Source organism: Cytobacillus spartinae, from assembly GCF_042865285.1.
Lineage (GTDB): Bacteria > Bacillota > Bacilli > Bacillales > Cytobacillaceae > Robertmurraya_A > Robertmurraya_A spartinae.
In genome coordinates this window covers 115,344-200,704 of record NZ_JBIACK010000011.1, presented here as the reverse complement: position 1 = coordinate 200,704, position 85,361 = coordinate 115,344, and the positions used below count along the sequence as shown (strand labels likewise).

88 protein-coding genes, 1 riboswitch and 3 other annotated features are annotated in these 85,361 nt (G+C 35.7%); of the genes, 22 read left to right on the top strand and 66 right to left on the bottom strand.

What is annotated here, in order from left to right; translation table 11 throughout:
- Positions 1-172 precede the first annotated feature (172 nt).
- The 5 genes from ACFYKX_RS19935 to ACFYKX_RS19915 all read right to left on the bottom strand — a co-directional run bounded on the left by ACFYKX_RS19935 (position 173) and on the right by ACFYKX_RS19915 (position 4,550).
- Positions 173-1,570 (bottom strand): aldehyde dehydrogenase, encoded by a 1,398-nt coding sequence (locus ACFYKX_RS19935; RefSeq protein ID WP_389362921.1) that lies wholly within the window; start codon positions 1,568-1,570, stop codon positions 173-175.
- Between the two features lie 36 nt (positions 1,571-1,606).
- Positions 1,607-1,867 (bottom strand): hypothetical protein, encoded by a 261-nt coding sequence (locus ACFYKX_RS19930; protein WP_389362919.1) that lies wholly within the window; start codon positions 1,865-1,867, stop codon positions 1,607-1,609.
- A 109-nt stretch (positions 1,868-1,976) separates the two neighbouring features.
- Positions 1,977-2,288, bottom strand: a complete 312-nt coding sequence (locus ACFYKX_RS19925; protein WP_389362918.1) for an iron-sulfur cluster biosynthesis family protein — start codon at positions 2,286-2,288, stop codon at positions 1,977-1,979.
- A gap of 25 nt (positions 2,289-2,313) precedes the next feature.
- The gene (locus tag ACFYKX_RS19920; protein WP_389362916.1) at positions 2,314-3,429 is read right to left on the bottom strand and encodes an acyltransferase family protein; all 1,116 of its coding nucleotides are present in this window, start codon (positions 3,427-3,429) and stop codon (positions 2,314-2,316) included.
- Between the two features lie 242 nt (positions 3,430-3,671).
- Complete coding sequence (locus tag ACFYKX_RS19915; RefSeq protein ID WP_389362914.1) at positions 3,672-4,550, bottom strand: LysR family transcriptional regulator; 879 nt, start codon at positions 4,548-4,550, stop codon at positions 3,672-3,674.
- 147 nt (positions 4,551-4,697) lie between these two features.
- Between ACFYKX_RS19915 and ACFYKX_RS19910 the strand changes: the two genes are divergently transcribed.
- The gene (locus ACFYKX_RS19910; protein ID WP_389362912.1) at positions 4,698-5,789 is read left to right on the top strand and encodes a citrate synthase/methylcitrate synthase; all 1,092 of its coding nucleotides are present in this window, start codon (positions 4,698-4,700) and stop codon (positions 5,787-5,789) included.
- Between the two features lie 187 nt (positions 5,790-5,976).
- Here the strand turns inward: ACFYKX_RS19910 and ACFYKX_RS19905 are convergent, their stop codons facing one another.
- From ACFYKX_RS19905 to ACFYKX_RS19820, 18 genes are all read right to left on the bottom strand, one after another.
- A complete protein-coding gene (locus tag ACFYKX_RS19905) occupies positions 5,977-6,819 on the bottom strand; it encodes a hypothetical protein (RefSeq protein WP_389362910.1) in 843 nt (280 codons plus the stop codon).
- Between the two features lie 136 nt (positions 6,820-6,955).
- Positions 6,956-8,146: an MFS transporter gene (locus tag ACFYKX_RS19900; protein ID WP_389362909.1), complete on the bottom strand. Its 1,191-nt coding sequence runs from the start codon at positions 8,144-8,146 to the stop codon at positions 6,956-6,958.
- A 228-nt stretch (positions 8,147-8,374) separates the two neighbouring features.
- Positions 8,375-9,217, bottom strand: coding sequence for an EcsC family protein (locus ACFYKX_RS19895; RefSeq protein WP_389362907.1), 843 nt, complete (start codon positions 9,215-9,217; stop codon positions 8,375-8,377).
- A gap of 125 nt (positions 9,218-9,342) precedes the next feature.
- Entirely contained in the window at positions 9,343-9,972 is a 630-nt protein-coding gene (locus ACFYKX_RS19890) for an HD domain-containing protein (RefSeq protein ID WP_389362905.1), read from the bottom strand.
- 90 nt (positions 9,973-10,062) lie between these two features.
- Positions 10,063-11,070, bottom strand: a complete 1,008-nt coding sequence (locus ACFYKX_RS19885; RefSeq protein ID WP_389362903.1) for a sodium-dependent bicarbonate transport family permease — start codon at positions 11,068-11,070, stop codon at positions 10,063-10,065.
- Positions 11,071-11,343: 273 nt separating this feature from the next.
- Positions 11,344-11,706, bottom strand: a complete 363-nt coding sequence (locus ACFYKX_RS19880; protein ID WP_389362902.1) for a DUF2294 domain-containing protein — start codon at positions 11,704-11,706, stop codon at positions 11,344-11,346.
- 276 nt (positions 11,707-11,982) lie between these two features.
- A complete protein-coding gene (locus tag ACFYKX_RS19875; RefSeq protein WP_389362900.1) occupies positions 11,983-12,273 on the bottom strand; it encodes a DUF3817 domain-containing protein in 291 nt (96 codons plus the stop codon).
- A 148-nt stretch (positions 12,274-12,421) separates the two neighbouring features.
- Positions 12,422-12,547, bottom strand: coding sequence for an FbpB family small basic protein (locus ACFYKX_RS19870; protein ID WP_389362898.1), 126 nt, complete (start codon positions 12,545-12,547; stop codon positions 12,422-12,424).
- Positions 12,519-12,710: a Spo0E family sporulation regulatory protein-aspartic acid phosphatase gene (locus tag ACFYKX_RS19865; RefSeq protein ID WP_389362896.1), complete on the bottom strand. Its 192-nt coding sequence runs from the start codon at positions 12,708-12,710 to the stop codon at positions 12,519-12,521. The genes ACFYKX_RS19870 and ACFYKX_RS19865 overlap by 29 nt, the downstream gene beginning before the upstream one ends.
- Positions 12,711-12,994: 284 nt before the next feature.
- Positions 12,995-14,140 carry a GerAB/ArcD/ProY family transporter gene (locus tag ACFYKX_RS19860; protein ID WP_389362894.1) on the bottom strand — a complete coding sequence of 382 codons (1,146 nt, stop codon included), beginning with the start codon at positions 14,138-14,140 and terminating at the stop codon, positions 12,995-12,997.
- A gap of 4 nt (positions 14,141-14,144) precedes the next feature.
- Positions 14,145-14,390, bottom strand: a complete 246-nt coding sequence (locus ACFYKX_RS19855) for a hypothetical protein (RefSeq protein WP_389362892.1) — start codon at positions 14,388-14,390, stop codon at positions 14,145-14,147.
- Positions 14,391-14,392: 2 nt separating this feature from the next.
- Positions 14,393-15,598, bottom strand: coding sequence for a Ger(x)C family spore germination protein (locus tag ACFYKX_RS19850; protein WP_389362890.1), 1,206 nt, complete (start codon positions 15,596-15,598; stop codon positions 14,393-14,395).
- Positions 15,576-17,228 (bottom strand): spore germination protein, encoded by a 1,653-nt coding sequence (locus ACFYKX_RS19845; protein WP_389362888.1) that lies wholly within the window; start codon positions 17,226-17,228, stop codon positions 15,576-15,578. The genes ACFYKX_RS19850 and ACFYKX_RS19845 overlap by 23 nt, the downstream gene beginning before the upstream one ends.
- A 304-nt stretch (positions 17,229-17,532) precedes the next feature.
- Positions 17,533-17,889 (bottom strand): hypothetical protein, encoded by a 357-nt coding sequence (locus tag ACFYKX_RS19840; protein WP_389362886.1) that lies wholly within the window; start codon positions 17,887-17,889, stop codon positions 17,533-17,535.
- 300 nt (positions 17,890-18,189) lie between these two features.
- The gene (locus ACFYKX_RS19835) at positions 18,190-18,885 is read right to left on the bottom strand and encodes a tryptophan 2,3-dioxygenase family protein (RefSeq protein WP_389362885.1); all 696 of its coding nucleotides are present in this window, start codon (positions 18,883-18,885) and stop codon (positions 18,190-18,192) included.
- Positions 18,886-18,900: 15 nt separating this feature from the next.
- Positions 18,901-19,524 (bottom strand): arylformamidase, encoded by a 624-nt coding sequence (gene kynB, locus ACFYKX_RS19830; RefSeq protein WP_389362883.1) that lies wholly within the window; start codon positions 19,522-19,524, stop codon positions 18,901-18,903.
- A gap of 17 nt (positions 19,525-19,541) precedes the next feature.
- Positions 19,542-20,816, bottom strand: a complete 1,275-nt coding sequence (kynU, locus tag ACFYKX_RS19825) for a kynureninase (RefSeq protein ID WP_389362881.1) — start codon at positions 20,814-20,816, stop codon at positions 19,542-19,544.
- Positions 20,817-20,943: 127 nt separating this feature from the next.
- Positions 20,944-21,399, bottom strand: coding sequence for a CoxG family protein (locus ACFYKX_RS19820; RefSeq protein ID WP_389362879.1), 456 nt, complete (start codon positions 21,397-21,399; stop codon positions 20,944-20,946).
- 170 nt (positions 21,400-21,569) lie between these two features.
- On the opposite strand from ACFYKX_RS19820, the gene ACFYKX_RS19815 reads away from it, so the two are divergent.
- Positions 21,570-21,800, top strand: coding sequence for a hypothetical protein (locus ACFYKX_RS19815; protein ID WP_389362877.1), 231 nt, complete (start codon positions 21,570-21,572; stop codon positions 21,798-21,800).
- A 41-nt stretch (positions 21,801-21,841) separates the two neighbouring features.
- On the opposite strand, the gene ACFYKX_RS19810 is transcribed toward ACFYKX_RS19815, so the two are convergent.
- Complete coding sequence (locus ACFYKX_RS19810) at positions 21,842-22,285, bottom strand: NUDIX hydrolase (protein ID WP_389362875.1); 444 nt, start codon at positions 22,283-22,285, stop codon at positions 21,842-21,844.
- A 130-nt stretch (positions 22,286-22,415) separates the two neighbouring features.
- On the opposite strand from ACFYKX_RS19810, the gene ACFYKX_RS19805 reads away from it, so the two are divergent.
- Complete coding sequence (locus tag ACFYKX_RS19805) at positions 22,416-22,940, top strand: CBO0543 family protein (protein WP_389362873.1); 525 nt, start codon at positions 22,416-22,418, stop codon at positions 22,938-22,940.
- An 85-nt stretch (positions 22,941-23,025) separates the two neighbouring features.
- Positions 23,026-23,496: a hypothetical protein gene (locus tag ACFYKX_RS19800; protein WP_389362871.1), complete on the top strand. Its 471-nt coding sequence runs from the start codon at positions 23,026-23,028 to the stop codon at positions 23,494-23,496.
- A gap of 44 nt (positions 23,497-23,540) precedes the next feature.
- Here ACFYKX_RS19800 and ACFYKX_RS19795 read toward each other — a convergent pair whose 3' ends face one another.
- Together ACFYKX_RS19795 and ACFYKX_RS19790 are read right to left on the bottom strand one after the other, a co-directional pair.
- Positions 23,541-23,993, bottom strand: coding sequence for an SRPBCC family protein (locus tag ACFYKX_RS19795; protein WP_389362869.1), 453 nt, complete (start codon positions 23,991-23,993; stop codon positions 23,541-23,543).
- A 6-nt stretch (positions 23,994-23,999) separates the two neighbouring features.
- On the bottom strand, positions 24,000-24,335 hold the full coding sequence (locus tag ACFYKX_RS19790) for a MerR family transcriptional regulator (RefSeq protein ID WP_389362867.1): 336 nt from the start codon (positions 24,333-24,335) through the stop codon (positions 24,000-24,002).
- 234 nt (positions 24,336-24,569) lie between these two features.
- On the opposite strand from ACFYKX_RS19790, the gene ACFYKX_RS19785 reads away from it, so the two are divergent.
- From ACFYKX_RS19785 to thrS, 5 genes are all read left to right on the top strand, one after another.
- Entirely contained in the window at positions 24,570-25,529 is a 960-nt protein-coding gene (locus ACFYKX_RS19785; RefSeq protein WP_389362865.1) for a methyl-accepting chemotaxis protein, read from the top strand.
- 569 nt (positions 25,530-26,098) lie between these two features.
- Positions 26,099-27,091 (top strand): glutathione S-transferase family protein, encoded by a 993-nt coding sequence (locus tag ACFYKX_RS19780; protein WP_389362863.1) that lies wholly within the window; start codon positions 26,099-26,101, stop codon positions 27,089-27,091.
- A gap of 13 nt (positions 27,092-27,104) precedes the next feature.
- Positions 27,105-27,605 (top strand): GNAT family N-acetyltransferase, encoded by a 501-nt coding sequence (locus ACFYKX_RS19775; protein WP_389362861.1) that lies wholly within the window; start codon positions 27,105-27,107, stop codon positions 27,603-27,605.
- 220 nt (positions 27,606-27,825) lie between these two features.
- Positions 27,826-29,082, top strand: a complete 1,257-nt coding sequence (locus ACFYKX_RS19770) for a TolB family protein (RefSeq protein WP_389362859.1) — start codon at positions 27,826-27,828, stop codon at positions 29,080-29,082.
- A gap of 88 nt (positions 29,083-29,170) precedes the next feature.
- Positions 29,171-29,392: a binding site (T-box leader), on the top strand.
- 72 nt (positions 29,393-29,464) lie between these two features.
- Positions 29,465-29,687, top strand: a binding site (T-box leader).
- Positions 29,688-29,725: 38 nt separating this feature from the next.
- Positions 29,726-29,941, top strand: a binding site (T-box leader).
- Positions 29,942-29,995: 54 nt separating this feature from the next.
- Positions 29,996-31,204, top strand: a complete 1,209-nt coding sequence (gene thrS / locus ACFYKX_RS19765; RefSeq protein ID WP_389362857.1) for a threonine--tRNA ligase — start codon at positions 29,996-29,998, stop codon at positions 31,202-31,204.
- 51 nt (positions 31,205-31,255) lie between these two features.
- Here thrS and ACFYKX_RS19760 read toward each other — a convergent pair whose 3' ends face one another.
- Together ACFYKX_RS19760 and sda are read right to left on the bottom strand one after the other, a co-directional pair.
- Positions 31,256-33,043, bottom strand: coding sequence for a PAS domain S-box protein (locus tag ACFYKX_RS19760; RefSeq protein ID WP_389362855.1), 1,788 nt, complete (start codon positions 33,041-33,043; stop codon positions 31,256-31,258).
- Positions 33,044-33,214: 171 nt separating this feature from the next.
- The gene (gene sda / locus ACFYKX_RS19755; protein WP_389362853.1) at positions 33,215-33,358 is read right to left on the bottom strand and encodes a sporulation histidine kinase inhibitor Sda; all 144 of its coding nucleotides are present in this window, start codon (positions 33,356-33,358) and stop codon (positions 33,215-33,217) included.
- A 454-nt stretch (positions 33,359-33,812) separates the two neighbouring features.
- Here sda and ACFYKX_RS19750 point away from each other — a divergent pair, with 454 nt between their 5' ends.
- Positions 33,813-34,268: a MarR family winged helix-turn-helix transcriptional regulator gene (locus ACFYKX_RS19750; RefSeq protein WP_389362851.1), complete on the top strand. Its 456-nt coding sequence runs from the start codon at positions 33,813-33,815 to the stop codon at positions 34,266-34,268.
- Positions 34,269-34,333: 65 nt separating this feature from the next.
- The gene (locus tag ACFYKX_RS19745; protein WP_389362849.1) at positions 34,334-35,227 is read left to right on the top strand and encodes an alpha/beta fold hydrolase; all 894 of its coding nucleotides are present in this window, start codon (positions 34,334-34,336) and stop codon (positions 35,225-35,227) included.
- 54 nt (positions 35,228-35,281) lie between these two features.
- Here ACFYKX_RS19745 and ACFYKX_RS19740 read toward each other — a convergent pair whose 3' ends face one another.
- The 5 genes from ACFYKX_RS19740 to ACFYKX_RS19720 form a co-directional block, all read right to left on the bottom strand.
- Positions 35,282-35,704 carry a hypothetical protein gene (locus tag ACFYKX_RS19740; protein WP_389362847.1) on the bottom strand — a complete coding sequence of 141 codons (423 nt, stop codon included), beginning with the start codon at positions 35,702-35,704 and terminating at the stop codon, positions 35,282-35,284.
- Between the two features lie 126 nt (positions 35,705-35,830).
- On the bottom strand, positions 35,831-36,790 hold the full coding sequence (locus ACFYKX_RS19735) for a calcium/sodium antiporter (RefSeq protein WP_389362846.1): 960 nt from the start codon (positions 36,788-36,790) through the stop codon (positions 35,831-35,833).
- Positions 36,791-36,970: 180 nt separating this feature from the next.
- On the bottom strand, positions 36,971-37,747 hold the full coding sequence (locus tag ACFYKX_RS19730; protein WP_389362844.1) for a class I SAM-dependent methyltransferase: 777 nt from the start codon (positions 37,745-37,747) through the stop codon (positions 36,971-36,973).
- Between the two features lie 228 nt (positions 37,748-37,975).
- Positions 37,976-38,749, bottom strand: a complete 774-nt coding sequence (locus tag ACFYKX_RS19725; RefSeq protein WP_389362842.1) for a TerC family protein — start codon at positions 38,747-38,749, stop codon at positions 37,976-37,978.
- A gap of 64 nt (positions 38,750-38,813) precedes the next feature.
- Complete coding sequence (locus ACFYKX_RS19720; protein ID WP_389362840.1) at positions 38,814-38,960, bottom strand: FbpB family small basic protein; 147 nt, start codon at positions 38,958-38,960, stop codon at positions 38,814-38,816.
- A 399-nt stretch (positions 38,961-39,359) separates the two neighbouring features.
- Between ACFYKX_RS19720 and ACFYKX_RS19715 the strand changes: the two genes are divergently transcribed.
- A complete protein-coding gene (locus ACFYKX_RS19715; protein WP_389362839.1) occupies positions 39,360-39,839 on the top strand; it encodes a hypothetical protein in 480 nt (159 codons plus the stop codon).
- Between the two features lie 110 nt (positions 39,840-39,949).
- Positions 39,950-40,177 (top strand): hypothetical protein, encoded by a 228-nt coding sequence (locus ACFYKX_RS19710; RefSeq protein ID WP_389362837.1) that lies wholly within the window; start codon positions 39,950-39,952, stop codon positions 40,175-40,177.
- Between the two features lie 25 nt (positions 40,178-40,202).
- Here the strand turns inward: ACFYKX_RS19710 and ACFYKX_RS19705 are convergent, their stop codons facing one another.
- Entirely contained in the window at positions 40,203-40,898 is a 696-nt protein-coding gene (locus tag ACFYKX_RS19705; RefSeq protein WP_389362835.1) for an aspartate/glutamate racemase family protein, read from the bottom strand.
- 236 nt (positions 40,899-41,134) lie between these two features.
- On the opposite strand from ACFYKX_RS19705, the gene ACFYKX_RS19700 reads away from it, so the two are divergent.
- On the top strand, positions 41,135-41,290 hold the full coding sequence (locus ACFYKX_RS19700) for a hypothetical protein (protein ID WP_389362833.1): 156 nt from the start codon (positions 41,135-41,137) through the stop codon (positions 41,288-41,290).
- Between the two features lie 224 nt (positions 41,291-41,514).
- Here ACFYKX_RS19700 and ACFYKX_RS19695 read toward each other — a convergent pair whose 3' ends face one another.
- From ACFYKX_RS19695 to ACFYKX_RS19665, 7 genes are all read right to left on the bottom strand, one after another.
- Positions 41,515-42,471, bottom strand: a complete 957-nt coding sequence (locus ACFYKX_RS19695) for an alpha/beta hydrolase (protein ID WP_389362832.1) — start codon at positions 42,469-42,471, stop codon at positions 41,515-41,517.
- 180 nt (positions 42,472-42,651) lie between these two features.
- Complete coding sequence (locus tag ACFYKX_RS19690) at positions 42,652-43,086, bottom strand: SRPBCC family protein (protein WP_389362830.1); 435 nt, start codon at positions 43,084-43,086, stop codon at positions 42,652-42,654.
- Between the two features lie 195 nt (positions 43,087-43,281).
- On the bottom strand, positions 43,282-43,749 hold the full coding sequence (locus ACFYKX_RS19685) for a DinB family protein (protein ID WP_389362828.1): 468 nt from the start codon (positions 43,747-43,749) through the stop codon (positions 43,282-43,284).
- A gap of 24 nt (positions 43,750-43,773) precedes the next feature.
- The gene (locus ACFYKX_RS19680; RefSeq protein WP_389362826.1) at positions 43,774-46,488 is read right to left on the bottom strand and encodes an ABC transporter permease subunit; all 2,715 of its coding nucleotides are present in this window, start codon (positions 46,486-46,488) and stop codon (positions 43,774-43,776) included.
- The gene (locus ACFYKX_RS19675; RefSeq protein ID WP_389362825.1) at positions 46,489-47,586 is read right to left on the bottom strand and encodes an ABC transporter permease subunit; all 1,098 of its coding nucleotides are present in this window, start codon (positions 47,584-47,586) and stop codon (positions 46,489-46,491) included.
- Positions 47,587-47,699: 113 nt separating this feature from the next.
- Positions 47,700-48,617, bottom strand: coding sequence for a phosphotransferase enzyme family protein (locus ACFYKX_RS19670; protein ID WP_389362823.1), 918 nt, complete (start codon positions 48,615-48,617; stop codon positions 47,700-47,702).
- A 92-nt stretch (positions 48,618-48,709) separates the two neighbouring features.
- Entirely contained in the window at positions 48,710-51,733 is a 3,024-nt protein-coding gene (locus ACFYKX_RS19665) for an efflux RND transporter permease subunit (protein WP_389362821.1), read from the bottom strand.
- Between the two features lie 294 nt (positions 51,734-52,027).
- On the opposite strand from ACFYKX_RS19665, the gene ACFYKX_RS19660 reads away from it, so the two are divergent.
- The gene (locus tag ACFYKX_RS19660; protein ID WP_389362819.1) at positions 52,028-52,225 is read left to right on the top strand and encodes a hypothetical protein; all 198 of its coding nucleotides are present in this window, start codon (positions 52,028-52,030) and stop codon (positions 52,223-52,225) included.
- 225 nt (positions 52,226-52,450) lie between these two features.
- On the opposite strand, the gene ACFYKX_RS19655 is transcribed toward ACFYKX_RS19660, so the two are convergent.
- A complete protein-coding gene (locus ACFYKX_RS19655; RefSeq protein WP_389362818.1) occupies positions 52,451-53,368 on the bottom strand; it encodes a LysR family transcriptional regulator in 918 nt (305 codons plus the stop codon).
- Positions 53,369-53,493: 125 nt separating this feature from the next.
- Here ACFYKX_RS19655 and ACFYKX_RS19650 point away from each other — a divergent pair, with 125 nt between their 5' ends.
- From ACFYKX_RS19650 to ACFYKX_RS19635, 4 genes are all read left to right on the top strand, one after another.
- A complete protein-coding gene (locus ACFYKX_RS19650) occupies positions 53,494-54,045 on the top strand; it encodes a flavodoxin family protein (RefSeq protein ID WP_389362816.1) in 552 nt (183 codons plus the stop codon).
- Positions 54,046-54,195: 150 nt separating this feature from the next.
- On the top strand, positions 54,196-54,888 hold the full coding sequence (locus ACFYKX_RS19645) for a DUF1287 domain-containing protein (protein WP_389362814.1): 693 nt from the start codon (positions 54,196-54,198) through the stop codon (positions 54,886-54,888).
- Positions 54,889-54,983: 95 nt separating this feature from the next.
- Entirely contained in the window at positions 54,984-55,163 is a 180-nt protein-coding gene (locus ACFYKX_RS19640; protein ID WP_389362812.1) for a hypothetical protein, read from the top strand.
- Positions 55,164-55,284: 121 nt separating this feature from the next.
- Positions 55,285-55,743, top strand: coding sequence for a DinB family protein (locus ACFYKX_RS19635; RefSeq protein WP_389362810.1), 459 nt, complete (start codon positions 55,285-55,287; stop codon positions 55,741-55,743).
- A 40-nt stretch (positions 55,744-55,783) separates the two neighbouring features.
- Here the strand turns inward: ACFYKX_RS19635 and htpG are convergent, their stop codons facing one another.
- From htpG to ACFYKX_RS19610, 5 genes are all read right to left on the bottom strand, one after another.
- The gene (htpG, locus tag ACFYKX_RS19630) at positions 55,784-57,664 is read right to left on the bottom strand and encodes a molecular chaperone HtpG (RefSeq protein ID WP_389362939.1); all 1,881 of its coding nucleotides are present in this window, start codon (positions 57,662-57,664) and stop codon (positions 55,784-55,786) included.
- A 193-nt stretch (positions 57,665-57,857) separates the two neighbouring features.
- Positions 57,858-58,811, bottom strand: a complete 954-nt coding sequence (locus ACFYKX_RS19625; RefSeq protein ID WP_389362809.1) for an alpha/beta hydrolase — start codon at positions 58,809-58,811, stop codon at positions 57,858-57,860.
- Between the two features lie 85 nt (positions 58,812-58,896).
- Positions 58,897-59,661 carry an NRDE family protein gene (locus ACFYKX_RS19620; protein WP_389362807.1) on the bottom strand — a complete coding sequence of 255 codons (765 nt, stop codon included), beginning with the start codon at positions 59,659-59,661 and terminating at the stop codon, positions 58,897-58,899.
- A 204-nt stretch (positions 59,662-59,865) separates the two neighbouring features.
- On the bottom strand, positions 59,866-63,000 hold the full coding sequence (locus tag ACFYKX_RS19615) for an MMPL family transporter (protein WP_389362805.1): 3,135 nt from the start codon (positions 62,998-63,000) through the stop codon (positions 59,866-59,868).
- A gap of 2 nt (positions 63,001-63,002) precedes the next feature.
- Positions 63,003-63,461, bottom strand: coding sequence for a MarR family winged helix-turn-helix transcriptional regulator (locus ACFYKX_RS19610; protein WP_389362803.1), 459 nt, complete (start codon positions 63,459-63,461; stop codon positions 63,003-63,005).
- 1,020 nt (positions 63,462-64,481) lie between these two features.
- Here ACFYKX_RS19610 and ACFYKX_RS19605 point away from each other — a divergent pair.
- A complete protein-coding gene (locus ACFYKX_RS19605; RefSeq protein ID WP_389362802.1) occupies positions 64,482-64,886 on the top strand; it encodes a GNAT family N-acetyltransferase in 405 nt (134 codons plus the stop codon).
- 63 nt (positions 64,887-64,949) lie between these two features.
- Here ACFYKX_RS19605 and ACFYKX_RS19600 read toward each other — a convergent pair whose 3' ends face one another.
- The 16 genes from ACFYKX_RS19600 to ACFYKX_RS19525 form a co-directional block, all read right to left on the bottom strand.
- Positions 64,950-65,360 (bottom strand): hypothetical protein, encoded by a 411-nt coding sequence (locus tag ACFYKX_RS19600; protein ID WP_389362800.1) that lies wholly within the window; start codon positions 65,358-65,360, stop codon positions 64,950-64,952.
- Between the two features lie 148 nt (positions 65,361-65,508).
- Positions 65,509-65,703 carry an IDEAL domain-containing protein gene (locus ACFYKX_RS19595; protein WP_389362798.1) on the bottom strand — a complete coding sequence of 65 codons (195 nt, stop codon included), beginning with the start codon at positions 65,701-65,703 and terminating at the stop codon, positions 65,509-65,511.
- 158 nt (positions 65,704-65,861) lie between these two features.
- Positions 65,862-66,671, bottom strand: a complete 810-nt coding sequence (zupT, locus tag ACFYKX_RS19590) for a zinc transporter ZupT (protein WP_389362797.1) — start codon at positions 66,669-66,671, stop codon at positions 65,862-65,864.
- Between the two features lie 323 nt (positions 66,672-66,994).
- Positions 66,995-68,521, bottom strand: a complete 1,527-nt coding sequence (locus tag ACFYKX_RS19585) for a carboxypeptidase M32 (RefSeq protein WP_389362795.1) — start codon at positions 68,519-68,521, stop codon at positions 66,995-66,997.
- A 127-nt stretch (positions 68,522-68,648) separates the two neighbouring features.
- Complete coding sequence (locus ACFYKX_RS19580; RefSeq protein ID WP_389362793.1) at positions 68,649-70,601, bottom strand: GTP-binding protein; 1,953 nt, start codon at positions 70,599-70,601, stop codon at positions 68,649-68,651.
- A gap of 75 nt (positions 70,602-70,676) precedes the next feature.
- Positions 70,677-71,324: a DUF2085 domain-containing protein gene (locus ACFYKX_RS19575; RefSeq protein WP_389362791.1), complete on the bottom strand. Its 648-nt coding sequence runs from the start codon at positions 71,322-71,324 to the stop codon at positions 70,677-70,679.
- A gap of 65 nt (positions 71,325-71,389) precedes the next feature.
- Positions 71,390-71,608 carry a hypothetical protein gene (locus ACFYKX_RS19570; protein WP_389362789.1) on the bottom strand — a complete coding sequence of 73 codons (219 nt, stop codon included), beginning with the start codon at positions 71,606-71,608 and terminating at the stop codon, positions 71,390-71,392.
- Between the two features lie 126 nt (positions 71,609-71,734).
- The gene (locus tag ACFYKX_RS19565) at positions 71,735-73,180 is read right to left on the bottom strand and encodes a DEAD/DEAH box helicase (protein WP_389362787.1); all 1,446 of its coding nucleotides are present in this window, start codon (positions 73,178-73,180) and stop codon (positions 71,735-71,737) included.
- 107 nt (positions 73,181-73,287) lie between these two features.
- Positions 73,288-74,835, bottom strand: coding sequence for a polyamine aminopropyltransferase (locus tag ACFYKX_RS19560; protein WP_389362785.1), 1,548 nt, complete (start codon positions 74,833-74,835; stop codon positions 73,288-73,290).
- A 128-nt stretch (positions 74,836-74,963) separates the two neighbouring features.
- Complete coding sequence (locus ACFYKX_RS19555) at positions 74,964-75,359, bottom strand: DUF350 domain-containing protein (protein ID WP_389362783.1); 396 nt, start codon at positions 75,357-75,359, stop codon at positions 74,964-74,966.
- Between the two features lie 18 nt (positions 75,360-75,377).
- On the bottom strand, positions 75,378-75,974 hold the full coding sequence (locus ACFYKX_RS19550; RefSeq protein WP_389362781.1) for a DUF4247 domain-containing protein: 597 nt from the start codon (positions 75,972-75,974) through the stop codon (positions 75,378-75,380).
- Positions 75,975-76,056: 82 nt separating this feature from the next.
- Entirely contained in the window at positions 76,057-76,728 is a 672-nt protein-coding gene (locus ACFYKX_RS19545) for a PspA/IM30 family protein (protein ID WP_389362779.1), read from the bottom strand.
- 50 nt (positions 76,729-76,778) lie between these two features.
- A complete protein-coding gene (locus ACFYKX_RS19540; RefSeq protein ID WP_389362937.1) occupies positions 76,779-77,288 on the bottom strand; it encodes a DUF4178 domain-containing protein in 510 nt (169 codons plus the stop codon).
- Positions 77,289-77,400: 112 nt separating this feature from the next.
- Positions 77,401-78,771: an MATE family efflux transporter gene (locus ACFYKX_RS19535; RefSeq protein WP_389362777.1), complete on the bottom strand. Its 1,371-nt coding sequence runs from the start codon at positions 78,769-78,771 to the stop codon at positions 77,401-77,403.
- A gap of 249 nt (positions 78,772-79,020) precedes the next feature.
- On the bottom strand, positions 79,021-79,164 hold the full coding sequence (locus tag ACFYKX_RS19530; RefSeq protein ID WP_389362776.1) for a tautomerase family protein: 144 nt from the start codon (positions 79,162-79,164) through the stop codon (positions 79,021-79,023).
- A 60-nt stretch (positions 79,165-79,224) separates the two neighbouring features.
- A complete protein-coding gene (locus ACFYKX_RS19525; RefSeq protein WP_389362775.1) occupies positions 79,225-80,217 on the bottom strand; it encodes a nuclease-related domain-containing protein in 993 nt (330 codons plus the stop codon).
- A gap of 384 nt (positions 80,218-80,601) precedes the next feature.
- Positions 80,602-80,703: riboswitch (purine riboswitch) on the top strand.
- A gap of 138 nt (positions 80,704-80,841) precedes the next feature.
- On the opposite strand from ACFYKX_RS19525, the gene ACFYKX_RS19520 reads away from it, so the two are divergent.
- Both ACFYKX_RS19520 and ACFYKX_RS19515 read left to right on the top strand, forming a co-directional pair.
- Positions 80,842-81,429, top strand: a complete 588-nt coding sequence (locus tag ACFYKX_RS19520; protein ID WP_389362773.1) for a xanthine phosphoribosyltransferase — start codon at positions 80,842-80,844, stop codon at positions 81,427-81,429.
- Between the two features lie 28 nt (positions 81,430-81,457).
- The gene (locus tag ACFYKX_RS19515) at positions 81,458-82,981 is read left to right on the top strand and encodes an NCS2 family permease (RefSeq protein ID WP_389362771.1); all 1,524 of its coding nucleotides are present in this window, start codon (positions 81,458-81,460) and stop codon (positions 82,979-82,981) included.
- 71 nt (positions 82,982-83,052) lie between these two features.
- On the opposite strand, the gene ACFYKX_RS19510 is transcribed toward ACFYKX_RS19515, so the two are convergent.
- The 3 genes from ACFYKX_RS19510 to ACFYKX_RS19500 form a co-directional block, all read right to left on the bottom strand.
- Positions 83,053-84,336 (bottom strand): histidine--tRNA ligase, encoded by a 1,284-nt coding sequence (locus ACFYKX_RS19510; protein ID WP_389362769.1) that lies wholly within the window; start codon positions 84,334-84,336, stop codon positions 83,053-83,055.
- 217 nt (positions 84,337-84,553) lie between these two features.
- Positions 84,554-84,799, bottom strand: coding sequence for a DUF3951 domain-containing protein (locus ACFYKX_RS19505; protein WP_389362767.1), 246 nt, complete (start codon positions 84,797-84,799; stop codon positions 84,554-84,556).
- A 54-nt stretch (positions 84,800-84,853) separates the two neighbouring features.
- Positions 84,854-85,210: a YfjL-like protein gene (locus ACFYKX_RS19500; RefSeq protein ID WP_389362765.1), complete on the bottom strand. Its 357-nt coding sequence runs from the start codon at positions 85,208-85,210 to the stop codon at positions 84,854-84,856.
- Positions 85,211-85,361 lie beyond the last annotated feature (151 nt).

The following is an 85,361-nucleotide window of genomic DNA, read 5'->3' as shown; positions in this document are numbered from 1 at the left end:
TTGCCTCGAGCTTCCTTCAGATTCCACGTCACCGTGGACACCCTTGCTTTCAGCTATGTACTTACCGCTACTTGGTCATACTCGGGACTTTCACCCGTTAGAGTTCGCCCATGCTGGGCGAACATAAAGAGCGCTGGAATTATTCCAGCGCTCCTTAAATTTCAGAATGAATTTATTTTAAGAACCTTTTAATTAAATTTAATTTCTTTTGATTGTATGGTGGATACAGCATCGTTAATTTTACTTTGTTGCTCTTTCTAAGGACGCTTTTTTCATGTGAGAAAGTTAAAAAGCTATATTTACCATGATATGCGCCTATTCCTGAGTGTCCAACTCCTCCAAATGGCAATTCTGGATTTGCAAGATGGGTAATCGTGTCATTGATGCTAACACCACCGGAAGATACCTCACTAAGCACTTTTTCCTCTACCTTTTTATTTGTTGTAAAAAGATAGAGAGCTAGCGGCTTTGATCGTTTTTTTATGGAAACTATTGCTTCGTCTAGATCTTTATAAGTTAGGATTGGAAGCAAGGGTCCGAATATTTCTTCAGACATAGTAGCACAATCCCAACTAGCATCAATTAGAGTCGGTTCCATAAACCTTGTTTCAGCATTCTTAGACCCTCCATAAAGAATCCCGTGTTTATCTTCCTCTAGCATCGTTTCTAATCTCTTAAAATGTCTATCGCTAACAATCCGACCGAAGTCTTTACTAGTTTGAATATCCATTCCATAAAACTTTTGTAAAGAGTTTTTTATTTCTTGTATGAGCTCTTCTTTGATGGATTCATGAACCATTAAATAATCCGGAGCCACACATGTTTGTCCTGAATTCAGTGTCTTGCCCCACACAATACGATCTGCTGCAATTTGAATTTTTGCTGTTTCATCAACAATTACAGGGCTTTTCCCCCCTAATTCCAACGTTACAGGGACAAGGTTCTTCGCAGCTGCCTCCATCACAATTTTCCCAACAGGAATACTACCAGTAAAGAAGATATAATCGAATGGAGAATTAATTAATGAGGTATTTGTTTCAATCCCACCCTCAACAGAGCGAATATAAGCGGGGTCAAAAATGGACTGGATCATTTCAGTAATTACTTCTGACACATTCGGAACAACTTCCGAAGGCTTCAGAACCACACAATTCCCAGCAGCAATCGCACCTATCATAGGCTCTATTAAGAGCTGAAACGGATAATTGAACGGTCCAATGATTAATACAGTCCCATATGGTTCATACATGATAAAACTTTTGGAGGGATAAAGCACAAATGGTGTACGAACCTTTTTAGGCTTCACCCATTTTTTTAAGGATTTGATCGTATGTTTAATGCTGTTTAATACAAAACCTACTTCAGAAGCATAAGTTTCAAATGGATGCTTCCCTAAATCCCTATGTAGTGCATCAATTAATTTAGATTCATAATTGATAATAGCAGCTCTTAATTTCTGTAATTGCTCTATTCGAAATTCCAAACTTTTAGTTTTTTTCGAATGGAAAAATACACTGTGTTCTAGTAGCATTTTCTGGACATCACTCGGTTGTAACTCACTCGTCGTCATTATGTACCTCCTATGCCATATGGTATAAATATTTGATCAAAAACGCCTTAAAGCTTCTACTTTTACTTCAAGTTTTCTCTTCTTATCAAAAGTAACTTCTATAACAAAACCAATAATACATAGTCCGATAAGTACTAATAGATATTTATATTTAAAAGTTACAAGCTGTATATCAAAAATATGAAGTACGATATAAAGAATGAATATTATCCTTGCCATTTCTGTAACAATGCGCCCAATCTGACTCATGATTGGTAACTGGTTAAATTTACGTTTATTTGAAACAGAAATCCTCATATTTTTACCCTCTCCAATTGGTTTACTTTAGTATTATTTCCCTATCCACCTTTAAATTTCCTACTTTTGTGTATTCGAATTAAAAAGATTGCCTAAGGAGACAATCTTTTTAATTACGCTTAATTTGCAAATTATATCGGTAAACCTCTTCATCAGAATATATCTTGTATCCTAAGCTAGGATTATAGTCTAGAGTAATTCTCTCGTGTAAATGCTTTTGACTCTCCTTTGAGATAATGACTGGAACGTCTTCTACTACAAATAAATCATCTTCTTGTCGTTTCTTTTCGATTCGAAGCTCGTGCTCTGCATAAATGGAACAACTTCCTACAAAGATGGCTTCAATTCTAACCCCTTCATCTTCTTTTAGTTCAATATTCTTTAATTGAGCGACCGCTGCCGGTTTAATAATCACTTTCATTTTTTGATCCACCTTTTTTCCATTATTATAATATACGCTTAGCATAAGGTATTTTTATAATAACATTCGCAACGACAAAACAAAGAATAGAACCAATAATGCTTACAATAAAAAACTTCATAGTAGGGTAGATTGTTACCCTTGTAATTAAAAGGCTAAGACTGACTATAATAACAGGATGGATGATATATACCGTATACGCAGAGTTGGCAAGTGTATTTTTAAAGGCGCTAGGTTCGTTCCAATTTTTCTCAAAATATTTTAACAGCCACAAGATAATTCCTATTGCAACGAACGGTTCCCACATAGCGTAAACGAAAGCCTGTAAATTCATACCACCTTCGAATTGTAAAGTACCATCTAAAGCCCCACCAGCTATAAGAGCAATAGGAAGAATCGGTATAGTGATTAACGAAATAATGCTCCACTTCTTTACCAATTTATAATTTAACTGCTCTAGCCAATGGTTCCGAAAAGCTACCATTCCAGCAATAAATAATAATATATAAGATGGAAAATATCCGAATTGCAACCCTAGCCAGCCTTTCCCTACCGGATAAAACACTCTCACTAAGAAAGCTATAGCCCCTAAAAGAATAGCAACTAGAATCAACTTAATAAAGGATGGAATTTTCGAACCTTCAGCTGCACCATCTGATTTCTTAACGAATCTGTATAAAACATATAAAAGGTTAAAATAAAGTAACGCTTCAACAAACCACAATGGACCAATATGGATGGTGTTTAAAGTAACGACACTCGATTGATAATACTCCCACAAAGACATAGTTTCTTTGAAATGTGCTGCATACGTAATGATGGGTCCTAGAAAAAAAATATAGATTAATAGCGGTATTCCCAACCTTAAGAAACGTTCTTTTAAGAAACTCTTCCACCCTTTTCGATCATAAGATCCAGGAGTAAAATAACCCGATAGAAAAAAGAAAAAACCCATAAAAAATGACTGATTTATAGCAGTAAAAATAGTCAATAAAATCATTGAGATCGTTAGTTCTGAATCATCAACATCCTTATATATCCATGAGCCCCCCGCCCCATAAGCAATAGCAGTGTGATGAAAGATTACAAGAATGGTTAATATAACTCTTAAATAATCTAAATAATACAATCTCTTCCCCATGGAAGTTCCTCCCCTAGTCAAACAACTATATATACAATGGAACATTATACCATTTGTTAGATAAGATACACTATAAAATATTTAAAGGACCCATGTCGTGAGTCCTTTTCATTTAGTAATCGTGTTAAACTACGTAAGGGAGTTTGTCACTGCAATTTAAAATATCGAATTAATATTGGATGATTGTCTACAAACTTGTATGAAATTATTTATGAACCACATACCAAATACCACTATTTTCACTATAGTCTATAATGAGACAAAAATTCTAGGAACTCTATTTGCTTCCTATGATGATATTTAAGAACGGCATACGTATTAGCTTCTGGCAAGGAGAATGATTGTGGCTCTACTTCCAACAATCGCCCTTCTAGTAATTCTCTTCTAACCGTTGAAGATGGAAGATACGAAACCCCTAGTCCCTCAACAATAAACCGTTTCGTTATATGAATCTGCGAAACTTTCATCATACGTGTACTAGGATAAAACAAGCTAACTGTCTTACATAGTCCATCCCAATAGGCAGGATGATTGTGTGTCAAAAGATAGTTCGAGGACAAGAGTTCCTCTTCCTCTAATGGATAGGCTGATTCAAAGTCTCTACCATCATGTGGAACAACCAATATCACTTTATCTCTGTACAACAAAGTGCTTTCAAGTTCAGAATGAAAGCTTTCAAGGCAAGAGAGACCAATATCGACTGTCTCATTAAGAACAGCTTTTTCAATATCAACTGATTCAATAATCTGGACAGATATTTCTACTTCTGGATGACTTTTTAAATACTGCTTAAGAACATATGGTAGCACCGTGTCCGCAATCAAAGGAGAAATCGCGATAGACAGCTTGCTAGTATACCCTTGGCTAAACGTTTGTAAATCCCTCATTCCATCCTTATAAACATCCACCAAATTCTTTGCATGTAATAAATATCTTCTTCCTGCTTCTGTAAGCTTAATTCTCCTCCCTTCTCTTTCAAACAGGAGTATTCCAAGCTCTTTTTCCAATTGTTTAATATGAACCGTTACACTTGGTTGCGATATAAAAAGATGTTCAGCCGTTTTCCTGAAATTGCCCAATTCCGCAGCAGTAATAAAAGTTTGAATCCAAGTTAACTCCATAAGCACCCCTCTTAATTTAACTTATTAATCAAAGAGTTTAATAATATTTAATTTTATTAATAACCATCTCATTATACAATACTGGTAACAAAAGGAAAAAATTTCAATTCTAGATTGAATAGGTCTTAAGGAAAGGGAGAGGTTCTTATGAAAAACGAAGGATTAAAAGGAATTATTGCAGCTCAAACTCGCATTAGTCATATTGATGGGAATGAGGGGAATCTTATTTATAGGGGTTATCAGATTGGGGATTTAACTGATAAATACTCATTTGAAGAAGTAGCCTTTTTGCTTTGGTACGGTTGTCTTCCAACATTCGATAAACTCTCCATCTTAAAAAGTGAACTAAAAGAAAATCGTTATTTATCCGTTACGATGAAATCTGTTTTAGATCTTCTTCCAAAAGATATGGATTTAATGAGTGTTATTAGAACAGTCATATCTGCTGAGGGAAAAAGCGATTACCAGTGGCCACCCACTATTGACCAAGCAATTAGATTAACTGCCGTTATCCCCTCTATTATTACATATCGACAAAGAACATTAGCCGGACATGCCCCAGTAGAACCAAACAGTAAATTTGACCATGTTGAAAACTACTTATACATGCTAAACGGTGTCCTTCCCTCTAAAGCTCAAGTAAACGCATTAGAAACATATATGATATTAACGCTTGAGCATGGAATGAATGCTTCAACGTTCTCAGCACGAGTAACTGCATCTTCGGAATCCGATATGGTATCAGCGATTACTTCTGCCATTGGGACAATGAAAGGTCCCCTTCATGGTGGAGCACCTTCTGGAGTAATGGAATTGCTTAATGAAATTGGAACAATTGAAAATACAGAAAACATTATTAGAGAAAAGTTAAATAATGGCGAAAAGCTAATGGGCTTTGGACATAGAGTTTATAAAACACATGATCCAAGAGCAAAAGCATTAAGAAAGAAATTACTAGAATTAGACGGTCAAGACAGCTGGTTAGACCTCGCCATTCATGTTGAAAATGTTGCAATAAATATTTTAAACGAGTTAAAGCCTGGACGCTCTTTATATACAAATGTAGAATTTTATGCAGCCGCGATCATGAGGTCCTTAAATCTACCTTCGGAACTTTTCACTGCTACCTTCACAGCAAGTAGAATTGTTGGTTGGACCTCACACGTATTAGAACAAGCAGAAAATAATACGATCTACAGACCTCAATCTGAGTATATTGGTGATTTTAAAGGAAGTTAAAGAAGAAAGCGCTCAGAACTTTGAGTAATTTAGGAGTTTCTCAATCTATACAGAAAAGCGCAGTCCTCCATAAAAGACTGCGCTTTCTTCTTTATAACTTTTCCAAATACTAGTTGACATTAGTCATTTAAATGCATTAATAAAGAGTTATTTCAATTAAGGTAAATCCAACCATCCCATCCAATACCTATCTTGTTGTCGTATCGAACCACTTAATATAAATAAACCTAAATAATATAAGTGTTATAAGTAGGATTAATATAAAACCTGCTATACTCCAATTTGAAGTAATAATTAATAAACCATTCTTTATTAGAAGTTGATCAATTATCCATTCGACTCCGAGCATTAATAAGATCCAATACCATTTAAATCCAAACATTACAACGAGTGTTACTGGTATCATCCAGATTAATAGGTATAATGCATTCCCAGCTATACTATCTCGAATGGAGTTTGAAAACCAATCAACATTGTAGTAATGAGTCTCAAAGAAAACAACCATAAAAAATCGCATAGAGTTAGCATAAACAATCAATGTCATATACATTGTCATAAACTTAACAAGCTTATATGGATTCTCCAAAAGCTTGTACCAAAGTTTAGCTAACATAAAACCTATTATTAAAAGGGAACCTGTATACCAGGTTTTCCACCAATTATGTTCATATATATTCAATGCTAAAAATACCTCTTCAACGCCCATCAATAACATGGAAATACCTATTATCCATCCTAATCCTAAGTTAAGACCCGCTATCGCCATTGCAGCAATAGGAACTGTAATTGCCTGTGAAAAAATAGATCCAAAAACAGAGTCAAACCAATGGGTCTCAACAAGATTTGGTTTATATGTATAACCATTTAGCAGAACTAATACGATAAAATCAACTACATATGATAAACCTGAAATAAAAAAAAGAGTTTGAAGTAATCTTTTCCAATTCCTGTTTTCCTTTAAAGTGATAACAAAAACAGTCACACTTATACTGAGTAAAATAATATACCACAAATAGTTAGGAAAAGTCACAAGTATCTCCCTCTTTTTAATTTTATTCACTTATTCTGCCCAAATTATGTTAAATGGAATCCTACACCTTCCTAAGGAATTATGTTCTTTTGTTAACATGCACCCTACAACTATACATGTCTTTCATAAAAATTATCTATTGATTAAGCTCGTATTTTTGAAACTTAATCATTGACCAGACTCCAAAAATCGGCCCAATTGCTAAAATAATAAACACCCACTCCCATCCGACGATATTCTGGAAAATAGGAATTATATTGATAGAGACAATAGTGATTAAAAAGCCTATACACATCTGGAAGGTAAGGGCAGTACCTACGTATTCCACATCTGCAAACTCAGAAACTGCTGCAGAGAATTGAGCAGAGTCTGAAATAACAAAAATTCCCCATATTATTGCTAAGAAGACTGATAACCACATAGAATGGCCAAATGTAAAGCCAATTAATATCGAACATGCTGCACTAACACACATTGATAAAATTGTTAATCTCGATCTTCCAAACCTATCTGCTATAAGTCCACCGATTACACACCCAATTCCACCAGCTACCCCAATAGAACTAAATGATATAAGAGCAATTACCCAATTAGAGATTTGTGGTAGCTGACTTTTAAAACTTGCTGTCAAAAAAATAGGAAGCCAAGTCCACATTGCATAAAGCTCCCACATGTGACCAAAATAACCATAATTTACGAGCATTAATGGTTTATTATTCGTTACTTTTTTCAATAATTTTATAGAAAATGGTTGTTTTTTTATAGGGACTGGGGCGTCAGCTAAAACCCAATTTACTATTACGGCAGAAGTTAACGCTAAAAGAGAACTTGATATAATTACTAATTTCCATTCAACTGATGAAAAAAACATAACCACTAAATATGGCAGAGCTGATCCCAATGTAAGAGTAGCAATTAAGATTCCTATCGCAAGTCCCCTCTTTTTAGGAAACCACTGTGATAAAATTTTCACTGCAGTCGGGTACACTCCCGCAAGGGCAAATCCAGTTAATATCCTCAAAGACATACCCAGTAGTGCGCTATTTACCAACACCAAACCGAAATTCAAAAGTGCACCGCTAAGTGCTGATATAGCAAATATTTTTCGAGGATTAAAACGATCAGCAATACCAAAATAAGAGCTCAAAAATGCACCTATTACGAATCCAATTGGAACCGATGCCGACAACCATGCTTTATAGTGTGATTGAAGTTGCCAACTTTCCAATAATTCTTGGCCTATAACAGACGCACTAAACCATAGGCTAAGCGCCATGAGTTCAGCAAGTCCTATCCACCATAACGCTTTCCATGAATCCTTTGTCATATGCTCACCCTATTATAATTCTCCAAATAAAGTAAAACGCTTACACTTCTATGTTTTATGAATATATATTCGAAAAACTCTCGCAATATCCTTTATTTACCACTTACTTTAATGCGGTTCTTTTAAACATATATAGTATAGAGTCCGTGTAAAAGATAAGCACATATTAATACGAAAACAGCCCTTAATAAAAAAAATCACCATAAAATTATGGTGACTTCTCTCGATTTAATGTCCTTCTCTAATTTGTTCTTTATCTAACAAAGCTAGTCTCTCTTCTATTCTTCTCTTTTTGTATAACATTCTCCCTGTTTCAGCAATATCGTTAACCATTCCTCGATTAATGATAGACCCGAAAACCATGCCCGCAATCGGTATCATTTGAAAAAGCTTTTTCCATCCAAAATTATCACGATAGCTAATCATAACCTCTCTCCAACCTTGTATTTGAGAGATTGTTTGATCGCTACTTTTTTTATCAGAAGTTGAAAATGAAGATAACTCTTCTAGTATGGCTTGCTTTCCTACTATATCTGAAGAGGTAAATTGTAGACATTTTACGATAAAAATCCTTTCATTTTTATCATTCGGATCATATCCGTAGCTAATTGCAATTTCCTGCAGAGTTTTCAACGAAATTCCGAGTATGAATGGAATATCAATGGTCAATGTAAAAAGACCACCAATACCTGTTGTAGCTCCTTGGGTCATCGCAATTCTTTTTCGAGAAACTGTTAAATCGCCACTTACTTCATCCATAACTCTCAATGGCAGGTTAGTAATATACTCTTGGTCTACATTCTCTTCTCCGGTTTTTTTAGAGAAGCGATTGTATATTTCCTTCTCTGAAATTAGATACTGACCACCGCCTTGTAAATAACTCCCTAGTTGGTCTAGAGCCTGACCAATCTTATTATGAACGACTTGAGGCGTGAATCGGTCCAATATCTTAAAAGGAAGTCGTCCAAGTTTTTCCCAAAACCATAGCCCTTTTTGATCCTCTTCCCATTTCCGGATAACTTCTAATTCTTGCTGTAACATATCCTTTGTTTCATTTGATACCTCTTGCATTCTAATCAGCGCTCCTAAGATCTTTTATACATGTTAATACGTTACTCAATCAGATATGGTTTCATACTTTTAATACTGAATTAAAAAAAGCATTGGTTAAGTTATAATTCCAATGCCTTCTCCATTTATTTACTTGTTAAAATAGTATTCTTGAGATCTACAACGTCAATACCTGCATGAGTAAGCTTATGTTCAGCATCTTCTTCAATTAAGTCCTTAAATTGTTTTAAAGTCGGATCAAACTCAACATATCTATCCATCATGAAACTCATTTTGTATTCAATATCAATCCAAGAAGATAAATCCGCTTCATTATGTTGGATTTGCGCTTCGAGCTTATCTAAAGCATTAGCAACTTTCGATTCATACGTCTCCTTGTGTTCAAATTCAAACCATAAATCGTACATTTCTTGCCCCAATTCATTTCCAAGAGTATCTCTAATTCTTTCAATTGCATGAATCTCGTTTTGTGCCTTTAGTTCTTTAAGCTGTTTGTTGTCTAGAGTATCAAATGCTGGAACATCACCTGCTTCTGCTTCAACAAGATCATGTATAATAATCATCTTAAGTAATCGGGAGGTATTTATTTCTTCTTTTAGCATTGGTTCTATTAACATAGCCATTAATGAAACTCTCCACGTATGTTCTGCTACACTCTCTTGTCTACCATTAGATAACCAGCTATGTCTTAGTTCATACTTTAATTTTTCTCCTAATTTAATAATCTCTAATATTTTTAATAAATCTTGTTTCATTGTTTTCCCCCTATAATAATATAGAACTATATTACCCTTATATGGAAAACCTTTCTACATTATAATTTATTTTGTCATAATCGCACTTCCCTATTGAATAAATTTTGCGATTTCAAAATACAAAGGGATTCCGACAATTAGATTGAATGGGAATGTAACTCCTAATGATAACCCTAAATAAATGGATGGACTTGCTTCTGGTACTGACGTTTTAAGTGCTGCTGGTGCTGCAATATAAGAAGCACTTCCTGCTAAGACACCCATTAGTGTCGCTCCTCCTAATGACATTCCTTCGTAAGTTCCAACGAACACCCCTATAGTTCCAAAGAGAATTGGTGATAACAAACCAAAAAGTAATAATTTGACGCCATGCTTTTTAACTTCAGGCAAGCGCTGTCCAGCAACTAAACCCATATTTAATAAAAAGAGAATTAACACACTGTTATATAAATCCATAAATAATGGTTTAACCATTGGTACCGCTCTATCTCCCAACACCCAACCGATTAGGAGACTGCCCACAAGCAACAAAATACTTTTTCCAAAAATACTTTCTCTTATTACTTCCTTATCAATTAATCTTAAGGACGTTGGAATAATCCCTATAACTTGTGAAGGAACCTGAGCACTTTCTTTATTTTTCTCTGCTAACTTAAGCAAAAATAAAGAGACTAATATAGCCGGACTTTCCATAAGAACGACTAACGCATTCACAAATCCTTCATAACTAATGTTATTTTTACCTAGAAACGAAATGGCTGCTCCATATGTCACAATACTGACGGATCCATAAGTAGCTGCTAAACCAATTGAATTTTTGAAATCCATTTTAATAAATTTCAAGATAAATAATGTTATAAAAGGAATAACTCCTCCTAAGAAAAAGGTTGCTAAAATTGGGCCTCTTACAGATTCCATAGAGTAATGGGATAGTTCAATTCCCCCTTTTATCCCAATCGCAATTAAAAGATAGATACTTAACGCTTCACTAAGCCCATTTGGAAATTTTAAGTCGGATTTAAATATTGCCGCTAGGATCCCCAGTATGAAAAACAGCACCACGGGTGAGATTAAATTATTCATGATTACTTCTGACATTTTAATTCTCCTTTCAATAAAAAAACCGACAAACTCAGGAAAAATTAATTCCTGAATATTGTCGGTTTATCTTCAACTAGCGATTTAGCGCTTTTTGAAGATCTGCCATTATGTTAATGATTGCTTTCTATCCTTTTAATGAGGATAAACACTTCCACTTTTAATTAGGAAAGTATGCATTTTAGGAAAGAGCTGTACACATGATTTCAAGCAAAATCTCATCTTAAAGGTAAAAATCCGGCTTTTGAGATTTTAATATACTATAGCCTTATTTCAAAAGTTTTTTTCAAGGTCATTACCTAGCCTAAAGACCATTACCCTTTCTCCGGTACGCGTACTAATATCTGTGTGGAAACTTGTAACTTCTTCACCTGTTTTGTCTAGTATAATTTTCTTTAGATCTTCTATCCCCGATTCCACTAACTCCGCCCTAGTTCTCTTTATTGTTGCCATTCCTTCTTTCGTTTCACAAACTAAATATTCTGCAGGTGTTAAAATTCCACGCAAAGTCACGATGACCATGTCCCGAAGAATATCTGTTTTTACAAAAATAGACCCACGACCTAGAAAATCTTTTTCCCACTGAGTTAGGGACCTACTAATCTCTGCTTCAACGGAACCTTTTGTTTGATTCATTCCTGTCCCCCCTAAAAAAAAAAATCGGTATATTCCCTAATCTAGTCTCCTAATTAAGAAATATACCGATTTATATTATTTTCACTTCACATCTTTAAGGCTCTTTTTCATACGATCAATGTAATTGATAACATGCTAAAGATTCTTTACAGATTAAAAGTTAAATAAAAATCTCTCGGTTATTAAGTTATTAAATACTTTACCTTTAAATTCAGGAAAATTCAAGATGATGACAGGAGAAAATTCTCAAGAAATTCCCTCTATATTCGACAATTACTAGCTCTCTTTTCGAAGTCGGGAATCAAGTACAAAGGTTCCAAAAGGTAGTAGTGAAGCTATAAATGCCGCAAAAACTTTAAAAATTGACCATCGATGTTTAACCCAAACAAAAAATAAAAGCAATACGAAAAGTACGAACAGTACACCATGTGCCATCCCAAAAATCGTTACAAAAATTGGAATATCCGCTAGATATTTAAGTGGCATAGCAATAAATAATAAAAGCAAATACGATATTCCCTCAATAATTCCCACCTGACGAAGTAACCCAATCGATGTTTTTGACATTTAATTAAACCCACTTTCCATTAACAAAACTAGCTTCTATTATACCTTAATATGTAGAACAGGTAATAGATTAAATTTGACTCCCCCATTAGCAATTTAATGGAAGAGTCTTTCTTATAATTATTTTATGCACAAAACATTCCGTGGTCTATTTCACCTTTAAATGCTTATCATCAATACGTTTCTCAATCTTTTCAATCTGTAGCTTATCTTTCAGGATTTCTTCTTTATTCTTTTTAATTAAATCAATCATGGATACTTTCATTTTCTTCATGACGGTACTTCTCCCTTCTTTGCTGGTACTTTAAAATTAATCTATCTAACTTCTGGCTTTTCTTGACTGTTTCTGTGCAATTTAGTCCATTTGTTCTCACTAAGAGTGCTAATTCATCAGTTTCCTTTGCAATAGCATCAAGTAAATCCTTTTCTAGATCCATGAACTTACCTCCACAAATGTTCATTAAAAAAACCTTTACCCATGAGGTAAAGGTTTTTTATACAATAAAGACCTCTACCGTTTTGGTAAAGGTCTTGCTAACAACGAATGTTGCCAACAAAGCCGAGAGTGGAACCACTCCGAAATGACGACCTTGCTGTTAAAGCTACTCCCCTTTAGGAGAACTATTAATTTATACTGTTATGATAAACGATTTGCTAATAATCTGTCAATTATTATGTTTTACATGTTGTTAACAATGAAAAAATGATCTCATACCTCAAACTAACTACCGATATTTTTAGAGGGGGCTCCATCTAGTTTCTCTTTATTGTTTAATTTATTCTTCTTAATGATAGCGATGATTAATACAAAAGCTGGAATAATAAATCCTACAAATATCATATAGGGTGTACTGGCATATTTTGAGAACTCCTTTATATATACGCTACTAGGATACGATAGAATCGTAAGTGCAATGAGAAAAATAGCGAATGGAAAAGTTAAAGGACGGTAATCTTTCATCTTAAGAATTTGGCTCATACCAATGATAAAAGAATGGCCTACTAGTGAAAGTTTAAAGAAGATGCTGATAAACCAAATAATGGCTACTACCACTTCAATTCTCTCTAAAAATTCTCCGATACTAATCTTCTTCCCTAGGACATATATAGGAAACTCATTTCTTGATGAAAAGTCGGATCCTAGTACTAAAATACTTAATAATGTAAGAACAAAAAGAATTACAGAACCAAGCAATACTCCAAAAATAAAGGATGGAACAACTTTTTTTTGATCGCTTATGTAGGGTGTAATCATTAAAAGGAGGACCATTTCAACAAACGGAAAACCAATCATGTAATATGCTCCATATAGGATAGGCATAGGTCCTTGTTCGAAGACCGGAAGGATATTATTTTTATCTACTTCAGGTAAGGTAAAAACAGCAATTACGCCAAATAGAATGATAACCCAAGGGAAAAATATTTCAGCTGATCGCGCTATCGGCTCTATTCCAAGACTAGTTGCATATACGATTGAAACATATATAAACATATAGTAGATTACTTCAATAGGAGTACCAACAAGTATTTGCGTCACTAAGAAGTCTCCTATGTCCCATAACAAGATACTTGCTAACATGATATGGAAAGTAAACGTAAGAAGGGCAATCCCGATGCCACCCCACTTACCAAATGCAAATTCAGCTAGTTCAATGTAACTCATTTCAGGCTTGACTTTACTAAAACTCCCATAAAACCAAGCAAGTAAAACACCACACAATATGCCGATAATGCAAGAAATCCACGCATCCTGCTTTGCTACCCCTGCTAAAATAGTTGGGATAAATAGAACAGCACTTCCCACAACGAACAACGCTATAAGAATCATAAATTGTCTAGGACTAATATGTACTGTTTTTTGACTCATAAGATTAACCTTCCTTCATGAATATACCTTCAATGGATTTTCCAATAGGTTCAAATAAGAAACGTATTCCTTCTAAAGGACTTGCTACCTTTACTTCAGACAAGTTTAGTACAAAAAAAGAGCACGAGAACAGTAAAAATAGAATATAGATGACCATTTCCTTTTTCATATTCTGTTTCTTTAAATTCTTGAATTCCTTTAAGGAGAATATTCCGACTATGATCAAAAAAGCTAATATCTTTATTAGCATTATTATGAACCGCCTTCAACTTCATTTAGGAATGAATCATTAATAGTTCCAAGTCTTCGAATTTGACTCTCCACCTTAAACTCTACTTCTAATTGTAAAAACCCATCCTCGTTCCAGTTCTCTTTTAGTTTCCCCCAAAGCTTAGGGTCTTTACGGTGAATTACTTCCCCAAAGCCAAAGATATCCGACTCTAGTTTTTTTGCCTTCTGAACAGCCTTTGTCATTTTATCCTCTTTATTCTTACTTAGTTCTTCTTCTAGCCTTGTCAATGTATCTTCACTCATCAAATCTACCTTCGCCTGAACCTCTCCGACTTGAGCTTCAGTTGTAACATTGACCAAAATTTTAGGTTTTCCACCTTCCATTACAGCATCTAGATTTGTCTCCGTATTTCTTATTTCGAAAGTAATATTGCCTTCATCCCAGTCCACAACCGCAACAGTACTCTCTACATTATCAGTGATATAATTGTGGCCCTTACTTTCATCTTCATCCAGCCAACCTACAAGTTTATCTTTTTTAAAGACAGCAAAATGATCAATAAGTATGTAAGCGTTGGGTTCGATTTGTTCAACCGTACTTAATCGATTTCCTTTCTCTTTGTCTCCTTGAATCAGGATTCCTGTTAACACTGGATTATCTCCCTCAGATATGATTTCACCAATTAATTTGACTAGCTTAACCCCTAAAGTTGGGGCCCAAAACGAATGTGATACATCTATAGAATTAAAAATTTTCTCAGCAGGGTTTTGTTCAATGGCTGTTAAAATTTTCAAGACATTTGAGGCTCGTTCATCTCTTGATACAACCGTATAAAAATCTGTCCTAAATTCGTGGTCTCTTGACATCAGGTCCAAAAGTTTACTGATTCCCGCCTTTGCCTGTTCTTCACTTATAACCACTAATCTGAGGTGGGAAAAATACAATCGTTTTGCTGATACTTTAGATAGTCTTCGAATAGCTTGGAAAATGCTTTTTCCAGTAGCTTCATAAGTAGTAACGGGTGCTCTACTAGTCGTAGATTTCCCAGCTAGCTCTCCTGGGTTAACTACTTGAATGGTTAATAAGTATTCATCACCTTTTTTATCAATGGCCATTCCAGTAACAATCGCAAGCTCCGTTAATTCATTTCTACTCCAACACCCTGTCAGACTCAAAATACAAATGACAAGAATGACTGTTAATTTAGTTTTTTGATTGGCTCCCATCCTCATTGTTATCACCACTAGTTGAATGTCTTGAAGAATCTTTAGGTTCTGGTGCTGGCGTTTGGTTACGAACGTTGTTCTTTTGATTAAGTAATCTTGGACGTGTCTTCATTTTCCATATAGGCGACCTATACACAGTGTCTTTCATATCTCCTAATATGGTTGGAGCAAATGGCTTCATATATGGAATACCAAATGACCGCAGACTTGTTAAGTGAAGAATCAGTCCAAGCAAACCAAGTATGATGCCAAACAACCCAAAGGTTGCAGCTAAAATCATAAACCCAAATCGTAACATCCTGGTTGAGATACTCATATTAAATTTCGGAATAACAAAACTGCTAACTGCAGTTAAAGAAACGACAATTACCATGGTTGCAGAGATAAGTCCTGCTTCTACCGCTGCTTGTCCAATAACAAGAGCACCAACGATTGAAATTGCTGACCCGATAGCTCTAGGCATCCTAAGGCCGGCTTCACGTAAAATCTCAAATGTTAATTCCATAATTAGCGCCTCTACTAATGCTGGAAAAGGTACACCTTCTCTCTGGGCAGATAAGCTAACTAGTAACGGAGTAGGTAACATCTCTTGATGAAAGGTTGTCACGGCAATGTAAGCTGACGGTACCAATAATGCAAGTAGAAAAGAAATAAAACGTAAAATTCGTATTAAACTTGAGATATCCGATCTTTGATAATAATCCTCACTAGATTGCATGAAATGAATAAAAAGCGCTGGAACAAGAAGAACAAAGGGCGTTCCATCAACAATTATGGCAATTCTACCTTCCATTAATCCAGCTGCTACTACATCTGGCCGCTCAGTATTATACACGGTAGGAAAGGGAGTATAGGTTTCGTCTTGAATAAGTTCTTCAATATATCCACCTTCAAGAATTACATCTAAATCAATTCTCTGAAGACGTTCTCGTACTTCTTGTACAATTTTGTCATTTGCAATATCTTTCATATATGCAATCGTCACGTCTGTCTTTGACCTTTTTCCAATTTCAAAATATTCAAAGAATAAGTTCTTATCCCTAATTCTTCTTCTGATTAAGGCAGTATTGGTTCTTACTGTCTCTGTAAAACCTTCTTTTGGACCTCTAACTACTTGTTCAGTCGAAGGCTCCTCAATACTTCTACTTTCCCAACCTCTTGTCCCTACAGTGAAACCTTTACTTTCTCCATCGATTATAACGACCGAATCACCAGAGAGTACGGCCTTATATACTTCCTCATAGTCATATATAACACTTAATTCTCCTGCAGTTAGGGAATATTTCTGAAGCAACTCAGACAATATAGAAGGTGGCCGAACATGTTCATTGAGATCGACTTCACGAATAGATAACATTAATGGATTTAAAATGAACTCATGTATAAACGCTTTATCAACTAGACCATCAATAAAAATAACCGCTATTTTTGTAAGATTTTCCTTTCCAATGGTCACTTCTCGAATCATGACATCAGGGCTGTGGCCAATATCTTGCCTAATCTTTTTTATGGAAGTCTTTAAATCAGTATGAATCTGATTTTTAGGATTTTGATTATCCGGTACTTTTTCGTTTTCTTTTTGTGCATTTTTCTGTTTGGTTTCATTTAACCAATCTGAAAGTTTTTTCATAAACGACCTACTCTATAATATGGATTATCTTGGTACAGGAGTAGTATGTATATTTTCCTATCACATCATACATACAATAAGGAATTTAAAAGACAAAGAACAACGAGAAATAACGAAAAGGGCCACAATTTGATAATTGCAGCCCTTTTCGTTATTTCTACTCATTTTTAAGCATCTAACTATTCCCTTCAATCACTTTTACTATCATTGATTGATTAATTAATCTCTCAGCTTCCCGTCTAATTCAAAAATTAAAGTTCTCCTTTCCCCATCTTCACCTGAAACCCAGGTGCAGCAGAACTTACTATAATATAAAAATAGCAATAAGAATGATCATGAAGCCGGCAATAGTAAGAATATCTTGATAAGCTCTGTTTTTACCACTTTTATCTCTTTCTTCTTTTTCATACTGTTTATGAATTTTTTGGTAGAGATGTTCGTCTGCTGGAATCTGAGGTGACTGTGTTCCGGCAATCCCTCGCCCACCAAAGTAAAGGATTTTATACAAGGGTAAAGCCCCTATTAAACATATAAATCCGGCCAATAATCCCCATACACCTATGAAAGAAGGTTCTAACTTGGACGCAAATAGATAGGATAAGACTATAAAGAATAAATAGTTGAGGATTACAATCATTAGACTAATCTTTATCTTTTTCATTTTCATCCTCCCATCATAAATTGAGTATACTTATCTGAAGTCTCCTTTGACTAATGATGTAAAAATGTTACAACAGGAATACAAATACAAAAGCATTAATGTGAGTTTTTTATTGTTTCAAGCTGATATTTAATCACTACATTATTCTTTAATACCTGTTTTTACAACAATGAGCTGGTTTTCGTCACTAAAGTCCTTTGATCATACGTGTTTTTACATTATAAAGGAAATAGTTCGTAATAACCGATACCCCAAAAAATGAACATATCTGTAAACAAGATATGTTCTCCATTTATTTACTTATTCATCTAGAGGTTTAGGATTATAGCTAGAACCTGTAAAATCAGTGAATTCCGAAATACCTTTCCATAACTTAGGATAAAATTCGTATTTGATTCCTTTTTCCAATGCTTGAGCAGGAACCCCTTTTAAACTATTTGTATCTAGTCCTATCATTCTCTTAACAAGTTGAATGTGGTGGTATCGCAAAGTTTGGAAAGTTTCATCAAATGTAAGTAGCTCCTGCATCAATTGGAATATGAGTACATGATTTTCCCCTTGCTTTAAAAGTTCCAATACCGTTAAATGATTCTCCTGCAAGATCCTTTCAAAAGGTTCCCATAGAGTAGGACCTGTCTTCAGGATTTGATTAAAACCTGGAGAGTCTTGACCACTTCCCTGTCCAAGAGAGGTTCGAATGGTGTGGTAGTCTTTTTGTGAGATCACTTTAACCATATTAAAAACTTCCGAAAGATGTTTAATTTGTGTATCTACTCGACTAAGATGATCGATTGCATAAGGAAGATTTCTTGCTTCCATAAATGCCTTTGCTAACTCTAAATATTGAATAGTTAGTTTAAAATGCAATTCAGATATTTGATGAACCGTCTGAAATGTCAATTCATCTGGACAGCATAGATCGACTTCTTTTTTCTGTAAGCTTAGTAGTTCTTCCGTTCGAATATACTTTTCATAGTCCGATAGCTTTCTAGTCACAGTGAATCCCCCTTATCAACTTAATTCTCTTAAGACAGCCCGAACAGGACTTCCATCAGCGCCTTCTATCGCCAAAGGAAGAGCAATTAATTCGTAATCTCCGGGATGAACGTGATCCAGTTGAAGTGATTCCAAAATATGAATTCCTGCTTTACTAAGACTGTGATGAGCAGGCAACTCTTTACTGTCTAAAGGATCTACAGATGGAATATCTACCCCAATAAGCCTTACTCCTTTTTCTTTTAAAAAAGAAGCAAGGTCCTCTCGTAAAAATGGAATTTCACTTGGAAATTCATTCGAATTACGCCAACTAGATGTTTTGAATAAAACCCGTTCAACCCCATTTAACTCCACGTTCACTAAATCCTCTACACCAATACTCTCTCGACCAGAAACATCAATCACCTTCGCAATCCCCACGTAGAGGCTCAGATCAATCTCTGTAATTTTTTGACCGTCGTTATCAAAATGAAAAGGTGCATCCACATGAGTTCCGGTATGTATGCTCATCGTCACCCTTCCTACATTCACAGACCCACTCTTCTCCATAGGCCAACTAACTTCATAGGAAAAAGGGGTATCTCCTGGCCAGCCTGGGGTATTATTTGATAAGGGCCTTGATACATCAATAAGACTCATCTCTCCAATTCTCCTCTCTAAGCAATAACATCCCTTTTATTTTCAAATTTCTCATATCGTTTCTCTTGCATAATTTTTTTTATAATTTGTACGGAATTCCAAATATCTACGAAAGATGTATAAAGTGCTACCGGGGCAAGTCGGATGACGTTAGGCGCACGAAAATCCGGAATAACCCCATGTTCCTTCAATGCCTTACAAATTCGTGCTGCCTCATGGTGTTCTAACGATACATGCCCTCCACGACGCTCCTCATCCAACGGGTTTCCGATTGTAAAATTAAACCCTGATAGTTCTTCCTCGACTAGATGCATAAGATACTTGGTACCTAAAAGAGATTTTTCTCGAATACGCTTAATCCCGATTTCGCTAAACATTTCCAGAGACCCAATTAAAGGAGCAGAACTTAATATATGTGGTGTTCCAATTTGATAAGCACCAGCATGGTCAGCAGGAACAAATTCATGCTCCATATCAAACTGCTTTTCTTTGTTAGATCCAAACCAGCCAGTTAAGCCAGGTACATGATTAAAATGTCTCTGATTCACATATAAAGAACCTACTCCGCCGGGGCCGCTATTTAAATATTTATATGTACACCAATAGGCAAAATCCACTCCCCAATCGGAAAAATAATGTGGAATGGCACCAACGGAATGACACCCATCAAACCCGATAAGAATTCCTCTCTTATGGGCTTCTTTTGTAAGCCTTTCAATATCCAATAGTTGCCCACTTCGATATAAAACGGTTGGCAATACAATAAGGGCGATTTCTTCAGTCATTGCTTCAATAATGTCCACTTCATCTATAGACCGACCATCTTTACTTTTCACTTGAACAAGATGTTCTTTAGGATCAAGACCCTTAAGTTTAATTTGAGATTGTAGTGCATAAATGTCTGAAGGGAAATTCAGTTCATCTGCTAAAATTTTCGTTCTGTTTCCGCTTGGTTTGTAGAATGTAGCAACTAACTGATGTAAGTTCGTTGTTGTTGTAGCGGTTACTATTACTTCATGTTTCTTTGCTCCTACTAACTCAGCACTTAGCTCCCCTAATCTTTCACTTAAATAGAACCATGGGTTCTCACCGCTAGTCCATCCATCAATAGCGAGGTCTTTCCAAGAATGAATGATTTCGTTCAATGATCTTTCAGCCCGTCTTGATAATAAACCTAACGAATTCCCATCTAAATAAATGGTTTCAGGGTTTAAATAAAACTCTTCTCTATATGCTTTTAGTTCATCTTTTTGATCTAGGCTCTCTGCAAATTCTCTTGTTGTTTCAAACATGCTTCGTCCCCCTTAATATCCTTTCATCAAGCTTAAGCCAGTCCTAAACAAAGTGTCAATTTTTTCTGAAAAATGTTTAGAACTCCATTGTAAAAGACAGCGCCCCTAGGTGCGCTGCCTCACTCAACTACCTCTTGATTGTCTGTAATTCTCCAATTCTTTTTGCAACTGCCTGTGTTAAGTCCCTAGTCATTTCTGGGACGTTGTTTTTCAAAATGGAATTAACCATTTTTCCCATTTTACCCTCAGCTTGAATATCAAGACTTCCTGTCATAAGGGTTTGGTCTTCATCTATTGATCTCGCTTCAAAGTACCCACTACCCGTGAACTTTTCATTAATTCCTGTAAGGTTGAATGTTACCTTGTTAGGCTCTACCCAGCTTGTTATATCTACTTTTAAATGAACTTTCTTTTTCATAATTCCAATATCGCTTTTGAATTTCCAGGTAGATTCCTTCTCGTTAAGAATTTCGTGCTCTATGTAACCAGGTACTAACGGCGCCCAGTTATCCATTGTACTTACAAAGTGCCAAACACCCTCGATTGGTGCATTGACCATGACGTTGCATAAATCTTTTGGCATTTCATTTCTCTCCTTTTGTCCATCTTGATGAATAGTCCGATTAAAAATTCTTACCCATCTTTACACTATTCAATAAGACATAAAGAAATGACTGAAATATAAACATAAAATCTACAGGAAGTTTTATTTCACAAATGTTGTGGATACTACCTTTATAGGAGGTGATTGATTTGAAGGAGGAAGACTTTAATCAAGATACTACAGCTGCCAATATAAAAATAGTAGAGAAATTAGAAGACGGTCATGTGCACGGTTCAACAGATGGCTTATCGGAGGCAACGGCTGCAAACTTCAAAATTCAAGAAGCGTTTTATGGGGATGACGATAGGGCAAATGAGATAGCTCCAACTTATATGAACAATAATACCCCAGCCATTAAAATAAATGAGGATGGGGATTGATTTGAGAAGAAAGCTATCTAATGATAGGATAGCTTTTTCTCTTAAACATCTATTTTACCATTAAGAAATAACTCTTTTAGACCATTAGGGTAGAGTACGTAATAATCAGAGAGAATCTCTTTCTTCAACATCCATTTTGCACGACTTATGTATGGACCTTCAGTTATAGTAAAGGTTTCCCTCTCATATAAATCTTCATTTTTAAAGTCTACTACGTAAATTTGTGTTAATTCATGACCTATGTTTTCATCGATCTTATAGATATTTTCGAGACAAGTTACATAGCGTTTTACTATGATTTCTACCCCTAGTTCCTCCATAAATTCTCTTTTTAATGCTTCTTGTGATTTCTCCCCTAGCTCAATGGTTCCACCTATTGGTCTGTAAAAAACACCTGTCCCTTTCGAATGCTTCCCTTCTTGTTCTTCTAAAAGAATATAGTCATCCTTAAAGATTAACCCTAATGTATTTGCTCTTGGGCCCATTTGACACTCTCCTCATTGGTTGACAAATTAACATATTAAATAATGCTTCATAACACAATATTAATTTTTCACTAATACACAGGCATTACTTCGTACAAAATAAGGAAAAACTCTAGAGGATTGAAATCCGATGCACATTATTCTTACGATTGTCAGCATTATTGCTGTTTGGATCAGAGGTGATCACCGTGAGTGGAAAAAGTACTATACCACGATGCAGTACATTGCAATTGGTAATCTCACTTATAATTTTCTTTGTGCTTCCCATTGGTTATGGCGTTTATCTCCAGATATAAAATGGTTCAACCATACGATTTTAGAAATGGCATATACGTTTATTGTATTTCCTTTTACTGCTCTCATGTTCCTGTCCCATTATCCAGAAAACGAAGGACGATGGAGAGTTATTAGACACTATCTATTTTGGATTGGATTATATGTAGCGATAGAGTTCGTATTGATGGTACAAGGCAGTATTCTCTACAAATATGGGTGGTCCTTAGGTTGGAGCGCATTATTTGACTGTCTAATGTTTCCTTTTTTACGTCTTCATTTTAAAAAACCTTTGTTTACTCTTATTGTAAGTGTTCCAATCGCTATATTTTGGTTATGGTTATTTGAAATTCCTGTATACCTACCAATCGAACAAAGATAATGAAAAAAGCATTTTTCAAGAAAAACGAACAACTTGAAAGTGAGTGAAACTCTTGATTCATCCTGGACTGTTTATAGGGTTTTCCATGTTTTTTAGCATATTCTTGTTAGTCGGGAATGCGGCAAATATGTTCACCTTTTATCTAATCGGACTAACTGGAGTAGGTTGCTTTATTCTCCTAACAGGAATAGTTATTCAAAAGCGTTCAGACGCAATAAATAAAACATTTCAAACCGATAAAAATTATCCCACCATAATGGTAAAAGGGGCAATCATTATAGCGGGTATTGCTATGCTAATGAGTTCAATTGATTACTGGAGAGACCTCCCTTACTATATCAATAAGGAATTTTCCATTGTAAAAGGGAAACCAACTCTTGTTGATGAGTATGAAAAATCGAAAGGTGGCACCGATATTTACATCACAATTGACGGAAAGGAAATGAAATTATACCCTGAGCCAAAATATGATAATCCAAATGAGTTATATGAAAAGGTAATTACCGTCTATTATCTTCCTCATTCTGATTGGATTGAGAAGTATGAAATGCAATAAGAAGTATTAAAAAGACAGTCTCCTGAGGACTGCCACAATTCGTACTATTCCTTTAGAGATTCTTTCTCAACCAGTTCAAGGAAGTCTTGAACCACTTTTTTATTATTCTTTTCCCCTCCAAGTTTCAACATTGCCCTTCCAACAAAATTAAGCCCCTTGTTATGTCCTTCATAAATAAACCTGGTTTTTGATTCAGCCATTTTTTCTAACGTGTAAGAGAAGTTAATTTCAAATGCTTTAGCTAATACAAAACCGAGTTTTTTATGCTTCTTGTTTTCAGTATTTTCATAATCTAAAACTTCAACGATGTACGTTTCAACTCGTTTTCCTTCTTTATATTTTTGCTGATATTTAGAGCCTATTTCCCCATCATGCTTTTCAACTAGCTTATGCTCAACTACTTTAGGCATAATTCTAGTTATATTCTCCTCATCAAATAAACTCCATACTTTTTTGATATTCGCCTGAATAATGACCTCGTCTTTCCATTGAATCATTGTTTTTTACTCCCTTCCTGTTTTGAGAAATTCATCAATTTCGTTTATGTTTTGTTTTAAGCAATCTATCTGTTTTTCAATTTCTTGTTTTTTTAAAACCAGTAAATCCTCTAAATGAGCAAACGATTCATCATTCATGACCGATTGCATTTCTTGAATTGTTAACCCGAAATTTCTTAATTTTACTAACAGCATTGCCAACAAAAAAGATCCGTCATCATAGTATCGATATTGGTTACTAGGATTGATATAAACAGGCTCTAATAATTTGATTTGTGCGTAATATCTTAATGTCTCTTTACTCAACCCAGTAATTGAAGAAAACTCGCTAATTTTATACATGCTCCCCCTCCAATACCTTCATCATAAACCATGGGGTGCACCACATGGTCAATCAAATTCCACAAAAAGATTACTCGTTAAATGATTTACGGGCATAGCAGTTCAACGAAAATCTAGCATAATCTCAATAAAATGTTACATATCCATGAATAATTCCGAAATAACTACCTTTTCTTTCCTATTAAATATATAGTTAAATATGACTAAAATAAAGTTAAAGGCGGATGGAGAAAAATGATTGGAGTAAAAAAGTCCCTAGTTTTAGAAAACGAACAACTTAAAGAACAGGTTGACATATTAAAAAAGGAAATCCAACAAAAAGATCAACAGGTTATTCATTTCCTAGAGAATTTATATAGTGATTTAGTGTCCACTGTACATCAACATGAAAAGGTAAACTCGCAGCATCATGTCTTAGGTGAATTACTAAGTAAAATCAGGGACCATTTTAGTGAAGTTAATTCAATCAGTCAGCAATCAAACGATGTATCTACGATAATGATGCAAAAAGGGATGAAATTAATTGAATCCACGCACGAAATGGTTGAACATTCCAAGGAGGGTAAGGACTCTGTAAATAAGGTTGAACAACTAATTAAAAAAATGGGTCAGCAATCTGAGGAAACATCTAAAAACATGACTCAATTAGGAAAAAGCTCGAAAGAAATTCAAGATATCGTAAAAGTGATAAATGATATCGCCGATCAAACCAATTTACTAGCGTTAAACGCCTCAATTGAAGCAGCTCGTGCGGGAGAGCACGGTAAAGGATTTGCTGTAGTTGCACAAGAAGTTCGCAAGCTTGCTGAAAATACAGCTACTAGTACAAAAGATATAGCCGAGCTAACAAGAACCATACAGCAAGAAATTGATGCTGCTTTAAGAGATACAGAACAGAATATTTCTTTCGTTAAAGATAGTATTGAACTAAGTTCACTAACAACCAATAAAATAGATGTGATTGCTTCCGTCATTGAGACCGTCCAAACGGAAGTAAAGGATGTATTAGAAACGATTGAGAAACAAAAATCGTATAGTCAAATTGTCATGGATGAAATAAGCACTACAAGAGATATTTTTGACCGTGCCAACCAAACGATTCTTCTCCACATTGAAGATGCACAACTTGTAGATGATCAGCTTGAAAAAGGGATTGAAATGCTAAAGCATAAACAATCTTTCTTATCTGAATAAGTACTTGAAAGTAGTGGAACTGTTTATCCACTACTTTTTTTGGGGTTGGTTTTAACTTTGAGGTGCAAATTGTCGCAACAACACTCTCTTAGCTCCATATTTTCATAGTCCAAGCAATATTTTTGCACTAACTCAGGATCTTAGAGTCTTTTTTTCTTGTTCCAAGCAAATTTTTGACACTAACATCTACTCTTAGTGCCGTTTTTCTGTATTCCAAGCATTTTTTTTGCACTAACACACACTCTTAGTGACCTTTTTTCGCATTCCAAACAAATTTTCGGCACTAATATCTAATCTTAGTGCAATCTTTTCTTATCCCAAGCAAATTTCATGAACTAAGGCGTGCTATCTTAGCCACCTCATTCCGTATATCGAGCAACTTTTAACACTAACCCCACTCAATCTAACAGAATTTGAATATAAAACTTTATTCTCAAACAAAGTGGCATTTAAATTTTCAAAAATATCAGCAAATTCCTTGACGCATTTAAATACAAATAATACGATTCGATAAACAGCATATTTTCCTATATGCGTTTTCAAAACAACTCAAGGAAAGGATGTTATCATTGTCGTCATCTACTAACAAAGCTACTGAAATCACTTCTGATGGCTCTTTTAATAGGCAAAAAAACAGATTTGTTACTCCATTTGGAGACAATCCTGGAGACCTTCCTGTAGAAGCAGGTAGATACAGGCTTATCTGGTGTGCTGCCTGTCCATGGGCACATCGCTCTGTAATTGTTCGTAACATTCTAGGTTTAGAGAACGTTATTAGCTTAGGAACAGTTAGCCCCATGCGTCCTAGACTTGAACATGTAGACTGGGAATTTTCCCTTGATCATAATGGAGTCGACCCAGTCCTGGGCATTAGGTATCTAAGTGAGATTTACAAAAAGACAGATTCAACATACGCTGGGCGTCCAACTGTTCCGGTTATGGTAGATACAAAGAAAAATGAGGCCGTTAACAATGACTACTTCAAACTAACAAACTATTTTGAAACGGTTTGGTCCCCATTCCATAAAGAGGAGGCTCCAGATTTATACCCTATCCATCTACGAGAAAAGATAGATTCACTAAATGACACTATATTTCATGACATAAATAATGGTGTTTACAAGTGCGGGTTTGCAGTATCTCAAGAATCATACGAACAAGCCTACGATTCGTTATTTGCTAGACTCGATGAGCTTGAGGACCTTTTATCTAATAGCCGCTTCCTACTCGGTAATTTTATTACGGATTCTGATGTACGCCTTTATACAACTCTTGTTAGATTCGATGCTGCCTACTACACGGCATTTAATACGAATCGAACTCTAATTCGTGAGTTCCCTAATCTTTGGGGTTATGTTCGGGATTTATATCAAACACCTGGATTTGGCGATACGACTGATTTCGATGCGATTAAACAGCATTATCATCTATCTATTACTATTTTTACAAATAAGGATGAAGTCAAGATTCTACCTAAAGGTCCTGATTCTACTGGCTGGAAAACAGAACATAACCGTCAAAAATTAAGTAATCAAGTTGAGAAGTTCCTATACTCAAAGTAAAGAAGGGTTTAAGATGATTATTCGCAATGCGACTATAGATGAAGTATCCTTTATTCGTGAGCAAAGAATTAAAGCATACAGTGAACACTCGAAAGCCATTTCTGATGAGCATTGGCAGGCTCTAAAAAAAGCCATTTCCTCTGAAGCAGATATTCAGTCTGGCGTTGACTTAATAGTTGCTGAATTAGATGGGAAAATAGTTGGGAGTGTTGCACTGTTTCCACCGAAATCAGATGCATATGAAGGATATGTGGATGAGCTCGATTATTCAGAAATCCGCTTACTTGCAGTAGACCCCGAAGCTCGAGGCAAAGGAATTGCTTTTGCTTTAATCACAGAATGTATAAAACGGACAAAAGAAAAAGGCCTTGATGCCATTGGTCTACATACGGCCGAATTTATGAAAAGTGCATTACAGCTATATGAACGTATTGGATTTGAACGACTTCCCCAATATGACTTTGAGCCGGCTAATGATGGAATTATTGTAAAAGCTTTTAGATTAACAATATAGACGCATATTTTCATAAGATGACACCTAAAAACATCTGACGGTTTGGTCAGGTGTTTTTATTTTGGATAATAGGTCGACCACTTTGAATAGTCCAAACATAAGGATTTTAATAAATCAATTAATAGACCACTCCTCTTATTCAGAAAAATACTTAAATTCCTCTAAAATCCACATAATAAAAAGATTACTTTATTAGATACTCTTAGGAGGGGTAAACAATATGTGGAGGTTCCTAATATCCGTTATCATCTGTACACTTTTCTTCCCACCTACGATGATTTTAGCAGATAATATCGTTCCTAAAGCTGCCTTTGTCAGAGATGGAAACCTTTGGATTTTTATAAATAATGCTGAGAAACAAATTACATTTGAAGGGAAAGTGTTTGATACACCTCAATGGTCACCTGATGGTCAATCGGTTATCTATCAAAGGTTAGTACCTTCCGAATATGTTGATGGTGAGGATCAGTCAGAAGTTTGGATTTATCATATTCAAACAGAAGAGAAGAAAAAACTGTTCCACGATGGATACTCACCAAGATGGGCACCAGGAAAAAATATACTATCATTTAATTCAAAAGGTATCTTGAATATTTCTGACATGGAGAAATTTTATAACATAGCTACTGGTGTAAGTGGTTACACTTGGTTACCAGACGGCAGTGGTTTTTTATTATCTTCATCTGGTGTCCTTCGTCCTGATGGTTGGACAAGTTCCATTTTATATACAAAAAAGGTGAAAGATAATTATTCTGATATAATTCTATTCGGTGGTGTGGATCACTTTTTTACCCTTCCACGAGAAATCGGTGTTGATGATAACAACAAAATAATTGCCGTCTATTCGAGCGACTTTACCTTTTCACCCTCAAACAATTGGATTTCTTTTGTTGTTTCCCCTACTGCTTCATGGTCTATGGATAGCAACATGCTATGTGTGATCTCTAGTGACGGAAAAGATTTTGAGGTTTTAGATGAAATGATTCTTGATGTGGGGAAACCTAAGTGGGCACCATCTAATGATACGATTGCATTTATTGCCGGTGGTGGGAGAATTGTGTTTGGCTTTAAGAACAAGGATTTAAAGGTGAGGGAAATGCCAGTATCGGGAACTTACACCCCTGAGGACTATGCCGACCTTGACTTCGATTGGATTAGTAATGATGAATTAGTGACGTCAAGAATAAAGGAGAAAGAGTGGTCTAATGACTTTAGTGAACATCCCCTTCCTTCTCTTTATTTTATAAATTTGCCTAAAAATAAACAAATTCAAGTTTCACATCCACCTAAAGGGTTCGGTGACTTTGCACCCCAATATGTCTCAACCATGAAACAGCTTGTATGGCTTAGAGGTACGTCTATCACGGATCATAACAGAACTCTTTGGAAAGCTAATCCGGACGGTACTGGTGCAGAGGAATGGATAAAGAATGTTGAATTAATTACTTTTTTCAAAGGGTATGGGAAGGAGGATTAAATCACTAATAAATACTTTATTTATTTAAAATACCTATTGACATTTGGTTATTCCCACCATATAATTCATAAAAATACCATTTAAATTACAAAAAGCTAAGAAAAGGACATGAATCATTTTGAACTTTCTTTTCTAGAGATTAGGGTCACTGGCTGAAAGCCCTAAAGGAAAGAGGATGATTTACCACCTTGGAGCTATTATGGGGAAATGTAAGTATCCATAATCGGGAAATCCGTTATCTGTTATAGAGCGTAATGTATTGACTACATTACGAAATTAGGGTGGAACCACGACCACACTCGTCCCTTGCGTATGGATGAGTGTGGTTTTTTGATGTTTCTGAAAATAAATTTAAAAGTAATCCAAGTTACAATAGAATATTTTTAAGGCTTTGATAAGGACATGAATGATTTCTACCTTTACTTTGCAGAGATCAGGGGCGCTGGCTGAAACCCCTGAAGTAAAGAATATCATTTACCACCTTGGAGCTATTATGGGGAAAAGAGAGTATCCATAATCGGGAGATCCGTTATTATTTTTGAGCGTAATGTACAATGACATCATTACGAAATTAGGGTGGAACCACGACCGCACTCGTCCCTTTACTAGGGAGGAGTGCGGTTTTTTGTATATAAAATAATAATAAATTGCTTTGATAAGGACATGATTCATCCTAACTTTTCTTTCCAGAGATCAGGGTCACCGGCTGAAAGCCCTGAAGAAAAAGGTTGATTTACCACCTTGGAGCTATTGCGGGGAACAAAAGTATCCGTAATCGGGAAACCGTTATCGATTTGAGCGTAATGTGCTAGTCACGTTGCGGAATTAGGGTGGAACCACGACCACATTCGTCCCTATCTTGGGATGAGTGTGGTCTTTTTTATATTCAATTTAAATTTTTGGAGGAAATAATATGTCAACTCATAATGAAGTTGAAATGAAGAATCACCGAAAGTTAAGTCAGCAATTAGAGTTATTTATGTCAATGGAAGAGGCTCCTGGGATGCCTTTCTTCTTACCGATGGGGATGGTTTTGCGAAATGAACTTGAAGGTTTTTGGAAAAGAAAGCATCAACAATCAGGATACCAAGAAATCAAGACACCTATTATGATGAAACAAGAACTGTGGGAGCAATCAGGTCATTGGGATCATTACCATGAAAACATGTATTTTTCCAATGTTGATAATCAAAATTATGCGTTAAAACCGATGAATTGCCCTGGTGCAGTGCTAATTTACAAAAGTAAACGAAGAAGTTATCGTGAACTTCCGATTCGTTTGGGCGAATTAGGGTTAGTTCACCGCCATGAACTGTCAGGTTCTTTGAATGGACTTTTACGAGTGCGCTCTTTCACTCAGGATGATGCACATTTATTTGTTAGGAAAGATCAGATTGAGATTGAAATTGATAAAGTATTAGATTTAATCCATGAATTCTACTCAGAGTTTGGTTTTAGTTATAAAGTTGAGCTCTCTACTCGTCCTGAGGATTTTATGGGGTCCGTACAGATGTGGGATCAAGCAGAAAATGCTCTTGAATCCGTATTAAAGAAAAAGTCTATAAGTTATCAAGTAAATGAAGGAGATGGTGCTTTTTACGGACCAAAGATTGACTTTCATATTCTGGATTCCCTGGGGAGAAGCTGGCAGTGCGGTACTGTCCAACTAGATTTTCAAATGCCTGAAAAATTCGATTGTCATTACATTGGTGAAGATAATAAACCCCACCGCCCGATTATAATTCATAGAGCGATTTACGGGTCGATTGAACGGTTTATGGCTATTCTTATTGAACACTATGGTGGTGAATTTCCATTCTGGCTTTCCCCTATTCAAGCAAAAATCCTGCCGATCTCCGATGCCCATTTGGATTTTGCTTATAAAATCAAATCGGAACTGGAGGTATTAGGGTACCGAATTGAAGTAGATGATAGAGTTGAAAAAGTCGGATTAAAAATCAGGGAAACAGAACTCCAAAAGGTTCCTTTCATGATTATCATTGGTGATAAAGAAATGGAAAAAGGATCCTTATCAGTTAGGAAACGGAAAGAAGGAAATTTAGGTGATATGACGATTGAGGAACTGCTCTATTTATTTAAATACGAACTTGTTAAACGATGAAACTAAAAAATCCAAAAAGGTTTAAAGACCTTTTTGGATTTTCACCTCATCTTATTGAACTTGTATAAGAGGTAACATTACTTCAACAGAAGTTCCCTTATTAACTTCACTAATAATCTTAACAGTGCCGTTGTGATTTTCAATAATATTCTTACTAATCATAAAACCTAAGCCGGTTCCATTTTCTTTTGTTGTATAGAAGGGCTGTCCAATCTTTGATAAAATTTCTTCAGGAATACCAGATCCTGTATCAGTAAAACGAATAAAAATCTTATCATCCAATAAAACTTCAATTTTTAGTGAACCACCATTAGACATAGCTTCCATTGCATTTTTAATAAAGTTAATAAATACCTGTTTAATTTGATTTTCATCACATAAAATTACTGGCACTTCTAGATCAAATTTCTTAATAATCTCAATGCTATTCATATTGGCTTCAGCCTCAAGCAACGAAGTAACGTGCTCCAAAGTTTTTCGAATATCACATTGTATCATTTTCGATTTTTGTGGCTTTGCTAGGCTTAAAAGCTCAGTTAAGATAAGTTCAATTCGGTTGATCTCATTATGTACGATATCATAATATAAATCTTTTTCATTGGAATACTGCAATAATTTTAGGAATCCTTTAATAGATGTAAGTGGATTTCTAATTTCATGTGCGATAGCAGCCGCTAGCTGGCCCGCAATAGAGAGTTTCTCAGACTGAATCATTAGTTCTTCAGCCTTCTTCCTTTCAGTAATATCACGCTTAATTACGGCAAACCCGTTAATCAGATGTTGATGATCCTCTATAGGAAAACTCGTGATAAGTACGTTAATGTATGTGCCATCTTTTCTTAATCGTACTGTTTCATGCTCTAAAAACCCATTCCCTTTTAAAACTTTAATCTTATAGTTTTGAACCTCATCAATTCGGTCTTCGGGAATAAGTGGAAGATTATCTATGTTCGTACCTATTAATTCTTTTACAGTCCATCCAAATGACTTTTCGGTTGCATGATTCGCTTCTATTAGAATTCCATTTTGATCAAAAATTAAAACAGGATCCAAATTATTATCAATGAACGACTGCAATAGTGAACGAACTGTTTTTTCTTCTGTTATATCCCTAACCACTCCTGCGAGAGCAACAGTATTATTCTCTTCATCACATATAGGAGACATGCTTATACTGGTTGTAATAAGTCTTCCATCTTTCCTTTGCTTAATGGTCTCAAAATTACGTACTACTCTTCCTTCAAGTGTTTCGTTTATTAAATAGCGTGCATCGTCAAGTGTAAAATCAGGTGTTACCGGTAATTTTTCCCCTTTGATTTCATCTTCTTTCCAGCCAAATATCTCCTCGAAAGCCCTGTTTACCTGAATGATACAACCATTCAAATCAAATATACCAATTCCTTCTGATGATAAATCATAAAACGACTTTAATCGCTTTAGTTCCACCTCAGAAACCTTCTGTTCTGTAATGTCAACAACCTGTCCTATTGTCAACATCTTCCCCATAAATGGTGCTTGAGAAACTTTAAGTAATCCCCAAACTGTATGTCCCTGTTTATGGATGTAACGCTTCTCCATTTGAAAGGTAGTTATTTCTCCATTAAGAAGCCTTGTGTTTTGCATTAAATCCAGCATTAAATCTTTTGGATGGGTAACGGTATGAAAGCTCATTTTCTTAAGTTCTTCTTCCGTATAACCTAAATAATCACATAAAGATGAATTAACATGAAGGAATTTACCCTCCTCATCCATGACTGCCATACTAATAGGTGCGTATTCAAAAGCTCTATTAAATATATCTGCATTGATTGAATCTATTTCAAGAAAATTTTGTGTCATGTCAGATCCCCTATTAAAATATCGGATTGTATAAAGCCCCTATTTATTATGATAATATTTTCCAGTGTAATTAGATATACAAAGTGTGCATTTAACAAATTAACAGGATCTGAAATTAACTATCTCTCACCTAGTATGCAAAGATACTCTTTAATAATGGTGTGAAAGTAATTAATTTTTTTGAATCTTTTTTTGGTCAAGTTTTATATTCCTTTTATCTAGTTCTACTTTTAACATATGAATAAAATCATGATCTAACGCTAATTGCAGCGATGAGTAATAAGCCTCTATTAACTCTTTGTCTGAAATTTTCAAAACTAACTTTACCCCTTTATTTATAAATCTATTACGCTACTCAATAACTAACTTTCCAGTAGGGAAATAGCTTCCGTTAAACAAAGTTGATAAAACTCTTCTTTCCCATCTAACACTTTGTTCTAATAGCCTAGCCTCTATTATTCTCTTGAAATTATTTACAGTAAACTCGTCTACACATTAACAATCTCAGTATAGTGATAATTACATTTGTCTATTATACCCAACATCTTTAGGGGGGTAAAGGCTTTAGGACTGTTTAATGTACAGACCATTTTAGATTGGAGCTAAAAATCTAAAAAGGCATTGCCATTTCTTAATACCGAAAGGTTTTCTATTCTTATTCTTAACTTGAACTCGGTTTGGTATAAACAAAAGTAATGTAATATCACTAAATATTTAACTTTACTTAAATATTAAGCGTGCATTATAATTAAGTTAAGAGGTGGATTTTATGAATCAAGATATTCAAAAAATATGCTTAAAAATTGTCGATTATTCTAATGCGCTGAGTTCCTTTTTTTTAGAGGATTTTAAGAAGCTACACGATAACGAATTTTCTAATCTATCTACTAAGCAAAAAATTATCCTAGAGCTTTTAAGAGTGCAAAACCGTACCGTTAACGAGATATCACAATATTTTTCTATCACCGCAAGCGCAGCTAGCCAACTAATATCCAAGCTAGAAAAAGGGAAATACGTTAAAAGAGAAATTAATTCAGAAAACAGGAGAGAGATTATCGTTCAACTAGGAGAAAAAGGCATTGAATACAATAAAATGGTGGATCATAATCAGCTTTACATTATAGACAAATATTATGCTAAGCTGCCTAAGGAAGATCTTGAAAAACTCCTGGATCTTCACGAAAAATTATATAAAATTGCATCTGAGACACATCAGAAAGATTAATTTTTTTGTATAACACTTAAGTTAATTAAACTATTAACCAAACTTAATATAAGGGAGAGTTATCGATGAGTGACTTTACGATACAATTAAAAGACGGTCGTAAAATAGGTTACATTGAATATGGAGATAAAACTGGGATTCCCGTACTGTTCTTTCATGGTACTCCTGGATCTCGCCTGTTATATTTAGACGACGATGATGTTGCTAAATCATTGGGAGTTCGACTTATAAGTATAGAACGCCCTGGGTTTGGACTATCAACCCCAAAGCCTAACCGAACTCTCTTAGACTGGGCTGATGATGTTTCTGAAGTAGCTGATCAATTCAATTTGCATAAGTTTTCTATAATCGGTGTGTCAGGTGGCGGTGCATTTGCAGCAGCTTGCGCTTTTAAACTTTCTGAAAGACTACATTCTGCTACTTTAATAGCAAGTGCCACCCCTTTCCCGAACGGAAAACCACCAAAAAGTATGATGACGGCAAATAAATTAGCCTTTATTTTAGATAAGAAAGCTCCTTGGCTAATGAGAGCCAGTTATCGTTTGCACAAAAAGATCATGACTGAAAAGCCAGAAAAATATATAAGAGATACTAAAAAAGGGAATAAACACTTGAACGAGTGGGATCGAAAATTCTTACAAACAGATGAAGACGTCAAAGCTATGATGCTTCATTTAGGCGAGGCATTTAGAATGTCAGTAGACGAATGTGTAAATGAACCCGTTCTTCTTTCAAAACCGTGGGGATTTTCAGCAAGCGAAATTAAGACACCTGTTTATGTCTGGCATGGTGAAAACGATAAGATGTCACCATTTGATGAAATGAAAAAGCTTGCTGCTTCTATACCCGACTGCGAAACAAACTATATACCAGGAGCAGGACATTTCGTCTCTGAAGATGAACAAATTTGGAGAGAAATTCTCGGGAAAATTAAGAAAAGCCACCCAGTACACGAATGATTATGTTGTGTTGCGAATTAGAGGGTAACTCAAAATGATTACCCTCTAGAGGCCTTAAAAAAACGCCATAGCATCTGAGCTACTGAAACTAGTTTCCACATACTCTCTAATCTTCTTCCAAACCCCTTCCTCTTTACGAAATGTCTCAACAAAAAGTAATTTATTTTCGAATATTTCACCATCAATCTCAAACTTCACCCAAAATACAGCTATTGCTTCTTTATTTTTATTTATCTCTGTAAGAATATCCTCAAAGTACCATTTAGGATTTCTCCCTTTATAACTTTCATATGCCTGTTTCCACCCAACTTCCGAACCATTATAATCCCAATCACTAACAATTTCTTTGTGGGATGCCCACCTAACCTGTAAAGCATTTGAGGAGTGACACACAATTTGCGCTTCATCTAAACTATTCCATGCCTCTCGATAGCTGATTAAAAACTCTTTAAAATCAGCTAATAATTCCTTTGCCATCCAACCATCTCCTTTTCATGACCAGCAGAATAAACTTCTAAACAACTTGATGAAATTCCTTTCCAGACAAAAACCCGAATATTAGACATTCGGGTTTTAACTAAAGAATAAATTTAGTGACTTTATTTAATTTCTAATAATGATATAGACCATATACAAGATATAAGCACTGGCTAGGAAAATACCTTCATACTTCCCAATTTTGAAATGGGTTCTTGAGAAGATAAGAAGGACTCCAGTAAGTAAAATCATAAGCAGTACATCAATAAATATCTTGCTGTCTACTGCGAGCGGGGAAATTACGGAAGCTGCCCCCAGCACAAAAAGAATATTAAAAATATTGCTCCCTACAATGTTCCCTAGTGCAATTTCGCTTTCCTTTTTTAATGCTGCTGTAACAGAAGTAATTAACTCTGGTAGAGATGTTCCTACTGCTACGATGGTTAATCCGACTAATGTTTCACTCATTCCAAACGATATAGCAATTTTGCTAGCATTATCTACAACCAAATCTCCACCAAAGATAATTGCTGCTAAACCTAAGATGGTAAATAGAACGCTTTTTCCCGAAAAAGTCTTTTCTTTCTGAGCTTTCGGAGATTCTTTCATTTGATCACGACTATTTCTTGCTACTTCAAAAATGTAGTATAGGAAAATGGCGAAAAACAACAGAAAAATCAGCCCGTCACTTCTAGTTATAAAGTTGTTTTGAAATGACTGTAGACTAATATCGCTAATTAACACTATTAGAGCAATACTAGCTAAAAGTGTAAATGGGATTTCCTTTCGAATGGTTTCACTTTCAACTGTTAATGGGTTTAGTAGAGCTGTTACTCCTACTACAAACGTTATATTAAATATATTACTACCGACAACATTTCCAATGGCAACCCCAGCATTTTGTTCTAAAGCTGCAACAATACTTACTGTGGCTTCCGGTGAACTTGTTCCAAACGCAACAATGGTAAGACCTATTAATAATGGTGAGACATTTAGAGATTGAGCAATTTTTGATGCTCCTTCCACAAAATAATCAGCACCCTTAATTAATAATGCAAATCCAACTAGTAAAAGAATATAAGTCAATTTTCTTCCCCCTTAGGAAATGGGTTCCTTTGTTTTTGAGAAATGAATAAACAGTAGGAATGAAAAATATCCAATACAAAATAGTCTTTCCCATGCTTATAAAAATACACATTTTTCATGGTTTAAACATAGGGCTTTTTCCAAACCGGCACCTAATTTACTATGATTATTTTCTAACGTTTATTTTACTTTCCTACAAACATAAACCATTTCATAACTACCATTAGATATAGGTTTTTCGTTCCAATCTTGAAAAATATCGATAATTTCAAAACTATGTTGGGAGATCAGTCGTTCCAACTCTTTAGGAAAGGTATATCTTAAGTAGATATTTGTTTCCTTCTGGCCTATCATCTCATCAAGATTATTCTTTATTTTTCTAATGGTTTTATAGTGTTGAATTTGTTTAAGAGAATCATAATTACTTATGGTATAGACATCAACTGTATTATCGCTCGACTTGTCCGTATAAGTGCGCCAATACTCCTCTGTGTTCGGCTGTAACAGTTCTTCTGTACTTGGAAATCGAGTATTAAAGATAAAAACCCCTTCAAGTTCTAAATGCTGATTAACCGACGTGAAGAGTTGATCTTGTTCTTGATTTGATAAAAAGTGTTGAAATGAATTTCCTACCATATAGATTAGGTTGCTTTTTAATTTTAAATCAAGGTTACAACAATCTTGTTGAAACCATTCTATATCTAAATTTAGTTCAGCAGCTTTCGCTTTTGCCCTATCTATCATGCCTGTATGTAGGTCCACACCTATTACTTTATACCCTTCCTTTGCCAGAGGAAGAGTAACTCTACCTGTTCCACATGCTAAATCAATGATAATTTGATTTGGTTTAGAAGCCCATTTCGATAAGAAAGGGACCTCAATGACAAAATCATTTTCCGTATCATATAAAATTGGATCGTTGTATTCCTCAGAATTTCCTTTTACATCTTGCATCATTTCACCTCATATTATTATTACAATATTTTTCAACTGAATAGTTGTACTTCACCAACCGTTTATATCTGCTTTAAAGATAAACTTCAATGTCCCCCTTTGCATTCGTGCTACCTATAATGTTCTTCCTTTATTTGTATAATCCTTCTATTGCTTTTGTAGGAAACAAAAAAGAGCTTTAATAAAAGGAGTTAATTCCCTTAGTAAAAGCTCTTTATATAAGATAGTTATTTAACGGTCCTTTACACTTTCTTTTTTCTCTTTAGAAAGGAACCAACCTCCAACTGCAATTAAAAGAAGAACAACATAGAAGAAGATTTTCCATTCAGGTGTTTTTGCAAAGCCAACTGGTATAATCGCTACTTCTGGGTGTGACATGGTAAATACAGCTAGTTTAACCCCAACCCACCCTACAATTAAGAAAGCAGCAATCTCTAGACCAGGTCTTGTGTTTAGCAACCTTACAAAGAAGTTAGCTGCGAAACGCATGATGATAAGGCCAATAAGTCCACCAGCAAAGATGACGAGGAACTTTCCACCATCTAGACCGCCAATAGCAGGTAAATTCGTATTTGGTAGTGTAACTGCTAACGCAACAGCAGCGAGAATTGAATCTACCGCAAAAGCGATGTCTGCCAACTCAACCTTTAAGACTGTCATCCAGAATCCTGACTTTTTCTTTTCACCTTTATTCTCATTCTTATCCTTAAATTTACTGAACACTAATTTTCGAACAATATGGTTAATTGCGATAAATAGCAGGTATAGAGCACCCAATGCTTGTACTTGCCACACATCTACTAAGAAAGAGATAGCAAATAACGATCCAAATCGGAATACGAACGCACCTGCAAGCCCGTAAAACAATGCCCTTTTTCTCTGCTCTTCTGGGAGGTGTTTAACCATAATGGCTAAGACCAGTGCATTGTCAGCAGCTAATATTCCCTCAATTGCAATTAATAAGAGCAACACCCAAGCGTATTCTAATAAAATCGAGAATTCCATAATAAAGACCTCCTAACATTTTATTTAACCAAGCATTTAATTCATGACTTTGCTCCAGTAAATTTTAATTTTCCTTAGAACTTGTATTTTTGGTATTAACGTACTTCTCTTCAACCTTTATTTCAATGAGTTCGAGCTTTTCTCTATTTTTCAAAAGTTCTTCTTTGTTTTTGTTTATTAAATCATTTAAAGATGGTTTTACTCTCTTCATTCTGCTTCCTCCTCTATATTTATTTGTAAAAATTTTCCTTTAATTATGCATAAAAAAACCTTTACCAATGGTAAAGGTTTAAATTCATAAATAAAAAACATATAACCCTTACCAGTAAGTAAAGGTCTTGCTAACAACTCATGGTTGCCAACACAGCCGAGAGTACAAGACTCTGAAATGACGACTACGTTGTAAAAGCTACTCCCCTTTAGGAGAATATTTAATTAAGCTTATTATAGATTGCGGGTGACTAAAGTGTCAATGAAATTTTTAATTAGAAAATAGATCATGTAGTTATCCACTCCCAGTATTACCAATTTTCTATAGTATTTAGAAATTCATATAATTTATCTAATTCATGGGAATTTTATGCGTATTCAGTATGAGAGGAGGAGTTTAGTGCTTAAAAGTAGTCATACGAAGATAATCCTTTTAGCATTGCTTATTTCCCCATGGATCACGGTTCCGCTTTTGGGAAAAGATACGATTAGAAGGTTTTTACCGGCAACTATTTTTATACTATTGGTCGTTCGCCTCGAAAGTATGATTGCAAAGCGAAGAAAATGGTGGTGGTTTTACGAAAAGTTACATCCGAAATTAGGGGGAGAATTCCCACTTCTTTGGGGACCATTCCTAATTGGGGCAATGTGGATTCTAAAGTATACCTTTGGAAGATTCTATACGTATCTTGTAACGAATTTAATCGTTGATGGAATTTTCACTTTTCCTTTAATGAGTCTCTTTAAGAACCTCGGTATAGGAGGTTTAGTCAGGTTAGAAAAATACCAATTATCATTATTGTTTTTTATTAAATCCCTGCTCTTATATGGGTCCCAATTGATCATCGATAAAATCAGAAAAAGTAACCTCGGAGTCTAGAAGTCATTTAATCCACTTCTTAATTCCGAGGTTTTTTTACAAATTATAGAAGGGATTTACGCACTTAATATGGAAGTATTAAATAAGTCTTTATGTAGGAGGAATGCCTGTTGGATCGTGTTAGTTGCCTAGCATATATCTTGTTTAAGAATAAAGATGATGAGGTTAAGCGCCTATCTTTAGACCTTTTAGTTGGAGATGTAACGGTAAGAGAAATCCGTAAGATGAACCATATGAAAAAGCATCTAGCGGAAGCTGAACACACCCTTGATAACAGTAGAGACTTTAATATTTATGAAGTTGCCAAGTTTGTAGAAGAGTTTATGCTGACTGTTTAAGCAAAAACCCTTCTTTTTTTGACATTTACTGTTTTAATGCATATTGAACAGCATATCGAGCATGAATCACAGTGGTATCATAAAGAGCTAGTTCAACATCTTCAGGTTTAATAAGAAGACCTATTTCCGTACACCCAAGAATAACTCCTTCTGCACCCCTATCCTTTAGGTTACTTATAATCTTTTTGTACTCTTCCCTAGAAGTAGATTCAATTTTTCTTAAAACAAGCTCGTTGTATATAATATCATGGATAACTTCTCTTTCCATTTCATTCGGAATGATCACCTGAATTCCATGATCCTTTTCTAATCTGCCTTTGTAAAAATCTTTTTCCATCGTGAATTTTGTTCCAAGTAGGGCAATCTTGTTTTTGTGGTCTTTTTTTATCTCTAATGCAGTTGCATCAGCAATATGTAACAGTGGGATTTTAATATTTTCTTGAATGGTATCTGCTGAAATGTGCATCGTATTTGTACAAATCACTAGTAATTCAGCGCCGGCATTCTCTAGCTTGTGTGCAACATTCACCATCAACTCTGTGGCTTTTTCCCACTCCCCCTTGTATTGTAATTCTTTTATTTGCTCAAAATTGAAGGAATACATAAGACATTCTGCTGAGTGAACACCACCTAAGGATTCTTTTACCTTTTCATTAATAATCTCATAGTATAGTTTGGACGATTCCCAACTCATTCCACCAATTAGGCCGATTGTTTTCATAATCAATCACCTTTCCTTAATAATTAGGGTTCTTATGGTTTGTTATATGTTATAGGCTATTTAGATCCTTAAAGGATAACAATAAGAATTGATATTTCAAGCTATTATAGCAGATGAATCTGGTCCTCGGATGTTAGTTATTATAATCTCCTAGAACTTATGAAGGAAATTTTTCCGGAAGAATAAAAAACATTATTTTCCTAATAATAGATAGGTGAAATATGGAGGTGACGATAATGAAGTCAAAAAATGAGCAGGAAAATAATAAATTAAGAAACTTAGAAGATGCCTTACAAAAAAATACTGATCATAAGGGTGTGTCTGGGCAAATAGATGGGTTTCGTTATGATTATGATGATTCAGCAGATATTAGGAATGAAGATAGTGATTAAAGAGCAAAGCTAAAAATGTATTTATTTTTAAGAATTCTATTTTCTATGAAATAGGAATTTAACTGTAACACGGCACAAAATGAAAGATCCTCTTCCAAATTGTTTTTTGGGGACCAGATATTGGGCACAATAATAGGATGCTTAATCATTAGGGATCTTAGCATCCTATTTCATATTTATGTACCTGGAATAGATATTCCCGGGATTATTCTTATTAAATCTTATTAATCAAGAACTTTTGTAATGAAATCTAGTACCCGTTGTTCATACTCTTCCTTAGCAACAGTATACCCCTTTGTGTGCCCTGCACCAGGTACGATCCATAACTCCTTATCACTTTTTGCTACCTCTTCTATACGATAAGCCATCTCTGTTGGGACGAGGTCATCTTGATCACCGTGTATGATCAACAACGGACGGGTGTTCTTTTTAACCTGCTCAATAGCAGAAGCTTCTTCAAACGTATATCCCGCTCTTAAATTAGTAATGAAACTAGTTACCTCCATCAGAGGGAAAGATGGTAAACCATACATATGCTTTAGTTGATGAACCAATTCTTCTCGAACAGAAGTATACCCGCTGTCATTAATAATTCCCTTTACTTCATCCGGTAAGTCTTCCCCACTTGTCATTAAAACAGTGGCTCCACCCATAGAAAACCCATGTAAAAGTATGTTTGTAGCACCCTTTTCATTAATTAGCAAATCTATCCATTTTTGATAATCCTTACGATCATGCCAACCGTAACCAACATAATCTCCTTCACTTTCCCCATGTCCACGTGCATCTGGTTTTAACACATCGAACCCTTGCTCATGATAAAATCTAGTTATACCAGGCATTTGGTCACTATGGCCTCTGTAACCATGGGCTAAGATAACTGCTTTTCCACTAGAGGGTTCACTCTTTAAGAACTTTGCTTTCAACTTTAATCCGTCTTCAGAGACGTGTTCCAGTATTTCAAAGTCTTGAGCTTCCTGCCACGCTATCGCTTCCTGTTCTGCTAGTTTCTCTTCATCAACGGTTGCACTAACTGGCTCAGCCTCTTCCCCACCATGCAGCTCTACGGAACCGTGACTTCGATCGACGCTTACACTGTAGAAATAGTTACCAGCAAAACCTAATGCGATCAATAATACCCCTAAAACACTTCCACAAATAATACTAATTCTTTTTTTCATTTTTTCCCCTCATCCACTTTTTCTGTATTAATAGTTTACTAGAAAATGATTCTAAAAGAAATTTATCTAATCGATTGATGTGAAAAAGTACGGTAATCCACAAGTCTTCCCAGCAGCAAAAAAAAACAGATATTACGTTAAGAGTAATTATCTGTTTTATCAAGTTATGTTTTGTACTTCTCAGCTTTCAAGAATTGACTTCAGTTTTTTTAAATCCTTCATCGTTGCTGACTTCATCATGGTTGACATAAAGGGAGTAAAAATCTTGGAAAAACCAGTTGGGGACCCTTCATTTCTTAGTGTCATTCGTGTTGAAGAGTCACTCACTGATTCCCAAGTATACGTTGTTTTCATCGGAAAGGGACCCTGAGCAGTCTTCATCACTAGTATTTGTCCCGGTACAAAATCCACTATTTCATAAATATATTCAAGTTTTCTTCCAAGAAAATGCGCAGTAAAAGCAACTTGGGATCCAACTTTTAATGGTTTTTCTGTTTTCCATTCTGCTGATTTAATATTCACATACCAACTAGGTGTATTATCAGGATCAGCTGCATAACTCGAGACTTTATCGCTAGGAGAGTTAATAGTTATTTCTGTAATGACATTGACCATTTCTAAACCTCATTTTTTTGTTTTTTTTGTGCAAACTTAATTTTGTTTTTCCACGAATTCTCTTAAACATTCCAAGAGAAGCTTGTTCCACCCATGTCCGTGAGTCTCTTCCCTTATTGGTTCTAACCCCTAGTTTGTCTCCCTAAAACAAATATTACACAAGGAACCTGATAGCGTCTATTAGGATCTAAAATATTATTTATTCATTAAACCTCTTCCAATCAAATTTGCAGAAACTGGTCTTAACCCAAGTTCTCTTGACCAAACAGAGAGTTGACCTATGTGATGGATTTCATGGGCGATAATATGTCTAAGTATCTCGCCCTTCATGTACTCTTCTTCATTCCATGAAACTTTAACGTTTTCATACTCCATTTCATTTGACCATGATTCTAAATATTGCTTAATTTCTATTTGTAATGAATCTGAGAGAGACTTTACACTTTCAACAGTCTTATACTCAGAGAAATCCACCTCATAATCAGACTCTCCTTTTAAACCACGAATCCAACTATATTCAACATCGATAATGTGAAGGAGGGTGTGCAGAATATTACCTACTCCACCCTTTCGCTCCACCAACAGTTCTTCCTCTGAGAGTTGTTCGCACCATTTAAGCCAATTGTTCCTTACTTGCCAGTTGTATTGAAATAATACTTGCATAATAATATTCCTCCAAAAACTCCATTAATTTTGGTACAAAACCTCTAAAGCTTTCTCGATATACTCGTCTCTTCCAGCTTTTATTGCTTCAATGGTTTGAACAACTGGATAGTTAGGGGGAATCCCCATTTTATGGGAAGGAACTCCCTCTCTATTTTTTACCAGCATTCCAGTCCAATTGAATGTGACTCCTCCTGGTAAAACACTCGTATTGACTAAACCTGTTGCACCAGCTGTTTGCTCTCCAACCACTTCACCTAACTTGTTTTCTATTACATAATGCAAGAAGGCCTCTCCTTCTGCAATCGTATCTTCCGATATTAAGAATGCGAACTTTCCTTTAAAATTAGGTTCTTTCGGATTTAATAACCACTCTCTCTCTACTTGATCATTAAACCAAATGACATTTTCATAGTTTGGATAGATGACCTGAGGAATTAAGAATTGAGCACCTTTTGCTGGTTCTACAATCAAGTGAGAGAATAATTCTCTCATAGCTAGATCAGGAACTCCTCTAATATCAAATATGATTCCTTTAGCATTTGCTAATGTTGGAATATGTGGTTGGATATCCTCTGTTTTTGTTCCTATTAGATTCACATAGAAGATCCCTTCTTCAAGCTCTTTAACAGAACCATCTCTTCCATAAGGATCTACAGCAAAATTTTGGTCCAAACTGACAGTAGCAGCCTCTGTTTTACCTTCGTGCTCCCATTTCACTACTACCTTAGTGCCTCTTCGTCTAGTTGTAAGTTCCTCTAGCGCTTTATTTATACGCCAGTGAGTTGTACCTGAAAGGACAGGTGCGATTTCCTTTATCAAATCCATAGCAGGTGTACGTTCTATTTCTAAAATAGTGTCACCTGATTTAATTGGGGAATCTGGTACTGCAGCAGTAACAACCATCTTACCTTCAATCACTTCAACCCTAAATGGAAAACGAACGTACTTTCCACCACTTTGATCAGGGAGTATTTCACCTTGTCCATCCTCAATTGAGGCGATCATTTTTCTCAAACCTAGGAGGAATTCCTTTTCGTTCTTTGCATCAAGAGCATTTTTTATCGCAGGCTTTAACTGTTCATCCCACAGAATTCGATCGTCAAAATAAGGGTAAAAATGCTGAATTTGATTCCACACCAAAATGGTATTACTAACATAGGCCGTATTGTCTTCAAGTGTAACTTTATCTAGATAATCTTCACCAATGTCTTGAGTGAGTTCAAAATATTTTTGACGTGATTGCTCACTGCTACCTAAGGTTGGTCCATCATTTTCAGTATAAAGAGTCAACGGAAACTTAATCATAATCTCCTCACTTATCTGCGCCTCAAAAACCTCGTCTTTCTTTGGCATGTGAGGGAACAAAGCTTGAGACATATCTTTCATATCTAAACTAGCAAATATTCTTTGGCTATTGTATAGAGGTGGTTCAGATGGTTCTTCTTCTTCAGATACATTAAACCTTTCTACATAAGCGATTTCACGACCCAATCCTTGATGTTGAAAAGCTGCTACTTTGACATTCGGGTTATTTGCTAAATCTAGAATTTCTATCTCCTCTTTTTGTCCAACTTTATAAATCTTCATGGTTGGAGCCATTGGCATGAATAATTCTTCGAGCTTTTTTCTTAATTCCTTCTCATTTTGAGCATCCCTTACATAGTTGGAACCATAAATGGCAAACTGGTCCCAATTTAAATAATCAGCCTCTTGACTCGGATGAAAATATCTAATGTATCCATATACTTTTGCAAAGGCAGCGATGTTTTCGATGACTTGTTCCTGATTTTCAACCGCAGAAACTTGGACAGCCTCATCTTTAAAAATGATATTTTGTTGCTGCAAGAATAGGAGCGTCGATGCGAGAACGATTACAGCCCCCCCCCCCGAAGCGACTACAAGTTTCTTAGAAAAAATCCCCTTAGACTTAGCACGCTCTAGAAGCAAGGTTATTTTCTCATCAACTTTCTCACTAGAAACAACCTTTCTCTTACTATTAAAATACCTTCTTAGAGCCTCTCCTAAAAAGTTAAACGCAAGAATCGTTAAGGCAATACAAGCTGCTACAAAAAATGGAATCCAAACACTTGAGCGAATATCATTTAATGCGTTTGATAATAGCACCGGCCAATTGAGTGAGGTATTTTGAAACTTCCAATTCCCTAAGTGATCCTGAATGTACTCCTGCGATAGAAAAACAGAGACAAACCCTAACTGTGAAAATAAAAACAGTGATCTTCCTAGGTCATTTGTAACTTGAATAATTGTTTGCTTTTTCAGTAAAGGAAAATAGTAATTTTTGAATAGACCTAATTTAGTAGCACCAGCTGAAATTCCTGCTACTACAAATTCTAGTTGGCCTACCCTCTCAAACTCTTCTCGATAAATTTGTGCTATACGTCCAAGTTCCACAATCGCTAAGAACAAAACCATCCAGTAAATTCGATTATCATGATGTTGTAGAAAAGGGACAGCCATCACTAACATAATTAAGAATAAAATCGGGAAAAACGAAAATAACATTTGTAATATGCGTAAGAACAACGTAAATATAAAGTTTCCTCTCGCAGCAAAATAACCTAAAGGAATCCCAAGTATAAATCGAACTAAAGTAATCAATACAACTATAATCAAAGTTTCTTTCGCACCCAGTATAATTAAGCTAAAAAGATCTCTCCCTGCACGGTCTGTTCCGAGCCAATAATCTCCAGACGGTGGTAATGGTGGTACCACCATTTATCCATTATCATCCTTTGTAAACAAAAAAGTTTCTAGGTCTGCATCAACAAAAGACCAGTTTGGTCCAAAATACGCTATGTAAAACAGGCTGACTATAATAAGTGAGCTAAAGATTAATAGTGGGTATTGTCTAATGAATATGAAAATATTCACTATACGGGTAACGAACCATACAAAATATTTTTTATAGTGGCGAACCTTGATTGGTTTAAGCGCCTTATTTTCTGCGGATAAGGGTACTAGTATGGTAGATCCAAAATCGCTTATGAACATAACGATAAACATGATAAGTAAATAAGGGTATATAAAACCAATAATCATCATGGCTTCATCATTTTGAATTGATTTTAATAAATGATACCCCATCCCTTGATAGTAGGAGAGTAACTCAATGATAGGAAGACTAGTTAAGATATAGAGCATTATTGTTTTGGTGTTGGTAATAATTCTCCCCCAAGTATTCCATAACAAATGAGTAAATAGAATATAAGTTTCAGACTTTCCTTTTGCTCGTACGGTAGAAACATAGTCTTTGATATATTCATCCTCTAAACTAGATGCCGTAACTCGGTAGATGTAGAAAATAGGGTATAAACTTAAACTAGTTATAGGAAGAATTGTGTTATACCAGTCCTCATGTCCAAAGAGGTCCAGGTGAGGAAATCCGAATCGAACAGCTAGTAATAAACCATATTGAATTAAGATAAAAGCAAAAAAGTCGGGTAGAGAGCTAATAAAAAGATGAACACTTTGAATTGCTTTTCCAATGAAGTTCCGTTGAAATCTAAAGCTAACGATTCCTAGTAAAATACCAACTACTAGAGTCAAAAAAAATGAGGGCAGAATAATTTTCAAGCTACGTAAGAAAAACATATTCACTTCTGTAATGACATATGTTTCCCTAACTGTTTTCCCTAGTCCTTCCAAGCTTACAAGATCAATTAAGATTGTTTTAAAGCTGTACCAAATGTAAGAAAGATTTAACGTGGAAGTAGTAATCGCAGGATTCTTCGGAATTACAGCAAGACAAATTAACACAAGTGCTACACTAGCAAGTAGTAAAATATTTCTTATCTGCTTTAGGAAAATTTTCAAAGGAACACCCCATTTTATACAACAATGAAATAACTTAATTTTCTGTATATTCATTAGACGAAACTAAGTTTACTATTTGTTCATATTTTTGAGGTAAAGCCCTTTTCATAATTCTAAAATGGTGTAGTTCCCGATAACTCCTGATTAATAAAGTTTAAATACCGTTTAATAAATTTGCTCGGATCTTTCCCAATTGCCTCAATATCTGTTCTTAATGGAATCTTTCCTGCCATATAGAAGATTCGTAGACAAGTCCCATATCGTACTTCATTTTCCGTAATTGGTGTGCTATATCCATCTTTAAAGCTTGGCCACATTTCATCTATCCGATTTGAGGAAATCATATGAATTCGCGGCACACCAATATCAATAGCCCTGTGTCCAAAACCCGCTTCATCAAAATCCAAAATATACCACCCACTCTTTGATACTAGTATATTTCCAAAATGCAAGTCAGCATGAATAAACTGTTTTTTTGTATTTTCCATTTCTTTGGCAAAACCTAGTAGTTTATCCGCGACCTTAACATACTCGTCCTTTTCAGCATGACTTAAGAAAGAGGCATTAAGCAATTGTTTTAATGGTATATGAAGCATTGATTGCTCAGTATAATATGGACGGTTGCATCCCAACCAATTAAATGGGGCACCATCAAGAATTTTCTCAGACGCTTGATGTAGGTCTAGCATTGTCCGTCCTAGTTTATGGTAGTTTTCTTCTGAATCTTCATCCACATCTGTTCCATCTATATGGTTAAACATAACATAGTAAATTTGGTTGGATTCCATCACCGATTCGCTATCCTTATTTGGAATAATTGAAGGTACCAACAGCTTATTCTCTAAAGCTATTAACCAATCAATTTCAGCTTGTATTTGCATTAAGTTATATCGATTTTGGCGGTACTTTCGTAAAACTTTTTTCTGCTCTCCATCAACAATTAGATACGTTTGATTTTCTCCATCATTTAAAAGGGAGAATGAAGAGTTATGACTTAACTGATACATTTTACAAATCAATTGTTTGTTCATATAATATGATCTCCAATCTTTTCCTGTGTAAATAAATTATAGAACATAATAAAAAGCTTGTAGAGGTTTTTTCCCCCACAAGCTTTATTCAATTATGCCGCTTCGGCTACTTGCTGCGCTTTCTTATTTTTCCTTTTCGGATGAAAAAGGCTATATAACACTGGCACAATAATCAATGTTAACAATGTAGATGTCGTTAATCCACCAATTACTACAACTGCTAATGAAGTCGAAACTAATCCTGCATGTGCAGAAACAGCCATTGGAACAAGTGCTCCGATTGTTGCAATAGCAGTCATTAAGATTGGTCGAATTCGAACTACACCTGCTTCAATTAAAGCTTCATGTTTTTCCATACCCTCATTTTCATTTTTCTTTACTTTGTCGATTAGAACAATCGCATTTGTAACAACAATACCATTTAGCATTAGCAACCCTATCATTGATGGCATTCCAATTGGTTCACCCACAACAAATAATCCTATAAGAGCTCCAATAACCGAGAATGGAATAGCGAAAAGGATAACAAACGGTGCCTTCCCTTCACCAAAAGCAATGACCATAACCATGTAGACTAGTAGAATACTTACAGCTATTGCAATTGCCATGTTTTTAAACCCTTCATCCATAGCAGCAGAAGCACCTTCTGTTTTCCATGTTACACCTTCAGGTAGTTCAAGCTTCTCTAGAGCTTCATAAGCTCTCTTACTAACTTCTCCCGTATTCGAATCAACAATCGATCCACGAACAAATACGTATTCTTTTCCGTTTAAGTGATTAATAGCCGTTTTACTTTTTACTTTTTTAAGTGTACCTACATCCTCTAAAGCCACCTGTGTACCAAAAGCATTCGTAATCTTCTGCTCTCCAAGCACTTCCATTGAATTCAGTTCATCTAGCTTTAATGTTAACTGAAGATCAGTTGTTTCTCTGTCTAAAACTACTTTTGTTACCGTCTCTCCTGTAATCATCGTACGTAAACTTTGCGCAACCATAGCAGGCATTAAGCCATTTTCAATTAACTTTTCTTCATCTAGTTCAATTTTAATCTCTGGCTTTTCACCTTCTAAGGTTGTTACTACCTCATCTAGCCCTTTAATTTTCTTAAGCTCTGTAACCATTTGTTCGCTACCAGCTTTAATATCCTCCATATTTGGACCGTTTACAACAATTTGAAGATAGGATGTTCCTCCACCCGTCATATCGCCAGTACTAGTTACTGTAATTTCTTTAGCACCTAGAACCTTTTTAAATTCTGTTCTAATATCGGCTACAGCTGCATGAACGTCTTCAACATCTTCCTTCATTACGAATGAGATTGATGCATTTCCTTCTCCTACAGATGTTGATACTTTATCTATATCTTTACGATTTAATAGAATCGTTTCTACTTCGCTTGCAATTTTGTTTGTTTTCTCAACATTTGTTCCTTCTTCCATTGAGATGGATGTTCTATATTCTAATAATGTTTCTTGTGGTAAAAAGGTTGTTCCTAATTGTGGAGCAATAGCAGCTACACTTCCTACTAAAATAACAACTGCCATTCCAAGCGTTACTAAACGGTGTGATAGGGACCATTTTAGCGTCTTACGATATAGCTTTTGAAGACCATTTTCCTTATGCTCTTTAGGATCCAATTTTAATAAAAAGATTCTAGATAGTAACGGTACAATCGTGATTGCGACTAAAAGCGAGAATAATAACGATATAACAATTGTCCAAGCTAGTGGAGCAAAGAATCTTCCGACTATTCCTGGAACAAACGCCATTGGTAAAAATACTGCAACGGTTGTTATTGTGGATGATGTAATGGCTGATGCTACCTCTCTTGTAGAATCCTCGACAAGCTTACTATCCCTTACTTCAGAAGCTCTAACTCGGCGGAATACATTCTCGATAACAACAATTGAATCATCGACTACGCGTCCAACAGCTACTGCGATACCTGCTAATGTCATAATATTTAGGGTATAACCTAAAGCATTTAGTACCATGATGGATGCAAATATAGAAAGTGGAATTGATATAATAGCTATTAAGGTTGAGCGAATATTTCTTAAGAATAGAAGCGTAACAACTACAGCCATTAACGCTCCTAGCATCGCTTCTCTTAACATAGCAGAGACGGAATCATTAATAGACTTCGATTGATCAGATAAAATTTCTATCTCTGCGTTAGCAGGTAAATCAAATTTTTCTAAGTGTTCTTTTACTTCTTCTACAATTGCAACCGAGTTTGCACCAGGCTCTGCAATAATTTCGAATGTCACTGCATCTTTTGCATTAATTCTTGTATAGTTTTTGCTACTTTGAACTCCATACTCAACGTCTGCGATCTCTTTCAATTTTATAGAGCTTTTCCCATCATTCACTAAAGGGGATACAAGAATATTTATATCTTCTATTGCGCTAATAGAAGAGAGCTCTTTACTTACCCTCACTGGTAAAATTTCATCATTAATTGCTAACTCACCAGTTGGAATGGAAAGGTTATTCCCTAAAATAAACTGTTTTACTTGATCCAATGTTAGATCATAATTCTTTAGTTTCTCTGGATCTACTTTCACATAAGCCTTTTGTTCATCAATACCTGAAGTTTGAACCTCGCTTACACCTTCGATTCCTTCGATCGTTGGTACTACAGTATCTTTAACGTATTGTTGTACTTCTTTAGAATTGTCTTCTGTTGAGAACCCGGCAGAAAATATTGGCATACTATTTGGTGACTGTCTTTGAAATTCTGGCTGGCCAGCACCATCAGGTAGTTGGATTTTTGATAAAGCCTCTCTAGCTCGATCTTCACCTTCATCCATATTAATACTCATATCATATTCAATCGTTAACCAGACACCCCAGGCTGTAGCATCACTATAAACGTTCTTTACATCTTTAATGTTCATGGCCTCTTTTGTAGCCGGTTCGCCTATATCTTTTAGAGCCTGTTCAGGTGAAGCTCCTGGATAGGAAATCCATACTCCTAAGTATGGAATATCCACCCCAGGATATTTTTCAATATTCATTTCACGAGCTGCGAAAATCCCACCGCCTAATAATAGAATAATCATCAAAAAAAGTGCTACTGTGTTTTTCATACTAAACTGAATAATTGACTTCATTGCCTATTCCTCCATGTTCGTAAATCTTAAGTATTTTCTTCACATGGATTATCATAAATGTTTCCAGTTTTGCCAGTAAGACCCTTGAGATTTAACTTTTACTAAGACCTGAGGCTTAGTGATTTATAGGAAAATAAGAAAGGGGGTTCTATGATTTACTTGGAGAAAGGTGGTTTTTGAGGTGGAAATGGTTTTGGGCAAAAGATACAATGTTGTATAATATTAGTAATTAATCAATCGGAACTATTAGTAGAGGGGGCGTTTACCATAATAACTGGACTAGTCTCAACCGTTATGATTTTTTCAATCCCTATTATCGCAATCGTAACAGGACATCTTCAAAAACAAACGAAACTAAAACATCAAATGCTTAAAGATGAATTAGAACTAGAAAAAATAAAACATGAAAACTATTTAATAGAGACTGAGAAAATGAAATTAGAGCTTGAGCAAATGAAACTTGAAGATCAGAAAAATTTGAAAGTATTATGATTCAATGTGACTACAAAGGATTAGAACTCCTTTAAAATCTAGTTTCTTACCTTCAACCTCTTTTTTTAGACTTGGTCATACTCATAAGCTAGAAAAACAGTTAAAAAGAAAAAAAGTGGCTAGCCTTAGAAATAGGTTAGCCACTTTTTTTCTTTTGTTTGTGGTAATTAATATTTGCTGTAAAACTCAGTTGCTTTTTCAATATCTGAAACTGGAATAATGACTCTATACAATTTCATTGTACAATCTCCCTTTATTGTAAATAGATCCAAACGTCTTTCTAGTTAGCTCAATAAAAGCTTCTAATGGTGGGGTCATCCACTTATCTTTATGCCAAGCGATATGTGTATAAAGATGAGGACCACTCTCCTTTCGGACCAACTCTTTTAGTCTTCCCTCTTTTATCTCCCTGTCTACAACCATACCTGGTAACATCGCTATTCCTAAGCCTGTAATTACACATTGTTTAATCGTTTCCGCGCTCCCGAACTCTATTTTATCTGATGGATGTACTCCAACTGAGATAAACTCATCCTCAAATATATAGCGATAAGAGCAACCTGCTTCCGTAAGCAATAACGTTTCATTCTTCATCTCTTCTGGTGAGAAAACATCACTAGGATAATCCCCTGAAGCGACCACCTTCAATTCTTCTTTTATAAGTCGTTCTTTTCTTAAAGCTCCATCGGGTTTGCTAAAATCTGTAATGAAAGCAATATCTAGAGCCCCCTCCATGAGCTGCTTTCGTGCAATCTCATCAGAATGTGCAGGTTTAAACACAATTTTCATATTGGGATAAAGAGCCTTAAACTGTTTAAGGATTGGAAGTAATCGATAAGTACACTGGCTTTCTTGAGCCCCTATTGTTAAAGTACCTGATGATACTCTTTCTCCGTTCGCAACTATTATCGCTTCTTCACTTAGTTTAATCATCTTTTCAGCATACCGTTTAAACTGTTGTCCCGCTTCAGTTAATATTAACCGTTTTCCTAGACGTTCAAATAGAGGCTTCCCTATTTCCTCTTCAAGAGTTTTTATTTGTGCCGTTACACTTGATTGTGCAAAGTTCAATATTTTAGCAGTCTGGGTAAAGTTCAAACTTTCTGCCGCATATTTAAAAGTAATTAATTGTTTGATTTCCATCTTACCATCCACCTAATCGTTATTTCCGATTGTCTATATCGAAATTATCATCTTTATCGATTTATATCCGCATTATAAGATAGAAATAATAAAGCAGCAACAGGTATTAAAAGGAGAGAACAACAATGTCCATAGCAGTCATTAACGGTGGAACTCGTCTAAATGGAAATACAGATATTTTAACTAATTGTGTTATAGAAGGAATTCATACAGATTCCGTTTACCTAAGAGATTACAACATCAACCCAATAATAGATAAGCGTCATTCAGAAGAAGGCTTCCAAGATAGAAATGATGATTACAACTCTATTATAGAGCGAATCTTAATACATGAAATCCTAATCTTTTCTACACCTATTTACTGGTATAGCATGTCAGGAGAAATGAAAAACTTTATTGATCGTTGGTCACAAAGCTTGCGTGATTTTCCCGATTTCAAGGCAAGAATGGCATCTAAAAAAGCCTATGTTATCGCTGTTGGTGGTGACGATCCGTATATTAAAGGGCTCCCCATGATTCAACAATTTAAACATATTTTTGATTTTATAGGAATTGACTTTGAGGGCTTCATCATCGGGAAAGGAAATAAGCCCGGGGACATCCTTCAAGATCCATATGCTCTTTTCACAGCCTCTCATCTGAATAAGAAGTTAAAGGATATACCTCAAAGAGATTAAGTGCAGTCAATAAATAAAACATTACCGACATTCAAACTAGAATGTCCTTTTTGAATTATACAAAACCCTTTTATAAATCATGTAACATACGGGCAATTGTTAACGTCTATACAATTAATAACAAAGTTTTCCATTAATTGAGGTGTAATAATGTTCAAAAAAACAATCCTTATCGTTGCCATTATAATGGTTGGATTAGTTAGCACATCACTGTTCTTTCGCAACGGAATGGTACTTGATTATCTTGGTATACATATTGAGAATCCGTTTATTAAAAGTGTGGATGTACCTGACACCTATTCAGAAACGGATGCAAATCAAAATGGAATACCTGATCCACTCGACATTGTCCATGCTGCTAGAATAGAAGTGAAGCAACGTACAAAATACGAAAGCAACTATTATGCAGGTGGATATCCACCCGATGAAGAAGGCGTATGTACAGATGTAATATGGCGTGGTTTATTTGGAGCAGATATTAATTTAAAAGATTTAATGGATAAAGATATAAAGCAGAATATAGATTTATATTATAGAGTTAACGGAAAACCAGACCCTAATATTGATTTCAGAAGAGTTCCAAACCAAAGTGTTTTTCTTGAGAGACATGCTAAATCTCTAACAACTGAGTTAATCCCTGGAGATATTGAGAACTTGAAGGAATGGCAACCTGGAGATATTGTTGTCTTCCTAGATGGTTACCATCATGTTGGGATTGTGTCCGATAAACGAGCAAAGGATGGAACTCCATATTTTATTCACAATAACCCTCCTTTTGCTGCAGAAGTAAAATTAAAGTCTTTTAAAACTCCAATTGCGGGTCATTATCGTTGGAAATTTTGATAGAATATTTTTAATAGAATGGAATAGGATGAAAGTAAAAATCGTAGCATACATATTACAATTAGCTATTTACTATGAGGGGAGGAAAATCTTTAGTGAATTCCCAGGAAGAGTTGAAAAGCTCAGGTTCTACTAACCACAATAATAACAAGGTTAACGTTAACAATACCTTCAACCTTACCATTAATCTAGGAGATTCCTTAAATATAATTGCTTTGGTAGCAGGTATACTTTTACTAAAGAGAATCTTAAAGAAAGAAAGAAATGATAAGTAAAATAGAAGCAGCTTCATTCTTAAGTAATCTTCTATAAGCAGGTAGTTTTCCAATTAATTAAGATTTTGGTAAATTAAAGCAGTAAGGTTCCAATTTTACAAATGAAAAAGGGGGAAGGAAAATGAGCGAGTTATTACTCAAGCAATTTGAGGTGGCTAGAGGAAACTTTATTAAATCTATAGAAAAAATACCAAATGAGGCACTGGATGTACAGCTAGAAGGTCTTAACAATACCATTCATTGGCATATCGGTCATGTTCTAACGGTAGCTGAGATGATGTTGTTTGGATTTCCTAAGAGATCAACATATTTACCAGAAAATTATGTTCAACTCTTTGGTAATGGAACAAAGCCAGCTGATTGGCCAGAGGAAGTTCCTTCAGTAGAAACACTAATTGGTCAGATTAAGGAGCAATCTTCACGCATTCAAGAAATTCCAGTTGATAGCTTTACAGAAAAGCTCCCAAAACCTTTCCTTGGTAGCGAGACCTTTGGAGAATTAGCATTCTTTGCAATTAGCCATGAACTCCATCACCTTGGACAAATTCATACATCTAAACTACTAATTTTAAATAAATGAAAAATGAAGAACCGCTAAGCCTATGCGGTTCTTCATCATATTAAACCATTACTTTACAAATATCATTTGTAAACTCAACTGGGTCTTGGATTGGTAATCCTTCAATCAGTAGTGCTTGATTGTAAAGTAGGTTTGTGTATAGATTTAGTTTTTCCTTGTCATTTTCAAAAGCAGCTGTTAGAGATTTAAACACTTCATGATTCGTATTGATTTCTAACACCTTGTTTGCCTTAATATTTTGGTTATCAGGCATTTGACTCAGAATTTTTTCCATCTCAATCGTTACTTCCCCGTCTGTGGACAAGCAGACTGGATGAGTTTTTAAGCGTTTAGAAACGCGAACATCCTGAACCTTTCCAGAAAGGACATTTTTCATGTAGTCAAATAGTTCTTTATTTTCCTGCTCGTCTTCATTCTGGTCCTTTTGATTTTCATCTTCTTCTATTCCTAAATCGCCGCTTGAAACAGATTTAAACTCTTTTTCTTTATAAGACATAAGCATGCGAATCGCAAACTCATCAATGTCCTCTGTGAAATAAAGAATTTCATACCCTTTATCTGCCACTAACTCAGTCTGAGGTAATTTTTCAATACGGTCGTAAGACTCTCCCGAAGCATAATAAATATACTTTTGATCCTCAGGCATTCTGGAAACATATTCATCAAGCGTAACCATTTTCTTTTCCTTTGAAGAATAGAACATTAATAAATCCTGTAACAATTCTTTGTTTGCACCAAAGTCACTATAAACCCCATATTTTAATTGTCTACCAAAGGAATTATAGAATGCTTCGTACTTCTCTCTATCATTCTTTAACAGGCTTTGTAATTCACTTTTAATCTTTTTGCTGATGTTTTTCGCAATGAACTTTAACTGGCGATCATGTTGCAGCATTTCCCTCGAAATATTAAGTGATAAGTCCTCTGAATCTACCATCCCTTTAACAAAGCTAAAGTAATCAGGGAGAAGGTCAGAACATTTATTCATAATAAGTACACCATTTGAATATAACTCTAAGCCTTTTTCATATTCCTTTGAGTAGTAGTCAAATGGGATGTTCTCAGGGATAAATAATATTGCATTGTAACGGATTGTTCCATCTACATTAATATGGAGATGTTTAATGGGCTTATCAAACCCGTAATGCTTTTCAGCGTAAAAGTTTTCGTAATCCTCATCTGTTAATTCACTTTTATTTTTTCTCCAGATAGGGACCATGCTGTTAATGGTTTGCTCCTCAGTGAAATCTACGAGTTCCTCACTATCTTCAGCCTTTGGCTTTTTGCTCGTTACATCCATTTTAATAGGGTAGCGAATAAAATCAGAGTACTTCTTAATAATTTGCTTCAATCGGTACTCTTCTAGATACTCATCGTATGTTTCATCTTCCGTATTCTCTTTTATTTGTAGAATAATTTCAGTGCCTACAGTATCTTTCTCATAAGGCTCGATTGTGTATCCGTCTGCACCGTGGGATTCCCACTTATAGGCTTCGTCACTTCCTACCGCTTTACTGATAACAGTGACTACATCTGCTACCATAAACGCTGCATAGAAACCTACTCCAAATTGGCCAATAATGTCAAAGCCATCTTTTAGTTCAGTCTCTTTTTTAAATGCTAATGATCCACTCTTCGCAATCGTACCAAGGTTGCTTTCTAACTCTTCCTTCGTCATTCCAATCCCGGTATCGATTATCTTTAATTGTCTACTATTCTTGTCTGCCTCAATTTTTATGTAGTAACTATCTTTATCAAACGTAAGATTCTCATCTGTTAATGCTTTGTAATAAATCTTGTCAATAGCATCACTTGCATTTGAAATTAACTCTCTTAAAAATACCTCTTTTTGAGAATAAATTGAGTTAATCATCATTTCTAATAATCTTTTAGATTCTGCTTGAAATTGCTTTGTTTCCATTTGCTTTGCTTCCATAAAAAAATCTCCTTCCATTAGCAATTTGCAATCTTACTATAGCATACTCTAACATTTAGCACTCACCTAACACGAGTGCTAAACTTTCTATTTTTTTAATACCATAAAATAAAATGCTGTGTCAACACCCTTCATCCATAAAAAAAGAGCAGAGTTGGTTACTCCGCTCACATATAGATTAAGATTTTATTGGATTAACGGTTTCATTTTTAAGAAAAGCCCCAATGTACTCATATACATCTTTAATATCATCTTTCGCATCGATCAGATTAAATAAATTAAAGAATCCATGAATTTGACCCTCTTCTCTCTTAACCACGACAGGAACTCCCGCTTCACGTAATTTTTCTGCGTATAGCTCACCCTCATCTCGAAGAGGATCGTATTCTGCTGTAATGACTAATGCTGGTGGAAGACCACTTAAATCTGGGGCCTGGATAGGAGCAGCGTAGTAGCCCTTACCTGGAATTGGAGTCTGCACGTAAAGCTTACTAAAAAGTGCCATAGACTCAGTTGTTAAAAAGTAACCACTTCCATTTTCTTTATAAGATTCATATTTATCTGGCTCATAATGGTCGACAACAGGGTAAAGTAATACCTGTTTTGAAATGGTTAAACCACCATACTCTTTAGCCAACAATGAAACGACTGTTGCTAAGTTTCCTCCAGCACTGTCACCAGCGACTGATAATTTCGTGTTATCAACATTTAATTCTTCTGAATGTTCATAGACCCATTTAGCTGCTGCATAACAATCAAATGGCGCTGCTGGGAATGGGTTTTCTGGTGCTAAACGATAGTCTACAGCAACAAGAACCTGCCCTGATGCTTTTACGATACTTCTGCATACAGCGTCATGGGTATTAAGGTCACCGTATACAAATCCTCCACCGTGGAAATAAACAATAACTGGAAAAGGTCCTTCTCCTTCAGGAGTATAAACACGAATCGGTATATCATTATCTTGTCCGGGAATTTTCCGATCTGTTACTTGATGTACAGGTTCTATTGCACTAGGTGGTACAACACTAGCTCTGTTTCGAATATCCTCTAAGGTTGGGGTATAGCCTTCAGGGTAGACAGGCATTAAGTTTTCAAGAAAAAACTTCATTTTTGGATTTAATGTTCCCATTCTTCATTCCTCCCCTTATAAGCACTTCTTTTTTCAAAATAATCAGACAAGTATTTATATTCTCTTAAGGGGTCTATTATTCCTCCTAAATACTGGGATTAATTGTGAATTTATTTGTTTTTACAGTATTGTCTGTATAGACATTCTCTACAAATTCAACCTCTTCTTCACTCATCAAAATCACAGTGGAGCTCCTTGTACCATATCCTTCGCTTTTAATAAACAAAGGCGAGAGCAATCGATCCCATTCTAAAGGGACACCTGTGCTAGGTAGAAGCTCATCCGGTGCTGGATCTGCTTGTTGTAATAAATCCATTAGGTTTTCTACCATTTCCTCTTTTGAATCTTCCTTCATAATGGCAGCTAAGCGCGCCTTTCCCTTACTTACTTTTGGCCATTCAGTATTTAGTAAGTGATTGCTTACTCCATGTATACCTGGTTGAAGTTTTTGAAAATCTTTCCCCCTATTTGAATAATAGTAAAGATTGTTTATATCACCTGCTAGTAGGTTGTAGCCTGGATAAGCTTCATTGGTTTTCTTTAAAATTTCCAGATAGTCTTTTAGATTTCCCCCGTACGTTAATGCCTGTGAAACAAGTTCTCCCCGAGATCGTTTTCCTACTGTAATATCCTTTGGATCCCGATAATTGGTTAACGCTGAAAACCTACCAGAGGAAGTAACCCCCATCCACGTTCCCATCTTTTCTAAATCCCGACCTGCCAGAATTTTAGGATGATCTTCCCAAAAATGAGCTGGTGCAGTAGCCCTTTTATAAAATTCATCTCTATTAGCTGCAACGATTAACTTGTATTTGGGATGCACCTTGTAAGCAAACAAGATTAAGCACATGTGAATCACACCTTTATCGTTTTCAAGATTCTATACAAACTATTGTATACGATTGTTCTTCACATTTGAAAAATCAATAAGTAGATAGCGAAATTTTTTAAACTTTAGAAGCCGTTTGAAGATGACAAGCAAATACTTCCGTAAGAACATAACAATAAAAAAGGACAGCGAACTCTTACATTCACTGTCCTCCAATTTGTATCCTTATTCGTTTGTTACTCTTTTAAACGGCCACCAATTTGCCTGGCCAAAGTTTTTAACCATTACTGGGATAAATAACGGAAGAACGACAAACGCGTAAAGAACTAAACCGACTAATACGATGGAGGCAATTTGCAACAATGATTGCATTCCTGATGGCATCATCGCAGCAAATGTTCCACCTAAAATAATCGCAGCTGAGATAATGACGGTCCCCATTTTTACCATTGCAAGATGCATCGCTTGTGCAACAGGTAGATCCTTGTATTCATTAAAACGATCCATTAGGAAAATACTGTAGTCTACCCCTAACGCCATAAGGATAACAAATGCAAAGAACGGTACTGCCCAGCTAATCCCTGAAAGTCCGAAAATATTAACAAAGATTAATTCATTAATCGACATGGACGTAAAGTATGTCAAGATTAAAGAAGCAATAATATAAATCGGCATGATAATGCTACGGAAAAGAAACACTAAGATAATCCCAATCCCAATTAGCATAAGAATGACGGTACGAGTATAATCGTTACCTGACATTGTATCCAAATCAACGTTTGTACTTGTAATACCACCAACCGCAACAATTGCATTTTCTAACTTTGTACCCTTTGTTGCCCTTTCAACAGCCTCTTTAATATTATCCACCTGAGCCATAGACTCATTCGAGTATGGACTCGTTTCAAAAACTACATCCATGGTCATTACTTTACGATCTTCTGACATATAAACATCAAGAACTTGAGCAAAATCCTCACTTTCAAGGACATCAGCTGGAAGATAGAATCCTCCCATATTAGTTGTATTTGAAAGTCCTGACAAGTATTCTTGTGCTGAGCCTAGACCGTCAGACACTTGATTTAACCCGTCTGCACTTTGAGTTAAACCATCAGTTAGCTGAGAAATTTGACCTCCTAGGTCTCCGAACCCATTCAATAATTGCTCTTGTCCATCACTAATTCCTCCCAAGCCACTTGTTAACTTCGGTACATTATTAACAATTTGCCCTTGGCCATTAGCTAACTGTTCTAGCCCAGCTTGTTGTTGTTTAATTCCCTCTATCGCTTTTTGTAGTCCATTGGCAATCTGTTTTTGCTGACCTAATGCTTCCTCAAACCCAGCATTTGCTCCAGCTAGACCGCCTTGGATTCCAGCTAACCCTGCATTTAAATCTCCTACACTACCCGATAATTCAGTAAGTTTTTGTTGTAAACTAAGGGAATTTTTCTTTAATTCCTGGTAGATTTGGTCAGTTGCTAAGGATTGATAGTTGCTATCTAAGTGGTTAAACAAGGCACCGTTAACTTGTGAGATTCCACCTGATAATTCTGTTAGTCCTGTACCAACTTGCTGATAACCACTATTTAGCTTTGTTAAATTTTCATCTAATGATTTGTATCCTGCTAATATTTTTTCTTCATATACAGATTGAAGAGTTTCAAGTCCTGTTTTAGCCTGTTCTAACCCGTTTATCAATTGCGTTGAACCTTGCGACCCTTGACGAATCCCTGTTTCTATTTTTGCTAAATTGGTTTGAATGGCGATTAAACCAGTTTGTACTTGATCCGTACCGGTAATAAGCTCGTTTATTCCTTCTGTTGCCTTCTTCAATTCTGGTTCTGATTTTGCTAATTCACTTCCAGCTTCTTGAAGTCCTTCACTGATTTTAGAAAGTCCGTCTTTTCCTTCGCCTAGCCCTTCTTCAAGACTTTCAGCTTGTTTCGCAACAAAGAAGTCCTCAATCTGCTCTCCAGTAGGTCTTGTCACAGATCGAACAGCATCTACTAAATCAACCTTTTCTACTTCCTGACTTATTTTTTCTGCTAAGCCAACATACTCTGCGGAGTCCATTCTCTCATCATTTTTTAAAATAATGGTGGTTGGCATTGATTCACCTGCACTAAAGCTTCCTGCAATTGCATTAAAAGCTTTTATGGAAGAAACATCACCACTAATTTCCTCTAATGAGTTATACGAAATCTCTTTATCATACGTCAGTAGGAATGGTACACAAATTACCGCTACAATTAATAAAGATAGTAATGGGCGGGATAATGAGAATCTACCTGCCAGTTCCCAAAGCTTACTATCACCGTGTTCCGCTTTGCTTTTAGATGGCCAGAATATCTTTTTCCCTAACACAGCCATGAAAAAAGGTACGATGGTAAATAAAGCGATTAATAAGAAAGCAACACCTACAGCAACGGCTGCTGCTGACTGATAAAGAATGAATTGTGAAAATCCGATAGCTGCAAATCCAATCATAACCGCTAAACCACTGAAGAATACTGTACGACCAGCATTGCGGTATGTTTCAATAATTGCTTTATTGATATCTTCATGTTGAGCCAATTCCTCTTTAAAACGACTTAGTAGTAAAATACAGTAATCTGTACCTATCCCAAATAGAACAGCTACCAAGAATATTTGCGTATAGTTTGAAATTGGAAAGTCAAACTTATCTACTAAGAAAGAAACGATGGACTGAGAAATAAGATAACTGAATCCAACTGTTACTAATGGGATAATTGGTGCAACAACAGATTTAAACACAAGAAGTAATACGATTAAAATAAATACAACCGTGATACCTTCTGTTTTTTTCAGACCTTCTTGCGCACTATTATTTAGATCTTCATTGATCATCCATTGACTCGTATAATAGTGGTCAACTTTCACTTCCTCAATGGTTTCGTATAAAGCTTCACTGACCTCTTTAGCTTCACGATTATTCCAGTTAAGGGTGACAGAGGCTAAAATTGCCTTACCATCCTCTGATACTAGTTGATTTTCTAAAGTTTCCTCATTAAAATGAGTTAGGATTTCTGTAATACCTAGTTCCGTTTTGTTCTCTTCAAGCAACTCAATTGCTTTTCTAGCTTCTTGTATATTTTCTTCGGTTAATTTCTCTTCATTATGGAAAACTAAGGCTACGGAAGTGTCATCTCCACCGCCTTCTTGCTCCTTTACTTCTTCTAAAATGTTTCCAGCAAGCGTAGAAGAGTATTCATCTGGAACCGTAATTTCCCCTTTTTCACGTACAAGCTCTCCCATATTAGGCGCTACGAGAAACAATCCAACTGTAACGGCTATCCACGCAATAAAGATAAACCATGTTTTTCTAACGATAAAATTCACGCTTATTCCTCCACCTTATGATCTTTAGTTTCTATTAGAACTTGGTTTAACTTTTCAAATGTTTCAATAAACTGATTTATCTCATTAATATCAAACTGATTAATAAGCGATTCCACTAATTTGTGGATTCTTTTTTCCGTTTCTTTGAACAACTCATTCCCTTTTTCGGTAAGAGTTAAGTAGACAACACGTCGATCATCTTTGTCCCGCTTACGCTGAATTAACCCTTTCTCCCACATTCGCGTAATAATCGCCGTAATGGCACTTTTCTTTACGTCAAATTGTTCCGCAAGCTCTGAAGATGTACATGACCCAACCTGATTTATGTACCTGAGAACATAATGTTGGTCACTAGTAAGGTCACTTCCAATCTGTTCTTTAATAAGGGATTCAGCTTTCTTCGTTACAGAAAAAGAAACAGCAATATAACGATTGACTAGATCTGTTACTAAATCGGACATTCAATTTCACCTCGCACTTAACTATTTCACTATTTAATTGTTCAACTGTTTAACTATCAACGTCATTAACTATAATTGTCCGAATTTTAATTGTCAATATTTTAGTTTGATAGATAGGGAGAACTACTTTTCAGAGTACCTTTAGAGACTAGGTTGGACTCTCATTTCGGCTCCAGTCACAATTTGATAAGGATTAAACAATAAAAGCACTACATGATTGTAGTGCTTTTATTGTTTTCGTATAGGTAATGAGTGCAAACGCTTAACGACCGGTTTTTCATTTTGCTTGTATTTGTTAGAGGAAAGTTTATTTTAACGCTCGTCTTCTGACTCTAGAGTGCCCGTTTCCCTTTGTTTTGTCAGAACTTTAACCTTCTTCTGACTCTAGAGCACCAGTTTTCCTTTGGTTTGTCTGAACTTCACCCTTCTTCTGACTCTAGAGCACGATTTACCCTTTGGTTTGTCAGAACTTCACCCTTCTTCTGACTTTAGAGCGCCAGTTTTCCTTTGGTTTGTCAGAACTTCACCCTTCTTCTGACTCTAGAGCACGATTTTCCCCTGTGGTTTGTCAGAACTTTAACCTTCTTCTGACTCTAGAGCGCCCGTTTCCCTTTGGTTTGTCAGAACTTTACCCTTCTTCTGACTCTAACACTCCTATTTCCTTTTGTTTTGTCAGAACTTTAACCTTCTTCTGACTCTAGAGCTCCAATTTCCCTTTGTTCTGTCAGAACTTTAATCTTCTTCTGACTCTAAAACTCCTATTTGCATGTGTTGTGTCAAAACATAAAAAAGAACACGAACTACTACTGCTAAGCCTGCTCTAGTTGTTTAATAACAGAACGAACAAGGAAAGCCGGAATATCTCTGGTTTTCTTTTTTGTATATAATGTTAAAGAGGGTTTTTAAATGGTATAGCGAATTATTAATGAGAGTTGTTTTATACTTGGGGGTTTGTGTTTATGCTACTTTATAATTGATTCCATCTCTTCCACCTTTATTACTAATTGAGGAGATGAAATAATGATCTATAAAACATCACTTGAACATATTACACCTGAAATGTTAAATGTTTTTTTTGTAGGTTGGCCTAATCCACCGCAGCCGGAAACACACCTTAAGTTATTAAAGAATAGCTATAAAATCGTCGTAGCATTGGACGAAGAGACAAAGTCAGTTATCGGATTTATTTCCGCGATAAGCGATGGAGTCCTATCAGCCTATATCCCCCTATTGGAAGTATTACCTGAATACCAAGGACGTGGAATTGGTCAGGAATTAGTTAGAAGAATGCTATTGGAGTTAAAGGACATTTATATGGTGGATTTACTTTGTGACGAGAATCTACAAGCCTATTACGAAAAGGCTGGGATGGTAAAAGCAAACGGAATGTTAATAAGAAATTATGAAATGCAATCAGGAAAATAAGTAGTCACAATTTTTGATAACAAACACAACGTTAATCCCCCACAAAAATGTGGGGGATTTTTCTTACGCAACTTTAATTGCTTTACCAAATGGTACTCGAGGTAAAAAATCATCTGGAACTAACCAGAACAATTCAAAATCTACATTTTCCATGTCTTCATCAATAAATCCGGTTACGTCTGTAATATAAAACAATGTATCAAAGCCTTCTTCCTTTGCCCACTCTAACACTAAGGTATATGAAGATTTCCCATGTGTATAGTATTTGATTGTATCACTTTTCACAGGTTCGATACTTCTAATTTTAAAATCGGCCTGAACTAAAGTGGTGTCAGGCTTAACTTGTTCAAAAAGCTTGACTATGTTGTTTATAAGAATGCTTGGGACTTCATTTGTGGAAGTGTCTACTGCAAGTGCGACCTTCTTCCCTTGGCGTTGCTGTAACATGGACAGAATCATTTTATGCCATCTCAACACGACCAACCCCCTTATTGAACTTGAGCGAGCCATATTATTTTGAGTTAATCGGAAATACTTTATGATTGGATAATCTCGGTAAAATGGAGCCCAAGAACAAGCGAAAAAATAAATAGGCAACCATTTTGGTTGCCTAGAATTATTTTTATGAAATACTATTTAGTTCTTTAGTCAAACGCATGAATTCTTTCTTATTTCCATCGATCAAGGTTTGATCGATTTCCTGTTTTAATTTTTCCTTCTTGTATTCAAGTAAAGATTGTTTAATCACCCTGTCTGCAATTTGAGCATATTGTTCTTCTTCTGGTAGATGAGGTGAATTTAATAAATGCTTTTCCACTGGAAATCACTCCTTGATCTGTTTTTATTAATAATATCATAAATATTCTAAAAATTCAATCATTTAAACTTTGTTAATTTTTCGAAAATAATTTTATGGTAGTCATAAAAACTAAAAAGTCGAATGGGCTACATTCGACTTTTTAAACGTACATATATTTAGATAAACAGTAACAAACTAAGTGCCATGACGGCCATCCCACCGATTAAACCATAAATAGATAGATGAGCTTCATCATACTTTTTAGCTGCTGGTAATAATTCGTCTAAAGATATAAAGACCATGATTCCGGCAACTCCTGCAAAGATGACTCCAAACATAATATCGTTAAGAAACGGCATTAAGAATAAATATGCTACAATTGCTCCAACTGGTTCCGACAATCCAGATAGAAACGATAGCTTAAATGCTTTCTTTTTGCTTCCTGTTGCAAAGTAAATTGGGACCGAAACGGCAATTCCTTCTGGAATATTATGAATAGCGATTGCCACTGCTATAGCAATTCCTAAAGCTGGGTCCTGTAAAGCTGAAGTAAACGTCGCAATCCCTTCTGGAAAATTGTGAATCGCAATCGCTAGGGCTGCGAACGTCCCCATTTTTAAAAGAGCAGGATCTTTGACAGCATTGTCTGGTGAATTCATGTCCTCTACTTTCTTTATTTCATGAGGATTTTCACGCTTCGGTATTAGTTTATCAATTAAAGCAATTAATAGCATTCCACCAAAGAAGCCTCCGACAGTTGCCCAGTTTCCTAGCTTATCTCCCATGGCTCCTACAAGTGCATCTTGTGCCTTAACAAATATCTCTACCATCGAAACATAAATCATGACCCCAGCTGAAAAACCAAGTGCTAATGAAAGAAATTTTGTGTTTGTCGTTTTCGTAAAAAACGCTAACACACTTCCTATTCCTGTTGCTAGACCAGCCATTAGGGTTAAGCCAAATGCCAGCAAAAGATTGTCAACCATTTCCCTACTCCTCCTTATTATCCATTAGAATCTATATCTTTAAGACTGACTTTTATATTTCAAAAGGATCTTCGTACGCCATTAGCTGTGACCCTTTCCTTTCATAATCTATGCAGTAATTTAAAAAAGTTTCCACTACTCAACATTTTAATCCATATGAAACATACCTGACAACTATAATCGTATGAAAATTTTTACTCTTTATCATTTTTTGTGCGAGAGAAGGAAAGACAATCCGCTGTATTTAAGTACTTTTTAAAATTGCCTATAAAAAAAGTATGGCCTAAATTAGACCATACCTTTACATCATATACAGAAGCTATTTATAAGTTATACACTTTACTATATTTATTCTCTAAATATTCTACAAGATATTTCGCATTTAATTCTTCACCAGTCACTCTCACAATTAGTTCATTAGGAGTGTACAATTTACCATGCTGATGGATCTTCTCTCTTAACCAAGATTGGATCTCCGAGAAATCTCCATTTTCAATGGATGCTTCGAAATTAGGTAGTTCCTTTTTAATCGTATTTAGGATTTGTGCAGAGTACAGGTTTCCTAATGAGTAAGAAGGGAAGTATCCAAATCCACCGAACGACCAATGAACATCTTGAAGGACTCCAAGTGTGTCCGTATCTGGAGTAATCCCCAGGTAATCTTGCATTTTCTGATTCCATACTGTAGGAAGATCTTTTGTTTCAATTTCTCCCGCAATCAACGCTTTTTCAATTTCATAACGAACCATGATATGAAGATTGTATGTTAGCTCATCCGCTTCTACCCGAATGTAAGAAGGTTGAACAGCATTAATCGCTCTGTAGAAATCATCAAGGTTTACATCTTTCAACTGTTCAGGGAAATGGGTTTGAAGAGTTGAATAGAAATACTTCCAGAAGCTTTCACTTCTTCCGACCATATTTTCTAAGAAACGTGATTGAGATTCATGAATCCCAAAAGATGCTCCCTCTTGTAAGACGGTTCCTTCATATTTTTTGTCAACATTTTGCTCATAAATACCATGTCCTGCTTCATGAATCGTTCCGAAAATGGCTGAACGAACATTGTTCTCCAAATATCTTGTGGTTAATCGGACATCACCTGTATTGACTGTTTGAGCAAATGGGTGAACGGTCTCGTCAAGTCTCCCAGCTTCCATATCAAATCCGATAATCGGTAAGATATAACGATTAAATTCCTTTTGCTTTTCTACAGAAAAAGATTGTTCAAAAATCTCAACAGGTGGCTTATTCGAAGATTGCTGAATTTTCTTCAATAAAGCAACGCTTGTTTCTCTAAGCTTTGCAAAAATTGGATCTAATTTTTCAACCGTCAAACCAGGTTCAAATTCATTTAATAACGCATCATATGGATGCTTTTCATAGCCATAAATTTCTACTGCTTTCTTTTTAAAATCAACGATTTTCTCTAAGTAAGGAAGATATAAAGAGAAGTCATTTTTCTCACGAGCTTCCTCCCAAACGTCATTTGCTTGAGAAGTTAGAATTGCATATTCACGGTATAAATCTTCAGGAATTTGCTTAGATCTATCGTAAAAATCTTTTCTTTCTCGAACCCTTGCTTTCATTTCATCATCTAGAGTTACTTGTGCTTCAGGTGATGAAAGAACGTCAAGCAATCTTCCCATTTCTTCTGAAACGGTTAATTTAAAATGCTCCGTCATTAACGTTCCTGTTGCTTTAGCAAACTCTGCTCTTCCCTTTTTGGGAGCAATAACTTTTTGATCCCAACTAATTAAACCAGCAATACTCGAGAAATGAGTAATTTTCTCGTCCAATCTATTAAACTCCTCAACCGCTTTGTTTATTGATTGTTCTACAACTGTCATTTGTATGTACCCCCTATTTTTATCTACATTAAAAAACGACTATGTAGTTTATTTTATTTAACCATAAATTTTATCATCAATCAATTTAATTGCACTAATTTTCTCACAATTAAATTTCTCCCTATAATTATAAACCATGCATCAACTTCTCAGCTTCATCCCAGCTTACAGAGTACCCTTGTCCCTTTGAACAGAATATCGATGAAGATGTATATTCGCTATCAGCATCTTTTTTATAATTTATTCGATCGATCACTGCTTGTTCGTTATGGCAACGATCATAACCTGCAAACAGTAGATTAATGACCCCTTTACCGTGTGTAAATGAAGCCAGCTCCGTACTGTAGTTCATAAAGGTTGCTACCGGCACCTTACCCGTTATAATGGCTTTGTTACCATCTGTGACGGGGGTATCAAAGGAACCATGGGCAGTTTGAACATCAGATAGGACTCTACCCATTTGATCAATCTCTACTTTTATCCTATATTGATAGTAAGGTTCAAGAACAATATTCTTTGCTTTTTCAAGCCCTTGCCTCAAGGATCTGAACGTTGCCTCTCTAAAGTCCCCACCTGAAGTATGTTTATTGTGGGCTCTACCAGTTAACAAAGTGATTTTAACATCTGTGAGGGCAGACCCTGTTAACAATCCATGATGCTCCCTTTCAAATAGGTGCTGTTGGACTAGGTTCTGGTGTCCTACTAATAAATCATCTGCATGGCATTTATTTTCAAAAGTAACCCCGCTATTTCGTTCAGCAGGCTCTATTTTCAAATGAACTTCTGCATAATGCCCCAAAGGTTCAAAATGGCCGAATCCAATCACTTGGTCTTCAACTGTTTCCTTGTAGATAATTTCTGGATCTTCAAAGGAAACTTTGTAGCCAAATCGTTCTTTAACTAATTGTTCAAGAACTTCAAGCTGAATCGTCCCCATTACGCTAATATGAAGTTGCTGCAAGCCTTCCTCCCAAGTCACATTCAGAGAAGGATCTTCACTACCGAGTAGCTTGAAGTTATGTATAGCTTCTTTCATGTTGGTAGATGGTTCAAAATTTATTCTTGATTTTAAAGTTGGGACCAACTCATAAGTCGCTTTTTCCTTAAGAGCTCCTAAACCTTCTCCCACATGTGCTCCAGATAGACCTGTAACTGCAACTATCTCTCCCGCTTGTGCCTGATCAACCGGTTTAAATTTGTTGCCGCTATATACCCGTATCTGAGTTATTTTTTCAACTATTTCGTTAGGTTCTCTGCCGTAACTAATTTCCTCCCTAACTTTCAAAGAACCACTTAGAACTTTCATAAAAGTCACTCTAGATCCGTTATCTTCATGACGAATTTTATACACTCTTCCTGAAAACACTTGATTTTCTTTGTATTCAGTATATGTAAGCTGTTCTATATTTTCTAAAAACTCTAATACACCTGTGTCTTGAAGTGCGGATCCACTTGCACATGGAAAAATCTCACCGTTACGAATCATCTTTCTAAAATGATCTAACCATAGTGAATCATCATATCCGTTCTCTAGAAACTCATCCAAAAGCCTTTCATTTCTCTCTGCAAGAAACTCAATAAGCCCCGCTTCCATCTTACCCTTGAAAAAAGAGTCTGATAGATCACACACGTTCTCCGTTAGGTTTGACTTTATGTCTTCAATGACTCGATCCTTATCTGCACCAACACGGTCCATTTTATTAATAAAGAAAAACGTCGGTACTTTATGCTTTCTTAATAACTGCCACACCGTCTCCGTATGGCCTTCCAGTCCTTCCACCCCACTAATGATAATAATGGCATAGTCCATTACTTGAATAGCTCGTTCCATTTCAGGTGAGAAATCAACATGGCCTGGAGTATCAATTAAAAAATATTGAGAATCTTTATAGTTTAGTGTTGCTTGATCTGCAAATACGGTAATTCCTCTTTGTTTTTCAATCTCATGACTATCGAGAAATGCATCCCTATGATCCACTCTGCCTCGTTGTTTTATACTTTTTGTATGATAGAGAAGCTGTTCAGCAAACGTTGTTTTGCCTGCATCAACGTGTGCTAACAAGCCGATTGTTTTATTCATTTTTGTTACCTCTTAGGATTTGTCTGTCATCCTATTATAGCAAAAGCGTATCGGAAAGAGCGAGGCGAGATAGAATTAGACTTTTTCTAGAAGAGTGGAACTAATCGTGTGTAGATGGGACATGAATATTAAGCTGAGGACACTACATAATAGTGATAAGCTTATAGAGATATACCGCCTCTGGAACCTTTTAAAGAATAGAAAGAATAACAGTGACACCCAAACTACTAAAGTTAGTGTAAGGAACAGACTTAAAACACCAGCCGGTATTAAAGCTTGAAATACAAGGAATGATACGATTCCGGAACTTAAAATCGGGAGCAACATTTCATGCACCTTTTTAATGATTGGGATTTCTTCTATACTTCTCGCTCCTGACCTCAACAAAGGAACTAGAAAAAATGGTAAGGAAGGGCCAAATATGAACCCCGTTGTAATACGAGTCACATTATTTGATGGAAAGATAGTTAGATATGACCCTAATCCATCAACTATTAAGGGAAAAAGGAGTAGAAGGAGCATGAGGCTTAATTTAATGCTAGGTATAGTAGTTGCTCGGAACTTCTTTGTTAATGTGAAATAGATTAAAGTGCTGCAAATCCCTATATATATCCCTGTACATCTTGCACAAAACGGTAAAGAATGACCGTCAATTATAATACTCCTCTCTGGAAGCTGATGACAAATCGCTTTTCCAATAAAAAAGCTAATTTCTTCTAACATACGTTCACCCCCCATATATTAAGAAAAACCTAATCCAGCTATATGAATTAGGTCTCTATTGGTTACTAATAGCCTACAAAAGCAGGCAAAACAGAGAATGTAGTTGCTGCAAACCAACAAATACAGCTTAATACAATGGAAACAATTCCAATTATTAAGCATGTCTTACCTATTTGCTTCTTCTCAGGATCCTGATCATTCATCCAAACAATCCCTAGTACCAAACCTACTACAGGTACGAAAAATGAAAGCAAATAAACGACGACTCTAAGTCCACTTGACATATTCTCCCCTCCCTAATAATCCATCTTCAAGACCTAGTCTAATATGTATGTAAAGAAACAAGAGAACTTGCTTGTACGCTGACATTTCAAACTATATAAAAAAACTGAAGGAGCTCTCCCTCAGTTTTACTTTCTTGCAATGTGAACTTTTAATTGCTTCCCTTTAATAGTTGTATGCTTTAAAGCTCCTAATACCAATTGACCTTTTCCATTTAAGATATCTACATAGGATGCTTGGTCCTGAATGGAGATAATTCCAATATCATCTGCTGTAACTCCTGGTATTTTGGCAATCGTTCCCACGAAATCTAACGCTCTAAGCTTCTTCTTTTTCCCACCATTAAAATATAACTTCATAATATCTTTGTTTAACTCGGCACCTTTGTCTTCTTTTATTGTAGGTTCTTCATTTATTTTTTGTTCAAAGGTAGCTTTCCTTGTTTCAACTAGTTCTTTTGATGGAATATCCAATTTCGGAATCTCAAACCCTATGTACTCTTCTATATCTGCTAAAAATCGATCTTCGAAAGGGGTAACAAAGGTAATCGCTTTTCCACTTTTTCCAGCACGGCCCGTACGTCCTGTTCGATGTACATAGCTTTCTTTTTTTAAAGGAATATCATAATTTATAACGAGAGAAATGCTATCAATATCAATTCCCCGTGCAGCTACATCTGTTGCAACTAAATAACGGAACTCTCCTCTTTTAAAATCGTCCATTACATCAAAACGATCTTCTTGATACATTCCGCCATGGAGCTTGTCACAGGGGTAATTAAGAACGTTAAGTTCATCGATTAACAGATCAACACGCTCCTTCGTATTGCAGAAGATAATGCAGCTATCAGGGTTTTCCACAATTGTTAGATCTTTTAGCAAAGAGAGTTTATTTTGATCCTTTGTCACGATCGTATAGTGATCAATTTTATCTGTAGTGAGTCCTGTAGCTTCAACCTCAATTTTCTCAGGTTCCTTCATGTACTTATTACATAAGTTTTCTATGTCCTCTGGTAATGTAGCAGAAAAGAGCATTGACACTCTTTCACTAGGCAACTTTTCAATGATCGCCTCAACCTGTTCTATAAATCCCATATCCAGCATCTCATCAGCTTCGTCAATAATTAAGTAATCCAATTTATCAACAACAAACGTACCTTTTTCAATGTGGTCTAAAACTCTTCCCGGAGTCCCTACTACGACATGCGTTTTCTGCTTTAATTCTATTCTTTGTTTTTCAAAGGGTTGTTTTCCATAAACAGCTGCCGCTTTAATCCGCTTAAATCTACCTATATTCGTGATATCCTGTTTTATTTGAGCAGCTAATTCCCTAGTTGGAGTGAGAATAAGTACTTGAGGTTTGTTTTCTTCCCAATCGATCAATTCACAAATGGGAATGCCAAAAGCAGCAGTCTTTCCACTTCCAGTTTGTGATTTTACGACTACATCCTTTTTCCTTAACGCAATAGGAATAACTTGTTTTTGGACCTCGGTCGGATGTACATAGCTAAGACTAGATAAAGCTTTTAATATCTCTTCACTTAGTTGATATTCTTTAAAATGGTTTTCAATCATGATTAGGCCTCGTTTTTTAGTAATATATGTAGTAAATAGGTTTCCTTTGTTTATAACGCATATTCATAATCTCATAAATAAAAGAGCATTACAAAAGACGTAATGCTCTAGTAGTTTCTCCACGCTTCAATATATTTTTCTAAAAGGATTGGATTAATTAGAGTATTAACCTCTATATCGACCGGTTCTCCCTTTTCATTAATAATTTCCTCGTCAATGTCTTTGCCGAACGAACGAAGACTACTCAAGACCTCTGGTGTTAAAAACGCAGTGTCTTCAATAAGTGTAATTTTCTCCCAATCAACCTGTTCTCGCTTTGCTACAACAAAGCCCCAATCACCAAAACTAGGAATATCAACATGAAGATTGGATGTATGAAGTCCTGCTTCTTGAACAGTCCTATTAATACCCCAGTAGACTTCTGTTGCAAAAGTTGGACTCGTCCCCTGAATCATTGCGGTTCCACCAGGCAGCAAATGGTTTCTAATTAATTGGTAAAACTCTAACGTATACAACTTAACTAGTGACTCGTTATTTGGATCAGGTAAATCAACTAGAATGACATTGTAAAGCTTTGAGGATTGCTCCAGGTAGTTAAATGCATCCTCATGAACAACTTTAACTCGCTCATCATCAAACGCATGCTGATTTAGTTCAACAATATCATGATTCGTTTTAGCTAGCTCTACCACTTCCGGATCTAAATCCACGACAGTAATCGTTTCAACGTCATCATATTTTCTTAATTCACGAATGGCTAAGCCATCTCCACCACCTAATATGAGGACATTTTTTTTATCATTCGTAAGTCCCATAGCTGGATGGACCAAGGTCTCATGATATCTGTACTCGTCTGATGAACTAAACTGTAGTTGCCCGTCTAAAAATAGCCGTAAATCTCCCTGTTCCTTCGTAAGGATGATTTGTTGATAGTTGGTTTGATCATTATAGATGATGGGGTCCCGGTATAGCTTTTGCTCAAAAGAGAACGCCATCTCCTCTCCAAAAAACACTCCAGCTATAAGAAGAAGAATGATGGTAATTCCTGCTGCACCGTGTACTCTGACCCTTTTTATCTCGTCTTTAAAATAGTTTAATAACCAAAGTGCAACGCATGCATTTACCAATGCTACAACAAAAGCGGTTTTAACTAAACCTAACTGTGGTCTTAATAAGTAGACAAATAGAAGACCACCAATTAAACCACCTGCATAGTCAGAAAACAGAACGCGTGCTGCACTTCGGTTCAATGTTTCACCAATTTCATTCGCTTTTCGGATCAGAATGGGAAGCTCAACACCTGTAAACGTACCTACTAATATGGTGATGGTGTAGAGGAAAAATGCATCCGTACCATCTCCAAGAAAAGCGGTTACCCCAAAAAGGAGAAAAGTTGAAAAGCCTCCGATGATGGCAATAAGATACTCAATCCACACAAACGAGACAATTAGATTTCTAGTGACTTTTTCACTTATGTATGCGCCAATCCCCATTCCAGTAAGAAAGAGGGAGATGGTTAATGTATACTGCTTCACACCATCTCCCAAAATATAAGAACCAGCGGCTCCAAATAACACTTCAAAAATTATTCCACAAATCGAAACAATCCCAGAAGACCAATAAATGGCCTTTGTTTTCTTTATTCCATCTTGCATGTATCCAATTCCCTTCTTCTGAGAGAATTCATTCTATTGTTTTAGTAGTATACGGCATCAGATGCCCTCTTTAGCACAACAACCACATACTTGAATAACACCCTGAATCTTCACCTATAGAAATCAAGTTACGTAATCGAAGCCCCGATAACAAAAGCTAATCCTATTGACACCGCAAAAGTGATAATTCCAACAGCCAAGTTTCCTTTCTTTAGCTGCTCTTCAACAGAAAATTTTCGAGTAAACGCCTCAAATAATAGGTAAGCCACCATTTGAAGCACAATCCCTGTTACTCCCCAAATCAATGTATCTAGTATTTGTGAGCTGTGATAAATAGAGAATGCGAGGATAATACATATCCCAATAATTTTTCCAGCAATCGATAATGCTACTGCTTTATTCCCGTTTAAGATTTCATCCCAATCCTTGTATTGCTTCGTCAACGCTTCAAAAATAACCAAACCAATTAAGACAATAATGATAGCAAGTGCAAAATACATAACTGTTAATAAAAATGGTTCCATTCTTTTTGCTCCTTTCTCCTATTTCCCTGCTCCAGGTCCTCCACCACGAACGTTTGAGCTTCCTCCTCTTACAGTTGGTGTCTTATTAATGCCCTTAAAACCTCCACCAGTACCGTAATAACCTCCATAACAGTTCTCTGGATATTGTTTGCATTGCTGATTTCGTTTCTTACCCCAATCATCTACATCCAATACTTCATCAAGTACCCAAAGAAGAAATAATCCATCAAAAAAGTCTGGGCTGTAATTATTTCGCACAAACTCTTTATTGGCAACCTCAACAAACGTGTTAGATGGATTCTCCAGATCCTCAGTAATAATGACAAATAAGTCATTATAAATTAATACTTGTTTGCCTTCTTTGTTCTCACTTATCTCTACCGGCTGTTCATGAGAGATCAAGTTAGATGCAACCTGTTCAATCGATTGATTTTCTGCTACATAAATCTCAGAAAAGTTAGAGGAGTCGGTAACACTTGAAACGGTATCATGAAGTATGTATTCATTGTTAATAAACTCCACTATTCCTTCTCTAAATAGCTCATTTGCATTGGATGAGCATGCAGATAAAATCATTGAAAAAGTGAGAATAAGAGCAAGAAGTGGTCTTTTCATCGCTTCACCCACTTTCAAAAAACTTAAAGGCTGACCTCTACAAGGACATTTTGATCAGCCCTGTCTACATGTAATTATTACTTTACTCTTTTCCAAGCTTCTTCTTTAAAGCAGCCAACTCATCATCTACACCTTGTGATTTGTTTAATGCTGCTAGTTCATCATCTAAACTACGACTAGATGAACGAAGATCTTCACTTGTTTCAGCCTCGGCTTCGTATCTTAGTACCTTTTCCTCCATACGATCGAATCCTTGTCTTGAATGATCTCCACCAATGCTAGACATCGCTCTGTTCATTTTTGTTCTAGTTTTAGCCGACTCAGCTCTTGCTTTAAGCGAGTCCTTCTTTAACTTCATTTGATTGTACTCGCTCTTCATCTCATCTAGCTTTGTTCTTAATGAATCCGCATCCTGCTTCGCTCTAGTATACGATTCCTTTAAAGATTCTGCTGTTGACGCATGAGCTTTTTTATCTTCTAAAGCTCTTCTTGCTAAATCTTCATTTCCAGCTTCTAAAGCTTGAATAGCCTGCTCCTCGCGCTTAGATGCCATTTTTTCCGCTTCTTCATATTTTCTCTGAAGCATTTTTTCATTAGCGATTTGTTTTGCTACCGCTGCTTCTGCGTCTCGAATATCGGCTTCCATTTCACGCATAAATTGGTCTAGCATTTTTACTGGATCTTCTGCTTTATCTAACATAGCATTTAACTCGGAATCTACAACCGTTTTTACTCTTTTAAAAAATGAAAACATGTGTTCATTCCTCCTAAAATTGTGTTTTGAATGAAGCTGCAATTATGAATTTAGCTACTACCTGCTATGATTTTAATCTCATACTCCTCAATCTCAAAACCATAGCTAGCTTCTACTTCGGATCCCCAAATTTCTACTGAAAGAAAATGCTCTTCATCTTCGTCGCAGTAATCAAAATACTTACAATCGATATTGTTTACATTTCTACCTCTGCCTTCACCCACAACCCTAGCTAAACCAGATTCATCCAGGTAATATTTAATGCCATCATAAGTAATTTCCTTAGGTAAAGGTTCTTGTAACTTTAATGGTATCTTTTTATAAATACCGACATAAAGCTCATCATCCATTTCAGCACTTAACCAAATCGTTTTAGTCTGTCCTTGAAGCTGATAGGCTACCCATTCAAACCCATGATCATGGTAAGTGAGTTTACCTACTACTTCATAGTCTTCAAGGTCGTAGGTCACGATATCTCCAACCTCTATTGAAAGGATATTTCGTTCCTTCACTACAGGGATATTTTCTTTTTTTCCGAAAAGTTTTTTAAAAAGACTCAGGCGAATCACCTCCCAATACCAGAATTCCCTTCTATACTTACGAACGAATCCGTAAGATGTTTCAAAAAAATGAACTTTTTTTACACTCATTCATTAAATCCAAAAGATAATCCTATACAACCTCTTTAACTTGAGAAACCACAAATCGCTTTCTTTGGATGTAAATAAGTCTTATCGACAATCCTATGCCTGCTGCTAGTAATCCTGAGGTCAAGCCTATCCAATATCCCGTTGCACCAAAAGAGGTATAGTTAGCAAGTAAATACCCCACCGGTAAACAAACCAGCCAATATGCAATAAGGGTCATAATAAATGCGATATTTACATCTTTGTATCCTCTTAGGGCCGCTAACGCTGTAACTTGAATCGCGTCTGACACTTGGAAAAATAGGGCATAAATGAGGAATGTTCCTGTTAAGCTAATAACAGCTGCTTCATTTGAGTAAAAGCCTGCAACATCATAGCGGAAAAATACAACAAGTAGTCCGGTGATGGTTGCGATCAGGATAGAAATACTTATACCCAGCCAGCTATAAGTTTTTGCATCTTGATATCGCTTAGCCCCTACCTCATAGCCAACCAATACGGTTAGCGCCATTGAAATACTAATCGGAATCATGTATAAAAAAGCGACCACATTCAAAGCTGTTTGATAGGCAGCAATTGTTGTAATGTTGAATTTACTGATTAGAATTGTTACTACTGCAAACATGCTCGTTTCAAAGAAAATCGAGAATCCCATCGGAACCCCAATTTTTAAGATTTCCTTACACTTTTCAAAAGAAAACTCTTTGAAATCTGAAAGAACAATATGTGCAGAGAAAGGTTCTTTCGTTTTAATAATGTAAATACTCATACCTAGAATAACCCAATATGTGATGGAGCTTGCATAACCCCCACCTGCACCACCTAATTCCGGAAATCCCCATTTTCCAAAAATCAAAACATAGTTAAAAAAGAAGTTTATAGGTAATGCCATTAATAAAATAAACATAACAATTCTAGTTTTACCTAATGCGTAAATAAATGATCTTAAAACATTAAACATGAACAAAGGAATGATTCCAAAACTTAATCCAACTAAGTAATCAAAAGCTGTCTCGTGCACGGCTGTTGGTAAATTCATTCCATTCAAAATAGGGGATAACAAGAAAAAGCCAAGAAAAATAACTAAAAGAGCAATAATAAGTGCAAGATAAATCCCATGTGTGACAACGGACGATACTTCCCGATTTTTCTTTTCTCCAAATCGTTGTGCAGCGATAGGAGAAACAGCTAATAGAATCCCACTCAATCCTGTGAATATCGGGTTCCATATTGATGAGCCAATCGCTACCCCAGCTAAATCTGACGGGTTATACTTTCCAGACATGATCGTATTGAAAAAAACCATTGAAAACATGCCAAGCTGGGTAATTAATATGGGGACAAGCAATATAAAAATTTGTTTTACTTTCTCATTAATCGTAAACGTTTGTTTCATGTGGTACTACTCCTTATGTTGAATGGTAAAAATCATGTTAAAGTGTTTCTAAATAAAGCTTTAAGAGTTCATTATATCACCAGTTTTAGGGAATCATCACCCTAAAATCCCCATGAAAAAGAGCATTACTTCCTGCCGAATAGAAGCAATGCTTGCCCTTCACTAAAAAACAGCTAATCTTTAGTCGTCTTCCCAAACCCAGCGCCAAACTTTATTGACTGGAGTTCTCCGTTACTCGCCCAGTTCTCTCTATGCGTACTCACCAAAGATTTCAGTCACCCATTCCTCTTTTACATCAAAAGTTTGAGCAGCCTCTTTTGTTATCATTTCAACAAATTTTTGTTTTTGTTCGGATGATCTACCCTTAGCTAACTGTACTGTTATGATAGGCATTACCGTGCCCTCCAGATATCAATTAAATGGTTCTCCCTCATTCTACCACAAACTTCCAATTTAGGAATGGATATATTTTTTAAAAATAGTGAGGGTTAACTCATATTTCCTATTCTTGTAGTCTCCAGACGAAGGAAGATTTAACGAACTTAGAAGTTTGTTGCAAATGGAGCTAGAGGGTAAGCGGAGGAACTCACGGGCTTTTTGATTGTTAATCATGGGACCGAACAAAAGAAAATAATCTAGTAAACTAGGGAGATAAATGTCCTTACTGTAGTTCTCACAGATTGGACATAACCACCCTCTTCTCTCCTTTGTTAATGGCATGAATAGGCATTCTGAACAATAAACACCTGTCATTATTTCAGATCTATGTAGCTGAAAGATCTTTAAAATATCAGAACTATACTCCCTATGTTGCTTGATCAGTTGACGTGACAATTTTTTTGCCTCTTGTCGGGTGATTAATTCTTTCTTAAACATACTGTCAATTGTAGCGATTTTTTTAGGAATTGCTTCTGCATGAATGACTTTATTGGAGATTTCATGATTTTGCTTTGTAGCTTTAATAAGCGAGGAGTACTTACTTATAACAACGAAGGAATTGATAGGCACTAAAGGGAAATTAAACTTTTGCAGCCATTTTCGTAGCTGTATTTGGAGCCTTTCAATTTGTAATAGAGGATCAGGAAATACTTCTTCTTTTTCATTAATCGTTCTTATTAGTTGGTTAAATGATTGATCAAATAATAATGTACCAATCATATTTTTAACTTCAATAATGATGGCAAATCTAGACGTTAGAATAAGCGTGTCTATTTGAAAAAAGTATCCTCCTTCTCCTTCAAGTCTTAGATCATGAAAAATTAGATAGTCTTTAGTTGATAATTGATCTAAATAATAATCAATCGATTTCTCTCCCTGAAAACCAGCTTTGTTTTTCGCATATTCACCTTCAATTTTGCTTCTTTTAGGATGATCCTCTGGCAACCTCCTTAATAATGCTTGAAATTTTAGAACTTTTAATGGAACTAGTCTTTCTTTAAAAATCATTTCTTCACCTTCCTTCGATTTTCCGAGAATAATTCGTTATAAAATAGCAAAATTCCTGCTTTTTAAACTAAGAATTCCCTTTGAGAAAAACACGAATTTTCCTTATCATCCATACTGAATTTTTACTGTCGAAACACAATATTTTTCAATCTAAAAAAATGACCGTTTTTAATTATCAACCAAACTTTAGTCTCTATCGCCCAAATTCAAAGGCCTATTGTCCATATTTGAAATTCCACTGTCCAAACCGTAATAACCTTTTAGAAACCCCAAACCAAATTTAACCAAAACACGAACTAAATATTAACACTTGATATTTTTATTCGTTTTTTACTGTTTTAGGGTTCCATTTTCAAAAAAAATCATATATAATCACTGACATACACAAACAATATAATAAGAACTCGTATAATAGTGGGGATATGGCCCACAAGTTTCTACCAGGTTACCGTAAATGACTTGACTACGAGTGATACTCGAACATTCGTGCATTCATGTTTAAGCACGTGGATTTTAATTATTTTTTTCTAATTAAAACCTGAATGTTAAGGCATCACTTTTAGTCAAAAGTAGCCTTAATATTCGGGTTTTTTGCGTTCCATTTTAAAACAGGAGGAATCATACTTGGAGCAATTAAAAAGAGTTATTTTAGAAAATGGATCTGTTGTCTCTGATGGAGTGTTAAAAGTTGATAGCTTCTTAAACCATCAGATTGATACAAACCTAATGATTAAAGTAGGAAAAGAATTTGCTAGTAGATTTAAGCAAAGTAATATTACCAAAGTTCTAACTTTAGAGTCTTCAGGGATTGCTCCTAGCTTTATGGCAGCACAAGATTTAGGAGTTCCATTAATCTTCGCTAGAAAAAGAAAGTCTTTAACCATGAACAACGATGTTTATACGAGCACGGTATACTCCTATACAAAGGAAACTAGCAATGAAATTGCCGTGTCTAAAAGCTTTTTATCTCTTGGGGACAATGTTCTAATTATCGACGATTTTTTAGCTAACGGACAGGCAGCTCTTGGACTAGCTAACATTGTTGAGCAAGCCGGTGCGAATGTTTCTGGTATTGGGATCGTCATTGAAAAATCGTTCCAAGAAGGACGTTCTAAATTAGAGCAAGCCGGGTACCGAGTTGAATCACTTGCACGTATTCAATCGTTGGATAACGGTAAAGTGTCATTTTTAGAAGAAAAAGCATTAGTCTAATCATTTAAAGTTGAGAGGAGAAAACACCATGAATCAAACTGTTAACTACCCATGGTATAAAAAAGAAGATACAGATGCTTTCTTTGCACTATTTCAAAACAACTTAGCAAACTTTGTTATTATCGCAGTAACAATGCTTGGAATGGGATTCCCAGCTAGCATTGTGTTTGGAAAAGTTATTCCAGGTGCGGCGGTAGCCGTAATGGTCGGTAATTTATATTATGCATATATGGCAAAGCGCTTAGCACAAAAAGAAGGTCGTACAGATGTAACTGCCCTTTCTTACGGGATCAGTACACCCGTTATGTTTGTATTTTTATTCGGTGTTTTAGCACCTGCTAATGCATTAACAGGTGACCCTGAATTAGCTTGGAAAATTGCTGTTGCAGCTGCATTTTTAAGCGGATTAGTTGAGGCATTAGTTAGTGTAACTGGTAATTGGGTTCGCAACCAAATCCCACGTGCAGCGATGCTTGGTGCTCTTGCCGGGGTAGCGATTACGTTTATTGCTGGTGAAATGCTATTTAACACTTTCTCGATCCCAGTTGTTGGACTTGTATCATTAATTATTATCATTGTCGGTGTAGTTGGAAAAATGGCCATGCCTTTTAAAATTCCAACTTCATTATTTGCAGTATTAATTGGAACGATCTTAGCTTTTTCACTAGGCTATCAGTCTCCTGAAAAGATTTCAGAAGGTCTTGCAAATGTAGGTTTCTACCCTATCTTGCCTACCCTTGCTGCATTTGATGGAATGTCTTACTTGTTTGGTGCTTTAATTGGTTTACTTGCAGTTATTATCCCAATCACTTTATACAATGCTATTGAAACAATGAATAATGTGGATGCCATGGCTGCTGCTGGTGATTCATACGATGTACGTGAATGTCAAGCCGTTGATGGTGTTGGAACGATGCTTGGTGCATTATTTGGTGGATTGTTTCCTACTACAGTATACATTGCAACAGTTGGATCAAAGCAAATGGGTGCTGGACGTGGATACAGTATTTTAAATGCAATCGTTTTTGGTCTTGCTGCCATGACAGGATTAATTGCTGCTTTTTCAGCTATCATTCCTCTTGCTGCTGTTGCTCCAATCCTAGTTTTTGTAGGGATGTCTATGGTGACTACAGCATTTAGTGCAAACGAAACAAAATATTTCCCTGCAGTTGGGATTGCAATGCTTCCCTATTTCGCAAACTATGTGATGACGCGTTTCAATAAATCTGCTGGGGAAGTCGTAGAGGGGATTTCTGCGGGTATTGTCCCACTTGGACAAGGTGCCATGTTTACAGCCATTATTCTAGGTGCGATTACAGTATGTATCATTGATAAGAAATTCGGAAAAGCGAGCATTTTCTCATTAGTTGGAGCTTTCTTATCTTTCGTTGGATTTATGCACGCTCCAAAATTAGCTTTTAATGCAGCACCAGATTTTTCAGTTGCTTATTTATTAACGTCCATTTTCTTAGTTTACTGTGCATATCAACATGCCAACAGTACTGTAAAAGGTGCAGATACTGTTGCTGTAGGTCAAAGAGTCGCTTCGTAAGTTTTCAAACATGGAAAAAGCAGTCCTGATCATATAAGATTATGACTGCTTTTTTATTCGGGTAAGTAGAACTAATTGTATTTAAAAACCTCTAGTACCTCTTCTCCAGAAACCATGTCCTTTACCTTGTAGAAATTATTTCTAACCTCTTCTTCTCCAATCAAAATGACTTTGCGAATGTTTTCCTTATTGGCTCGATCCATCACCTTGCCAAGTTTCTCTCTTGCCATCTCTAACTCCACATTAAAACCTTTTCGTCTTAAAAAAGTCGCTACTAGTAAAGCTTCTTTTTCAGTATTGAGTGGAATGATGTAATAATCTGTCTCACAGTCTTTGATTGAATCCTTCCCTATGAGTTGCATCGCCGTAAAAATAACATCTAAGCCAAATGAAATCCCTACAGTTGCATACGTCTGATTGTTACCTATTAAACCACCAATTGCGTTGTCATAACGTCCACCGCTTCCTATACTAGATTTCACCTTTTCATTTAATAGAAAAATCTCATAAATGGTTCCTGTATATATTTCTAGCCCTCTTGCTAAGTAAGGATTAAATACGCACTCATTCTCTATCTTGAGGTACTTTAGAAATGAGTTTAATTCATTTAACTCTTCAACCCCCTGTTTAACTAGTTCATTTTTATCCATGTATTGTTCAAAGTAATCAATCTCTTTAGCACGAACATCTGATAACAGCATCTTAATGGTATGGACCGTTTCAACTGGCAATTCCTTTTCTATTAATTCTTCTATAACACCTTCAAGGCCAATCTTCTCAAGTTTATCAATTGTTAAAACGACTTCATTTATTTTTTCAGAAGGTGTTTCAAACACCTCTAATATCCCTGTTAGCAATTTACGATTGTTATATTGTATAGTAACGTCCAAATCAAGTTCTCTAAAAGCTTCTACAGCCATCATCATCAACTCTGCCTCGGCTAATTGGGAGTCAACTCCGACGATATCGACATCACATTGTGTGAATTCACGAAGTCTACCTGTTTTGATAGGACCATCACGAAAAACCTTTCCAATTTCATAACGTTTAAAAGGCATCCTAATTCCAGGATTCATTGCCACAACTTTCGCAAATGGAATGGTAAGGTCATAACGAAGTGCTAACTCTCTTTCACCTCTATCCGATAAGGTATACATTTCTTGAAGGATTTCTGCACCACCACCATATTTAGAGGCTAAAAGTTCCTGATAATTAAGAATTGGAGTCTCCAACGGCTTGCAGCCGTATTTTATAAAGACATCCTCTAATGTTCTCCTTACCTTCCTTCTGATTATCTCGGACCCCGGTAAATAATCTTGTGTTCCCTTAACATTTTGATAATCCATCTTTTTCATTTAAATAACATCTCCTTTTTTCATTTAAAAAAAGCAAAAAACCGCACTCGATTAAGTGAGTTTACTCAATCAAATGCGGATTAACGAAAAATAGCCTTCCTATTTACGATTTTCTAAAAATCGAAACAGCAAAGCTACGTTTTATGATGATGTAATGATTGTACGCTAGATAAATAACACATATTTTTCCACCCCATATTGATAAGAATCTATCATGTTAGGAGTTTTTACGCAAGATTATTTTAGCTTTATTCTTATCCTTATCATCACCCTGATCATCATCTTCAGCTATAACCTCTTGTTCTTCATGAAACTCAACGGACGTTTGACCGGTGATTTGATCAAACGGAGTATAAAAAAGACTTACATTCTTCTTTTTAACCATTACTTTATAAAAACCAATCATGACAATGACAACAATGACTAGTGGGAATCCAATTACTGCTAAATTAATGACATTCATACTTACCTCCTGCAAAAATAAAGCACCCTAAACGAGTGACTCGCTTTAAAGCTTTTAGTTTAACAGTTTGTGAATTTCAGGTTCAATGTGTTTATATTCCTTGCTTGGATAGTAATCAAATATCGTTTGTGCAACAGTTCCCTGTTTTTTTACGTATGTATATTGGAACTGGGGTTCATCCTTAAACACAATTTTCGTATAGTAATAACCGGTAGCCATCGAATAAGAAGTAGATTTTACATAAAAATCTTCTTTACTATAGCTTTTCTCGTTAACAAGGTAGTCAATGACCTGATTCTCTGAAAGCTTTTTAGAAATTGGATTGCCAACAAAAGAGTCTATTACTGCACAACCTAATACAATAACCACAAACAATAGACTGACGGTTAAAGCCCAAGAAAGTTTTTTCATAGACACTTTTCCTCCTTCTATTATATAGACGACTAAATAGTCTGAAATGTTTCAACAATTCAAGATTTAAATAAAGCTTTTAATTGCAGAGGGTAGTTAGCCTGGAGGGGCTAGGTGAAGAGGCCGGAGGAGGATTTAATACCTTCAAAGT

Bases quoted from the DNA above. Each gene is read 5' to 3' on its own strand.
- ACFYKX_RS19650 (WP_389362816.1), top strand. From the start codon at position 53,494: ATGTCCATAGCAGTCATTAACGGTGGAACTCGTCTAAATGGAAATACA.
- ACFYKX_RS19635 (WP_389362810.1), top strand. From the start codon at position 55,285: ATGAGCGAGTTATTACTCAAGCAATTTGAGGTGGCTAGAGGAAACTTT.
- kynB (WP_389362883.1), bottom strand. From the start codon at position 19,524: ATGAGTCTTATTGATGTATCAAGGCCCTTATCAAATAATACCCCAGGC.
- ACFYKX_RS19515 (WP_389362771.1), top strand. From the start codon at position 81,458: ATGAATCAAACTGTTAACTACCCATGGTATAAAAAAGAAGATACAGAT.
- ACFYKX_RS19545 (WP_389362779.1), bottom strand. From the start codon at position 76,728: ATGTTTTCATTTTTTAAAAGAGTAAAAACGGTTGTAGATTCCGAGTTA.
- ACFYKX_RS19885 (WP_389362903.1), bottom strand. From the start codon at position 11,070: ATGTCAGAAGTAATCATGAATAATTTAATCTCACCCGTGGTGCTGTTT.
- ACFYKX_RS19750 (WP_389362851.1), top strand. From the start codon at position 33,813: ATGAATCAAGATATTCAAAAAATATGCTTAAAAATTGTCGATTATTCT.
- ACFYKX_RS19720 (WP_389362840.1), bottom strand. From the start codon at position 38,960: ATGAAGAGAGTAAAACCATCTTTAAATGATTTAATAAACAAAAACAAA.
- ACFYKX_RS19845 (WP_389362888.1), bottom strand. From the start codon at position 17,228: ATGAAAAAACTTTCAGATTGGTTAAATGAAACCAAACAGAAAAATGCA.
- ACFYKX_RS19880 (WP_389362902.1), bottom strand. From the start codon at position 11,706: ATGAATCAAACAAAAGGTTCCGTTGAAGCAGAGATTAGTAGGTCCCTA.
- ACFYKX_RS19680 (WP_389362826.1), bottom strand. From the start codon at position 46,488: ATGGTGGTACCACCATTACCACCGTCTGGAGATTATTGGCTCGGAACA.
- ACFYKX_RS19550 (WP_389362781.1), bottom strand. From the start codon at position 75,974: ATGAAAAGACCACTTCTTGCTCTTATTCTCACTTTTTCAATGATTTTA.
- ACFYKX_RS19610 (WP_389362803.1), bottom strand. From the start codon at position 63,461: ATGTCCGATTTAGTAACAGATCTAGTCAATCGTTATATTGCTGTTTCT.
- ACFYKX_RS19530 (WP_389362776.1), bottom strand. From the start codon at position 79,164: ATGCCTATCATAACAGTACAGTTAGCTAAGGGTAGATCATCCGAACAA.
- ACFYKX_RS19670 (WP_389362823.1), bottom strand. From the start codon at position 48,617: ATGAACAAACAATTGATTTGTAAAATGTATCAGTTAAGTCATAACTCT.
- ACFYKX_RS19795 (WP_389362869.1), bottom strand. From the start codon at position 23,993: ATGATTCAATGGAAAGACGAGGTCATTATTCAGGCGAATATCAAAAAA.
- ACFYKX_RS19570 (WP_389362789.1), bottom strand. From the start codon at position 71,608: ATGTCAAGTGGACTTAGAGTCGTCGTTTATTTGCTTTCATTTTTCGTA.
- ACFYKX_RS19915 (WP_389362914.1), bottom strand. From the start codon at position 4,550: ATGGAGTTAACTTGGATTCAAACTTTTATTACTGCTGCGGAATTGGGC.
- ACFYKX_RS19865 (WP_389362896.1), bottom strand. From the start codon at position 12,710: ATGGATCTAGAAAAGGATTTACTTGATGCTATTGCAAAGGAAACTGAT.
- ACFYKX_RS19870 (WP_389362898.1), bottom strand. From the start codon at position 12,547: ATGAAGAAAATGAAAGTATCCATGATTGATTTAATTAAAAAGAATAAA.
- ACFYKX_RS19505 (WP_389362767.1), bottom strand. From the start codon at position 84,799: ATGAATGTCATTAATTTAGCAGTAATTGGATTCCCACTAGTCATTGTT.
- ACFYKX_RS19855 (WP_389362892.1), bottom strand. From the start codon at position 14,390: ATGCTAATAAAGATATTAGCTTTTTTGATCATAGTCGGAATATTCTCC.
- ACFYKX_RS19665 (WP_389362821.1), bottom strand. From the start codon at position 51,733: ATGAAGTCAATTATTCAGTTTAGTATGAAAAACACAGTAGCACTTTTT.
- ACFYKX_RS19655 (WP_389362818.1), bottom strand. From the start codon at position 53,368: ATGGAAATCAAACAATTAATTACTTTTAAATATGCGGCAGAAAGTTTG.
- ACFYKX_RS19730 (WP_389362844.1), bottom strand. From the start codon at position 37,747: ATGATGCAAGATGTAAAAGGAAATTCTGAGGAATACAACGATCCAATT.
- ACFYKX_RS19745 (WP_389362849.1), top strand. From the start codon at position 34,334: ATGAGTGACTTTACGATACAATTAAAAGACGGTCGTAAAATAGGTTAC.
- ACFYKX_RS19935 (WP_389362921.1), bottom strand. From the start codon at position 1,570: ATGACGACGAGTGAGTTACAACCGAGTGATGTCCAGAAAATGCTACTA.
- ACFYKX_RS19800 (WP_389362871.1), top strand. From the start codon at position 23,026: ATGTTTTTTAGCATATTCTTGTTAGTCGGGAATGCGGCAAATATGTTC.
- ACFYKX_RS19840 (WP_389362886.1), bottom strand. From the start codon at position 17,889: ATGAAAAAGATAAAGATTAGTCTAATGATTGTAATCCTCAACTATTTA.
- ACFYKX_RS19790 (WP_389362867.1), bottom strand. From the start codon at position 24,335: ATGTATAAAATTAGCGAGTTTTCTTCAATTACTGGGTTGAGTAAAGAG.
- ACFYKX_RS19575 (WP_389362791.1), bottom strand. From the start codon at position 71,324: ATGTTAGAAGAAATTAGCTTTTTTATTGGAAAAGCGATTTGTCATCAG.
- ACFYKX_RS19910 (WP_389362912.1), top strand. From the start codon at position 4,698: ATGAAAAACGAAGGATTAAAAGGAATTATTGCAGCTCAAACTCGCATT.
- ACFYKX_RS19925 (WP_389362918.1), bottom strand. From the start codon at position 2,288: ATGAAAGTGATTATTAAACCGGCAGCGGTCGCTCAATTAAAGAATATT.
- ACFYKX_RS19860 (WP_389362894.1), bottom strand. From the start codon at position 14,140: ATGAGTCAAAAAACAGTACATATTAGTCCTAGACAATTTATGATTCTT.
- ACFYKX_RS19920 (WP_389362916.1), bottom strand. From the start codon at position 3,429: ATGGGGAAGAGATTGTATTATTTAGATTATTTAAGAGTTATATTAACC.
- ACFYKX_RS19620 (WP_389362807.1), bottom strand. From the start codon at position 59,661: ATGTGCTTAATCTTGTTTGCTTACAAGGTGCATCCCAAATACAAGTTA.
- ACFYKX_RS19725 (WP_389362842.1), bottom strand. From the start codon at position 38,749: ATGGAATTCTCGATTTTATTAGAATACGCTTGGGTGTTGCTCTTATTA.
- ACFYKX_RS19775 (WP_389362861.1), top strand. From the start codon at position 27,105: ATGATTATTCGCAATGCGACTATAGATGAAGTATCCTTTATTCGTGAG.
- ACFYKX_RS19660 (WP_389362819.1), top strand. From the start codon at position 52,028: ATGATTTTTTCAATCCCTATTATCGCAATCGTAACAGGACATCTTCAA.
- ACFYKX_RS19760 (WP_389362855.1), bottom strand. From the start codon at position 33,043: ATGACACAAAATTTTCTTGAAATAGATTCAATCAATGCAGATATATTT.
- ACFYKX_RS19510 (WP_389362769.1), bottom strand. From the start codon at position 84,336: ATGAAAAAGATGGATTATCAAAATGTTAAGGGAACACAAGATTATTTA.
- ACFYKX_RS19805 (WP_389362873.1), top strand. From the start codon at position 22,416: ATGCACATTATTCTTACGATTGTCAGCATTATTGCTGTTTGGATCAGA.
- ACFYKX_RS19690 (WP_389362830.1), bottom strand. From the start codon at position 43,086: ATGGTCAATGTCATTACAGAAATAACTATTAACTCTCCTAGCGATAAA.
- ACFYKX_RS19585 (WP_389362795.1), bottom strand. From the start codon at position 68,521: ATGACAGTTGTAGAACAATCAATAAACAAAGCGGTTGAGGAGTTTAAT.
- ACFYKX_RS19605 (WP_389362802.1), top strand. From the start codon at position 64,482: ATGATCTATAAAACATCACTTGAACATATTACACCTGAAATGTTAAAT.
- ACFYKX_RS19580 (WP_389362793.1), bottom strand. From the start codon at position 70,601: ATGAATAAAACAATCGGCTTGTTAGCACACGTTGATGCAGGCAAAACA.
- ACFYKX_RS19695 (WP_389362832.1), bottom strand. From the start codon at position 42,471: ATGAAAAAAAGAATTAGTATTATTTGTGGAAGTGTTTTAGGGGTATTA.
- ACFYKX_RS19560 (WP_389362785.1), bottom strand. From the start codon at position 74,835: ATGCAAGATGGAATAAAGAAAACAAAGGCCATTTATTGGTCTTCTGGG.
- ACFYKX_RS19900 (WP_389362909.1), bottom strand. From the start codon at position 8,146: ATGACAAAGGATTCATGGAAAGCGTTATGGTGGATAGGACTTGCTGAA.
- ACFYKX_RS19850 (WP_389362890.1), bottom strand. From the start codon at position 15,598: ATGGGAGCCAATCAAAAAACTAAATTAACAGTCATTCTTGTCATTTGT.
- ACFYKX_RS19700 (WP_389362833.1), top strand. From the start codon at position 41,135: ATGAAGTCAAAAAATGAGCAGGAAAATAATAAATTAAGAAACTTAGAA.
- ACFYKX_RS19895 (WP_389362907.1), bottom strand. From the start codon at position 9,217: ATGCAAGAGGTATCAAATGAAACAAAGGATATGTTACAGCAAGAATTA.
- thrS (WP_389362857.1), top strand. From the start codon at position 29,996: ATGTCAACTCATAATGAAGTTGAAATGAAGAATCACCGAAAGTTAAGT.
- ACFYKX_RS19555 (WP_389362783.1), bottom strand. From the start codon at position 75,359: ATGGAACCATTTTTATTAACAGTTATGTATTTTGCACTTGCTATCATT.
- ACFYKX_RS19930 (WP_389362919.1), bottom strand. From the start codon at position 1,867: ATGAGGATTTCTGTTTCAAATAAACGTAAATTTAACCAGTTACCAATC.
- ACFYKX_RS19740 (WP_389362847.1), bottom strand. From the start codon at position 35,704: ATGGCAAAGGAATTATTAGCTGATTTTAAAGAGTTTTTAATCAGCTAT.
- htpG (WP_389362939.1), bottom strand. From the start codon at position 57,664: ATGGAAACAAAGCAATTTCAAGCAGAATCTAAAAGATTATTAGAAATG.
- ACFYKX_RS19785 (WP_389362865.1), top strand. From the start codon at position 24,570: ATGATTGGAGTAAAAAAGTCCCTAGTTTTAGAAAACGAACAACTTAAA.
- ACFYKX_RS19535 (WP_389362777.1), bottom strand. From the start codon at position 78,771: ATGAAACAAACGTTTACGATTAATGAGAAAGTAAAACAAATTTTTATA.
- ACFYKX_RS19565 (WP_389362787.1), bottom strand. From the start codon at position 73,180: ATGATTGAAAACCATTTTAAAGAATATCAACTAAGTGAAGAGATATTA.
- ACFYKX_RS19875 (WP_389362900.1), bottom strand. From the start codon at position 12,273: ATGTCAAAAACATCGATTGGGTTACTTCGTCAGGTGGGAATTATTGAG.
- ACFYKX_RS19890 (WP_389362905.1), bottom strand. From the start codon at position 9,972: ATGAAACAAGATTTATTAAAAATATTAGAGATTATTAAATTAGGAGAA.
- ACFYKX_RS19770 (WP_389362859.1), top strand. From the start codon at position 27,826: ATGTGGAGGTTCCTAATATCCGTTATCATCTGTACACTTTTCTTCCCA.
- kynU (WP_389362881.1), bottom strand. From the start codon at position 20,816: ATGTTTGAAACAACAAGAGAATTTGCAGAGAGCCTAGATCAAAAAGAT.
- ACFYKX_RS19820 (WP_389362879.1), bottom strand. From the start codon at position 21,399: ATGCCAAAAGATTTATGCAACGTCATGGTCAATGCACCAATCGAGGGT.
- zupT (WP_389362797.1), bottom strand. From the start codon at position 66,671: ATGGTTGACAATCTTTTGCTGGCATTTGGCTTAACCCTAATGGCTGGT.
- ACFYKX_RS19685 (WP_389362828.1), bottom strand. From the start codon at position 43,749: ATGCAAGTATTATTTCAATACAACTGGCAAGTAAGGAACAATTGGCTT.
- ACFYKX_RS19525 (WP_389362775.1), bottom strand. From the start codon at position 80,217: ATGATTTTTAAAGAAAGACTAGTTCCATTAAAAGTTCTAAAATTTCAA.
- ACFYKX_RS19625 (WP_389362809.1), bottom strand. From the start codon at position 58,811: ATGGGAACATTAAATCCAAAAATGAAGTTTTTTCTTGAAAACTTAATG.
- ACFYKX_RS19500 (WP_389362765.1), bottom strand. From the start codon at position 85,210: ATGAAAAAACTTTCTTGGGCTTTAACCGTCAGTCTATTGTTTGTGGTT.
- ACFYKX_RS19645 (WP_389362814.1), top strand. From the start codon at position 54,196: ATGTTCAAAAAAACAATCCTTATCGTTGCCATTATAATGGTTGGATTA.
- ACFYKX_RS19705 (WP_389362835.1), bottom strand. From the start codon at position 40,898: ATGAAAACAATCGGCCTAATTGGTGGAATGAGTTGGGAATCGTCCAAA.
- ACFYKX_RS19810 (WP_389362875.1), bottom strand. From the start codon at position 22,285: ATGGGCCCAAGAGCAAATACATTAGGGTTAATCTTTAAGGATGACTAT.